We start from the raw sequence: 115,343 nt of genomic DNA, 5'->3' as shown, positions 1-115,343 counted from the left end.
CCAGCAATGCCGAGCCCCTATCGCGCGCTTCCTTCACCGGCTCGCCGAGCACCTGCACTGGGCCCTCGATGAGGTTTTCCAGCGCGGTCTTGTGCGGGAACAGGTTGAAACGCTGGAAAACCATGCCGATCCGCCGCCGCTGGCGCGAGATCTCCGCATCGCTGATCTCGTGGAGATTGTTGCCGTCGCGGCGGTAGCCGATCAGTTCGTCCTTGACCCAGATCGCTCCGCCGTCCATCCGCTCCAGAAGGTTGATGCAGCGCAGAAGCGTGCTCTTGCCCGAGCCCGAGGGACCGATGATGCAGCTCACCTCTCCGCGGGCGACCTCCAGGCTGACCCTGTTGAGAGCGCGGAACGTGCCGTAGTTCTTCGTGACGTCGATAGCCTTGACGAGAATATCCTGGTTCATGACCGACCTCACATGGACGAGCGGATGGATTTCGAACCGCGGCCGAAATAGCGCTCGATATAGTGCTGCCCTATCGAGAGCACGGAGACGACGAGCAGGTACCAGAAGCTCGCGACCAGCAGCAGTTCGAGTACGCGCGTGTTGGCGAAGTAGATGATCTGCGCGTTGTGGAGAATCTCGGAATACTGGATGACGCTGGCGAGCGACGTCAGCTTCACCATGCCGATCACCTCGTTGCCGACCGGCGGCACCATGACGCGCATGGCCTGCGGAAGGACGATTCGGCGCAGCATCATCATCTGCGTCATGCCGATCGTGCGCGCAGCCTCGTACTGGCCGCTGTCGACGGACAGAAGCCCGCTTCGCACGACCTCCGAAGTATAGGCGCCCTGGGATATGCCAAGCCCGAGTACGGCCGCGACGAAGGGCGTCATGACGTCGACCGTCCTGAACTCGAACAGTCCCGGAATGCCGAGCGTCGGGAAGATGAGCGCCAGGTTGAACCACAGCATCAACTGCAGCAGCGCCGGGGCCCCGCGAAAGACCCAGATATAGCCGATGGCGATCGACGACAGCACCGGATTGCCTGATATCCGCATGATGGCGATGACGACGCCGAGCACGATGCCGAGCCCCATGGCAGCAACTGTCATCAGCAGGGTGTTGTAGAGGCCGACGAGTATGGCGGGTGCGAAGAGAAAGTCGCGGACATAGCTCCACTCGATCTGGCCGACGCTGAAGGCCCGCACCAGGCCTGCAAACAGAAGGAGCACGCCCCCCGCCACGATCATCCGTCCGATATGGCGTTTCGGCACCAGTTTCAGATGGGCGATCTCGTATTTGGAATCCACGGGCGGGGTTGCGAGGTTTGCCACATTCATCGGCGTCGCGCCTCCGCTGCGCCGTTCTTCGCTCCCGCAAAGGCCGCGCCGCCGGTCGGGCCGCCGGCAAAGGCGCGGCATTCGGCGAGCGCCGTTTCGAAGCGGGCGATCTGCTCGCGAACCCGCTCCGGCGCCGTTGCACCGTAGCCGTTTCTGCTGGCAAGCGCCTTCTCGAGGGCGAGTGCCGCGAGCATCTCCGGCTGAAGCCGCGGATCGATCCCCGGGAGGTCCTCCGCCGTCAGACCGGCAAGGTCGTGTCCCCGCTCCTCACAATAGCGCACCACTGCGCCGGTGATCTCGTGCGCTTCGGCGAAAGGCACGTTCCGGCCCACCAGCCAGTCGGCCACTTCGGTCGCAAGCGTGAAGCCCTTCGGCGCTTCCTCGCGCAGCTTATCCACGTCGAATTCCAGCGTCCCCACCATGCCGGCGAAGGCGGGCAGGACGAGTTCGAGAACGTCGATCGTCTCAAACAGGCTGCGCTTGTCCTCGGCTAGATCGCGATTATAGGCGAGCGGCATCGCCTTCATGGTCGCGAGGAAGCCGGCGATGTTGCCGATCAGCGTGCCCGACATGCCGCGCGTCAGCTCGGCGGCGTCGGGGTTCTTCTTCTGCGGCATAATCGAGGAGCCGGTGGAATAGGAATCATGCAGCCGCACCCAGCTGAACTGCTTGGAGCTCCAGAGGCAGATTTCCTCGGCAAGCCGTGAGAGATCCACTGCCACCAGCGAGCAGATGAAGAGGAATTCGGCGACGTGATCGCGCGCGGCGACGGCATCGATGGAGTTTTCGCAAGCGGCCGAGTAGCCGAGATCGATGGCGGAGAGGTCGGGACGGCGCGCAATGCCGGACCCGGCCAGCGCGGCCGCACCCAGAGGCGAGCGATCGAAGCGGCGGTCCCAATCGGCAAAACGCTGCAGGTCGCGCAGCAGTGACTGCGCGTGCGCCATGAGGTGATGGCCGAGCACGACCGGTTGGGCCGGCTGGAGATGGGTAAAGCCGGGCATCACGGTCTCCGTATGCCGGGATGCCTGCTCCGTCAGGGCTTCTTCGATCGCGATCACGCCTCGGGAAAGCTCCCGCGCCATGCGCCGCAGATAGAGGCGCGTATTGTTTGCCGTCTGGTCGTTGCGCGACCGCCCGGCCCGAAGCTTGCCGCCAAGCGTGCCGAGGCGCGCCATCAACAGACGTTCGAGAAAGGTATGCAGATCTTCGTCAGCCGCAATCGGCTCCTCGCGGCCGGCACCAACATCGGCTTCGATGCCTTCGAGGGCCGCGCGTATCGCGGAGAATTCACTCTCGTCCAGGACACCGGCCCGCTTCAACTCGGAAGCATGGGCGCGCGAACCTGCAATATCTTCCCTGTAAAGTCGAAAGTAAGATCGCGGCGCGCGTGACAAGTTTGCAAGCGCTTCGGACGGTCCGGACTTGAACCGTCCACCCCAAAGCTGAGTGGGCTCAGTCATCTTCGTTCCCTTTATTTGTTCGTTCTTTCCGAGAAGCTCCCACGGGTCGCATGCCCGGGCAAGCGAAGTTATTTCACCAAGCTATGACAAAAACGACTAGCCTTGCTCTGGGCACTTATTTAGGTTCTGCGCAAGGAACAGGGCGGAGCGGAAGCGCGATCTCGCATCGGCTGAACCTGGCGGAGGGATTTTCATGGCTTCGGGACGGCGGCGCTTGCCTTCGACGACCGCACTTCAGGTGCTGATTGCGGTGGCCGAAAGAGGATCGACGAGCGCTGCCGCCGAAAGCACGTCGCTGTCGCAGAGCGCTGTCAGCAAGCAATTGCTGACGCTGGAAGACCTGATCGGCAGTCCCGTCTTCGCCCGAACGCCGCGCGGCATGATCCCGACGGAAGTCGGCTCGATCTATATCGAACAGGCGCGCACCGCATTGAAGGCGATGGAGGACGCCGCCCTTCGGGTCGCGCGCCTGAAGCCGGGCCCACGGGTGCTGAGATTGCAGGTGCCACCCATTTTCGGGGACCGGTGGCTGCTGCCGCGCTTCCTTCGCTTTACCGAGCAGCACCCGGAGATTGAGGTGCAGTTCACGACGTTCGTTTCTCCGACCCAGTCTCAGACGCCCGATGCGATATTCCGCTTCCTGAGCGAACCGCTGCCCGAAGAGGAGACCAACTATCTCTTCGGGCGCGAGGTTCTTGTCGTCAGCGCCCCTTCCTACTGGGAGAAGAACGGCACTCCGGAGACGGTCGAGGATCTCGCCGGCGGCATCATGCTGGAGCACCCGCAGACCCCGCTGCAATGGAACTATTTCGCGAGGGGTCACGGCAAGGACAACCTCGCGGTGCGACACACCACGCGCTTCGGCTATTACACGATGGTGATCCGGGCGGCACTTGCCGGACAGGGAATGGCCTTGATCCCGCGCGGTCTTATTCTCGACGACCTTGCGGCGGGAAAGCTCGTCAATCCGAACGGCTTTGGATATCGAAGCGACTACGGCTACTGGTTCGCAAAACCGCGAGACATTGCGCCGAGTGCTTCCATGCGGACCTTCGAAGCATGGCTGATGGCGGAAGCGGAAGGGATGGGCGACTGAGGCCCCGGGCCGTGGCGCGCCGGCTCAGCCCGCCAGCCGCGCGAGCGCGCCTCCGTCGAGCCGGAAGAAGAGCTTGTCCGGTTTGCGTGTACGGCCCAGCTCTTCATAGAAAGAGAGGAGCCGCGTGTTTTCCGCCTCCACCGTCCAATCGATGCGCGCGAGCCCGCGCTCCCTCGCCAGGCTGGCGAGCTTCTGCATCAAAGCCCGGCCGAGGCCACGGCCGCGCTGCGACCCGCCGACGTAGAGTTCCTTCAGAAAGATGCCCGGCTTCAAGCCCGGCCCAGGGTAAATCGCGGAGAAGGCAGCAAAACCGAGCACCGAACGATGCTCCTCGGCGACGAGGATCTCCGCGCCCGGCGGCATGGCTTCAAGCCCCGCGACGATCTCGGCGCGCGGCGGACAGGCCACGCGGTAGTGCGCTTGCATTTCCTCCATGAGGGTCGCAAGTGCGAGGAAGGCCGCATCATTGGTCTGCAGCAGACGGATCGGCGTCACTTGCATTCCCTCAGCTCGAGCGCGCCGACACCCAGTTGTGCCAGTCTTCCTCGCTGCCGTTGAAGACGTTGAGGTCGATCCGCCCGTCGACGCCGTGGGACAGGCCCGAGCCTGAATATTGCCAGAAGACCCATTTGCGTCCGGGATAGACCTTGGACGGGTGCGCCGCGACCGAGCGCAGCCAGAAGGGATGATTGGGGAACGCGCCCTGCAGATTGTCGCGGTAGAAATCCGGTGCGGTATAGATGATTGGGCGCTGCCCGTAGTGGCGCTCCAGCTTGTCCATAAAGACTTGCATCTTTTCCCGCACCCGCTCGGGCGACGGGCGCCGCTTGCAGCTCGACTCGCCGTTCCACTCGACATCGATGACGGGTGGAAGCGCGCTCGGATCCCGGGGGACGTTGCGGATGAACCAGTCCGCCTGCTCGCCGGCCGTGCGGCACCAGTAGAAGAAGTGGTAGGCGCCGCGTTTCAGCCCGGCCTCGTCGGCCCGGCGCCAGTTCTTCTTGAACATGGGATCGAGATGATCGCCGCCGTCGGTCGCCTTGATATAGGCGAAGTTGGCGCCTTGCGTGCGCAGCTTGGCCCAGTTGATGTCGCCCTGCCAGCGCGAAACGTCGACACCGTGAACGGCGAGCTTGCGCGGCGACCGGGTACCGAAATTGATCGGATGAGCATCGCGGAAGCTGTGGCTGTAGACGCGCGAGCGGCCGCGTGGCTCGCGCGCGGGATTTTCCGGAGCGAGCATCGCAATGGGGCGCTCGGCCGGAACCGGCATGCCCACCGCCCTTTCCGCCGGCATGAAGGCCTGCGGCTGCGGAACGGTTCCCGCCCAGGCAAGCGCCTCCGGCTGAGGCGCCGCTTGCGCGGCGGCCGCACTGATCGCCGCTGAAGGAACCGGGCTTGCCGGACGGACAACGGAGCTCGTCGTCTCCCGCGACGGCCGGCTCCCCCCGAAGCCGCAGCTCGATAGAACCAGGCACGTTATGATGATCGCTGAGACAGCCGAAAAAGGACGCATGAGGACCCGCACGCAATACAACAGCCGACGGCAACCGCGCCGCCAGGACCCACTGACGAGACTTGCTAACGGGAAACTACCAAGAAAGATTGAATCCAATCTTTACGCGAACAGAGTTTCGAGGCGGCTTTTGAGATTTTACCGTCAAGATTGCCCCTCACCCTAACCCTCTCCCCGTAAAACGGGGAGGGTTGTGTGCGTCAAGTTCTGCAAAATTGGGCGGTCATGCGTGCTGGTCATGCGGCTTGACGGAGTGCGAGTTTCTTGTGCTCTCGCAGGTCGTCCATGTTGATGTAGCGATTGGCCTCCATCCAGTTTTCGTGGGTTTCGACGGCGAGCGCGCGGACGAGGCGTAGGCAGCTCTCGGTGTTGGGAAAGATGCGCACGACGTAGGTTCTGCGGCGGATTTCCTCGTTGAGGCGTTCCAGCATGTTGGTGCTCTTGAGGTGCTTGTGATGCTGGCGCGGCAGACGAAAGAAGGTCAGCGTCTGCTCGATGGTTTCCTCAACCCAGGAGGTCAGGCGCGGATAGCGGACCGACCATTTTCCCAGCCACGCGGCGAGATCGGCCTTCGCCTCATCAAGGTCGCGGCGATCATAGAGCCATCGAAGCTCCTGCAGGCAATCGTCGCCATGTTTGCGCGGCAGGTGATCGAGGGCGTTCCTGAGGAAATGCACGTAACAGCGCTGCCAGGCAGCTTCCGGGATCACCTCGCCAATTGCCGCGACGAGACCGGCATGGTCGTCGGAGACCACCAGTTCGACGCCCTTCAAACCGCGCCCTTTCAGCCTGACGAGGAAGTCCTTCCAGGCGGAACGGCTTTCACGGCTGGCCATCTCGACCGACAGGATCTGCCGCCGCCCGTCCCAGTCGATGCCGACAGCGATCAACACCGCCTGGCTCATCACCACACCGGCCTCGCGCACCTTCTCATAACGGGCATCGAGGATCAGGTAGGCAAACGGCTCTTCAAGCGGGCGCTCGGCAAAGGCCTTCAGGCTCTCGTCCAGCCGCTTGTTGATCGCCGAGATCGATGACGCCGAGAAGGCATGGCCGCACAGCTCCTCGGTGATCGCCTTGACCTTCCGCGTCGACACCCCTTGCACATACATCTCCGCCAAGGTTGCCACCAGCGCCCGCTCGGAGCGCTGATAGCGTTCGAACAATTCGGTGGAGAAGTGCCCCGAGCGATCCTGCGGCACCCGCAGCTCGAGCTTGCCCACCCGCGTGATCAGCGTGCGGCCATAGTGGCCCGAACGGTAGCCGAGCCGCTCCGGCGTGCGCTCGCCTTTCGCAGCTCCCAGCGCCTCGTCCATCTCCGCTTCCAGCACCTCCTGCATCACCGTGCGGATCACCTCGCGCAGCCCATCGGGGTTCGAAAGCAAAATGTCTTTGACGGCGGCGCTGGCTGTCTTACCTTCAGTCTTGGTCATGGTGGCGTTCCTTCCAGGGAATCAGGTGACGTCAACATCACCAGCCTGCCATGACCGCCTCTCTCAGTGAATTTGCAGAACCTTCAGCACACTACCACGGGGAGAGGGGACGAGCAGGACGCACGCGCTCGATCGAAATAATGCACGGGAGGCCGCCGCGGGTCCCTTCGCCCCGCCCGCGGCGAGAAGGTGCCGGCAGGCGGATGAGGGGCGATTTCACCCTCAGCGAAAACTCGCATGAAACAGCCGGTTGAGCTCTTCAACCACGAGCCGCGGCCTCTCCCTGCCTCGCAGCCCGTCGTTCAGGCGGTCCGAGCCCGCCTGCTGGAACGTCATGTAGCCGTCGTGGCGTGGCCGGAGCCAGGCGCCCTCGAGCGTCGCCCGAGTCGCGCGGTAGAAATCGTGGGCCGCCGCATTGACCTTATCGTCCTGCCAGGCATCCCCATGGCCGGGCTGGCCGCCGGATGCCGCATAGACGCCGCGCTGCACGCCGCCGCTTGCCACCCAATAGGCGAAATCGATCGCCTCCCCCGGCGCCCGCGAAAAGGCCGAGACGGCTATGCCCGTCCCGCCGAGCGCCGAGCCGACGGGCCCGGCGGCGTCCACGGTCGGGAAATCGCCGAAGCGGACGAGCGCCGGGCGAAAGCCGGCGATGGAGTAGCTGACATAGCCGTAGATAAGCGGCGCGCAGGGGACAGGCGAGGCCTCGACAGCCATAGCCTCGAGCACCGCGATCGGATCCATACCGAAGCATGCGGGGTCGATCAGTGCCGAGATTTCCTGCAGCAGCTCGACCGCCGTGGCGCCCGTTTCGGCGTCGACGAGATCCCCCTTCGCGGCGCTGCGGCAAGGCCGACCGAGATTGCCACAGAGCGTGTAAAAGCTCATCAGCGAATGCGGAGGCCGGAGCGGCAGGAGGACGCCGCCGCGACGCGCGAGCGCGAGCATCTCCCCCCATGTCTGAGGGCGATCCGTCCGATCTGGCCGCCAGGCCTGCACCTGGGTCGCGGCGTCGATCGGAAAGGCCCATTGGCGTTCATTCCACGCGTAGCTCCGATAGGACGGGCCGACGCTTGCCGCCGAGAGCGCCTGCCGCTCCGCCTCGCGACCCGGCACGTCCAGAGGAAGCAGGCAATTCTCGCCGGTGATCTGCCCCACATGCGGATGGTCGATGATGATCAGGTCGTAGTTCCTTGCCAGGGTCTCGACCGGGAAGGCCTCGAAATCCTGCAGCGACCGCTTCTCCCACCGGATCTCGACGCCCGTCTTTTCCTGCCAGGATTGCGAGCAGGCCACCATCGGGTCATAGCCGCGCGGGTGGTTCCAGGTCATTCCCTTGAGGACGACGCTCATAGGCCGAACTCCTCCCTAATCGAGCGTCCATGCTCGCCGATCCGCGGTGCGGCGCGCTCGACACGCGGGCGGCGGCCGTTGATCCTCAGCGGCGAACGGGTGGTGGTGATCGACACGTCGTCTTCGCGCACCACCGTCTGCAGCATGTCGAGCACCTGGAAACCATCGCTCTCCAGGAGCTCGTTCCAGTCGAGCACGCGCGCGCACCAGATGTCGGCCGGCTCCAGCACCGCCAGCCATTCGTCCACGCTGCGCAGCGCGATGCGCGCGGCAATCAGCGCCTTGATGCGATCGCGCTCGGTGAACCACGAGGACGGATCGTCGCGATAGGGGGCGAGTTCGTCGATCTCAAGCAGGTCCGCAAGCTTCGGGATCGGCGTCATGGCGATCGCGAGATAGCCGTCGCTCGCCGCATAGACGCCGTAGGGTGCGGCGAGATAGGCATGGGCGCTCCGGAACGCCGACCGCTTCGGCAGGCGGCCTCCGTCGTTGAGATGCGTGGTCAATACCTCGAACTGGAAATCGACAAGCGCCTCCAGGAGGCTCGTTTCGACGAGGCTTCCCTTGCCGGATATGCCGCGCCGCACCAGAGCCGCGAGAATCCCTTGAGCGGCGGCGGCGCCGGCCAGCATGTCACCGATGGCGAGCCCGAAGGGAACCGGCCCCTGCCCTTCGTCGCCGTTCAGCCACATGACGCCCGAGCGCGACTGCGCCAGGAGATCCTGGCCGGGGCGCTTCACCCAGGGCCCCTCCTCGCCATAACCGCTGATCGAGGCATAGACGATGCGCGGATTGATGGCCCCGACCGCCTCGTAGTCCAGCCCCAGCCTTTCGATGACGCCCGGCCGGAAGTTTTGGATCATAACGTCGGCCTGCGCGAGAAGCCGCTTCAGCGCAGCGAGATCGGCCTCGTTCTTGAGGTCTATCGCAAGGCTTTCCTTGGCGCGGTTGATCGCATGGAAAATCGTCGAGTCGCCGCCGATCTCGGTGTCGCTCAGATAAAGCCGGCGGGAAAGATCGCCGCCATCCGGCCGCTCGATCTTGATGACCCGCGCGCCGAGATCCATCAGCCGCAGCGAACAATAGGGGCCGGAGAGAAACTGGCTCATATCGACGACGACCAGGCCGGAAAGCGGCAGTTCGGATTCTGTTGTCATGCGTATCTACTCTTCCCTCATGCAGCGGCAACCGGATGTGGACGGCATCCACTTGGACCAAACGAAGCGATCATCTTCTTATTTGAATACTTAATTCACATATAGGTAGATTTGACAAGTCAACAACGCGGCGCACCCGCAACATAGCCGCGGGAAATACGGGTGACTGGCGTCGGCTGGGGACGGCGGGCTGTATCGCGTGACCGGGCAGGAGAAGCCGGCTGGCTTACCCAGAGGCATGCGCAGATGGACTCGCGCCAAGGCGATGCAGAAGGAGGGCTACTAATCGCCTGGACCTACAAGGCGGCCTTTCTCGTCGGCGACCGGGCAGCGCTCCTGAAAGGCGCATACATCGCGATAATGCGCTTAAGCTGATTGCCTGCTAGCTGAGCTCGCCAGCAGCCCAGGCGAAGGCCTGCGAAGCGCTTTCCTGCACACTGCCGAGGAGTGCGGCTATCGCAATGATGTCCGAGGAAGCACGCGAAACAATGCCACAAGCGACGACGTCCGCGATCATATCGTCGTGCCCGACGCGGAATGGATCAACACAAACGCGTCACTGCTGCTTCAGCGCTGTAACGAGTGGATTCGTTGAAGACCAGAACTGCTTGCGCGGGCAAGAGTTACCTATTCGCCGCCGCCCTCCGCCATCTGCGTAGCGGCGGCGAGCGGAAAGAGACTTCAATCATGTCTCCTTCCTCGTCTACATCCTAATTCCCCTCGACTGATTAATCGCGCGCTGGCGCCGCTCGGAGACGATCTTCTCGCTGCTTTGCACGCGAACGGTCTGCTGCAAGACCTGGAGCCGATCCCGCATCGCCTCGAAGGCGCGCCGCTGGGCCGGCGAGACGCGATTGATGACGTCCGTCTCGCCGCGCAGGATGGCGTTGCAGCCGAAGCGCTGATCGAGCGCGCGGCTGACCTTGGCGAACTCTCGGGCGATGTGCGGATCGAGCGAGCCCGCGGCGACGTCGAGCTTGCCGTCCTTGTTCTTGATCTGCGCCGCCAGCCGCTTGAGCGCGTCCTCGGCCGCTGGCGACAAACCGGGAATGGCAACCGCCATCCGGCGGCGCTCTTCGGTGATACTTCTAGTTTCGGCATCGAGGGCACTGGCATAGGACGCGCCGAGGGAACGGATGCGGCTTGCCGCTTCCGGCACAGCTTGAAGTGCGCCCTTCCGCTCCCGGCCGACGGCAAGCAACTTGTCCATGATGCGGTCGGAACCGCGCAGCGCCCCATAGGCGGCGGGATCATTGCTAACGGCCGCCGCAATCCGCTCACCGGCAAAGCCCTTGACGATCAGATCCTCGATCTTGCCGATCGCGTCTGCTGGGTCTCGCCAGACGCGTGTTGCCGTTTCAACGAGGGCCGCGCGGTGATGTGCATAGTGAGGAGCGGCGAGCGCTCGCTCCCTCGCTTCCTCGTCCACCGTCGTCTTGAACTCGGTGACGGCGGCAAGCATCGGCAGCACGGCAAAAGTCTCCTTCCCCAACTCGACACTGGCGCCGGCAACGATCTTCGACCGATCCTGTCTCTCGGCAAGGTGTTGTTCCTCGGCAAAGCGCCTGATGACGGCGAACAGGCGCGTCAGCTTTTCGCGACGCTCGGGGGCAAGATCCTCCGGCATGCGCTCGGCGATGTTGCGCTCGGCAATCACATCCGTCTTCGCGGTGAAGGCGCTCCAGCCGAAGCGTGCGGTCAGCGCCTCGTTGACGGCCTTGACCTCCTGGACCAGCAAGCGGTCCTCGACGGCATAGGTGAAGGCGGTCCGGTAGGCGTCGTCTCCCCCTTGCTTGCGGACCGCCTCGATTTCGACCAGGCGCGCCATCGCCGTTTTCGAGAGCGCCGGAACCGACAATGCCATATGCGCGCGCCGCTGCTGTTCGCTGATACCGAAGCGCTCGGCGTTTCTGCGGAACTCGGTCGCATGAGCGCGTGCCAGAGGCAGCAATTCCGACAGCGCGACTGTCGCCGCGGTGCGCTCGTCGCGCGCGGCGCGGCCGTCGACCACGAGCTCGGACCCGCGCAGTCGGCCAAGCCGGTCGGGTGCAAGGCCAAGGTCCTCGGCAAGCTTGCGCGGCTCGATGGCGGCGTCCGACGCCAGCGCATTCAGCGCCGACAGCGCGCCATCAGGATCGCGATAGATTTTCGCGAGCACCAGATGCAGGATCGCCTCCCGCTCCTTCCACCGTTGCGAGGAGAGCTGCGCAAGACGTGCATCCTCCGCGACGCTGCGGGAGAATGTCGTGGTCGGCGGGACCAGATATTTTCCATCCGACGGAATTCCGGTCGAGAGGGTTTCGGTCCGTTCCTCGTTGTAGGCGACACGCCGTTCCCGCTCGATCGCAAAGCCGAGCGCAACGCTCGCCCGCTCCCAGAGCTTCGCCACCTGCTCCCGCTTCTCGGCAATCCCGGCCCAACGCCGCAAAACCTCCGCTTCCATTCCGGCCGCGACCAGCGAGAGATGATAAAGCCCGCGCCGTCTGGCGAAGTCGCGGGCCTGCGCCTGATAACCGGCCTCATCCTCAAAATCGAGCGTCGTTGTCTTGGCGCCGGAGCGCGACAGGCGCTCGACGAGCTGCTTGAACAGTTGCGGCCGATGGCTTTCCCGCTCGATCCGCTCCCGGCGGGCCGCGGCGGTTTCCAGCTGGCTTGCGCTCCAGACATTGCGATCGACCTGCCGTTCCTCGAAGCGCTTCTCACCGGTTTGCCCATCGACAATCGGAACCTGGACCTTGACCCGCTCCACGCCGTCTTTGCGCAACGTGATCGTGTCGCCTTCCGCGACGCCAGCATCCTTAAGCGCCTTCGGCAGGCTGACGCCCCAGAGCCGCTGGACGGTGCCGTCGTCGGTCCTGATGTCGGCATAGGGGCTCTCGTCCGCATCCTCGTCATTGGGCCGGAACTTCGCCATCCCTTCTTTCACCAGTTCGCCGGTGACGCCGGCGGCATGGTCGACACGCGGCTTACGACCCCATTCGGGCTTCGCCTCGAAGTCCTCTTTCGCCGCGTAAAGATCGGCGCGGTCGCGATGGCGGGTCATCGCCACATAGGTCAGATGCTGGTCCATCATGCCGGTGGCAAGCACGAAGGTGCGGTCGACGGTCGACCCTTGCGATTTATGGATGGTCGCGGCATAGCCGTGATCGACATTGCGATAGCTGTCCTGGCTGATGACGACGTCGCGGCCACTGTCGAGGCGCACCGACAGCAGCGTATCGCCGCGTCTGTCGCCGGTGGAAACGACCGTACCGAGCATGCCGTTCTTCACGTATTGCGGTCCAAGCCGCCGTGCCCGCGGCTCAACGAAGCGGGCGTTTTCCAGGAAGATGATCCGGTCGCCAGCGGCGAACTCGCGAAGCCCACGCGCCGTCTGGAATTCCCGCGCCCCTGTCAGCGCGCCCTCGCCGATCATGACGTTGCGCAGGGCCTCGTTCAGCTTCCGGACGTCGTCGTTGGTGTGGGCGAGAACCAGCAGCTCGTCGCCGCGAAGGCGGCCCGGATGTTCGCCGTCGGCGGATTTCTGAAGCAGGTCACGGCGGGCATTGGCCCAATCGGCAACGATGCGGTCGACGATCTCGGCGCGGGTTTCGGTCTCGACAATGCGGCCCTGCTGCGCATAGGCATCGAGACCCTCTTCGACCTTGCCGCGGGCAAAGAGACGCGAGGCATCGCGCGCCCACGCATCACGCTGGCGGCGCACGCCGGCAAGTTCGGCAAAGCCGATCCGTTCGGTGATCGCCCGGAACGCCGCACCCGCCTCGATCGGCTGCAGCTGCATCGCGTCGCCGACCAGCACGGCTTTCGCGCCGGCATCTTCCACCGCCTTCAGGACGCGCGCCATCTGCTGCGACGACACCATGCCGGCCTCGTCGATCACCAGCACATCGCCACGCTGGAGCTGTTCGCGGCCGCTTTCCCAGGCCAGTTCCCAGGAAGCGAGCGTACGCGACCGGATGCCGGAACTGTCCTCCAGCCCCTCGGCCGCCTTGCCGGCCAAGGCTGCGCCGATCACCCGCCGGCCTTCACCTTCCCAGGCGGCGCGGGCCGCCGCCAGCAGCGTCGACTTGCCGGCCCCGGCAAGACCGACGACGGCTGCGATGGCATTGTCACGCGTAACATGACGGACCGCATCGACCTGCTCGGGATCGAGCCGGAAGGGCTTTTCGGTATCAGCCGTTTCGATGCTTCGGACGGCTGCGGCGGCTCGCGCGTTGGAGACGCCGAAGCCCTTGCGCCTTGACAGCACCTCAGCCGACCGCGCCATGGCATATTCGAGGCGCAGCATCTCCCGGGTGGTGAACACCGCCGGCTGCTTCGCCTTGCCGGTCTCGGCATCGACCTGCTGCGGCTTCAGCAGCACCAGCTCGTCGGAGGCCATCAGCCGCGCCCGGATGTTGGCAAAATCGACGGGATCGTCGACATAGCGGTGCAGCGCCCTGGCGATATCGCGCTCGTCGAAGGTGGAGCGTTCGTTGCCAAGCTGCTTCAACAGAAGCCCAGGCTCGGCCAGCAGCCGGTCGGCCATTTCCTGCCGGCGGGCGAGATCGGCCGGCGCAAAATACATCGCGATGCCCTTGCGCGCGAGCGCCGCCTTTTCCGGCCCAAGATGTTTCTGTGCGATGCCGTCGAGGCCCTGCTCGGCATAGGAGCGGCCGTCGAGGCGGATCTCGTGGCCGGCAAGCGCCAGATGCCGGTTGGCGGTTTCTGCCCAGGCGATCTTCCAGGCCTTGATCGTTTCCTTGTCGCCGGCCCAGAGCTTGTAGACGATCTTGCCGTTCGGCCTGTCCGGCGTGACGACACGCAGCGGCTCGCCGTCTTCGCCCAGGACCGGAACCTTCTTCGGCCCGAACCCCTGCTCCGTCAGCGGACGCAGCGCGGTCATCAGATGGATGTGCGGATTGCCGTCCTTGTCGTGATAGACCCAGTCGGCGACCATGCCTTTCGACGTCAAATTGTCCCGGACGAACTCGCGCACCAGCGCAATGTTCTCCGCCCGCGTCAGCTCTTCCGGCAAAGCGATGATCAGCTCGCGCGCCAGCTGCGCGTCCGCCCGCGTCTCGTGAGCCTCAACCGCATTCCAGAGCGCCTCGCTCGCCTTGGCGACCGATCGCCCGTCAATCGCCGCCTTCAGCCAGGCGGGGATATCGTCCGGCAGCGCCAGCTCCTCATGCACCAGCTCCGAGGCGCCGCCGCGATAGCTGAACGAGGTTCCGGCCTGCTCGTCGATCATCCGGGTGCGATGGCGATAGGCGGCGGCCGAGACGCTGCTGCGTCCCGCTCCCCTGCCGATCACCTGCGCTCTGACGAACATGATCGCCACTGATGTCTCCAGACTTGTCCAGGCACGTCGCGCCAGCGACGTATATTGCGCCCTCAAACCGATCGGCCTGCCAGGGCCGATGCCGCTTCTCGGTTGCAGGTTAGTCTATTTAACTATATTGTTCTAGATAGTATAATCCGCGTCGTAGACATAGCCGGAATGACGGACATTGTATTTGCCCGTGACGGTAGCGTGGCAAAGATCATTGGCGCTCGCTCCACGTGCCTTTCGGGACTCCTTCCGATCAGCCGGACCATGCCACGCGTGCTGTTGCCTGCTCGCTCGAGCTTGACGCATTCGCATGCTCCTTCCGTGAGCACTGTCAAAGAAAAACGAATCTCACGTGGCCACACGCGCATTGGAGCCCACGTCGGAACCGCCGGCGTTGGCAATCTCGGAGGAGAAAGTTTTTCGACTACAGCGCCTACAGCGATACCATCAACGTCGCCGCACGCCTGGTCGCGAAACGCTACGCCCAATTACGTACTGCGTTCGCTTGCGACCGTCACAATCGATGCGCAGATTAGAAGTCATGTCCACCCTCGTGCCGTTGACCACGGATGTACTGAGCTGCATGAGGTGCCGGCTGTTGTCCGCCTCCTATCCATCATCAGGTTGAATTGCATTGGTGCTTCTCTGCATCTGGCCCACCAGAAACGGCGTGGCATCGCCGAACTTCTCGTGCTTGGATTCGGACTGGCACGGCCCGGTGTCGGATTAGGAAGCCCGGCCGTCGCCCCACGATTACCCACGGCACAACTTCTGTGACCAGCGCACCGGTTACGAAGAACCATTTTGGCCCGCAGTGATAAGCAACCGCATTAACAAGCCATATGAGCGAAAGTTCACATAATACTCCTTGTGATGTGGAGACCATCTTCCCGGGGAGCCGACAAAATCTTGTCCGTCGCTAGCAAGAGCTCAACAGAGCCTCCACTCGTTGAACGCGTGCAGCGTACCTAGTCGGTACCGCTTCGTCGTTTCATCACACAGTTTCCCTATTGAGCGCCGCTAAAGGCTCTGCGGCATTAATGCTTTGAGGAAACGAAGGCGATCGATAGACAGCTTCTTCCGTCTTATCGAGATACTGCATGAGGGCAGTCACGAGGTGATAGAATATGGAAGCTGGCACTTCAGTCGCAACGGCGCTGCCCTTCTCGTCGACGCGATCGATCCACATGCCGAGCGGCGCCGGGTCGATATGCCAACGGAACAGGCGGCCGACACGCGCCTCGATCTCCGGCTTGAGATCCGGCCCACCCGTGCCTTCAAGCGCGAGCGCGGCTTTGACCGCCTCGGCCTGCGGCCAGCTGCGCGAGATGAGGTCAAGCGGGAGAGCGGCGCGGGACACCGCGCCGTAAGCCAGTCCTGTGGACCGATTGAGCCCAGTTGCTATCGCGGAAGCGTAGAGCTTGCGGGCAAAAGCGATCAGATCCGTCTGCCTACTTTTTGCGGCAAACTCGACGAGAAGCGAGGCCCATTCGAAATGATGGCCAGGCTCGGTCCACTGGCCCTTTGGACCGACGGCCGGATTCCAGGCCGCGTCGAAATATTCGCCGAGCGTCCAGCTTTCAGTATCGAAGAAATGGCTTCGGAACAGATCGATGATGCGGGCAGCCCGGCGCAGGTAACCCCGCTCGCCCGTTGCTGCGTACCACGCGAGGAAGGCCTCGAGAAGATGCATATGAGGGTTGCTCCGGCGCAGCTCGGTACCGTCTGATGTCTCCAGGAAACCGGTTAGCCTGTCATCCTCCAGGTGCTCGTCGAGAAAGGCGAAGGTCTCCTGGCCGAGCCGCAGAGCGTCTGGATTGCCGGCTTGGTATGCGTGAGCGAGCATCAACAGGACACAGGCATGATCGTAGGCATCCTCACACGCATCGGCGATCGTGCCGTCTTCCTGAAGTACCCGCGCCCAACCGCCGCGTTGAGTTCGGCCCTTCTCCATGAATGCAATGCCATGAGCAATCAGCCCGTCGGCATCGCCGTCCCAGCCGCGTAGCTTTGCCACGGAAAAGGCGTAGACCTGACGGGCCATGGTGCGCATACGCTTGGGCTTCATCAGCGGCGCAGCCTCGAAGCTCAGGGCTTCGTGGAAGCCGCCATGGCGCTCGTCGACACCCGCCGTAGACCACAGCGGCAGCGTTTCCTCGAACAACCAGTGAGCGACCCGCTCACGCCAGGCACCCGGCTGCAGCACGCGAGCGTGAGCCGGGGTGAACTTCGTCTCCAAACGCCCGCTCTTCTCTAGTTGTTCGACGATGCGCTTGACCTCCTGGCTCTTAGCGACTGGCGCCACGAAGGTGGCGTCAGCCGTGGACACGATCGCGACGTCTCGGAGACCGATGACCGAGAGCAGCCGACCCTGGCTGCGCAGGTAGGAGCGCTCGCAATCGATTGCGACGACGTCGCCGATCACCACATTGCCGTTCCCGTCGGTAGGGCTGATATCGAGCAGCGACTGCCAGGAGCCGAGGTCGCTCCAACAGAAGCTCGCCGGCACCATCGCGATGCCGCTCGCATGCTCCATGATCGCATAGTCGATCGAGGCAGAGGGGATTGTCGAATATTGCTCGATTGGAAGGTAGGTGCCCGACACCTCGGTCGCCGCCGCCGCGAAGGCGCACTCTGTCTTTTGCCAGATCGCGGCCTGATGCTCGCGGAAAGCCGCGCGCATAGCGCCGGCGCGGAACAGAAAAATTCCGGCGTTCCAGAAAAAGTTTCCGGAGGCGACATAGGCTTTCGCCATCTCCAGCCCAGGCTTCTCAACAAAGCGGGCGACATCACGAACATTGCCCTTCCCAACCGACTCTATGTAGCCGTACCCAGTTTCCGGCGAGTCCGGCGGGATGCCGAAGACAACAAGTCTGCCGGCTTCGGCCGCCGGTACGCCCTTTTCCACTGTATTCCAGAACTGCTCCTCGGTCGAAATCTCGTGGTCGGAGGGCACAACTAGGACCAGTCCGTCGCCGTGGGTGGCAATCGTCTCCAGTGCAGCCACCGCGACCGCGGCAGCCGTATTGCGGCCAACCGGCTCGAAGATCGCGTGACCACCCGCCAAATCGATGCCGGCCAGGTCGGCACGCACCCGCTCAGAATGGCGCTCCGACGCGATCACGTGGACTGGCGTGTCCCCAGCCGGTCGGGCCTTCAGCCGCCGCACGGTGTTGACCAGCATTGAGCCGTGGCCAGCAAGGTCATGGAATTGCTTCGGATTGTCCTCGCGTGAGAGTGGCCACAGCCGCGAGCCGACACCGCCGCTCATCACGAAGCAGGAAATCCGTTCCGGCATAACTTCGCCCTCTTCCCTTGCTCGCTTCCGGCTAGATGGTCTGGTTGTAGGCGCCGACCTCCGGATTTTCCCTGAGTACGCAGTCGACCGCCTCGAACATGGCGCGCTGGCGTGCTTCCGAGACCGGGCTTTCGACCACGACCACAAGCTCCGGCTTGTTGGAGGATGCCCGCACCAGTCCCCAGGTGCCGTCCTCGGTCACCACGCGCACGCCGTTGACGGTGACGAGATCGGCAATCATCTGTCCTGCGACAGGAACTCCGTCCCGCTGCATCGCCCGGAACCGCTCCACCACCCGTTCAGCCACGGCATACTTCACTTCATCGGCGCAATGTGGCGACATGGTTGGTGAACTCCAGGTCATCGGCAGCGCCCGGTAGATCTCGGCCATGCTTCTGTTCGGACTGCGGTCGAGCATCTCACAGATCGAGATCGCGGTGATCAACCCATCGTCATACCCGCGCCCGAGAGGCGCATTGAAGAAGAAGTGCCCCGACTTCTCGAAGCCCGCAATGGCACCCAATTCAGCGACCCTTCGTTTGATATAGGAATGGCCGGTCTTCCAGTAGTCGGTGCGCGCACCGTTCGCCTTCAGCACCGGATCGCTCGCGAAAAGCCCTGTCGATTTGACGTCGACCACGAAAACCGAACCAGGATTCGAAGCGGAAATATCCCGTGCCAACATCACACCGATCTTGTCGGCGAAGATCTCGCTGCCCTCGTTGTCGACCACCCCGCAGCGATCGCCATCGCCGTCGAAGCCCAGCCCGACATCGGCGCCGCTCTCCAAGACCTTGTCCCGGATGGCATGGAGCATCTTCAGGTCCTCGGGATTGGGATTATAGCGGGGGAAGGAATGGTCCAGATCGCAGTCGAGCGGGATCACCTCGCAGCCGATCCGCTGCAGCACATCAGGCGCAAAAGCGCCGGCTGTGCCGTTGCCGCAGGCGGCAACGACCTTCAGCTTCCGGCCAATGCGCCTGCCGCGGGTCAGATCGTCGATATAGCGCCGACGGAAGTCGGGAACGAACTCATAGGCTCCGCCGCCGGTCAGGTCGAAGTCAGCTTCCAGTACGATCCTTCTCAACTCCGCCATCTCTTGCGGCCCGAAGGTCAGCGGCCGGGCCATGCCCATCTTGACGCCGGTCCACCCGTTCTCGTTGTGCGAGGCCGTCACCATCGCGACCGACGGGACATCGAGTGCGAACTGCGCGAAATAGGCCATCGGTGACAAAGCCAAGCCGATGTCCCTGACCCGGGCGCCTGCAGCCATCAGCCCGCAAACCAATGCCAGCTTGATGCCAAGCGAGTAGGAACGGAAGTCGTGCCCGGTCACGATCTCCGGACCGGCGCCCGAGCGCTGGATGAATGTGCCGAGCCCCATGCCCAGTGCCTGAGCGCCCATCAGGTTAAGTTCCGGCGCCTTCCCGCAATCGGAGCGCCCGAACCACCACCGCGCATCGTATTCCCGAAACCCCGTCGCCCGTATCAGCGGGCTCGTCTCATAGGTAAATTTGTCGGGTCCGGATTCTTGGGCCGGCCCATTTGCCGACGCCGATTCAAAACGAGCAAAATTCATCTGCACCGCCTCGCGCACCGCCAATTGTTGGAACCATTAACAGGATCGTGGTTGCGGCAGTCCCGGCTTGTCCCCTGCTCCGCCCTCGACGACGAACATATCGCTGAGTTTGTAAGCAACCTCAGTCCGGTTCGTAGCCTTCAGCTTTTTCATGATGTTCCGGATGTGGACCTTTACGGTGCTCTCACGCAGATTGAGCTCGTAGGCAATGATCTTGTTCGCCTTGCCGCGCCTGAGCGCATGGATGACTTCTTCCTGGCGCTGCGTGAACATCCCCGCCATAGGCCGTGGCACTTCCCCGCCAGCGACCATGTCTATTCGAGTGGTCAGGACGCTGCTGGCGGGGACGAATATCCCGCCGGCTCGCGCCAGATTGACGGCTTGCACACAGACGTCAAAGCCGATGGAGGATGGTATATAGCCCCTGACTCCGCACTCAAGTGCCCTGAGGATTTGAGGCAGTTCATCCCAGTCGGATAGGAGCACGACGGGGGTCGGATCAAATTCCCTTACCAGATCCGAGATTTCGGCCGCGTTGCTGGTATCAACAGCCTTTCGACCACCGATATTCAACAGGATTGCCGCGATGGGCGGATGAAGTTCTTTGTCCTTCCGCCATTCATCAATTGAACCATAGGCTAAGACTTGCATGCCCATACCATGCAGCACGAGACACTGGGACAGGCATTCCCTATCGAGCGTGCGGCTGTCCAGCAGGAGCAGAGCCGAGCCCGCTGCCGTGTTGTTATGCGTTTCACCAGTTACCTTGCCAGGACGGGATGAGCTCAGCCTATGGACTTCGAGCGCGGCATTTTCGTGAATTCGAGTCAATGAATGCATGGTACACCCCCACCACAACATTAGTCGGGCGCAATAAATGAGGAGGTGGCGCTGAACGGTTCACGTCACCCGCTACATAAAAATGTCATTTTTTGAAACGGCGCCGGTAGAGCGCCAATCCCCAATAGAAAACGAGAATAAGCCTTAAACCGTCATCATTCATTAACATAAGTTAATATGCACCATTATTTGGTTCATAGAGGAGAAATATAATCTAGATTGTGCAATTATAGGTTACTTTACAGATTAATACGTTTTGCAAGTCGCTCCCACTATACCCATTCTGGGTTAGCCCAAACATCTTGATCTCGCATTCGCATTTCATGTCTCACCGGGCAAACGGAGGTAACCTGGGTCGAAGTCTGCGAAGTGCTCTAGGCCTTTTTTGTTCAGCAAATGAACGGAACCCTGTCGGAAATCCAGGTAGCCCCTCTGTCTCAATTCGCGCAGCATCCGGTTGACATGGATCGCGGTTACCCCGAGTGCGGCCGCAAGATCATATTGGGTTAGGGGGCATTCAAACTCATAGGTTTTTGCAGCATCCGCCTTCTCTAGGCGCGTACCCAACTCAAGAAGAAAATGAGCGGTACGGACCAAGGCACTTCTTCGGCCAAGATTGGTCAAGTGCTGAGAAAGAATCGCTTTTTCGCGGGCGACCGCCCCGAGCAGGCCAGCGGCAAGGCTCGTGGAATGGGCCAGCCCTGACGAAATCGCCTTGGCAGGCGCCTCGAATAGCATGAGCTCGGTCTGTGCCGTGAATGATTCCAAACCTTCGCCCTCGAAGGCTCGAGAGGCTACAACCTCTCCTTTCAGCGGGAAATCGAGGATCTGCCGCTCGCCATTCACCAAGTTGGTGCAGATGCAGCCCCACCCGGAATGGACGACGAAGATGCGATCCTCCTCTTCTCCCTGTCGGGTAATCACGGCATGCGCGGGGTAACGCCTAAGAATGAAGCCGAGAGATCCGAAGTGGGACTTATCGCTGTCGTCGAGCGCAAGCCGGAGTATCGAGGTTTCCAGTACCCGGGCAAACGCTTCAGACGCGACTGTCATTTGGGGGGCACCCCCTTTCTTTAAACTTGCATAATATACGGAGTGAGCCACAACGTAAGATTGCTAATCCGAGCTAATGCGAAATCGGTACCGCGCCCCCCTTGTGAGTCCTGACTTGGCATAATTAGTTGTAAACTTACGGTCTATCCAATCTCACGCTGTTGCGGGGCACACAGTAGGGTGCCCGCTTGCTCGTTAAAGTTCCTGCGATGCTACGGCAAGCTGAAGCCGCCGTGCTTGGGCCTGAGGCCTGAGGGCGATCGCGCTGGTCGTGACTACCTGTTGCCGACTGGACAGGTGCGGATGAGGTCCAATGATGCGGGCGAGACCGAGGAAAGAAATCCAACAAAAGGGGAATTGGGCGTCATCGGATCTGGTGAAGACAGCGAGTCACTCAGAGCTTGCGGCGGGTTCACGCGCAGGATGTGATTAGCATAAGTCGATGTCCGCGATCAGGAGCAGATACGCCTCAGCGATCCGGCGCCATGAAAAAGTCGCTGCCCGCGCTCTGCCCTTTTCAGCCAAGTGGCGACGTAGACTGTCCTCGTTGCAAAGTCGGCGGACGGCCGAAATCCATGATCCGGCATCTGCCGGGCCAGCGTAGAGGGCGGCATCCCCACACACCTCCGGAAGACAGGGGGCAGTCGAAGCAATAAGGGGGCAACCAAGTGCCATGGCTTCGACGGCTGGCAAACCGAACCCTTCTATGCGGGAGGGAAAAAGGAAGCACAATGCATGCGAGAGCGCTTTGGCCAGGTCGTTATCACTGATGCGGCCCAGCAGTCGGAGGTTCGATGGCTGTTGCAAGACCAGTCGTTTCAGCAAAGCGGCATCAAAATCTCCAGCCATACAAAGATCCAGCCCCAGCCGATCCAAGGCTGGGGCAAGCTTCAAAAGAAGTTCCACATTCTTGTACTTTTGGCTCTGGCCAAGGCAGAAGACAAAAGGCCGCTGCCCCAGATCGATCGACGACAGCGTCGCATCCCAGCGCGCTACATGATCGCTTCCATTATAGGTAACCGTGATCTTCTCGAAAGGCGCCACGCCAAAGCCGGCGATGTGATCGCGTGAGAAACTCGATACTGTAGTGATCGCCGACGCTCTGCGGCCCAGTGCTGGAAGTATCAATCTGTGCGCCAAGCGAAATCCTCGCCCGTAGCTTTGCGGCATCAATCTGGTGTGTAGATCGTGAATGCACACGATTTGGCGCCGTATAGCCACTGGCGCGAGATTGCAGAAGCTCAGCAATCCGCCCCTTACATAGAATGGCAATTGCGCCTGCACCCAGAACTGCGGCAGCCGAGGTCGACTGTATTCCGGCACCACACGCACCGGGATCGACTTCAAGGGGAGGTCTCCAGGCGGTTCGCAAGGGGCCACAATCGAAAACTGGAGCCCACGCGTCATCGGATGACGTTCCGTCATTAACGCGTCGAGCGCCAAAGTCACTTCTCGCGCATAGCGGGCCACACCAGTCGGCCGCAAACCGAGAAAGTCACCGTTGATGGTCCAGTCATGGCGCCAATTCGAAATAGGAGCCGCGAGCGCCGGTCCCCCTCCGTCGCATCCATGCCGTAGCGCCGATTTCGCACGAGTACTCTGCTGGTCGACCGGGCGAGCGCCCCCGACATCGGTCATGCTTGCTACTCCACCGCGGACGACATTGGCCGAACACGCAATGGAACATCCAATGACAATTTGGGCTCCGGTCGTTCAACTTCCCGTCGGTCGCTCGGGCCCATTTATCGTCCACCTGGAGGCGTTATGCCGTCGGCTTGTGTCCTTTCGAAAGTACCTCCACATGCGCGCTTTCGAAACGAACCCATTGGAGGTAAAGGTGGCCTACCCGATGGCCATCATCCTGCGACCTTCACCGGGTCTAACGCCAATGAGTAAGAGCGCTATCCAAAAGGTGGTGACGTGGTGAGCCTTTCGCCGGAACGCGGCTCGCCTGGCCGCGCCGAGGACAAAGCAGCGGGCGTCGGTACTCACTCCAAGGGCTGATTGCGGCTAGGAAGAAAAGTCCGATGGTTTGCGCTAGGCTTGGACGCGGTATAACGCGCGCGGTGGCGGACTATGGAACGCTCGTGGACGATTAATGGACGCTTTCTGGCGCAGCCTCTTACGGGCGTTCAGCGATACGCTTTTGAGATCGTGCGTGCCTTGGACGAACTAATCGTCAACCAGCCCCTCCTCGCCAGCAGGCTCAAGATCGAATTGCTCGTTCCTCGCGATGCAAAGGTCCCTTCCCTCAGAGCGATCTCAACGCGCGCCATTGCCATTGCCCCTATGCACGGCCACTTGTGGGAGCAGGCAGCACTTGCAGCTCACGTTCGAGGTGGACTTCTCAGCTTCTGCAATACCGGCCCCTTGAGCGTCCGAAAGCAGATCCTGTGCATCCATGATGTCAACACGCGAACCTACCCACAGAGCTATTCGCTCCCGTTCCGGCTGCTCTACCGCACCTTACTACCTGCTTTGGGGAGGAGAGTCGCGGCGGTCGCGACCGTCTCGCGCTACTCTGCCGGCGAGCTCGTCCGTCATCGAATATGCGGACCGGACAAGATCACGGTGATCCCAAACGGGCACGAGCACGCAGCCTCGTGGAAGCCGCGGCATTCCCAAAGGACTCGGGCCGTCGCGGGGCGGGACACGATCGTCGTCATTGGAAGCGCAATTGCTCACAAGAACACCGGCCTGATCATCGGTATGGCCGAAAGGCTTGCCGCGGTGGGGCTACGAATAGCGGTGGTCGGCATGTCCGACGCGCGCGTTTACAAAACTTCCGGCCGGAAAGAATCGGCCAGCAATGTCACTTGGCTGGGAAGGCTCTCGGATGAGGAACTGGCGGCGCTGCTCCAGGACTGCCTGTGCCTCGCGTTCCCCTCTTTCATAGAGGGCTTCGGTCTGCCTCCGCTCGAAGCCATGTCCATCGGGTGCCCCATCGTTGTGTCCAACCGGGCCAGCTTACCCGAAATCTGCGGTGAAGCGGCTCTCTACGCATCTCCTAACGACGCCGAAGCTTGGTTCGACCGCTTCATGCGGGTGCGCAACATGCCCGACGTGCGCGATGAAATGATCGGCATTGGCAGGATGCAAGCGTCAAATTTCCAGTGGAAGGCGTCGGCTAGCCGATATCTCGACATAATGGCAGTTTTGGACGGAATGTCCAAGCCATCCGGCGGCCCGGTTGCCGTATCTATCGCCTGAAGTGGGCCGCCTGCGCCACTGCAAGCGCCTTCAGGATCGCCAGGTCGAAGCGGCCTTCGGAAAATCTGTCCGCATTCGATCGGCACGCCTGCGATTTGATCGCCGGCTGGTTCTGCTCGAAGACGTGGATGGCCTCCTTGAGCGACTCCACCGATTGGATGCCAAAGAGAATACCAGTTGGATGCTCGGCTTCGCCGAACGGCTGCACGATATCGCGCGCGCCGCCACGGCCGAAAACGATCAGTGGCGTACCGCATGCTTGTGCTTCCGCCAGAGCTATTCCGAAATCCTCGCAACCAGCGAACACCATCGCCTGCGCCCTGGCGACGGTCCTCACATATTCCTGTCGTGGCAAGTAACCTGTGAAGCTGACGTTGGAGCTAGCCATGCCCCGCAGGCTCTGCGACTGTTGCCCCTCTCCTACCACGACCAGCCGCCTCGATGGCATCTCGTTGAATGCCCGTATGACAAGGTCCGTGCGTTTGTAGGGCGCGAGAAAAGAGGCCGTAACGTAGTAGTCGTCTTTGCAGGCGATGAATTCAAGTTCGTCGAGGGCAACCGGCGGAAAGACGACCTGAGCTTCCCGGCCGTAAATTCGCTGGATACGAGAGCGCACATAGCTCGAATTGGCCAGCATGAGATCGGGCCCGTGGGCGGTTCGGGTGTCCCAGGTCCTTAGATTATGCAGCATGTAGCGGAAGAGCAGGCCCTTTGGGCCAAATCCAAGACGGCCCTGCGCAAGATAGGAAAACTGTTCGTCCCACGCGTAGCGAATGGGGCTGTGTACGTAGCATAAATGTGGCTGGTCAGGCCGGGTTAGAACTCCGCGCGCGAAGGCGGCGGAGGACGAGATCACGGCATCGTAGCCGGTGACATCGAACTGCTCGATGAGAAAAGGGCAAAGAAAAAACAGGGAGCGATAATATTTTTGCACCAATGGCAATCGGTTGGCGACCGAGGAATGAAACGCGACATCGTGAAAATACTGCTCCTTTATGTCCTTTGGCAGAAAGTCGAACAGGGTGAAGACCTCTGCATTTGGGAACAGCTTGCATATGCGGGCAAGCACACGCTCACCACCGCGAAAGTTTGGGCACCAATCGTGTACGATGGCGAGTCTTGCGCTGCGGTCCGCCAAGGCGGGCGGCGTTTGACCAGAAGTGCGTCTATGCGGCCTAAGGCGCGTGATCGTGGCCAGTTCGTCCCTGCGCATATAATGCATGTGGGAACACCCCCTCAGCCGATGTGCCTCCAAATTCTCCACATGAATGCGGTTCTGGGGCGCACGCCAAACAGTCTCTGTTCGGCCGTTGACGCGGGCAAGGTGGCAATCGGGCTTAGACGGTTCTCTCCTGCGAGGCGGACATAATCAAAATGCGTATGGTGGCTACGTCTGATGGGCCAGCCCCCCGGCACCTCGGCAGCCTTATTCACAGGCTGTCTGGTCGCCCGGGCTCGCCTAGGATGAAAGTTCGCCAGGCGAAGGCCCCCGATTATGTCAGTTGCCGGATAGCGAGCTATTGATGAAACTGGCCGTGATCATTGCCACTTTCGGCCGCAAAGAGCAGCTTGCTCAGCTTCTCGTGCACCTCGAACGGCAGGAAAGGCTGCCGGACGAGGTGGTCGTATCAGCTCCTGACGAGACGCACGTTCCGGTCTACGAGCCGCGCGTATTTCCGATTTCCATTGTCTTAGGAAGGCGCGGATTGTGCGCACAACGCAACCGAGCGCTCGAGCAGGTCTTGGAGCGCTTTGATGTGATCACTTTCTTCGACGACGACTTCATCCCTAAGGACGATTATTTGCGCCTTGTCGAACTGGCGTTTCAGGAGCATGAGGACTGGGCGGTGGTGATGGGGCACGTCGTCAAGGACGGCGCCCGAACTGCAGGTCTGAGCTGGGCGGAGGGGCTTCAGGTCCTTGCGGCCGAACCATCGAAAATGCCTGTCAAGCCAAAAATCGTTGATCATGTCGGCGCCTATGGCTGCAACATGTCGATTCGAATGAAGTTTGTCGGCGAGTTGCGCTTCGATGAGCGGCTGGTCCTTTACGGTTGGCAGGAGGACATCGATTTCACAAGTCAGTTGAGACGTTTCGGTCGGGTAATTGGTCTGAACACACTGCGCGGCGTCCATCTCGGGCTCAAGATCGGCCGCGTCAGTGGCGAACGCTTTGGCTACTCGCAGATCATCAACCCAACTTACCTGATGAGAAAAGGAACCGTACCAGCTAGTTTCGCGCTGCCATTGATAGCACGCAACATAGCCGCCAATCTGGTTCGCAGCCTTTGGCCGGAGCCATACGTCGATCGGCGGGGACGCCTTCGCGGCAATCTTATAGCCCTCGCACATCTGCTGAAGGGCCGGATCGAGCCCGAATACATCCAGAAGATAGCCGCATAGGAGGCCAGATGATGCCCTCACACAAACACCCGCGATCCAAATTGCCGTTTTCACTGGAAGTGCGGGGTCTTGTGCCAGCCGGCGTTTTGTCCAAGCGTATCAGGCGTTGCATTGGCCTTTTCGCCTTGTCGGCTGCGCTTTCTGTTTTCGCCGTATGTGGGCCAATTGCGGCCATCGCCAACGATGAATATCTCCTCGGACCTCAGGACAAGGTACGCGTCAAAATTTATGAATGGCGCGCCTCGCGTGACGTTATTTTTGAATGGAAGGCTTTGAATGATACCTTCACGGTGAGCGCGGGCGGGACATTGTCACTGCCCTTTGTCGGGGCAATCCCTGCCGCCGGTCTCACGCCGAACAGCCTCGCCTACGCGATTGGCGATAACTTGAAGCGCAATATGGGCCTCGGCAGGCGTCCCGATGCAGCAGTTGAAGTCATTCAGTACAGACCCTTTTATATCGTCGGGCATGTGATGCAACCGGGGGAATTTCCATACAGGCCGGAGCTTACGGTTCTCCAGGCGCTAAGCATCGCCGGAGGCCTGAGAACGAGGGAAGAAAGCATCGCCAGGTTCGAGCGCGAAATGATCCAGGGAAGAGGAGATGTCAGCCTTCTCGGGCTTGAGAATATCAATCTTCTGGCCCGCAAGGCGCGACTGGAGGCCGAGCTTAAGCATGCAAACAAAATTGAGTTTCCGGGCTCGCTGATTTCTCGTCAAGACGATCGCGCGGTCACGCTTCTCATGGAGCAGGAACGGTCAATCTTCCAGGCCCGCCGCGAAGGGCTAGAGACCCAGATCCGTGCACTTGAAAATCTTCGCGCCTTTCTGGAAAAGGAGCTCATATCATTGGACAAGCAACTTGTTTTCCACGACAGGCAGATCGCCCTCATCCAGAAGGAGCTGGGGGATGTATCATCGCTAGTTTCCAAGGGCCTCGCGGCCGCTCCACGAGAGATGTCATTGGAACGCGCGCTCGCGCAGTATCAAAGTGAACGATTAGCGGGTGAGACAAGCCTTCTCCGCACGCGACAGGAGATTAGCAAGACAGAGATCTCCATTCTGGAATTGCGCAATCGGTACGTGAACGAAGTCACTGCAACTCTGCGCCTGACACAAGCGGAACTCGATGCACTGGGTCGCAAGGCAGAGACGGCGATTGAACTACTCCATGAGTCGGAAATCTCAGCGCCTCGGCTTCTGGCGCGCCAAGCTCGGGCCGCTAAGGCCGAACCGATCTACACCATCGTGCGCACGACAAATGGCCACAGCGAGGAACTGCGGGCAGGCGAGTCGAACGTGGTCAAGCCGGGTGATACCTTGAAGGTCGAAATTCCCATGCCCGACCTAGAGGACTTCGAAGCCACCGATCCAGGCCCCCCGGGCACCACTGCGCTCTCGATCGCGCCGACGACATCCAGAGTGCCGAATGTTCGCTAAGCTCTTCAATACTGTGATAGCAAGCGAATTCCGGCCGTAGTCGATATGCACCGACTGGATGGTCGCAGCTGTAAGCCCATATGTTGATCTGTGGAAGGGCAAGCGGTCGAGCATCGCGGCGTTTTCATGGCTTCGACGGCGACCTCTCACATCGGTGGCGGACAGCAAAATACGTTCCGACAATGATGAAATGAATGCCTCGCGATGCGAGCAGCCATGAGCCGCCAGCAAAGATCAAGGTCAAAGATCCAAGCTCATGCGGACCGATCGCTGCCAGGCAAGTTAAGATGGCTGCACAGAGTGTGTTGACAGGGCACTGGCGATGGAAAAGCCATGAAAAATTTAGAACCCACGTTCACAAGTCCAAGCGACTCTGCTTTTCTGGGGGTTGATTGGTTTCCCTTCGGACGCCTCCGAGGAGGTTGGTATGGCTTGGAGCTTCCTTGCGGTCGGAGCGGCCGGCGTGCTGATCGGCGTTCGCCTCAGGGTGCCTGCGCTCATCGTCGCGTCCTTTATAACGATTATGGTGAGCGTCACCGCGATGCAGTGCTTGGGGTTTTCAGACCAACGCACGTTTTTGACGACCTTGTATCTCGTTCTCACCTTACAAGCTACCTATCTCATTGGTGTTCTCTTTGCGACTTTGTTGCACAGGTCGCCCTTCGATCGACATTGGCGATAGGCAGTCGATTGCAGCCAGCGGACGTGCCACGTCTATCGGGCCCTCTAAGATGCCTCATCGAACCTCATGACCGCGTAGGCTGTTTTAGCCAGGATGATGAGATCAGTCCAAATGGACCAATTCCGTACGTATTGCGCGTCGAGGGCAACTCGGCTCGCGTAGTCAATGTCATTCCTGCCACTTATCTGCCAAAGGCCCGTCAAACCGGGGCGGGTTTTCAGATACTCGTACGCCACGGCACCATATCGCGACATCTCCCCTGCCACGATGGGCCGGGGTCCGACGCAGCTCATCTCCCCTCGGATGATATTGATCAGTTGAGGAAGTTCATCAAGGCTGGACTTCCTCAACATTTGGCCGAGCAGGGTGGTGCGCGGATCATTTTTGAGCTTTTGGGTTTCCCGCCACTCCTCGGCTGCCCGTGGATTGCAAGCAAGATACTCCTCGAGTACCTGGTCCGCGTTCTCCGCCATCGTTCGAAACTTATAGCAATCGAATGGCGTGCCGTTGAATCCGATGCGGCGATGGACGAACAGGACCGGGCCCCCCGTGATGACCTTGATGAGGAGTGCGACGACGGCCATTAATGGCAGGGCCAGAACAAGAGCCGTCGACGCGACTGCGAGGTCCAAGCCTCTCTTGGGCCTACCGCCAAGGGGCTGGAGATCTGGTCCATGTGGTCTTGCAATCGCCAAGGGCTGACCCTCAGCATCGCTGCCTTCAATAGGAAGGGGCGGCCATTTGAAACTCGGTCGTTCTTTTGAGGAGGCTCCCGAATGTGAGGAACGGCGCACGCCCGTCAAGGAGCTGTTGCTACCGAGCAACCTGGCGACTATTCCGCGACGGTCTGGACGAAGACCAGGAGTGTTGACTGTCATGATCTCAGCGGTCCCCAGGGTATCTCACCTAGATATTCTTCAGCCGCCGCCGCTGCGAGGCAAGAACGGCAAAGGGCGTAACGTTTTTGCCACAGCCGCCGCTGCCTACTACTAAGTTGCTACCGGCTACGCGCTTCGAATGCGGCTCGGCGGTCGCATCACGACAATTCGCCGAACCGTACGGTCTGGCGCCCAGGAAGAAGGGCGGACGTCCTGCAAGGCCCCTGCAATCAATGCCCCGTCTGAGTGGCGCGCTTGCGATATTGTCGCGTCGACAAGCTACGGACCTTCGTCATGACCACGCCGATCACTGCGGTCTTTGTAATCCGCAAAATGCGTGAAAGCTCGCCGACGAGGTCCAGGGGGGTTTTCCCCCATTCCGCAACGATGAGCACACCGTCGAGCACAGAAGCAGCCACCAAACCGTGCACCCCAGAGGTGAACGGCGGAAGGTCGACAATGATGATCTCATAGCTATCGAGTTCATTGACCAATAATGCTTCCAGATTCTTGGGTGTAATTAGACGGAGCGTATCGGACGCCGGACTTGGCAAGAGATCAAATTGCAACCCTGGGACGGATGTGATCTGCCCTTCTATTTCCGCTCCGTCGCGGTTCTCGCCGGCCGGTGCCCGCGAATGCGGAAGGCGCTTGGTCAACGTGGAGTGGAAACCATCGGCGTCGATTACGAGAGTCCGCATGCCGGAGACGGCATACAGCGCTGCAAGGTTGCTCGCAACCGTGCTCTTGCCGTCATCCGGAGTGGCCGAGGTGACGCCGATGCATCGCAAGGGATGCGCGACATCAGCCAGGCTAATGGCCCCCTTTGTATGCCTGAGATTCCGGCTGAACAGAGACTCTGGCCGCCTTAGTACGTCATCCAGTTGTCCAAAGCCTCGCAGAAAGCCCACTGGTGGCAGCTCCCCGACGCAGTCAAAGCCCAACTCGTCCCTGACCTGCCTCGACGTCCGTATTGTCCGGTCCAGTGTATGCCGTGCGAATGCCAGCCCGAAGCCGGCCATCAACCCCGAAAGCCCCCCCAATGCGAGCACAAGCTTCTTCCGCGGGTGACTGGCTGCGAGCGGTCGCGTGGCCGGCGTGATGACGCGTGCGTCGGCGATCAGATAAGGTTGTTGGTTCACAGAACTGGTGAATGCGGCCAACAGGCTTTCATACATCTTTCGATATGTGTCCGCGGTAACCTCGAGTTCCTCGAGGGTAGGGCCGTTTCGCGTTACTCCCTCCCCTTGTCCGGACGCCACGACCTCCCCGTCCACGATTGTAGCCCCAAGTTGACGGCCAACGCTGTAGTCGTGCTTGGCGCGAAACTCTTGGGTCACCTGCGTGGCCAGATTCATCTGGGTGCGCACTTCCTCGATTCGCTTTTCGAGCCATGCCACGCCTTCGCGTGCGGCTGCAGCTCGGGTCTCCAACTGTTCGCGAACGAACGCTGCCGCTGTGGCATTGGCGACCTTTGCAGCAAGTGCGGGATCGTGGGACTGGAAAGTTATATCGATAGCATAGGAGACACCAACGCGCTGGACGCCCAAGCTCTCTCTAAATGTTTCGACTACGATGCGCCTGCGCTCAAACTCCGATAGTTGTGCAATGACGGCCTTTGTTTCCGACCGGTCTGCGATTGGCGAAGCTGGTTTCGGAATCGCCTGATGTTGCGGATCGCCGTCGAGAGCGAGCATGTCGACGGCCATTTCCTTTATTCGTCCGACGCGCTCCACCATGCTCGGGCTGCTCACGGACTTGAACCGCGGGTTGTCGACGAGGTCCAACTCTTCGATCACCATCAAAGCAATCTTCTCGGACCTGAGGACCGCGAGCTGGGTTTCAACCTGGGACGTGTCCAGGGACAAATTAATCTCGCCGGATTGCCGTTGCAGCAATTCGGGGATCTTCGGTTCGATGAGAATCTGGGTACGAGCCGTGAAGATCGAATCCGTTGTAGCTAACGAAAAGCCGGCGCCGAGCAGCCCGAGCAACGGAAATGCCATGATCAGAAATATACGCTGCCGGACAAACGAGGTGATATCGGCAAAGCCGATAAACTCGGAGTCCCCACCTGGTCCATACAAATTCTGCTGGCCCGCCGCTGCGGACCATTGGCGCTCTAGCATGGTGTCCGCCCGCAGCTCGCGTGGATCGGGTGGAAGTGCCGGGCAAGCGTAAGATACATTCTAGCGCCCCTCGGCCAGGGAATCCCTAGTGAATTTCTCGACCGGTGGGGCCAACCCTCTTGCGCTACGGAATAGATGTGCACGTCCATTTGCAGACCTGCTGCGATCCGAATTATCCTAAAATTGCAGGTTAGACTGAAGGGCGGGATGCGGAAATGCCCCCAAATGGAGTAGGTTGGTCTACACCCTTCATAAATCAGCGATTGGCAATTGGATTTACGATGGACAGAGAGCGCCACTGACCAATTAGCAAGTGTAGGCCAAGTCGGGGCGAGCGGAAAGCTAACCTTCTTTCCTCATGGACATTGACATCGCAGATGTCACTGACCCGCACCAAGGTGCGCAGCATATTTCCTCTGAAACTCACTCGATAGCATCATGCCCAAGGCAACGTTTTCCCTGGTCATAGTTCCGCCACTCAGATGCCCCGCGTAGCTGTCGAGGCCGTGGGGATCGGCTGACCGGTCCATGAGCAGGAGATAGAGAAAACTGATGAAGGGCCGGTCCGTCAAGCCAAAGGTGGCGTAACGCCGATTGAATTCATCGGATTGCATCAGGGTGAGCATCATTTCCGTGACATTAGTCTGACCGTTCTCCAAGGCCTCCGCCCAACGGGCTATGGCACCGGCATCTTTTCTGTGTCCCAGGACGAGACAGTAGGCAAAGCGCCCCTGTCGTACAGAGAGGGGTTCGGAGGCCCTGACTTCCGATATTTCACAGTCCCTTTTCGGGCGCACTACAGGGCGCTTCCCGAGAATGACTTCCCTTGCCGCGGCATAGGCTGATTTGGGTTCCCCTGTTGCCCAGCCGCCGTCACTTTTTTCGATGAGCTTCACGAGTCCCATATACGCCTCGAAATTGGGTGCCCAATATGTCTCGTCCAAGAGTTCGTAAACGTGCGCCGCCTCTACGCTGTATTTCAAGTGTAACTCGCGTAAACGCATCATCGCCTGCCTAAGTCCGTCTGCCTGCTGCTCGTCGCTGCGTTGGCTACCGAGGGGGTTGTTGAACTCCGTGACCCAGATGGGATGGCCATAACGTGCGAGTTCCTTGAACGCCCATTCAGGGTCTTCGCCATACATATGCCAGACGGAGATATCCCAGTCGATTCCGTCCTGCTTCATCCTTTCAAAGGCACCGACGTGCCCCCAACCCGCAGTGCCAACTGCCTTGCGGATTTGCGGGTCAACGGCGGTCATTCCATCCGACAATCCTCTCAAGACAGCGCTCACCTTTGCCCATCTGGGTCCATAATAGTCCAGTGGACCGACACCACCGGCAGGACCCCATTCACACGGATATTGACTACCGTCGTCCCGCTTTTCGCACGCCTTGATGATGGCATAGTTTTCCATCTCGTTACCCAGTTCCCAGACCCGGATGTCGGCCTTGAACTGGGAGCCAAGCGTTACGGCGAGCCTATGGGCTTTCTCGTAAAGCTTTCCCACACTGTCCTTGTCTAGGTCTATGTTGCCGGGTGTGATCACGGGAAGGATTTCTATGCCGCGGGCCTTTCCTTCTTTCACAAGTGCCGCGAGGTCCCGTACTCTGACCGCGTCGGAAATGTTGACGCGGTAAGATTTCATGCCGAGATCCTCCAGGTAATTGAGTTGTTGTTCGATTCCAATGCCAGGATATGCCGTGATCGGATGGCCGTTGACCCCCCAAAGTATGTCTGCGAAGCCGGAGGCGGCGGTGGTCAGGAGACATAGTGTTCCGATTGCCAACCGAGTAAACATGACCAGATCCTTCTCATTTCGGTCCCCGAACCATGCCGCCGCCCGGCCCGCGCGGCAATTTGTCGAAATTGACGAGGCGGCGACGTTCGCTACGCCTTTGGACGACCGTTCGCCTACTATTTGCCAGCATGACCTCTCGCTTGAATTTGTGGAATTTGGTGCTGGGAGCGCCGACCGGATCGCCATAGCCTGGGACGTGAAACCGCATGCGAAGACGAAAATGCTGCCTTCGGTACAAGACGCAAGGGAGCCTCGTTCCCCGGGGCGCTCGTCGATGCTCCCGGCAGATATTGCTCCAGCGGAGGCACTAGGACGTGGACAAAGGCGCGGTTTTTCCATCCAACTGGCAGAGTTCCTCCGGGAGCGCCGCGATTGTCCTGGTCACTGATCAGAATTACGCACTTCCGACATTTTCTGCCGCGCTGTCTGCTGATCAACACACGAAAGGCGCAGACACCGCAATTCGCATGTTCGTGGTCGGTGCTGAAGATACATGGGCCCGCCAATTTGACGAAGCGGTCGCCGGGACCAAGATTAAAGTCATTGCAGCAAGACTGCCGCAGTTGGCCGAGCTTTCCCCATACCACCGCGATCACTATCTGCCCCCTATAGCTCTCGCGAGATTTTGGATCGACAGTTTGCTTGATGACGGGGTCGACCGGTTTCTATATATTGACGGAGACACAATGGTCGATGGCGAACTTGATAGCCTCTTGGCCAGTACGCCGCCAGCGGAAGGTTTGATGGCCGCACCAGATTTTCTGAACATTTTCATGGACGAGGTCAGTCGTGGTAAGAAGCGCGATCTAGCCCATCTGGAAGGCATAGGCTGCCGGCCCGAAACTTACTTCAACTCCGGCGTGATCTACGCCTCACGCGAGGCGTGGAACGACATTGTTCCTGTCGCCATGAAATTCATGGTTGAGCACCCGGAACATTGCCCCGCCTCGGATCAGAGTGCGCTTAATCATGCGGTGCGTGGCCGCGTCACGATGCTCTCCCTCCGCTACAACTACCAGAGTGAACACATGATGGTGCTCGATCCGCGGAGACGAGGTATCGGTCCCGCAATATGGCACTTTACCGGGGGCCCCAAACCCTGGAACACACCCGGTTGGCCGTGGGATGAATCCTTCAATCGCTATTATTGCGCAGCCGAAATGCGCTTGCACGGAAGCACAATAGTTACACCGGTACCCCCGGAGGCCCAGACTAGGGCAGGCATAGCGCATCGGCGGCGTAGCAGAAGCAGAATGACTTGGGTTTATCCATGGCGAAAGATCACACGTAGAAGAAAAATCCTGCATCTTCTTGCCGACGACCGCTAACGGAAACTAGGCCGTAGCGGTCCGGGATGCCAGTATCGATGTACAGGCGATCCCGGTGACCTTTTCCAGTTGTGATCGCCAACCACACGTGAAACTTCCGCAGTTCGCGACCTACCCATTTAGATGCCGGAAATAGCGAACCTATACTCCGAATGGCGAGCTTGCCGGAGCGCAGAAGGGTATCCACACTTTAGACAACTGTGACCGTGCCACTGATGCCACCCAAGGGCAACCTTCTGACGCACCTAACGGTGCACCCAACTCGAACCGGTGAAGTTATGGATTCGATCCAACTCAATGTGGCGCCTATGAGGCCGCCCAGAGTCGCCGCACCGGGAGGTTGTCCCTGCTGTGCGTCGACCGGTACAAGGCCAATCTATCGGGCTTCTTCCATTCCCGTGCACAGTTGCATTCTGCTGGGGTCCGCGGAGGAAGCCCGCGCGTTCCCTGTACGCGATCTTGAGCTTGCCTACTGCCAAGGATGCGGCTTCATCTTTAACCGCATCTTCGACGAGTCGGTAATGGGCTATTCGACGAACTTCGAGGAATCCCAACATTTTTCGGACACGTTCGGCACATTCGCGAAGAAACTTGCCGGAGAGATCGTGGAGGTATGCGCAGTTGCGGGAAAACTCGTGCTCGAGATCGGCTGCGGCAAAGGAGAATTCCTGCGGGAACTCTGCGCCGTGGGTGGTGCGACCGGGCTCGGAATTGACCCGGGTTATCGGGCGGACAAGGGACGCGGCTGCGACGGCGGTCGCAGGCTGAACTTCATCGTCGACCATTTTGGGCCCAAATACGAGCATCTCAGTGCGGATGTAGTTCTTTGCCGTCATACGCTCGAACATATCGCGCCTGTACGGGAGTTCCTCCGCTCAATTCGACGACTCGCCGGCACGCGTAATGACACCTGGATTGTCTTTGAAACGCCGGATGCAAAGCGTGTTCTCAAGGAAGCCGCATTCTGGGATATCTACTACGAGCACTGTTCCTATTTCAGCCCTGGCACCCATGCCCGTGTCTTTCGGCAAGAGGGCTTCGACGTCACCGATCTCGAATTGGTCTATGGAGGCCAGTATATCGTCCAATACGCCAGACCGGCCGAAGGGCGAATGCGGCCGACGTTGCCGCTGGAGGATGACCTTGGCGAATTAGAGCGGCTCGTTGAGACCTTTTCAAACCGGGTAAGCTCATTTCAGGAGCAGTGGCACGAACGTGTTACCGCGGCGCACGCTTCTGGCCGCCGGATCGTCCTGTGGGGCGGCGGGTCGAAAGCAGTCTCTTTCCTGACGACGCTCGGCTTGGGCGAAGAAGTGGATGCGGCGGTTGACATCAATCCTTACAAACAAGGCAAGTACACCCCGGGCACCGGCCACCCCGTCGTCTCGCCGCAGGCATTGTTACAGCAGCCACCGGATTTGGTAATCGTGATGAACGCGATCTATGGCAATGAGGTTACCCAGGCGCTCAACTCTCTGGGCCTCAAGCCGGAGATTGTTGCAGTGGGAAAATGATAACCGGAGCGAAACATGTCGGTGCGGGTTTCCCTTGGATTGCCGGTGTACAACGGAGAGAACTTCATAGCCGAGGCGATTCAATCGCTTCTCGACCAGGATTTCGAGGACTTCGAGCTTATCATTACGGACAATGCGTCAACGGACAGAACGGCGGAAATCTGCCAGTCGTTCGCCGAACGCGACGCCCGGATATGCTATTTCAGGAATACACGGAACCTTGGAGCGGGAGGGAACTTCAACCGGGCTTTCAACTTGAGCTGCGGCACTTATTTCAAATGGTGCGCGCATGATGACCTGATCAGCGCCAACTTTCTCACGGACACTGTAAACGCTCTCGATGAGGATGCGGATGCCGTGATCGCATACCCTACTTTGCTCGGCATCGACCGGTATGGTGCAATGACTGCCTACCAGGAACGAGACTTGCCGAACATGAGGAATTTGCCGCCTGCGTCGCGCTTTCGGATATTGATTGCCGCGCACGGATGCGATGCGGCAATGTTCGGGCTGTGGCGACGGAGTTCCCTTGTTCAGACGTGTCTCCATGAGCCCTACTATGGCTCCGATTGCGCGCTCCTTGCCGAAATGGCACTGCTTGGCAAATTCGTCCGGGTACCAAGCGCAATTCTGTACAGTCGCGATCATCCGACACGATCGGTGAATTTGCACAGCAGTGAGCGCTTGCTTTGGCACAACCAGGACGCATCAGGCTCGAATCCCTTCGAATTGTCCAGCCGATTGAGGCATCTTGTGGTAATCGCCTATCGGCATAGACGCCAAGCACCAGTTCACCATTCGCTCTGTCATCTTGCGCTTTGGATGTTGGATCCTCCTCTGATAGGCCGACTTGTTCTGGAGGGCGTCGGCGCCTTTTCACCTCGACTTCGCGCCAAACTGCGCGCCATCGGGTTGCGCGCCTTAACGTCGATACAGGGTTCCTCGAACCAGCCGTCAACACGAATATGAACAAGCCGCACCTCACTTTCCAACCGATGGAGATTACCCGACCAGCATCGCCTTGTGATTCAACCGCACGACTGCGGCGAAAAAACCTGGTCATCGTGCGCGCGGGCCGCAACTCTTTGCATGCGGGCTGGACGGCGGGAACGGGGGAGGCTGAGTTCGATCTCCTCGTGGCCGCTTACGAGGAGCTTACGTCCGGCGCAAGTGATCAGTGGTCCGTCCTGTTACCTGGGCGAAAGATCGCCGGATACAACGAACTCTTCCAACGATATCCTGAACTGCTGGACCGCTACGAATACATCGCACTTATTGACGATGACATCAAAGCGACAAAGCAGGATATCAACCGGCTGTTTCAAATCGGTGCGGCTTACTGTCTCGACCTATTTCAACCAGCCTTGTCCTGGGACAGTCACTTCTCATACGCGGCGACGCTCGCCATTCACAGATTTCGACTGCGATTCACCAACACGGTGGAGATGATGTGTCCCGTATTCCGCGCGAAATACCTGCGTGTGGTACTCCCGTTATTTAGCCTCGGCTATGAAACGGGAATAGACCTTGTGTGGACGCGTCTTAACGACGATCCATGGTTCCGCTACGCGATTGTTGACGAGGTGGTCGTGACGCACACAAGGGTTATCGGCACGACGATGAAACAGCAGGGTTTCGCCCCGAACGAGTCTTACGACAGGCAAGTCGAAAGCGTGTTGAAGAGATTTGCAGCAGAGTTTCGCGGATTCGTCACTTACGCGGGAATAGACAAGCACGACCGCCTAATCTCATCTCGATATCTCATCGGGCTGCATTCACTAGCGACATGGACGGCCTGGCGCAGAACACCGGTGCCCCTAAAGTATTTTGTCCGGCTTGTTACTGATTATACACGCCACTGCTTCGTGCGCCCAACCAACCTTCACCGAATTCCCATTGCAGAAAACGCGCCGCGCTCAAGCGCAATTCGGACCGATTGCTGACAAATTTGCACGCCGTCAACGGCGGGCGATAAACGACTGAAGGCTCGATCCGGTATCATTTCCCCATTCCCAATTCACCGCCAGGCCCACGCGCAAAATTTGCAGCGGCGGATCGTCGGGATACAAATCAGTCAGAGCCCGTTGCATCACAGGTTCGTCATCGACAAAGACCACAAAGCGCTCTCCATCGAAGGGAATGCGGAGGCGGAAGGGCTTGCCCCAGTCGATCTTGGTCCACAGCATTGTCCACACCGCGTCATAAAGCTCTTCAAAACCGTGACGCTTGGTAAACAGCGCAATCGAGGAACCATGGTAATCATCGTCCAGATAAACCGTGAATGTGAGGTAATTGTCCCGATCCTGCCAGAATACGAGCCCTGTACGGCAACAATGCGCTTGACCGCGCTCTTCCCCGGGCGGCGTAATAGTGACTTCCAAATCGGCGAAGCCAACCTGATCCCACGGCAGCGTGTACAATGTTCTGTTCGGATGGGGCTTTTCAACGGTTCCTCGCACGCGCGCCGCACCGTTACCGGTGACATCAATCAAGCCGACACCGAAGGTTTTCCCCCAGGTTCCTCCGCCGATCCTCGGCGCGCGTCCCGCAAGATCCCCGAACGGGCCCGCGAAGTCGTCGACGATTTCGGCGTGATGGCCAAGCCGCAACCAAGGTGCCTCGAAGAGCACAAACGGCGGTATGGGCACTTCGCGTGGATGCGTTTCGAAATCTCGCATCTCCACGCCACCAGCGCCGTTAAACCATATGCCGGTGGCAGTAGCTTCTTCGAGCGGTTGATCGTCGATGCCGAAAAGGCGATCGCCATCCAGGTAACAACCGATTTGCCCATATCCGTCGAGAATCTGCAACGAATGAAGGGTGTCTGGCGCTAGGCTTCGGCGCGCGTCGCTGACAAGGATGACTTCTGCCCCCTGCTCTACTCGGATGAGCGCACTCCCTTCGCCAGACACCTTGAAGAGCCAGAAATTGTCACCATCCCGAACGCGCCACGCAAGACCGCAAGCACCCGGAGTATCGCCGGTCGCGGCGATCGCATGAATGAGCCCCGAAGGAACGCCAGGGTCGGATGTTGCCAGGGCGACACCATCACCTCCGACGGCCCCCGTGTCCGTGCGATCAACATTGCCGCGCAAAACACGCCAAGAACCACTCCGTCCAGCAATATCGCTGGCCACCGCGTCTCTCGTCATCGGGTCACCGACATGGGCTGTCCCGAACCGAGACGTTAAATCCGGTACTTTGTGCACTCTTATGCCATGAATGCGCGTATCGACGCGAAAACCAATCTGGCCGAGTACGCATTGATGCACGCCGGCGTAGAGGGTCTCGTCGTCATTGAAGGGATCGATGGCGATCGGTCGCATCATCGGGAAGGCAGCGAGCCCATGCGCTCCCTCCATGGCGGCGGCATAGTAGATTGCACCCCGCTCACGCAAAGCGACGAAATAGTAGATCTGCAAGTTCTTCAGGCCGCGAAATGCACTGAGACAGCGCGTCCCGACCCGCGTCCACAATTCTCCGTTTTCCCCTTTTGCTGCATGCACGATGAAGCCGCATCCGTCAGAAAGAGGGTCGCGGGGTGCATCGCTCGTAAACCAGCCCAGCGCGAGATTTTCGTTGAAATCAGGAAGCTTGTAGGTAGTCCTTGTGCTGCGTGCCCACCAGAGGAAGCGCCTGAACGTCCCTTTTTTGCGCGGACCGCAAGCCCAGGAAACGAGCCGGTTCGGCCAAGGGTCAGCATTAGCGCCTAACGCCCAGCGATGAATGCGCCTCAGGATGTGCTCTCCGATGGTTGTGCCCTGTGACGTGTTGTGCCCGTTCGTTACGGAGACAGCCATGACGAGCCCGCTCGCACGGCGGAAAGGGCCATAGGCGATCCCCTGGCGTGCCCAACCAGGTTTGACGAGCGGTTGAAACCGGAGTGTTCCATGGTCGATAGCGATCTGCCGTTCACTATCACAGCCGCCCCTAATCACACCGTTAGTGGTATGAGTTCCTATGACCGTGCCGGCGGCGCGATCGTCGGAAAAGGCATCCGCGACCAGCAGCCCGCCAGAATCATCTCGCGGCCCCACATCGATTGCGACCGATACAGTCATCGACATCCCTTCCCGTTCTCCGACGTGTCGTAACAAAAGCTCGTGTTGCAACGCCGCATCAAGCGACGACGATTTCCGGCGCAAGACCGATCGCGTTCGCAATTCGTGCAATCTCATGGCGGTAGATCGGATTCACGATAATGATCGCCTCGACTAAACACCCTCGCAAGGACTCGGGCGAGAGAACCGGCGTTCCAGTCCCCGGTGCAAATCGCCCTTGCTTGTACGTGTTGACGTCGACAAGCGCACCGATCCCCGCTGCCAACGGGACCGCATTCACGAAGGTGACGCCCTTTGAACCGGCTCCCCAGACCACCACCCTTTCGAGGTTGTGTTTAGAAAGGAAGTTCTGCCAATGCGTGACCTTGTCGCGATGCAGTCCCTCGAATTTGCGGACCAACAACGCACACTCCTCAGACTCTGCCGCTTCCGCAAGCGGGTGCACTCTACCGGCGCGCGCTTCAATGAACAAATACTGGTCGCCAAATGAGCTTCCAGCGCTCAGCACGTCGAATCCCGCCGCCTCGACGGCGATCCGCAGTGAGTGCGCGGTGAAATAGGACACGTGTTCGTAGATGAGATCCCAGATGCCCAACTCGCGCAGGGTGTAAAGGGCATTTGGGACCTCAAAATAGAATATGGTTTCGGGCCCAATGCCGGGGTGAGCGCGCAGTGCTCGCAAGAAGGCGATCGGGTCGGCGATGTGTTCTATGACGTGACGACAGGACACGAGGTCCGGCCGCAAATCGGCATAGCGGTCGTCGAACCAATCCCTGACAAAACGAACCTGGGGAACGAGCGCGCCACGGTCTTCCTCAAAGCTCTTGTCGAAACCGATGCCCGTGGCGCCGCTGAGCGCACAAAGGCGCTTCAAAAAATCTCCTTTACCGCAGCCGACATCGATGACCGTCTTGCCAGCGAGTGCATAGCTATTGCTCAGTCGGCCTGCCAGAGCCTCGACGAAGGCTACGAATCGCGGAGAAAAATGCAGAGAGTTCTCATAGCTTTGGGTGTAGCCGATCCGCTGTTCCTCGAAGGCGGCATTGAAGAAATGCGTGCAACGGCGACAGAAGGCGCCGCAGAATCGGCCCGTTTCTGCTGTACGTGCCGAAGCCGCGCTCGAATGGAGAGCGTTGCAAAGCACGGGTATTGCCTCGAACGTGACCCAAGGCAGTAGCTCTCGCCCACAGCAAACTGGGCATTCGCTGCGAAGATCTGACGCGATCGTCTCAATTTCAACTGCTTGCGCGCACCTCATGCCAGCTCCTCACACGTACTCTCACAAGATGCGGGGAACCGGGACAGGAATGATAAACTTTCCACCACGCGTGTGATAGTCGGCTTGCTGGGCGAGAATCTCGTCAGCGAAATTCCAGGCAAGCAGAAGCACGTAGTCCGGTTGGGCTTGGACAAGGGCCTCCGTCGAGCGTATCGGCAGACGCTGGCCAGGCATATACTTGCCTTGCTTGTGGACGTTGCGGTCGACGACGAAGTCTATGAGGTCACGTCCGATCCCGATCGTGTTGATCAGCGTCGCTCCCTTGGCCGCCGCCCCATAGGCGGCAATCGAGGAGCCCTCTGATTTCAGCCTGTGCAGCAGTGCCAAGAGCTCACGCTTCAATACGTCGACCTTCGCAGAGAAATTGCGGAAATAGTCGATCGTATCGATCCCCAACGCGGTTTCCTGCGCAAGCCGTTCCTTCACGGCGGCTCCCACGCGCTGCCTGAGCTCCACATAAAGACGAAGGGACCCCCCGTGGATCGAGAGAGGCTTGATCTCGTTGAGATAGAGGCCGTGGCGACGAAAGAGCCTGTCTAGCGCCGTGACGGAGAAGTAGCAGAGATGTTCGTGATAAATTGTGTCGAACTCGCAATGCTCGATTAGTGGCACGACATAGGGCACCTCGATCACCGCCACACCATCTTCCTTGAGGAGACGTGCTATACCGGCGACAAAGCCATTTGTGTCGGCGACGTGGGCGAGTACGTTGTTGGCGTGAATGACGTCGGCAACGGCGCCCTCTGCACGAAGCGTTTCGGCGAGATCTCGAGTGAAAAAGGTGCAGCGCGTTTGCACGCCTATCCTTTCGGCGGCTGCGGCAGGCCCATCGGCGGGATCGATTCCGAGCACCTTGACTCCCGCCTCGACATAGTTCTTGAGCAGGTATCCGTCGTTGCTCGCCAATTCGATGACGAGGCTCTCCGGGCCCAAGTTGCGGCAGGCGATGAGACTGAGCGCGTTTTCGCGCGAATGTTCTAACAGGGCGGGTGAGAAAGAGGAATAGTAGGGGTAATCGTCCGCAAAGAGGATGTTTGGACTTACCGTTTCGGTGATCTGGGCGAGGCTACAGTCTCTGCAGAACGCGACGCGCAACGGGAAGATCAGTTCGGGCTTGTCGATGTCCCCGTCGACGAGAAGGCGATCGACAAGCGGTGTTGCGCCCAGGTCGAGAAAGGTTTCGAGACGCGTTCCGCCGCAGGACCGGCATGCGTGCTCCGTAACAGAGTTTAGCGTTTCATGCAGCATGTTGGTACCACCCTCGCGCGCTTTAGACCGCGAGCGCCATCGTAGGAACGGAAACCCGGCGTAGGTCTTCGTCCAACTCGCCATTGCGGATCAGCTTCTTCACATGGGCGATGCGCTTGAAGCGCTCGCCTTCAAAATCCTCGAGGGAGAGGCCAACCGAGCAGAACGCCTCGTAAAGCTGCTCGACGCCGCGCCGAGCCGTCCATTGGGGCTTGAAGGCGTGCAAGCGCCGACCAATGTAGTTGCAATCCACTCGGTAGCATCGCGTATCCGGACCCGCATCGGCCGCGAACTCGATCCGACTGTTTGGGACGATGGCTTGGACGATGTCGGCGATTTCGCGAACCTGGTAGTTCTCGGTGGTCAGTCCCACATTGAAGGCCTGGTTGTGGACAAGCTCACGATCGGCCTCGAGCGCGGCAATATAGGCGCGAGCAATATCTTCCACATGCACGATCGGACGCCAAGGAGAGCCATCGCTCTTGAGGTAGATTTGCCCGGTGGTGAATGCCCATGCGGTCAGATTGTTGAGGACAAGATCAAAACGGATGCGCGGCGACAGACCGTAGGCCGTGGAAGCGCGCAGGAAAGTAGGGCTGAAGCATTCGTCCGCCATAGGGGCAACCGCGTGCTCTACTTCAACCTTGGAAATGCCATACGGCGTGACCGGGTTGAAAGCGGCGCTTTCGGTCAAAAAACCCGAGCCTGCGGCTCCGTAATTGCTGCAGGACGAGGCAAAAAGGAAACGCGGCACGCCTGCCCTTTTTGCAAGCCGCGCCAGGGTCACGGAAGCTTCGCAGTTGATCTGTTGGGTGAGGTTCGGGCGATAATCCCCAAGAGGGTCGTTGGAGAGCCCTGCGAGGTGTATGACGGCGTCGAAACCGGCCAGATCGTCGATGACAATGTCACGGACATCCTCTTCCATCGTCGGCGTATCGTCGAGGGTGCCTTCGAACGTGCAGGAGCGGAAAATATCACTGTCGAGCCCGGTCACGTCGTGATCGCGCTGATGCAGCATCGGCGTCAGAACGGCCCCTATGTAGCCGCGGTGGCCAGTAACCAGCACCTTCATCTATTCACTCCCACGTTTTCCAGGGCGCGTTTCCGCTGTCCCAAAGTGTCTGCAGGATGTGCTTCTCCCGCAATGTATCCATGCATTGCCAGAAGGTTTCATGGCGGTACGCCATCAGTTGGCCATCAGACGCGAGGCGCTGCATCGGTGCGTGCTCGAACATGTCTTCGTCGCCGCCGATGTAATCGCGCACGCCCGGCTCAAGCACGAAGAACGCTCCGTTGATCCAACCTTCCGAAGCCTGCGGCTTCTCGGTGAATTCGACGACGCGGTTGCCGTCGAACTGAATGTGTCCGTAGCGCGCGGGCGGACGCACGGCCGTCATTGTCGCGAGTTTGCCGTGACTACGGTGAAAGGCGACGAGTTCGTCCAGATCGATGTTCGAAACGCCGTCGCCCCAGGTGAGCATGAAGGTACCGTTGTTCATCCAGTCGATCAGGCGCTTGATGCGGCCGCCCGTCAGCGTTTTGAGACCGGTCTCGACGAGATCGACGGACCAGTCCGGGGCGGCATTCGTGTGACGCCTCACGTTCCCGGTCGCCGCGTTAACCGTTAGGGTGCCATTGAGTGCGATGTAGTCGCTGAACCAGCGTTTGATGTACTCACCCTTGTAGCCCAGCGCGATCGCAAACTCCCGATGGCCGAAGTGAGAGTAGTGCATCATGATGTGCCAGAGGATCGGCATGCCGCCGATCTCGACCATCGGCTTGGGTCGAACCTCCGTTTCTTCGGCCAGCCTCGTGCCGAAGCCACCAGCCAAGATACCCACTTTCATGAAGAACCTCCTCACGAAGACTGTCTGCCTGACGCAGGCGATTTCAGCTACGATGCATGTTCAGTGCCGAGCAAACAACACGGGCGAACGGATGATGGACACGCACACCTGGGACGTCAGGCAGGCCCTTTGCAGGATCCTCGATAGCCGTATGCGGCGTCGATTTAAGCCCTTTGATGTAGCCGATTGGTCTGCGTCGTCCGTCATCTTCGCGCCGCATCCAGACGATGAGACGCTGGGTTGCGGCGGCGTTTCAGCGAAGAAGCTTGCTTCAGGCGTTGAGGTCCGCTTTGTCTTCGTTACCGACGGCGCAGCGTCTCATCGGAGGCTCATCGGTCCTGAAGAATTGCGGTCCAGGAGGGAGTCCGAAGCGCTGGAGGCGGTCCACCGTCTCGGTGCCTCCTCCGAAAGTGTGACCTTCTTACGCTTTCCTGATGCGGAGGCATCGCACCACATTCATGCGATAACTAAAGCGATCGTGCCGTTACTCGAAAGATGGCGGCCGCAAAGCGTGTTTGTCACCCATGCAAAAGACCCGCCTTCCGACCATATCGCCGTCAACGCCGCCGTGCGGGCGGCACTTCGCTGGCATGGTCGCCCGCTCACCGTCTTCGAGTACCCGGTATGGTATTGGTATCACTGGCCCTGGGTTCGTCCCGCGGGCGATCTTCCCGGCATGTGGCGAACCACTCTGCGGCAGACGGTCAAGACCGTCGCCGGGCTGCGTGCGCTGTCTGCCCTCAACACGCTGGTCCCGATCGGCGAATTCCTCGACGTAAAGCGCCACGCACTGGCAGCACATGTTTCGCAGACTCAACGCCCGGAAGACAAGGATGATTGGCAGACACTTTCAGATCTCTCAAGCGGTGAGTTCGTTGCGCGGCTGCTTGCAGACCATGAAGTGTTCACGCGCTACCGGGTCAATTTTTAGCGACCTACGTCGTGCGGTCTTCATCCTTGCGGTAAGCATCGCGACAACAAACTGCGATGTCAGCCATGGAAACGAAAACCCCGAAGGCATAGCTCTTAATGGCCTTACCTTCGAACGGAAGGAAATTGCCGATCATTCGGGAGATGTGAAGCTCGTCGGCGATGTTGATGGTGATGGTCAACTCGATTTCGTTCTCGGCGGACTTCCAGAGGATCCGCTGTCATGGTGGCACGGTCCCGATCTGCGCAAGACGACCATCGCCACCCCCCGCACCGAGTTCACCACCGATGGCGTGCTTGCCGATGTCGACAGCGATGGTGATCTCGACATTGTCACCGCCGACGGATCTGACGGCGTCAATGTAATCTGGTTCGAAAATCCGCGCCCGAACGGAGACCCGGCCGATGGTCAAAAATGGAAACGCCACGAGCTCGGAGCAGCGGGCGGTTGGGGCAAGGACATTAAGGCTGCAGATTTCGACGGCGACGGCCGTTTAGACATCGTCGTGCGAGCGCCTGGCGAAGTAATGATCTTTTTCCAGAATGAGCCGATCGCCTGGGTCGGTGTCGCCTTTCCCTCCTTTAATCTAGGCGAAGAGGGCATGGCGATCGGAGACATCGACAGCGACGGCAATACCGACCTGGTCCTATGCGGTGTATGGGCGCACAATCCCGGCGGAGCAGCGGCACGCGATGCACCTCGATGGCAGAGCCATCCGGTTGGCCCGTTCAACCCGGCATTCAAGGCGCTCGTTATCGATATCGACCAAGACGGACGTGTCGACATTCTGTCGTCGAGCTCAGAGCACACGGCTGATGTCGCGTGGTTCCGCGCCGAAAACGGACCGTCGGGCCGGTGGGCCCGCCATGTCATTCAACCAGCCGTGGCAGGTGCTCACACCCTACAGGCAGCCGACATGGACAGAGATGGCGACATTGACGTTGTGGTCGGGCAAATGCATCAGACGGAGGAGCGGGCCCTCGCCGTCCATTATAACCGCGACGGACGCGGAACGCGCTGGACTCGGCAGATCATAGACGACACCGGTTTGCACAACGGGGTTGTCGCGGACCTCGATAGCGACGACGATTTCGATATCTATGGGGCCAACTGGGCGGGTCATCCGCCCCTCAGGGTCTGGATCAACCGTCTCAACCCTCCCGCCCCGATCCATCGGCTCGATAGGTGGGTCTATCACCGGATCACCAACGCGCATGTGCGTTCTTTCGGGCTGGCCTTTGCCGACATGGATGGCGACGGGCGAACGGATATCGTGTCCGGCCCGTTCTGGTACCGTCAGCCACCCCTGCCATGGCAGAAAGGATGGGAGCAGATCCGGCTCGGCGAAGGATTGGACGCGGTCCAAGCCCTCGATCTCGACGGGGACGGGCGCGCGGAGGCCACCGCCCAACGCAACAGGGGCAAAACGCTGCAATTCCATTGGCTGAAGATTGTCGATGCCGCAGCGCACAAGTTCGAGGAGCACGTGATTGGCGAGGTGGCTGCCGCGACGCATGACCTTGGCTCGCAAGGCCACGTATTCGCCCAGATCGTCGAAGGCGGTCTTCCGGAGCTGGCGGTCTCGAGCGGCGGCGGGGTCTTCTATTTCACGATCCCCGACGATCCGACAGCCCCCTGGCCAAGGACGCGCATCTGCGCAGAGGCCTCCGATGAGGGAATAGCCTTCACCGATCTCGATGGCGATGGCCTAATTGACCTTGTCGCCTCGACGGGGGAAGCCAAGGAGGTCGCGTGGTGGCGCAACCCGGGCGATGGTTCGAAAGATTGGCAGCGACGAGACATCGGGAAGGTGCCAGAAATGGTTTACCCGGATCGGGTGGCAGCGGCTGACCTCGACGGCGAGGGTTACCCGGATATCGTCGTGACGGAGGAAAACGGTGCCGCTGACGGTGCGAGGGCCTCTTGGTGGCGCGGCCCAGCCACTGGCTCATTCAATTGGGAGCGGCACGAAATCACTTCGCGAGGCTCAATCAACAGCCTTTCGGTCGCTGATATGGACGGCGATGGCAGGTTGGACCTAGTCATGGCCGAGCACCGCGGCGCGCTTCGAATGTCGGTTTGGCGCAATGTCGGCGGCGGAAATTTTATCGAGCAGTTGATCGGGGAAGGTTTCGAAAGCCATCTCGGCGCGCGCGCGGTCGATCTCGACGGCGACGGCGATCTCGACATCGTGTCGATCGGGTGGGACGCCCCGGGCGCGATCCATGCTTGGCGTAATGATGCGGTCGAGCAAATGCCGTCGGCCCCTGAAGCCGGCCAGTTACGACGATAGGATGTATTGCTCACTGCGGGGGATGCACCGGTCAATCAATCGGCGTATTGCCACCAACCCGATGTAGGTCTCGATGGAGCTTTGCGGATTTGCCATTCTCAAGGTAGTCGGCTCCGTTTCCGAGCCGAGGCAGGAATGATTTGCCGACGCACGGAGAATGGGCCCATGAGACTGGTTAAAAGGCTGCTCGACGCTTTTTCCGAAAGACGTGTGGTTGCCACGGGAGAGGCCGCCGGATTGACGCTGGTCTCGAGAGATGCCGATCCGGAATTCGGGCGCGGTACCTATGAGCGGCCAATCCAACAGGCGATTGCATCGAATCTGGCGCCTGGTGACGCCTTCTTCGATATTGGCGCCAATATCGGTTTCTTCTCCCTCATCGCTGCGCGCCGGGTCGGAACGGAAGGCCAAGTCTACGCCTTTGAGCCGGTGCCGAGGAATGCCGCCGCGATCCGTCGAAGCGCGCAGCTCAACGGCTTCCACGCCATTCGGGTGTTCCCCGAGGCGGTTGGGGCGACGATCGGCCGCGCAGAGCTTCTTTTGGCGCGCCACATCGGGGGGGCCGCACTCGCCTCGGCCGAAGCACCACCCGATATGAACGGCTATCTCGAAGTCGATGTGACAACACTTGACGATGCGATCGCCCGGCACGGCCTGCGGCCCCCGTCGCTGGTCAAGATCGACGTCGAAGGTGCTGAGATCGAAGTCCTTCGTGGCATGACGGAAACGTTGCGAGCCCATCGACCGAGCATCATCTACGAAATCGATGACGCGACGCGCGAGGGTCTTGACCGTAAGGCTCGCCAAATCGCCGCGCTTCTGACATCGGCCGGCTATGTTCTCGCGGCACTGCCGCCGTCCTATACCGAGCAGTCTTGGCACGTCCAACATTTGCTCGCGGAAGCAATGTAAACCGCGCCAGGTGCCGGGATATGACGGGAGGCGAAGAAAAGCATGTACAGACAAGCGCGAAATGCGGTGCGCGACGTTCTTCGGACGCGCGCGCCCTACCTGGTTCGCTACATCAGTACGTTTCATCTCACCGATGACCGCAGACTCCTCGAGACGGTTATTCTCCCCTATCTGCGCGACGATCCTGCTGTAAAACGTGTCCTGTTTGTCGGCTGCGAGTGGTACACGAAGCCTTGTGAATCGAAGTTTCGCGGCAAGGAATATTGGACGATCGACATAGATCCCAATAAACGCCGCTTCGGTGCGCGACGCCATATGATTGATGCTCTGAGGAACCTTGAACGGCATAGGCCCGCCGATTACTTCGATGCGGTTATCTGCAATGGCGTCTTCATGAAAACGGCAATCGAAATGCGCGACGACGCTGAAGCCTCGTTCCGGGCATGCTGGCGTTGTCTGCGCCCCGGCGGCTGGTTCGTTCTCGGCTGGAATGACATCGACGAGTTGCGGCCCTATCCTCCCTCGGAGAGCCCGACGCTTGCGGCTTTTACGCGCACTTCATTTCCCCCGCTGGGTGTGAGCGAGCATCGGACGGACACAAGTTACGGACACACTTATACGTTTTTCCGGAAGCCTGAAGCCATTCAGGAAGGCCTTTAAGGAAAACACGTCTAATTTCAAAGTCTTGGATGGGATGACCGGATTGAGGAAACGAAACCTGGACCTAGCTCCTAGCTACTAGCTGTGCTCACCTGCTCACCCGCTCATAAACGGACCTTAGCCGCTCCGCGCGCGCCTCCCACGAATAAAGCGCGACGGCGCGCTCGCGTCCTTCGGTCCCCATTCCTCTTGCGCGGGCGGGATCATCCAGAACGGTGATTAGTGCCTGCGAGAGTTCGCCGGGAGCATCGGCCTCCACCAACATCCCGGTATGTCCGTCCAGGATGGATTCACACATACCCCCGACCCGCGTTCCCACCACCGGAATTCCACAGGCCATTCCTTCCACGACAGAAATCCCGAAGCTCTCGCTGAGCGACGGATTCACCACGATATCGGCGTCGTGGTAGGCCGCAACGAGTTCCTTGTGGGACACATTGCCAAGGAACCGGATCCGATGCCGTAGCCTGTGGCGATCCATGAGTTCGTCCAGGTGTTGCTGATATCTGCATCTGTTCCATTGGTCGTAGAAACGGTTGAGATCCAAGACCCGCGGGTCTGACGAGAGGCTGGTCAGGAAGTCAACAGGGAGAGGAGAATAGGGGCCAGCGATCCGCAGTTCCACGTCCGGGAAGCGCAGCGCGACTTCACTGAAGGCCTCTACGAGCGTGTGAAGCCCCTTTTCTGGTGATATTCGCCCGACGAACAGGATTACACGCCCGGTTCTTGCGTCACCTGATGCTCCCGCTTCGCTCGGTCGAAAATGGAAGACATCGACGCCGTTGCCGACGGAGGCAACAGCTCCGGGATAGTCCGGGAATGCAGAACGAAATGTTTCGGCTATGTGATCGCTGACGGCGACCACGGCATCCACTACCTCAAGTTGGGAGGCCACCTGATCGCGGTCACGCTGCGACAACCACTCGCATTGCATCTCGAGCACGAGCCTATGAGATGAGCCGGGCGGCTTTAGAGCCCGGCTCCACTTCCAATAGTTCATCAGATGGACGACATCCGGCCGGTCCAACGCCAGATAACGACGGATTTCGTTCCTATATTGGGAATGGTCGTCGGCCTTCCGGTCCAGTTGCGTCCAACGCGCCGGGCGAGGAAATTCGCGGATAACCTTTTGCAGCAGCCTGTCGCGCCGTACCGGAGCTCGCCGCAAAGCGAATGGCAGGTCCGCGGGAACTCTGTCGTCCCGGTAGTGTCTTCCATAGACCGTGATGTGCAAGCTGTTACTGAGATGAAGCGCGGTATTGTAGACAATCAGCCCGATCGAATTCTGAACCGGCGGGAAAAGTCTATCGTAGGGCTGCCCGACATAGACCAGCTTCATTCATGCCCCCAACGTGTGCTCACGCGACTTTTCTGAGTTCATGAGAGCTTTGCGACTTGGAGAGGTGTTCGGCAAGGCGCCTTATGCCCTCTTCGAGTGGAACCAAGGGACGGTTCAAGAGTGCCTTCATCTTGCTCGTGTCAGGGCACCGGCGCGTCATGTCGCCCTCTGTAAGCGGTGGAAGGAACTCCAATTTCGACGATGAGCCCAGCACGCCGATTACAATTTCGGCAAGTTGTCGAATGCTCACTTCCAGATCGCTGCCGACGTTGATGACATCGTTCTCGTGCGAGCGAGTTCGGTGCACCGCAATGCACGTGTCAACCGTGTCGTCAACATAACAGAAGGTGCGCGTTTGCGAACCATCCCCGTAAATGGTCAGGGGCACCCCGAGAAGTGCAGCCCGCACAAATCGCGGCAGCACGAAATCTTCGCTCTGGCGTGGTCCATAGGTGTTGAAGAATCGGAAAATGGTGAAGGGGAGCCCGAATTCACGCTCATAGGTGCGTAGATAGACTTCTCCAAGATTCTTCACGACAGCATATGGCAAGCGCGAGTTCAGCGGCGTGGTGTTCTCATTCTGGGGAATCTCAAATGGCTCGCCATAAACTTCTGATGAGGAAGCGAAGTACACACGCTCGGCGCCCGTGTTCTTGCACAGTCTCAGCACGTTCTCGATCCCGGCAATATCGCGCAACACGAGTAATGGGTTTGCCAAGGTGCGCTGCACGCCGACGACCGCTGCGAAATGGAAGACATGTGTGAAATGGAAGCGATAGAACAAGGAGGAGATGTCGTCGAAATCGTTCGCATCCGACCTTATGACGGTGAGGTTTCCGGCGTCGATTTGCACTTTATCGCGACTGCCGGTCGACAGGTTGTCAGCCACGACCACTTGGGTCTGAGGGAGTTTGACCAAGGCGCGAGTGAGTGCGCTGCCGATGTTGCCCGCACCTCCAGTGATCAAAATTGACTGTGCCATCATCCCACCTGTACCAAGCACCCGATCGCGGCCGCAGATGCGTCGGCCCAGCCACAACAGGACCTTGCCGCTCATAAGCGGAGAAGTCCCCAGGCTCTTTGCTGCGCTCGAGATTGAGTGTCGCAGCGAACGATTTATTTGACAACTTCGGTTGAATAAGCATTTCGACTGTTCTCCTTTTGGCGCAACTCAACTTTTTAGAGATGAAGAGGTCCTCGCAGAATACATCCAATTTGCTGATTGCCGGGAACTACTTCACTGCAATAATTGAGACGATGCTCCATTCTCAACATTGGGACGAAAGCATATGCAACACATGAACACTGGTCCTGATGCCGAAAAACTGCTGAACCGCATCCGGACGCGGGACTTCACGATCGGTATTATGGGGCTTGGATACGTCGGATTGCCGCTCGCTATGAGCTCGCTTGAGGCGGGGTTCAGGGTAATCGGTTTCGACATCGACCAGTCGCGGGTCGCGCTGCTCAACCGCGGCGAAAGCGGAATAAAGCATCTGCCTGGCCCAGCCATTCAGCAGGCTGTTGAGAGCAAGCGGTTTCGCGCCACCAGCGATTTCTCTGAGTTGAGCATGCCTGATGCGATCCTGATAGCGGTTCCGACGCCGCTTACCAGAAATCGGGAGCCAAACCTGTCGTTTGTCGAAAACAGCGCAAGGTCGATCGCTGAGCGGCTCCGTCCTGGGCAACTTGTCGTCTTAGAGTCGACCACTTGGCCAGGCACGACACGAGAAATCGTGCGGCCGCTGCTGGAAGCGACGAACCTTGTCGTTGGAAAGGATTTTTTTCTTGCATATTCGCCCGAGCGCGAAGACCCCGGAAACGAAGTGCACACTACCACCAGTGTTCCGAAGGTGATCGGCGCCGACGATCCGTCTTCACTGGAAGTTGCGCAAGCACTGTACAGCCAGATTATCGTGCGGACTGTTCCCGTGACTTCGACCGCAACCGCGGAGGCGGTCAAGCTAACGGAGAACATATTTCGCTCCGTGAACATTGCCTTGGTCAACGAGCTGAAGGTCATTTTCGACAGGATGGGCATCGATGTTTGGGAAGTGATCGAAGCCGCCAAGACAAAGCCGTTCGGATATATGGCGTTCTACCCCGGACCGGGCCTCGGCGGCCACTGCATCCCCATCGACCCGTTCTACCTGACATGGAAGGCTCGCGAGTACGAAGTAGCAACGCGCTTCATAGAATTAGCTGGAGAGGTCAACACGAACATGCCGCACTACGTTGTTGACCGCCTTGTGGAGGCTTTGGACCGCAGAGCCCGCCGCGGCTTGAACGAATCTCGAATCCTATTGATCGGGATGGCTTACAAGAAGAATGTGGGGGATACACGAGAGAGCCCGTCGCTACGGCTAATCGACCTGATGGAGCGACGGGGCGCAGTCGTTGACTACCACGACCCTTACGTACCTGAGATTCCCGCCACAAGAGAGTATGCCGAGTTAGCAGGTCGGCGCTCGGTGGATATTTCAGCCGACCGCCTGGCCTCGTTTGATGCCGTTGTCATTACGACAGATCATGATGCCATTGATTGGAAAACCGTCGTTGAAGGTGCAAAGCTGGTGGTCGACACCAGAAATGTCTGTGCACGCTTCCATGTGAGCGCCCCTAATGTGGTAAAGGCATAAACTGCCCGACTGCAAGGCTGCGTTGGATAGCGTCAGCGAATTGTATTCTGACAAGCCGCCGATTTGAGGTAGTTACCGGGAAACGCCGCGGCGACCTTGTCAGTGCGCTTGTGAGAGCGCTGCCAATTTCCGCGATGATCTGGTTTGCTCCTATTCGCGAAGGCTTAGAAGCATGTCGCGAGCTTTGAGCAGGTCCGCACGCACCAGCAGGACGGCTGCGGCAATATAGATGGGAGCGCCAATCGCAATCCCTGCTGCCACTGTGACAGCCTGCGGAAGATCATCCGGAGCGGCCAGCAACCATGCACTAACGATTGCGAACATGAGTGCGGCCGCGCCTGCCAATCTCGGGAAGATTGCCAACGGCTTCGACACGTCGATATGAGCCGTATGCTGTACGTAGAAGAGAAAGACCGGCAGCAGGAGCAAGTTGCAGGCGACGAGCGCAGCAATTACTGCCTCCAGACTAATCTGTGCTGCGGCGGTGAGCAGGACGAGACTGAAAAGCGTATAAGTCATGTTCAGTTTCAGGACCAATTTCGAATGGCCGAGCGCAAGAATCGTATACGCACACAAGCTGTCGATCGTACGCTGCAATCCCAGTATCATGAGGATCTGGACGGCGACCACGGCGCTTGCCCATTGTGGCCCGAAGACCAAGGGAACGGCGACAGGCGCGATTGCGGCAAAGCCCACGAAGGCGGGGAAGCCAGCAATTGCGGCCATCCGCACGCTGGTGTTGAAGAAGTGGTCGATCTTGTCCGGTTCGCGCTGGACTCTGGCCACGGCCGGCATCGTTATCGCCGCCAAAGGACCGAGTAGGAACTCCCCCAAAAGGTCAAGGGGGCGACGGGCGATGGCGTAAACGCCAACAGCAACAGGCCCGAGAAACAGACCAAGGATGACTTTTGGAATCTCTTCGTTCACGAAAGTCCATAGAGTTTGGACGATGACAGGACCGGCAAACCCAAACAATTCGCGGCAGCGCGTGTAAGAATACGCCATACGGGGCCGCCACGAACTCCCGAGAAGAATAACCGTTGTTTCTACAATCGCCTTTGCGACCTGCATCAAGACCAGGCTCCACATGCCATAGCCGGCGATCGCCATGGTCAAACCAACGGTCCCGCCGACCATCGTTCCGGTCAGTGTGCGCAGTGTGAAGAGGCGGAAATTTAGCTCACGCTTGAGGACCGCCGTTGGAACTGCCGCCAAGGACTGAACCACGACAATTATGCCCGTCCAGCGCACGAGGTCCTCGAGAAGCGGTTCGCCGAAGGCCTCGGCGACCACTCCGGCGAACGCCCAGATGAGAGCGCTCAGCGTTGCGCCGGTCGCAACAAGCAGCCAGAACGCTGAATCCAGATGAATGGGCTCTATCTCCGCGCGCTGGACAAGTGCATCAGGTATCCCTCTGGTCACCACCGTTGCTAGAATGGTTGGAGCAATCATGGCGAGTGTGGCGAGACCGAATTCCTCCGGACCTAGATGGCGAGCCAGAATGATGAAGACAGCGAACATGGCGACTTGACGGCCCCAGGTCTCGACGGCTGCCCATGCCGCGCTGCTGACAACCTTTTTGCCTAGCGAAGTCATCTCGGATCCTCGGACATTCGCGGGAATCTGGATCTCGGAGAGTTAAATTGCATGGGCGCGGATCATCTCCTACGGCGTGTGCTATTCGCCCGATCCGGTTTGGTACATGCAAGTCCGCTGCCACTTACCAAATTCCGTAGTTGTGGTGTGCGATCAGGCTAGCGGTCTTGGGGATGAAGGCAAATCTCTCCATTTTAGGGAGGGCGTAAACCCTCCCACTCCTTTCGCAGGGCCATCGCATGTGGCGCGAACCAGGAGAGCGGAGGCAGATGGGGGAAGCAACCTCGCAACCAACGGCATATTTGCATAGGTTTGCTGAGGTGCAGTGGCGTTTGGCGGCGGGCTCGTCGTCGGCAGACCTCGGCGGCCGAAGGCGACCTGCGACGACAAGCCCTACCAAATCATTGCAGGTCCTTACTCCGTTTGGCGCCCTTGCATTCCGCGCAACAATTGCCAAGGATTACATGAGGCAAGTTGCGCCTAATCGCATGCCTTCGGTCTGCGTTGCATAGTTGGAACCGGCAGCCCATGCAGATCTCGTTCGTCGGCCTTTTAATCTGTGCGGGGATATTGGTAATAGGCTATTATTGCCGCGCTCCCTTGATCATTGGCCTCATCGTCTCGCTGGCTTTCGGTGCCACTGCAGTTATGACTCTCAGCGCGATTGGAGGCTCGTCGCCGCTCATCTACACCTTCTTCGCCGCGCTCTTGATAACGGCAGTTGTCAGCAGACGGCGCATGTGGCGGGACCTTGGTCACGTGTTCGGGAAAATTCGACCGGTTTGGGTGCTCGCGGGCCTGATGCTCTATGCCATTGTCGGCGCATGGTTGTTTCCGCGCTTCTTTGCGGGACAGACGAGCGTATTCGTTCAGGCAGCCATGAGGCGCGGGGTCATTGAGGCTCCGCTTGCGCCGGTCTCGGGCAACATCACCCAAACCGGATACTTTGTTCTGGGTGGCCTCACCGCGATCGCCTTATGCGTCCTACTCCTGCACGAAAATAGGTTGGAGAGTATCCGACGCGGATTTCTTCTGTGGTGTAGTGTTCACGTCGTCTTCGGACTCCTTGATTTGCTGGGCAAGGTCGCTGGAGCCGGCGATATCCTGTCGCCCATCCGCACGGCCAGCTACGCCATGCTTACCGAGGTCATCGAAAATGGCTTTTGGCGCATCACTGGGGCCGCATCCGAGGCATCGTCCTTCGGCGGCGGCTCATTGGTCTGCCTCTCATTTTGTTACGTTTATTGGCGCAAGACAAAGTCACGCGTGGCTCAGGCACTGGCCTTCCTCTTACTCGTCCTCTTGCTTCTTTCCACGTCTTCCGTTGCCTATGTCGGCCTAGCCGTACTGAGCATTCCCGTGGCACTTTCCATTTCGTGGTCGTTTCTGTCCGGCCGAATGGACAAGGACGAGATCCTGATCATCGCGTTGCTTGCGCTCGCAGCCGTCACTGTCCTGGCAATCGTGCAGTACGATGAAGAATTCTTCGCGCCTTTTGTCCATCTGATCGATTCCATGGTTCTCAACAAAGCCAGTTCCGCGTCCGGTCAGGAGCGTGCCTACTGGAATATTAAAAGCCTCCAGGCGTTCGTTGAGACGGGGGGTCTCGGCGTCGGCTTGGGCAGTTCGCGTGCCTCGAGCTGGCCGATTGCGGTGGCTTCGCAGCTTGGCCTAGTTGGCGGGGTTATGATGGTGACGCTGTTGCTGGTTATACTCAGGGGCATGGGAAGCCTAAAGGGGCACATCGACCCCGAAACAAATGCGGTGGTATCGAGCGTGCAAGCTTGCGCGCTGGGTTCCGTCGCCGCTGGATCTTTGGGTGCTGGGAGTGCCGATCCGGGCATGATTTTCTTCATTGCTCTTGCCGTGATCTCAACGAGCAGAGTGAATGCCCGCAAAAGCAGAGATGCCACAATTCGCACCATACAGCTTGGTCAGCCTGAGCCTCTCGCTTACCGACCCGCCACGCATTAATATGCCGAAAAGGCGGAGCGCCGCGGGCTGTCACATTCGGCAAAGAACTTCTTCGCCGTCGCGGCCTCGGTCCCCTCCATTTTCCGACGGGCCTGCCGATTCCCTCAACACTTCCGTTCGCCCGCCTTGGCGCAACGACCGGTTCGGATCGAGTTGCATCTCCGTTTCCATTCAGTTCTCAAGATGCCTGACACGAGCACTCCGAGCAATCAGTGGATCAGTGGCTTAGGGTCAGTCGTTTGTCGTTGGGTCGTGACGTCGTGACGGGTACTGGGGAACAGTTGCTCGACAGCTTGACGGCTTGGCCTAAGATGGGAGGCCTGGTCAGCCGCGATGAGGGAGGGCGATCGGGCGATTGGCCTTTGTTGGGCATCAAAATCGTTGCATTTAGATATTTGTAACGTTCTGTGCGCGAATGTCTATTCGACGCCAAGGATGCTCGATGAACGCTAAGGAGTACACACTGGTCGCTCTGTTAGGCTCATTCCGCAGTCCTGCCTAACTGTTTGAAATCAGCACCCCTGTGGAAGCGCGCACAATGGCATGAACACGCTAAGTAGCTCAAGAGGTGAATGTATCGCCTGAAAAGAGGCTGTTCAGCTTGCAAGCCACCTCGGTTCGGTTGGTAGCCTTCAGTTTTTTCATGATGTGGCGGATATGGACCTTGACCGTGCTTTCGCGGAGCTTGAGTTCGTAGGCTATGATCTTGTTCGCCTTGCCTTTTCGCAGCGCCTCGACCACTTCCGCTTGACGTACGGTGAACATCCCCGCTAGCGGCGAGACTTCTCGCTTCTCAGTCGCGATCAGGCGGCGTGCCGCGAGAACGCTGCTCGCCGGCACAAAGACGCCGCCCGCTATCGCCAAACCGATCGCTTCAATGCACACGTCCACGCCGACAGATGTCGGGATATAACCTTGCGCGCCGCTTTCAAGAACCCGCAAGATTTGAGCAATGTCGTCGCTGTCGGACAGGACAACGACGGGTGCGGGGCGAAATAGGGATGCGAGCCTCGGGATATCTGTCGCGATTTCGCCGTCTTGGCGCGCACCGATATTGAGGAGGACGGCTGCGACCGGAGGGCAGTTACCCTTCATCTGCCGCCAATCGTCAATCGATCCGTAGGCGGCGACATCCATGGCGAGACCGTGATTGATCAGGGTCCTCGCCAAGCATTCGCGACCTAACGCCCTACCATCAAGGATGAGCAAACACCGCTTGTATACTTTTTCGAGTGACTGCTCTTTCCTTTCGTTTGCCACTGGCGAGACACTTTTTGCCCCGTGCGACTCATGCGTGAATGCCGACACTTTCCCTAAATCTGGTATCGAAGAAGCCATTGCCGATTCCCTTTGGTACCGTTAAGAAAATATTTTCCGAAAGAGCTGCACGGACCATCGAAGCAATATTCGACCGAAATCTTACTATAAATTTCTTTACGAGCGCTTCTTTCTTATTCCCTTGGGCCGTTACTACCCAAAATTTATTGTCGATCAAAGCACTAATACAATTTGCCAGCAGATGGCCCTGAAGAGGACATCCAAAAAGGTCGCGGGCATATTTCTCGGCGAGTTGCCTGCACGATTTACATTTGAACCTGGAGTCCTCTGCTGTCCCAACGGATCAGCTCTATTCGGCCATGCTCGATCCAATAGTGGCGCATGCTGCCGGCCGACGCCCCGGGGCAAATCGTCTCCTATCCACGACGGGGCCGATTGGTTGGAAAAGTGGCAAACCGCGTCGTTCGAGATGCCCACGTCGAAGAAGATCGGGTTCGCGAGAAAGGGGGAACGTCACATGCTACTGCACATATGCTGTTCCGCATCGGCGACGGTGGATGTCGTTCATCTCCTCAAAATAGTATGCAGCCGCAAGGTCTAATCACCTCAACCTTCGAATTAAGTGATGTGGCGCGCCATTTGGCAATTACCGAATGAGAGGCATAGCTACCATCTTCGAGGTAAGCCCGGTATCGCCTATTCACCTTTTGTAGAAGCATGTTAAGCGCGCCCCTCTTCAGGAGGAAGGCATTGCGCTCCCGTTTCCGACTTTGAAGGCTGCAAAGTCCGGCCCCAGCCTCGCTTCTGTTGCGGGCACCATTTCGGGGATGATGTTGTCCGGAAGCTTGCGGGCACACGGCATGTTGCAATACTGGATTACTGGGCATCAGCTTTCGCGATGGCGCCCATTGACGCCTGTCTCAGCCGCCTCGTCGTTGATGACGTCTGCTTTCCCTTTAGACCGCCCTGCGCGAACTCTGACGAAGGTAAGCCGGCATCCTTCATCTCTTGAAGGCGAAAGCTTGCAGTCTTCAGCGGGACATGCTTTGAATCGTTCAGCCATTCGAGCCTCCTGTCGGCTCGTCTCGGTCAGGGCCTCGCGGTAGTGCAAACACCCGCTTGAGGCCCGATTTTACTGATGGGAACAGTGCCCTGCGACGGAGTGTGTCTTGGAACAGGGCAAAGCGACATTTATGTTTGACGGCATCGTCACGACACCTGAGCAGCGACGGCTGGGAGAGAAATGTGCTCTCGCTCCAAGGGACACCGGATGGAAAACCCCAAGGTTGCACCCCGTGTAAGGGCAATCATCATCGAGCAGTTGGGTGTCGACCCTGCCCGCGCTACGGACGACGCGTCCATAGTCGACGACCTCGGCGCCGATTCTCTCGAAGTGGCGCAAATTGTCATGATGATCGAGGACGAGTTCAATATCGAAATTTCAGACGAGTCGGCTGACGCCGTTGTCACGGTTGGAGATGCCATCTACGTCGTGGTCGCGTCAAAAACTAAGAGCTAACCAGCGTCAGCGAAAAAAAGGCCCTGAAGGCGCCGGCTACCCACGCATACGCCAAGAAGCAGAGTCAGGAATCAGGACTGGGTGTTCGGCCTGCAGCTATCGGGTTCAGCCGCTGAGAATTCGCGCTGAGCGTCTGCGCCAGGCACTCTAGACGGCGCCGCCCGAGCTTTTTAGAGTCATTCCCGCTCAGGCTGTGCAAACGAGCAAAAAACCGTCTCGCCGCTCCGGCTTATTACTCCGGAGAACACCGCTACTCCTCAAACTCGTGATCGAGGAAATATGGCATTCGCCGTGTTGCCAAACTCGCTCGACAGACCGCTAACCTTGCGCGCATATCGACGGCAGGCAGGCCAGATGCACCGTCGTGCCAGCGACAATCTAAATCACGACATCTCGCCAGCGCCGCAGGAACACTGCGCAGACCTCCCCACGATACGGGATGAGCATTGGAGATCTTGCGAACAAGGCATTTTCAACCCGCAGTAAGAAGAAGACTAGGGCGAGCGCCTGGAATTGCTTCGGGCAGCTTTACGCGCCGGACTGTCGAGTCCGCTGGAACGTCCACCAGATAGGTGTACCGCCCGGTAATGGCGGGCTTCAGGCTCAAGGTTCATCCACCCGCTTAAGTTCGAAAAAGTAGATGCGCTCGTCGCCCCTGATCGTCATCGCTCCCATGATCCTGTGTTGATCGATTCGGCGAAAATAATCGACAATCGGTTGATCGTCGTAGAGCATCGCCGCGCTCGCAACGCCGCTAAACGGCATCGTTCTGAGGGAGGCAACAGGCCCTTTCGCGCGAAGTCCGCGCTGAAGATGCGAGAACAAGTTTCTCGCAATGCGCATTCTGCCGATCTTATGGAAGCGAAGCGCCAGGCGAAGCGGTACGATCCCGGGATCGAGGGCGATCAACCGCCGCTTGCCCGACCAAAACAGCAGCGCATCCGCGCGCATGTCTGCGTTAAACCGCTTGCCGAACCAGCCGAGGTTTTCCAAAACGCCGTCGAGCGGATGCCCTGTCGGGATGCCGCGCCCTCTCCATAGTCCAACGATTTCGCGTGGCTCAAGCGGCGACAGGAATTGAAATTCCTTAAGGGTCGTCTGCTGTGCGCTCACCGGATTAAACCTTTCCATCCCGGCGCTGCCTGGCGCGCCGCTTGGATTTGGCGTCGCGTCGCGCATTTCGCAGCTCCTCCAGCGTCGGTATCCACCAGCCCCGGTTGAGTTCGTCTTGTCCCGGCGGCGTTCGCGCCGGCCAGGTTGTTACCAATTCCTCAAGCGCTCCCGGTCGCCATGCCGCCCAGACATATTCTCCTCCCTCGTTCATGGGAAAATAGAACGCGCTCATCGTTGCCGGATCCACTAGTTCGCCGTCCGTGCCAATGAAGAAGACGACCCCGACATGCGTGCCGATCGCACGCGTGAGCGGGGGGCGATCGTCGGCGGGAACCGGATATCGCTTGCAGCGGCGTTCTCTCGTCCTTGCCTTAAGCGCCTCGTCTTCCTCGGTTCCCCTTATTGCCTCACGCCGCGCCTTCCTCGTCTCCGGCTCACTGCGCTCAGCGGCCGCCTCGATGGCTGGCCACCGACGGCGGAGCTCGTCGAACGAGCGGTAAGGCACGGTCCACAGCCGGCGATCGGCCTCCCAGCGTGCGTACGGGATTTCCCGGATCTCGTTGACGACGGTGCGTGAATAGGGGTGTACGGATTTCGAACGACGCAGGTGCTGCCTTGAGATAGCGGCTCTCGATCGGATCGAATTCGAAGGCGTCCCTGCCCTTCTCGTCGGCAAACGCATCGGCTTCCGCTTCCATTTCGGCCAGCCAGCGACTGATGCGTTTTTGAGCTGTGCGGCCGGGTACGAACCAGGCATTCAGACTGTCGCTCCAGCGAGCGCGAGGAAACGCTTCCCGAAACCGGGCCACCGTCACCCTATCGTGTGGCAACTCAGTCGTTGCTCCAACACGTGGCGCGGGAGCGTTGTCATTGGGGTCTTCGTCCATAATTCCAAAACGCGGAAAGGCCGCCTCCCGTTCGCTTCACGCGTCCATTCAAGCGTCCCGGGTCCTGAAGGTGCCTTCCCTATTGTTTCGAGACGCTTGAGGCGCCCTCCAGTGGCCCTGACCATCGCAATAGTCTTGCCACGCAAAGCTTTCGCAAGGGGCCGGGGCAGGTTGAACGTGTAATCCGCGTTTGGCGTCACGCAGTCCAAGTCGGCGGCATCTAAATTGTGGCTCGGGCCAGGCCCGTGGAGAAAGCGGCGCAAAAGCCGTCGTTGCGTAGGTAAGCCTTTCAAGGAAGTTGGCGAACAAGGCCGCCAACAATTCAGCCGACGATATCTTCGCAGCAGGTTCCGGCCTGACCGACGACCTCCTTCTCCTCTGTCGACCCTCCAGAGCGAAGCCGGAATTTCCTACCGGCTCCGGGTTACTTAGCGGCTTGAGATACGGATCGCGCCGGCATCGCCCAGGCTGCGTTGAACAGCGGCAATCTGATTAGACGCAATATCCGCCGAGACCTCGATCTCACCTTCGAGCGGTGCATCGCTACGAGCGCCTTGTTCATGAGAGGCGTCGCCGCCCGACGGCTCCGAACCGGCCGTGTTGCGGTCTGTCGCCGACTGAATGAAGATGTCTGGTCTCGATATGCCGTACTGTTGAACCAAATGTTCGACGGCGAGATCGGCTGCTTCTCGAGTCTTGAAAGTGGCTCGTATGGTAGTGCTGCTGTCGTCGGCCATTCGAATTTCTCCTGATCGTTATGCACAGGACGAGAACGCCTCTGCCGCCAGGTAGTTTCGCAATTGTGTCGATTGGCTTCGCGTATTTGCGAAGCGGATTCTGCCTTGTACGCAGATGTGTCAGACAATGAGATCCGGTCAAAAGCGTGAGCGTATTCTCCCGCAGTGCCTTTGACCGGCCATCCTGCAAGAGGTGCAAGCAAACACCTGTCCGTACGGAGGATCCCCGTGCACAAGCGCCGTTGGATCCTTGAGGGCCATCTTTCGGGTGCGCAGAGGCTCTACGCACGCCCACTTGAACACTTGAACTGCTAAGGGACGCTCGCGACCGCATCGGTTAACGGCAAAAAGCGCGCGCGAGGAAATGGCGAGCATAAACTCGGCCTTCTCGGGCGCTATCATTTCGAGCCCGTGTGAGAGACGGGGGACCGACCCAGAATGACGAACAGGGGCGCGAAGCCTCACCACCAAGCCGGCCGTGTCTCCACTATTGCGAGCACCCGGGCTGCACGAAACGCCAAGGCTTCGGCTTCGCCGTCGGACGGGCGCAGCCGAATTGGCTCTGCTCTGAGTATCAACCGACCGGGCTTACACGGGAGCGAACCTTCAATATCTCCACCTAGGAGCGCGCTTGGCGTTGTGCAGGAGCTCGCTAGCTGTGGCGAACCGGCCGAAGAGGCGGGTCAAGCGCCATTCTTCTTTCTGACATAAGTTCTGCCGGCGGCAAAACTCTTGAACATTCCAGACCTTAGTAGAGGTACGTTTGGAAAGCTTGTCAGCTTCAACGCGCTCCATACTTGCTCCTCCCAAAGCAGTGGACAACCAAGGTATAATACCAAAGTCTAATGAAGCGCGAAATAAACTAAGACATGCTGACTGCAAATCCGATCGCGACAATCGGGAGCAGTTCCAAGTCAAGATATCGTTGCAATGCGTGTTTCTAGTAGCAACACTCGAGCGGAACCGTTCAACGGCGTTTCCTGACCAAGGCGACCTCTTCGCGAGGGAGGGGTGGTGGCGCCTTCCGCCTCTCGTGGCGCCGCCATTATCGATACAAGATACTCCCTACCTTTTTGCGCTCCGGCCCCGCCTCGCGGGTCGAGGCCAGCCAGCGCGACGGAGCTCAACTGAGGCGCTAGCGACGCTTCGCTCTTTCTAAAAACCGAACCCGCCAGGGGCACCTTGAGCAACGCTCGGCAACCAAAGGCTTTCGGCACCACGCCAGCCGACAATCGGAATGTCGCACTTACGGTCAAATTTCCCAACAGGCGCCGTGCGCTCACAGTTCATTTCATGCCAGTGCGGCCGCGGCAGAGATAGCCGTCTCCATCCTTCCACGGCGTGTTGCCGAGATGGGTCTTGGTGTCACAGCGCTGCGCGCGGGCGTCGGTCCCAGATCTATCCTCATGATTTAAGTCGCCGCTTTCATGCATGAACCGGGCGAAGCATTTGGCACGCCGATGCGGCAGTCAGTGCCGAAACGCTCTCCAAACTTGCCCAGCGCCACAAACACGGACGCGAGGTTGCTCTCGTTGCTTTGCGTTTTGCGACATCTGAGGAGCGGCTGAGCGGTTATGGCGCTCGTCGGCTTCTCCTGATTGTTTTTGGTTGGACGCTCAGAAGGGCCGACGCGATTAAGCCTTTAAGGCGAATGGTCAGAGGTCGTCCTCCGTGATTTGCTGTTCGCAGCCGTCTTTTCGTAGGTAGATGGTTAGAGGTCCGCCGCTTCCGACGAGGCGACGGACTTTGGCCCTTTTGGCCCAATTTTCACTGCGGCAGAGGGCGTCTGGATTGACTGCGACCCCACTGATGAGAGATGGACATGAGCGACCGCGAAAACGCCGATGAACCTGCCTCGGACCTCTTGGAAAGTGCGGCACAGTGCGCCGCACCAGATCTCCTGGATTTGGCGGCGCAACTTGCTGGTCTCGCCGAAGACCTCAAGGCACTTGCCGCAAAGCCAATCGTGCCGCCGTCAACATTAGTACCCGAACCCGACGATCAGCCTCGAGCAAGTTCGAGTGCAGTTTCCGAGGCGCCGCTACTCACGTCTCGTAACGCGGCTCGATCGGATCCTTGATCCCGGCCGGATCACGAATCGGCCCGAGGCAGCAATGTTGTGCATTCATACGTTAAGCGCCGGGACGCCGCCGCGATGGCGGCTCAACAAAGCAGCCTCTTGACCGGCTAGACTTCTCAAGTCCCCTGCCGACTGCAGGCATGCAAGACCATCCTCGCGCGTGAGATGCAGCTGCCGCCCGCCCAGGGCTGTCAAGTGAAATGAGCGTACTAGGAATGGGCATGAGCAACGACACGCGCACGGGAGCATCGTGACGTAGCATCACCGCTTTGAGTTGTTCAGGGGAAACTTCTAGTGTTGGGTGGCTATTGACTCAAGCTCATGGCGTTTTAATTCGTCGATCGCTTTGAGTGCTTCTTCGGCTGACCAACCTGCAGACACCGCCGCCTGCAGCAGCTTGGCCTCCGCCTCCTGTTCGAGTTTCATGTATAAAGGCTCCAATGCCTCCTGGACCGTTAAAATGTGCTCATCCGGAGCTACGACATGGACAGATGAAGTTGAGGGCGACATAGCACAAACCTTCCTCCTTCACACGGACGTGTTCCGACAAAACTCGAAACGTGGGCGTCTGTTCCACCGGTTTCAAACTTTGGGAACTAGATGAACTCGCATCGGTCAATTGGCGTCACGCTGGCTCTTCTACTTTTCGCTCATTTCGCGTTTGCTGCCGACCCGATTACTGGACGCGCGACCGTTATTGACGGCGACACGATCGAGATCCGAGGCGAGCGCATCCGCCTGCATGGTGTCGATGCGCCGGAGAGCTGGCAGAAATGCGAGAATGCCGACGGGAGCAGCTATCAGTGCGGAAGAGAGGCGGCCCAAGAACTCGATAGGTTTCTTGCCGAGTCCCGCCCCGTCCGCTGCCAGTTCGTTCAGCGCGATCGATATAAGCGGTTCGTGGGAGTCTGCTTCCGCGCCGACGGCCGAGACGTTAATCACTGGCTGGTTGAGAGCGGCAATGCTGTGGATTGGACACGGTATAGCAATGGCGTCTACGCCAATGCTCAAGAGCTCGCACGGTCTCATAGGGCCGGAATCTGGCGCGGCAATTTCGAGCTGCCTTGCAATGCTCGCGCCTCGCGTGCAAAGCGTGAGGCATCCTGCTAACGCGAGGTTTTCATGCCGACCGACGAAGCCACCAACGACATGCGGCCGATCGACCGAGAAATGGGAGCGCGGCTCCGGTCCACGCGCCAAGTGTTAGGCATAGGTCAGCAAATCTTGGCGAAAAAAGTGGGGTCAGCTTCCAGCAAATACAGAAATTCGCAAAGGGTATAAACCGCCTGTCGGCAGGCATGCTCGTGAGGATCTGCCAATCGCTAGAGGTAAGCCCCATGGAGATCCTCGGCGCCTACTTCCAGGACCAGCGACCGAGTTGCAACCGCATGGTCTGGCTCCAAGAAAAGTTGCTTACGGCCGAGCGAAAGCTGTCCGGGGTAAGACGGGCTTTAAGAGACAAATGATGCGGTCCCTGCCGCTTACCCGTAAGCAGCCGAGACAAAATATGAAACGAATTGCGCTCTCTATTCTTTCGCTCTTTGCAGTCTCTGCACCGGCTGATCCACTGCCGTCCAAACGTAAATGCTCTCGAGATTGGATGCCGATGGCACAGGTCGAGGATGCCGTCCGCCGACGGCGGCGACATCGAGTGCGCATAGCTGCCGAGGCTCGTCATAGCGAAAACCTGTCCCTCGAATATTGACCTTTACAGCTTGCATTTCCGACTTACCGGCCTCTTGACCGGCATAGAGCTGCATGCCGGTGCGAACACGCGCGCTACAAGGTAGCCGTCGGAAGTCCGTCGCGTGCTCCTGGCCGGTGCGGTGTCGGAACATAGATGGAGTTTCCTCGAAGCTGCGTGACGAAGTTGTGAACGTTCTCAACGCCCCACGAACAACGGACCATAGTCCGATACCCAAGCTTTCAGTGCTGCTGTAGGTTCTCCGTTCCGCGTTCTGAATTCACGTGATGGTTGTGGAGTTTGCTGTGATTAAGATCTTCGTTGTGGCGATGACGCTGGTAATGGTTGGTTTCTGGGGTTCAGTCGGCATTCTGATCTATCGGCTTCTTACGTGATTTTGAAGAGGAATGCGAAAACTTGAAGGCTGCACTTTACAGGGTGGCGGAATCTTCAGCCATCCCCTATAGTTTCCTTGCGGCAATGGAGGTTGCCCGAGGAGGATCATATGAGCGACACCGCTTTTGGGTTTCTGCTAGCGGCTGAACTGTCAGCCTTGCTCTGGACCGCACTGCTCATGGCCGCCTTCTCGGTTTTCTGACCATCCGTTCAGCTTTATCACTCCACTTTTGCGGTGGCCGAGACCGCAAATACCTCCTTGGCCGTCTCCTGACTGTCTCCCCTCTTCACGATTGCCTCGTCCAGCCAGGCATAGCATCGGATACCGCACCTCGCGGGATGATCTCCTGACGGGGTGTCGTGCTGACCAGTTGACAAGGTGCATCGGCCTTCGTTTTGAGGACGTCTGCTCTTCCTTTTCCGAAATGGCCTAGACTGGCGCCCTCATAGTAGATGTCCGGGCCACTCAACCCCAAGCACCTGCGGATCTCCGCGACGTCTTACGCGTGTGATGGCCTGCCATGACCTGCGATGCGGCAGGCGGCCCGCCAGGGGTTTAGCAATTTAAATGAGCGTACCAGGCGCAGGCGCGTCAGCGCCGAAGCCAGTTCGCGCGCAACTTGACCGGTTAAAAGCGCAGCGGCAGGAGGCTTAGCATAGCGGCCCCCGAAGGGCAGAAACCGGGACCGACTGTGCCCGGCAAGTTGCTCCGATTCTCCGATTTCAGTTGAGTGGTGAGGACGCCAGCATGTTGCCCTGGTTCTCTGCCTTCTCTGCTGAAGGGCGCGCAGCCGACGGCGCGATGGCTGATGGCGATGGTCGCCGTGCCCTCGGGAAGGTCTGGCGGCTCTCCTCGAACAGGAGGTGGAATCGATACAAAACCTTTCGCCCTGCCCGCTTTTTGGATCGTATGCGCTACTGCCTGAGGGTTGATGACAAAGTCGAATTCCGCCTAGCTGATAGCGCAACGATCACCGGGCTATCAAAACAAGCAAGAGCCTGCACAAAGTACTTTTACCTCGTCGGAATATTTCGGATTGGCCATGATTCTATGAAGGCTCCATCCAGGCGAGCACGTTCCCGCCACATCGCCGTGTTAAGAGTGACCACGTCCGGTGGAGGCGATGGTGGACGATCGCGAGATAGAACGGCGAGCAAAGATACTCTGGTCCCAAGAGAACCCCAGTCGACCATGGCTTGCGGTCGCACAGCGGTTGCAGGTGGGTGAGGACCTCTCAACAGGAGCGACAGAAGAGGATCGAGAGCGATATCGGCAACGTGTGCGCGCCGGTGAATGATCTGCAAGCCAGTTTGAGCTGACAGGTGCCGCAAGCATTGGCGATATGCGCCTTAGCATTGGAAGGATGCCGGAACGCCGCTAAGGACGTACCTAAACCGATCGGATGACACTTCTACCCGTCGAAAGCCAGTCGGAGCCGTTTTGTTTTGACCCAAAGCTCCGAAGCGACACTTGGCCGGCGGCGTACTGGCCACCCAGTCAGGGCGCGGCCTGTCGTGCTTACCTGTCATGGTGATCTCTTGTGTTTGCGACGACCTGGGAGAAGTTCTGATTTCCCGCATTTCTTGGACTGACGTGTGAAACAAATGAACAACAAAGTTTTTGAGAGTTTGACCGGCATGTACTTTACGGTCGACGACCCCGATGGAAGTTACGCCACTGGTCAAGTGATCCGTCTTGCTGCCGAAGGGCTCTATTTCGTTCGCTTCGACGGAAACGAGGTTACGCTGCCCCTAGAACTCGTATCCATCGGCGAGATGTTGGAGACCACCGAAGAGGAGTACAAGCTCTGGCGGTTCTTCGACACGATCGAGGAAAGGGACAAGTGGATCGAATGGCTGGATGCGCCATCTAAGCCGCGGGTCATCTCGCTCGTGAGGCCGACCAAGTAACAGCTTCCAAACCTGTGACCTCCGCCTATACGCGGCGAGCTACCGGGCTTCTCTACGCCCACATTGAACGCCAGATTTTCCTTGCCCTCGTGGGCTTCCGCTTTTGCGTCGGATCGGCGCGGATGAAGTTGGCGATGCACTAGGCCATTACACGCTCTCCCCCTTGCGCGGAACCTTACCGATTGCGGATGGTTGAGACCGCGACACGAAAGGAATACGACGATGAGTGATCCCAAAGACGGCAAGCTCACCGAACAGCAGACGCCGTCCCGGCGTACGACAGTACCACCGGAGATGGATTTCGAACCCGTTCCATTGCCAGACCAAGCGGCCGAACCCGGTACCAAAGACGCCGATGCTCCTCCGGCACAGAGCGGCCCGTCCAAAAAAGGGAAGAGGCCGACGGAAGGTGCCGTCAAGAACGAACCCATGCATCACACTGGCGCGGTCCCGCCGAAGGTTTAAGACTGCGGCCGTCGTCAGTTCCATCTTTCACCATGCGGATGGCTCGCAGACAAGCGATTTGGCCTTTGGAACCGATCAATGTCATACTTCAGGTCACAGCACCGATCGGCGGCTTCCGAAAACACGACCATCGGGTCGATGGTGGTGATGATCCTCGCAATAAGGTGCAAGTCGACAGTGCGGAGCCCAACTGAGAAGACCGCTGCCTACCCAAGGCGCGCCCAGGAACGAAATACTGTTCCGAGGGGTTGGATGGGTGGACCTAGAATGGAGGGCTATTTTGAGGCAGCGTGCCAAAGCCCCGCACCCCCGTGAAGGCGTTCCAAATGGTGCTCAGGGACGAAAGGCCGCGGTTGGCAGTCGACGGACTGCGTCCCCTGTTGACCGTCTGGCAAATCTTGGCGCAACCCAATCCGCCTTCCCAGCATTCATTGAGCCCTGCCACCCGACGCTGAAGAAGAGGCCGCCGGATGGCGCAGACTGGGTTCATGAAATCAAGCTTGATGGCTATCGAGCGCAGCTGCACATTAATGGCGGCAAGATCACATTATACACGCGAACGGGGCTGGATTGGACGACGGAATTTGAGGCAATCGCGACGGCTGCGGAGGACCTCGCCGGCCATGACGTGGTGATGGATGGGGAGGTCACTGTCTTCGGGAAGACCGGGCTTCCCGATTTTCAGGCACTTAGGCGAGAGCTCGCGAAACGCTCGTCGCCGAATCTGACGTTTCAAGCGTTCGACCTGCTCCATCTGGACGGCTACGACCTCCGGCGCGTACCGCTGATCGAGCGCAAACGAGTGCTGCGCGAGCTAATCGGAGACGCGGCCGGCACCATCGCCTATGTCGACTATCTCGAACTCGAAGAGGGAGAGCCGGTCTACCGGCACGCATGCAAGATGGGCCTGGAGGGAATTGTCTCGAAACGCAAAGACGCGCCCTACCGGTCGGGTCGGCAGGAAATCTGGACAAAGACGAAGTGCACGAAGCGCGACGCCTTTCCGATCGTCGCCTTCGTCGAAAAACTCGGCGCGCAGCCGCGCAGGATTGCCTCGCTTTATCTCGGACGCTGGGAGGGCGATCGCCTGGTTTATGCCGGCAAAGCCCAAACCGGCTACACCTTAACGGCGGCCCGCGAGGTGCGGGAGCGGCTCAATCCCTTGATCATCGGCAAGAGCCCCCTCTCCCATCCCATCAACAAGCCCAAGGCGACCTGGGTCGAGCCGCAGGTCTACGCTGAGATCGACTATGGCGGGGTGACGGATGACGGCTTGCTGCGGGAGCCGGTGTTCAAATGGTTGCAGGATGTGTCGCGGGCTGCAGGAAAGCCGAAACCGACTACTGCACCTGCCTCGATCCGAGTCCCGCCAGCGAACATATTGCAGTTGCTGCCCGAAGCCGTTGTGCCTTCGAAGGAGGAGCTTGCAAACTACTGGACGCGTGTCGCCGATCGGGCCCTGCATTTCCTCGGCGGCCGCCCCTTGAAACTCGTAAGGCACATCCACGGCACCACCTTCTACCACAAGGGACCGCTGCCGCCGATCCCGCCCGAGGTCCATCAGTTTCGCATTGAGAAACGAGAGGGCGGTGCAGGGGTTCGGCTTTGGGTCGACGACCTTGCCGGATTGCTGGGGCTTGTCGAGATCGGCGCGGTCGAACTGCATCCCTGGGCGGCGAGCGTAGATGATATCGAACACGCCGACGCGCTGATCTTCGATCTCGATCCCGGCGAAGGCGTGTCATGGGCGTTCGTCGTCGAAACCGCCTTGCGGCTGCGGGAATTTCTTGAGGCGGAGGGCTTCAAGACATGGCCAAAGCTTACCGGCGGCAAGGGCGTTCACCTCATGAGCCCTCTGCCTGCGAAGATGACCCATAACGCGGCGCACGCCTATGCCAAACGCTTGGCGCAGCAGTTCGCCAGCACCGATCCCGACCGCTACGTCACGTCGGCACAGCTTTCGCGCCGACCGGGCAAGCTTTTTCTCGACTACCTGAGGAACGGCCGCGGGACGACGGCCGTCGGCACCTACTCTCCGAGGGCCCGCTCAGGATTTCCCGTCGCGGCTCCGGTTACCTGGCGCGACATCGAGCGCGGGATAAAACCGGATGCGTTTACCATCGGGCGTCCGCCGAAGCGTCGCGCAGTCCTGGCGAGTGCGAGCTAATCATCTGCCTGGGGCATGCCGTCGCCGCCGCGGTTACCAGTGGCCGGGCGGATTACGGCGTCAACTACATTCGCAACCTCGATCCCCCCTTGGCGCGGCTGGACTCGGGTCAAAAGCCGCTGCCTCGTGCCACTGCCTTCTGCGAATATGAGACCCGAAGCCTAAGAAAACCGCCCGTTGGTTCGCAATCGGCGACAGGCGCGCCTTGCCGTCTTCGCCGGGGTCGGGAGGCCATGGCAGGGCGCGCGCGGGCCGATGAAGGACTCGCGCCGGCGAGCACGAACTGTTCGCCTTTCTCACCTGCGAGGGCAACTCAGTCGTCAAGCCGATCCGACCCATCCGAAAGCGATGCCGGTCATCCGGACCGAGCCTTAGGAAGTCGCACCATGGCTGACGGCCGATTGAAGGATGCCAGAACGCCGCAAAGGCCGTACCTAGGCGAGCTCCTCGGGCATCGAGGCCACGATCTTGGCGCTGAATTCCTCCATGCGTTTCCGCACCGCTGGATCCGGCCATTGCGTTCTTCGGGGCTTCGTTAAGGCGGGCGATCACAGGCTGCGGCGTTGGCCGGAGCGAAGAGCGCATTCCAGGTATATGGATCTCGTAACCGGGAATGCCCGACTCTGTGATGGTCGGAATGTCGGGGAAGGACGATGCGCGTTCTGCCGTCGTGACGGCGAGCGCGCGAGGGGTGCCAGCTTTGATTTGACGGATGACGAGGGGAGACTGTCGAACATGATCGGCACCTGATTGCCGAGACGTCGTTCAGTGCCGGGCCGGAGCCCTGGTATCGAATAGGCTGCATCTCGACGTCGGCCATCTTGTTGAAGCGCTCGCCGGAAAGATGAAGCGGCGTCCTGTTGCCCGAGGAGGCGTAGCTGTACTTATAGGGATCAGCCGTCAAAGCCCAGCAATTGCCGGACCGTCTGGGCCGGCAGTTCCGCGTTGACCACCATTCTGCCGAATAGCGAGGTTGCACCACACGCGTCGGCGAATAAAACCCGTGGAACCGCGAGTTCAATAGAAGCGTGCGGGTTGCGCTACCTCGATGTGGCCTGTCGGGGTTTCGGGGCTTTGCTACTGAAGGGAGTGGTGGCTGAAGGGATCGCGAACCCCGATGTTGCTAAGCTAGGCGGATCGTGGACGTTGGCACTTGGAGTGCAGCGGCGATACGCCTGAGCTCGGCGGAGACGACATCGGCACCCGATTCAATCCTTGTACAGTCGCCGGCAGTGAGAGCACAGGTCCAGGAGGTCGTCGACGCTGTATCCCAATTGCCTGGCGAGCGGCACTCATATCGACGCGGTGCATCAATCTGGCCTCCACTTTCCTACCTGCAGTTGTCCCGCGACGTTCTCACTCGGTCGCCGCCAACTGACAAACCTTCAACGCAACTTCCAACGATCTTTCGAAGGCTGGCACCGGCAGAAACTCGTAGCGTGAATGGAAGTTGTAGGCGCCGGTGAAGAAGTTCGGTGTCGGTATTCCTTTGGCGGAGAGAACCGCGCCATCGGTGCCGCCGCGCATCGCGATCACTTTCTTCGCAATTCCGAGTTCCTCCATGGCCTTGAACAGAAGAGCGGCGGCACGCTCGTCACGAGCGAGGCTCGTGGAGATGTTCCGATAGGTGTCGGTGATCTGGTACCGGACATTTCCGGTGGGATAGCGAGATCGCATTTGTTCCGCGACCTCGGCAATCCGGTGTTTGCGCCGCTTGAAGCCATCCGTGTCGAAATCCCGGATCAGGGCGGTCAATATTGCCTCGCTGTCGTTGGCGATGAGATCCTTGAACCAGTAGAAACCATCGCGACCCTCTGTGCATTCAGGCGTCTCCTTGCGGTCGAAGTGGGAGATGAAGTCCATCGCCATCAGGAGGGGATTGACCAGCATTCCCTTCGCGGACATCGGGTGCGCACTGACGCCGGTAAAGCCGATCTCGCAGGACGCGGCGTTGAATGTCTCAAGGACCACCTCGCCAAGTTCGCAGCAGTCGATCGTGTAGGCAAAGTCACAAGGGAAGCGGGAGAGGTCCATCGCCTTGGCGCCGCGCATTCCGATTTCCTCGTCCGGCACGAAGGCGACAAAGACGTCGCCGTGGCCGACCTCGTGATCGAGCCGGCCAAGCAATGTCATAATCACGGCGATGGCGGCCTTGTTGTCCGCACCAAGCACGCTGGTGCCGTCGCCGACGATGATGTCTTCTCCCAACCAGTCAAGAATTTCCGGATGTTCGGCGATCCGTAGCCAGATGTCCTCTTGACGGTTGATGCAAAGGTCCTCGCCTTCGAAGCGGAGGACTTGCGGGCGGACGAAGGGCGAGAGGCCGACATCGACCGTGTCGAGATGCGCGATGAAGCCGATCGGTGGGGCTGCAGGCCTGTTGCCACGTTTTATTCCCGTCACGATGGCATGCGCGTCGATGAAGACGTCCTCCAGGCCGATGGCGCGCATCTCGTCGGCGAGCAGGGCGGCAAGTGCCGCCTGTCCCGGCGAGGACGGCAGGGACTGCGAGCGGCCGTTGCTTTGGCTCTCGATCGCGGCATAGCGAAAAAACCGGCTGACAAGTTCTTCCCGAACTCTCATGCTCTTCATCCTCATGCAGAAGATGCGACGCTTGTCGCTCGTGTTTTAGCTGGAATGGGCGGCTCAAGTGCCGCTCCTTCTAGTCGCTTTGGACTGCGAAGAAAGTTCGTGAGCTCCGCATTGGGCTCGCTAGAGCCTGATAAGACCAACACCGCCGCAAAGCTCGATGTCGACGCCGAGCCTGGCCGATTGTTCTGAACACCGCCGCAAGATGCGCGCGGCACTTTCCCCGGTCGCAAGATGTGGCGCCAGGCGTCGTTCCAGCACCCTGTCCGCCAATGCCTCGTCGCCTCCGATGACGACGGGATAAAGCGTGATCTCGATAAGTCTATTGTCCTCGCCGAACGAGCAGACCCCGACGACGCTTTCCCAGACTTCGGGTGCCGTCCACGTCGACTTCTCCGAACGCACATGGAAAATGAAATTCCCCAGGCTGTGGAAGATCGGCCGGCCCCGGTAGATCTCGATCGGCTGGAGAACGGGCGCCCCGTGGCTGACGAACATGGCAGCACCAGCATCGATGCACTCTCTGGCGACGCCGCTCACCCAGTCAGGGACCTGGTACCAGTCGGACGCCCAATGGTGATGGTGCAGATACGCGACCACCAGAGATCCGTCCTTCGCCGCGGTCGCGACCGCTGAGAGGTTCCTGGACAGATCCGCCTCATCGATCTTGACGCTGCGTCCGAATTGCCCCGATCGCCTGAAGACCGCACGCGCGATGCCGACCTCGAATTCGGCGGCGAGGCGCGGCGGATCGTCCGGCTGACTGTCATTGGTGAGATCGATCGCCGTATACCCGATCTTGTCGCGAATGGCCCTAATCTGTTCGAAGGCGGCTCCGTCGACCGCGAGTACCTGGGTGAGCCGCAGCCGGTTGACGCCCGGGCGTGCGGGTCGGTTGTCGTCGCCATCGGCAGCATACATGAAATCCGGACCGGGGCCCCCGTCCATCGCGACGATCGCGACCCGCCGCCCGCCGATCGTTGCGGTGCTCGCCCGCGAGACTTGCGCTTGATCGCGGCCGAGGCCGGCATGCAGGAAGCCTCGCTTCTCCACTTCCTCGAGCGTCGAAAGCACGCCGGACGGGCCGAGGTCGAAAGCATGGTTGTTCGAGAGCGAAAGTGCCCGAAACCCTATCGCCCGGAGGGTGTCGAGAACGACGGGATCGCTGCAGCCGAAGAACGAGCCCTTCAGTGGCCAGCCACCGTGGCGCCCGAGGATCGTGCCTTCAAAGTTGGTGAAGGAAAGATCGGCTTCTCGAAGCAGCGTTTGAACCTTGTGGAATGCCGGGGCGTCAATGTCGCGGATATCATGTTTGATCAGGGATTGGCCGGTGACGGCCAAGGTGAATCGTTCTTTCATTGGAAGACCTTCTGAGGCGACATGCGCCCGTTTCAGATATTTGACGGTTCCGGGTAGGATCCGCTCTCTGAGAGCTGCTGCACCACTCAGCATGTGAAACGCTGAGGCCGGGCATTGATGAGCGAGCGGGTGTAGGGATGGTTCGACCGCGAGAAGATGAACTCGGATGAGCCGTAATCCTCGACCCGACCATTCCTGAAGATGTAGACGGAGCTGCACATCTCTTGGACGATGGCGAGGTCATGGGAGATGAAGACCATCGTCATGCCCTCGTGCGTGATGGTCTCCTTCAACAGACTGACGATCTCAGCCTGAACCGAGACGTCGAGGGCCGAGGTCGGCTCATCCGCGACGACGATCTCTGGCCGTGCCAAAAGCGCCCGGGCGATACACACACGCTGCTTCTGGCCGCCGGAGAGTTGATGCGGACGGCGGCCAAGCAGGCTACGAGCGAGCCCCAGGCGGTCGACCATCTTCGACACGTCTGCCTGCATGTCGCTGGAACCGGCGCTTGCGCCAAAGCGGATGCTCTCCTCAAGCGTCTCGCCGATGGTCATGCGGGGGTTCAAGGAGACGGACGGATCCTGGAAGATCATCTGCACGCGGCCGAGAAGACCGTTGCGTCGACCGCTCTTCGAAACGTCGAAGGCGTTTTTCCCGATGGTGACGCGTCCTCCCGTGGCCGTGCTGAGGCCGGCGAGGATACGCCCGAAGGTCGTCTTGCCGCTGCCGCTCTCGCCGACGATACCGGTGACAGTGCCACGCGGCAGGCGCATGCTGACGTCGCTGAGACCGAACGAGGCTTTGGCGGCGCCAAGCCCCCAAGGGAAGTCCGGCCGGGAGAACTGCTTCGAAACATCCTCGGCGACGAGAAGCAGGTCGTCGTCGCCAATGTCTGCGGGGCGACCGCTCCCGCCATCGACATTGCCATCTTCCGAACTCATGGTCGTGGGCGGAACGCGAAGCCTTGGAACGGCGGCGAGCAGCTTCTTCGTGTAGTCGTGGCGGGGCTGATCGAGGATGGCGGTCGTGCGGTCCGCCTCCACCACCTGGCCCTTTCGCATGACGAGTACCCGGTTGGTGATTTCGGAGATCACGCCCATGTCGTGGGTGACGAGGATGATCGAGACACCGGTTTCGTCGACAAGAATTTTTAGAAGTTCCAGAACCTGCTTCTGGACCGTCGCATCGAGCGCCGAGGTCGGCTCGTCGGCGATGATGATGTCAGGCGAGCCGGCAAGCGCAATGGCGATGACGATGCGCTGCCTCTGCCCGCCGGAGAACTGGTGCGGGTAGTTGCGGTATCGCCGCTCCGGTTCGGGAATGCCGACGCGGGCAAGCAGATCAATCGCGCGGGCACGCGCCTCGCGCCTGGAAAGCGAGCTGTCGAGCGCAAGGCAGGTTTCTTCGACTTGGGCGCCGACGCTCATCAGCGGATCGAGCGAGGCGGTGTGGTCCTGGAAGATCGCCGATATCCGCCGCCCTCGAAGCGCCTGGCGCTCGCCGGCCGTCATGGCGTCGACCGCCTTGCCATCGAACGTAATCGTTCCGGACCTTTGCTGGAACTCGGGCGAAAGCAGGCCGAGGATGGCATTGCCGACCGTCGATTTGCCGGCGCCGGACTCGCCGATGATGCCGAGGATCTCGCCGCGCCCGAGTTCGAAACTCACGTCGGACAGGATTGGCGTTGTGGCCGAGCCCGAGACATGGCGAAGGCCAAGGTTGTCAACCCGCAGCAGGGGTGTCGTCACGTGTTCCACTGTCATCGCGAATGGTTCCTTGGATCGAGGCTGCGGCGAACGTCTTCGCCGACGAGATTGATGCTGGCGATCAGGCCGAAGAGGGCGAGGCCCGGGAACAGGCTGATCCAGTATTGGCCGGTCAGGAGGTACTGGAACCCGTTTGCGACCGCTGAGCCGAGCGAGGGCTTGTCGATCGGGACGCCCAGTCCAAGAAAGGAGAGGGTCGCCTCGAGTGCGACGGCATGGCCGACCTCGATCGGTATCAAGGTGACGGCGGGCGCGATGCTGTTCGGAAGCAGGTGGCGGAAGATGATCCGGGACGTTGGCAGCCGCATCAAGCGGGCCGCATCCATGTAAGGCTTGTTCGCTTCGCTGAGTGCGACGCCGCGGGCGATCCGGGCATAGGTCGCCCATTGCGCGATGATCAACGCCAGGATGATCCGGTCTATGCCCGGCCCGAGCGTGACGATGGCGATGAGCGCAATCAGGATCGTCGGCAGGCTGAGCTGCAGGTCGACCAGCCGCATGATCGCGATGTCGACCCATTTCCCGAAATACGCGGCACTGACGCCGGCGGTCAGCCCGATCAGCGCGGCGAGCGCGCTACTGACGATCGACACCACCAGGCTGATGCGCAGGCCGTAGAGAATGGTGCTGACGATGTCTCGGCCGAGACCGTCGGTTCCAAGCAGGTAGAGATAGCCGCCGCTGCCATGTGTACCGGGTGGCGAGGACGCCTCCCAGCCGTAGATCTGCAGCGGGTCATAGGGGTTTTGCGGCGCGATCAAGGGTGCAGCGATGGCAACCAGGATGTAGCTTGCCAGCAGCAGCTTGGACGCGGTCAGCACCGGTCCGTGTCGGCGCCTCTTAAGCGCGCTTACGATGTGGGCTTTCATGACGGGTCACCTTTCATGAAGACAGGCGCACGCGCGGGTCGAGCACGGCATAGAACAAGTCGACGAGGGCATTCAGCGCGACGAAGGCGACGGCGATGACGGTCAGCGTCGCCATCACCACTGGCCGGTCGAGGAGCTGGATGGAGTCGATCAGAAGCTTGCCGACGCCCGGCCACGAGAAGATCGTTTCCACCACCACGGCAAAGGCGAGCATGCCGCCGAACTGCAGTCCGATGATCGTCACGATCGGCACGCTGATGTTCGGAAGGATGTGGCGGAACAGGATCCTTCGCGCGGAAAGCCCCTTGGCGCGGCAAAACCTTGTGTAATCCAGGTTCTCGACTTCGATTGTTCCCGATCGCGATAGACGGGCAATCAGAGCGATGTTCGGTATCGCCAACGCCAAGGCCGGAAGCACGAGGTGCCATAATCCATTTGCAGTCAGAAAACTCCATTCCTGACCCAGGAAGCTCGCAGTCAAGCCGCGGCCGCCGGACGGGAACCAGCCGGTCAGGATAGCGCCGACGAGGATCAGCATCATCGCCAGCCAGAAGGACGGGATGCTCAGCGCCGACACGCTCGCCTTGACCAGGGTTCTGTCGAACAGCGTGCCGCTGCGTCGGCCGGCAAGAAGGCCGAGCGCGGTTCCGAGCGGTGCGGCGATCAGCATCGCGATGGAGGCGAGCTCAAGCGTTGCCGGCAGTTTGCTCATCACCAACTCGAAGGCGGGCAGATGATAGATGTAGGAGGTGCCGAAGTTGCCGCTGACGACATTGCCGATGAATGCGAGGTATTGACGCCAGATCGGCTGATCAAGTCCGAGCGCGATCGTTGCGGCGTGAATGTCCTCGGGCGTAGCTGTTTCGATGTTGACGACGTTGAAGACCGGATTGCCGACGCTGTGGATGCCGATAAAGCCGATCAACGACATGGCGATGAGGAGCAGGAAGGCTTGGCCCAGCCTTCCCAATGCAACCGAGATCATGCCCATGACCGCTTACTCCATCGCCGGACGCGTCTGCATCGCGGTCGTCCAGCCGCGGGGGTGCAGGAGATAGGAGCCGATCCGCGAGCCGTAACCGACGATGTGATGGAAATGGTAGAGCGGTATGATCGGCTGGTCGGCCACCACGAGTTCCGTCGCCTGCGCGAGTGCGGCATTGCGCTCCGGCCCTACCGCAATGCTTTCCGCCCTTGCGAGCATCGCGTCGAAGGCCTCGTTGCGATACTTCCCGAAGTTCAGCGCACCGGTCCCGCGCTCTGGGTCCGGGGATGCCAGCAGAGAATGGAGAATGATGTCGACCGCCTCGCCGGAGGTGCCGCCGTACCAGACGCCGTAATCCCCTGCCGCGCGCTTGGTGTTGAAGACCGAGAAAGGCGCGGCCGCTGGTTGAGCATTGACGCCGATGCGGGCCCAGCTTTGGGCGACTGCCTGAAGGCTTTCGGCGTCACCGGGGTAACGGCCCGCCGGCCCGGCAAGAACAAGGTTGAAGCCGTCCGGGAAACCGGCCTTCGCGAGAAGCATCTTTGCTTCGTCATAGTTTGGAGCCTCAGGCAGCAGTTTCGCCGAGGTGCCCGGCAGACCATTCGGAAAGACCTGGGCGGCGGCCGTGCCATAACCTGCGAGAATCTTGTCGACGAGAATGCCCCGGTCAGTCGCCAGCGTAAGCGCTCGGCGCACGAGCGGGTTCTTGAACGGATTGGCGATCGGTTCGCCCGACTTGTCCGTCACTCCTGGAAGCGTGTCCCGCGCGACGTCGAACTGTACGAAGTTGACACGTGCAGCACCGACGCTCGCGACCCTGGCGCCGCGCTGCTTCAAGGAGGCAACGTCGCGGGCCGGGATCGCGTCGGCCACATCGACCTCTCCCGTGCTGAGCGCCGCCACGCGCGCTGCCGGGTTCTCGATCACCCGGAAGGTAACCTTGGACCAGGCAGGTTTGCCGCCCCAGTAGTCGTCGTTCCGGGCAAGTCTCAGGCTCTCGCCGGAACTCCAGCTCTCGAACCGGTAGGGTCCAGTGCCGTTGGGCGGGTGACCCGCGTTGAGGTCCTCGGTCGTCTCGAACCCCTCAGCGGGCCGGTTCATCACGAAGATGGAGGAGAAGAAGAGTGGCAGATTGGGGACCGCGCCGTCGGTTTCGATCAGCACTGTGAGAGGATCGGGTGCCGAGACCGACTTGATGCCGCTGACATAGGAGCGAAAGCCGCCGCTCGGCGGTTTGAGGAAGTCCCGGATGCGCTCGATCGTGTAGACGACATCATCGGCGTCAAAGGCCGAGCCGTTATGGAAGCGGACCTTGTCGCGGAGCTTGAACGCCCATTGCGTGTCGGACAGTGGCCGCCAGGAGGTGGCGAGGCCAGGCTTCAATTCGAGATTCTCGTCCTGGTAGACGAGCCGCTCGTAAATATGGGAGAGCAGTGAGGTATTCTCGTTGAGATTGGCATATTGCGGATCGAGCGTCATCAGCTTGTAGGACGTAGCGATCCGAAGCTCTCCGCGTTCTTGCGCCGGCGTCGCCGGAGCACTCCCGAGGAAGATGGAGATCAGAAGCGCGGAAAGCAGGCGTGGCCGAAATGGGCTTCCCAGTTTCATTTGAAGTTCCTTGTTTTAGTTTTTGGTAGAGTCGGAACGCCGCATTGGAAGCAGTTCCCAACGCGTGTTTCCACGGCGAAATGCATACAAAGGCGCGGTGCGCATAGCTTGTCAGGTCGGCGGCGGGCCGGGGATCACGTGTCCTGGTGAACCATTCCCATTCAATCGCCTTGAAGCTCGGATTGGCGTTCAGGCATAGACAGGCGGCTCGCAGCAGAGCCGGTGTCGATCTTCAGGAGGTCGGCGATGACGGAGCGGATTTGTGGCCAGGGTTCTTCTTCGCTTGTGGAAGATGGTTGCCACTTCGTGACGAGGGCGTGGAGCTTGGCCGTTACGCCTGCAACCGATCGCGCTGGTGTCCTCCATAGGGCTTCCGCGGCCTGCACCTCCGCGATGGATGCACGATCTTCAGCTTCGAGCGCCTTTTCGTAAGCTCGCAAACCCGCGGATTGCTCAAGCGGTGGGGGCAAAACAGCCGAAAAGAGCGATCTCTCGAGCCGCTGCTGTAGCAAACTTGATTCGCTTAGACGCTGCCGGGCGGCGCACCATTGGTGCCAAACTGCGAGCGCCGGGTCGGCATCGCATGCATCCCGGGACAGCTGTTTCGCCCGAGTAAGCTCTTGATATGTGGGTAAAGACGCCGCCACGAAGGAATGAAAGTCTGCCCGGGTGACGGTAGACAAAGTTCTGCTATTGTCGGAATCAGCCATGATCCGAGCTCCTGACAGCTTGGTTGTGGTCAGGCTGTGCCGGGTGCTCGTAACACCAGGTACAGCCGCTAACGTGCACTCATATACAGGGCAACCCTAACATGCGCAACCAAAATCACCATGGCATGGTGATATGAACGGAATTCAGTGTAAGTTAGCCCGCGTTGCGCTGGGTTGGGGGGTCCTTGAACTTGCGAAAGCAGCCAACGTCTCAACGCAGACGATCACCCGACTTGAGCGTGGAGATCAGCTCCGGTCGTCCACCTTGGAACGCGTCCAGCGCGTGCTGGAAGATGCCGGGATAGAGTTCATTCCTGAAAATGGCGGCGGCGTGGGTGTTCGGTTCAAGAAGTAGTAGCTGGCGGGGCCGTTTATGGCGGGCAGTGTTGAGAAACCCGCTTCTACACGTCTGATTTTTTCGAGTGTCGTGGAGGCCGACACAGGAAAACGACTTGGGGGACCTGCCAATTTTGCGATCAAGCAGGCGTGTGAGTCGTGTTGCGGAGTTGAGACGACATCCAGCGGCAACATTCGCTCATATCGAAAATTGGCCGAGTTTCGGTAAGCTCCAATTGTGGACTTTTTCAACAGTATCGGCCCGAACAGGTCACCGTCGGCGTCCCATCCGCCGAATACGTTTCTCCACCAACATAAGCGTCATGAATCGGGAGAAGTTCGGTGAGGCTGGCCGTTTGGGATAGAAGATTTCCTTCGCCTGGGTGGCCTACTCATAATCCTCGGGTTGAAGATAGAGGGCATAAGGCGTGGCGGTTAAACGCACATGCATTGGAGCAGGAGCGGCCAGACCTCCCGAAGCGGCGTCAGGACTGGTTCGATGGATAGCTTGATCTCGATCCAGCCCGCCTCGTCTTCATAGACGAGACAGGTCTTTCCACGAAGATGTCCCGACTTCGCGGTAGCTCTCCGCGCGGAGAGCGTTGCCGATCGGGCGTTCCGCACGGTCATTGGAAAACTACGACGTTCACCGGGGCGCTCAGGCTCTCCGGCATGACCGCGCCAATGGTCCTTGACGGGGCGATGAACGGAGTGGCTTTCAAGGCCTATGTCGAGCAGGTTCTCGTGCGACCCTCACGACCGGCGACATGGACAACCTGCCGGCCCACAAGGCAGATGGCATCAGACAGGCCATAGAAACCGCCAGCCGCACGCTGCTCTATCTCCCGCCCTACAGCCCCGACTTCAACCCGATTGAAAACGCCTCCTGCTCAAAGTTCAAGGCGCTTCTGCGGGCAAGGGCCGAACGCTCCGTCGGCGCCCTGTGGAACACCGTTGGCGACATCGTCGAGCTCTTCGAACCGCAAGAGTGTGCGACCTACTTCGCAGCAGCAGAATATGACCCGGATTAAAGTGGACGTGCTCTAGCCGAGCGGATGACACTTCTACCCGTGGAAAAACCGTCGGAGCCATTGTTGTTTTGAGCCCAAGAGACCCTGGAACAAAAGCGGCGAGAGATGAGTTGTTACGGCGCCGCGCATTTCTGCGGCACCAGGTCCCCCAACCTGTTCAGAGTGCCCGCCTCGTCCCCTCGTGCGGGCACTCACATTTTTTAATGTTCATTTGCTCTGAAGATAGTCCATCAGCTTTTTTCGGTTCGACCTCGCCCCACGGATAGCTTCAATGGCCCTCTTCCGCGACACTTCCCCCGCGCGCCTGAGGTATGCAACCTCGTGCTACTTTTCTGAAACGAGCCCGTGGTCGGATCGTCGCGATGCATTCCTCCATGATCAAACATGAAGGATAGGGACCGTCCTGGATGACGAAAAGGCCAGGAAGCACACGCGGGGTCAACTGTTGACCGACCGACGAGACAGATCACGGCCGACGGGCTCAATGTGCAAAAGCTGTTCTGAGACTGCCGGAAGGACAGCGCCGCTTACCTGCCGTCGGGGGGCGGAAATTTCGGAGCACCGGTGCTGCAGCGGCTATTATCCCGCCTCGATGGTTAACAGGCAAAAGAAGCGCTTCTTCATAATTGGATGGGGGTGGTGGCCAGACGACGATGATGAGAAGACGGCGGCATCCCTTTCCACAAGATGGCGAATGTCGTGAGACACAAACAGAGCTGCGGCCCCCGAAGTGCCATCACAATCAATTCGGTGAGCAGGGCTGCGCGAAGCCCGAGCGCAGAAAACGAGCGATCCGGCCGCGCGGTTCCATTCGGAATAGCCGCTCAGACCTATGCGCGCGCCGAACGGGCGAAGGTCCGAGTAGGCCTTCAGACTTTGCGCCGGCATCCCTTCGGTCCGAAGTCCCAGCCCGGAACACGTCATGCTGGTTTGGGTTGGTAGGCAGGTTGCAGCCACAACGACATTAACGTGAGGAAAGGAACTCCAATGCGGTATTTTATCAGGACGGCCCTCGCGGCAGGCCTTCTGGCGGGCACCACGCTCGGCGCGTTCGCGCAATCGAGCACAACGATTGGCACCGGCGGCACCAGCGCCGGCGGGGGGACCTCAAGCAGCACTGTCGGAACTGGCGGAAGCTCGGCTGGTGGCGGTTGCGATCCGAACACCAGCGATTGCCAGTCCGGCTCGGCATCGACACTGGGAACGGGCGGATCTTCGGCCGGCGGCGGTACGTCAAGCAGCTCCGTGGGAACGGGTGGATCAGCCGCCGGGTCGGGTAGCTCCGGCTCCGCTTCGACCCTTGGCACCGGCGGCTCTTCCGCAGGCGGTGGAAGCACCAGCAGCTCCGTTGGAACCGGGGGCTCAGCCTCTGGATCGGGTGGCGGAACATCGGATGAGACCACCGGCAGTGTCCAAGGCGATGAAAATAGCGCCCGCGACGCCGCCCAGGACGATGAGAGCAACAAGAATTGTCCTCCTGGCCTCGCCAAGAAGGACGGCTCGAAGGGCAACAGACCGTCCTGCTGACATCAAATCGGCTGGCTTCGGAGCACCTTTCCGAAGCCAGCGTTCGAAGAAGGAGGAGGCCCGATGACCTCCAGTTCATTTCTAGTCCCGGTTATCACGGCACTGTTCGCTGCTGCTATGGCTGCCCCTGACCATGCCGCGGCGAAAGAGATCAAGCTCGATGACGGCTCGACGTGCGTGGTCATCGAACAAGAACAGTCGGAAGGGAGCGGCGTTTCGTCGTCAGTCACTGTTGGGTCTGGCAGCGTATCCTCGTCCACGACGGTCGGCGGCGGCACCACGGCCAGCGGTGGGTCTGCCACGAGCAGTGCCGGATCCTCGGTGACGAGCGGGTCCTCCGGTGGAGAGAGCTTTGCGACCGCTAGCGTGACCCGCCCCGATGGCACGACCATCACGCGCCGTTCGGACGGGACCTGCGCAATCATCAAGCCGAAGAAATGAAAGGAGCTGTTATGCTTCGAAGAACGATACTTGCATTTTTCGTCGTCGCGTCCGCAACGGCTGCGTTCGTGCCAGCGGAGGCTCAAGAGTGCGATGCGGCGGGAACGGTCGGATCTGGCGGAAGCGCCGCGGCCGATGGCACCTCGGCCAGCACGATCGGAACGGCGGGCACATGCAGGACCGATGGCGGAACGACGTCGTCGATTGGCGTGGGCGGAAGCGCAGCAAGCTCGGAAGGAAAGGCAAAGAGCCAGACGAAAATACACGACAATCCCTCCAAATTGCAGGGACAATCAAAGGCTCAGGCCATGGACAAAGGAACATTCAGCAAGTCGCAGACCAAGACCAAGGTTACGGACGACGGACTGCAGAGCCGCACGAAGACCATGTCCCATGTTCCGGGCGAAAAGCCGACCAAGAGCAAGACGCAAACATTGATCCCCCTGCCGCAGCCCGAGTGATTGCAGCATTCTCCTGAATGCCTGCTGATTGAGACCTTAGTCTGGCTCAACGATGGCAAGGGTCCTAGGCAGGCCGCCGCGCGAACCTTTTGCCATATAGAGTTATCACCCCGAGCGGCCGCCGTCGTTAGCCCCTTGGGTGAGTGATGGGCTTAGGTTGTAAAAATCGTCCCCTTCTCCACGGCTCTGAGGCTCCACCGTCTTAGCCGCATCGGAGTACCGGCCTTGGGAAGATGGGCACCGGAGAGGATTTTGGTTAATGCGCGACAGAGACGATTTCGGGCTGCCGGAGCAAAAAGCATCCGACGGCCTACCCACAAGCGCGACGGGACGCCATGGAATGTGATCCCGGCCCGGATCACGGGTCTTTTGCTCTTAGACGCAAAAAGGCCCTTCTCTCTCGACGAAAGAAGAGGCCCAGCTTCTGAGCGTTCGAATTCACATACGCGCGAATTGAGAATTTCAAACGCCGCTGCAGAGACTGCACGGCCTCTGATTGTGGCTTTGGTTTAGCCCGAATAGGCGAGTAGAGACCGCTGCAGCACTGTGTTAACGCCGCGCGCAGCCGTCCCGATGGCGGACGGGGCGGTCAGAGGCCTGGCGCCTGCCTCCAGCGACGGGCCTCGCCCAGAGATCCTCTCACCCTGCCGGCTTGCCCATATTTTGCGATGAGGCGCTGCGCCGTCGCCTGCAGACGGGCATAGATTGGGTTCGCCATCCTCCTCCCTTCCCTTTCGAGAGCTCAGCCATATTTACGCCTTCATGCCGCAAGGCGCTTAATTGAAGGACCTGGGGGACATGTCCGCCGCAATCAGCATCCTCGTCACAATCCTATTCGTCATCGTTTTGCTCTACCTCGTGCAGAAGCTTCCGATCGACTCTACGATGAAGCAGATGGCTCAGATCGTCGTTCTGATCGTCGGCGCAGTTTCGTTGCTCAGCTCTCTGGGCGTGTTCTGATCGGCATAGCTACACCACCGGACGGCGGATTGCAGTCGAAGAATGCCTTGAGGGCTAGATACGTTCTGCCTGTCGCGGCGGCGATCGCTGGAGCGAGTTCGCACTTCTACGCCAAGCGAGACATCGCCGTGTCGACGGATGCCCAGGGGATTTGGCCGCTCGTTGAAAGAGAGAGGGGCGTATTCCTGCCCCGGGGTCTTCTCTACGCGCTCTTTATCATCGAGGCCGGCAATCCAGATCTGCGATCCCGTTCGGCAGCTCGACATAGAAATCGGTCTTGTCAAACCTCACCCGAACCGACGGGGAGCAGAGGGCCAGAACTTTGGGCAGCGTACCGGACCAGACAGACGTCTTTGCGTGGTTGAACCGAAATCTGACTATGACATGCCGCGAACCCGCAGCATTTGTCGCTCGCTGGAGCACGGCCCGACAAAGAACGAACGTCTTTCCGGGACCGAGACCCGCCGCGGAGCATGATGTTGCGCGCTGGACTGGCGAGAATGCGATTAGCCTCTCGCTGTTTCTCCGTTAATCGAGCTACCTGCATGCGCCACGTTCGACGTCCTCTGGCAAGACATTGAGGCTCATGCTCCCAGAGTGCTCGACAAATGAACAACCGAGGTTCTTGGCGAGGTTCTCCAAGGCGCTATTCTTGTCCCAGACCTTAAACTTGTGGACGTGCACGACCTCACCGCCGCCGATGTTGCAGGTCACCGCTTCGACCGAAGCGACCGGCGGCGGCTGTGTCGTCATCCCACTTTTCAGGTCGAAGCATCGTGCCGTTCGCATCGAGCACGCGGCGAAGATCGGAGAAGCCGACACGGGAGAGCTCTTTCAAAACACGATCGACAGTCGCTTCCGCCTTGCCCTTACCTTGGATTTCGGCCACGCGATCTTTGATGCTGTCATTTGCTGTCAGGCGGGAAGCGTTGCCCCTGTCCGGCTTATACCCTTACCCCTCCGACGCATACGCCTCATCACCCTTCTGCTATACTTCCGCGAGCCGACGAATTGTCGAGAGGACACAAACCATGTGGCTCGAACTACACGACAACAACGGACCAATTTTCGTCAACATGAACTCTGTGACGCACTTCCAGCGGGTTGAAGGTCAACGACGCACCACTCTCGTCACCTTCGCTCCCAAAAACGCAGATTGCGTGACGCTTCAGGTTAAGGAATCCCCTGACGAGATAATGGAAATGCTCTGGGAAGAAGACTGACGCAGATAGCCATCGTCTCGAATTTGGTTGCAGGCACGGGAATCGAACCCGTTCTTCGAGGTTATAGGCCTCTGCTTACCAGTTGTCCCTGATTGCGTCAGAGTTGATTGCTTCGGATCAGTCCATTTTGACGAATATTATTTAAATTAACCGACCTTCTTCTCCTCTGATTTGCCCGGTACCGCCGGGCGCGGGTCTGGTCGCGGCGATAGGATGCGAGCCTCTTAGTCTTTGCCTCGAATTCATCACATTCGGAATTGCTAATGATGGATGGACAGAGCCGGCGTTGCCTTCCTCGTACTCATCTGCGTTCTCATCGCTCTCGTGGTGAGCATCCTGGGGTTCGTCCCAGAAAATGAGGTGCCAACCGATGTACCGGAAGTAGTTCCTCAGACACCCCTAAGATGAAACGGGGCGGTCGCTCTGTATGTTGGCAGCAGGCCTGGGAATCGAACCCGGACTTTCTTGGTTATGAGCGGTAGCTTACCATTTGTCCGTGAACACGATGTGCGGTTATCTACCACAAGATTTCTGGAGCGAGTACTGCCCTGATGTCACGTTTCTAAAACAACTTTTCGCATTCGGTTTAGCTGCTGTCATCCTCCAACTACCACAACATGCCGCATTGGCGGCTGATCCCTGCAAAGGCGTTGATACGAAGCTCAGCGCCACACGCAAAGCCGACTACTCGAGGCTTGTTGCCAAAGGCCTTGATCAGAAGGCCAACCGTCCAAGATCAGCATCATCAGTTTTATGCAGGCCGGCACATGGACGATTGTATATGCCGATGTCCCGGTTGCTGACCCAGGCTATTTTTTCTTCGACTCTTCGTCAGGAAAGCCCGTGCTGAAGGAAGTGTGGGGCGGCATCGCTGAGAAGAGTGACGAACCCGAGATCGGAAAATGGGCAAGGGACTTAGGAGCAAACAAGATGATCGCATCATGCTTCGCTGACACGGTTTCAGGTTGAATACCCCTTTTCAGGCTAACCGCCCGATTGGCACCGCCTGCCGGATAGCGCCTTGATGGCCGTCATTGACGACGTCGTTACCGACGTGTTTTAGGCAAGGTATGGGATGCGAGACGAAATTCTTGGTCAGGAACGGCGGCGGCGTTGGGGTGACGCGAACGCCGCAGCATCGCGGCAATCCCACCGCCAAGATTATGACCGGCTCTGTCTCCCAGTCAAACTCTGCTAGAGCAGTCCGAAGCTCGTCCAGCGGTTTATCGAATTTAATCAGTACAGAAGGGTCGCTCAACCGCTGAACGAAGTAGTGTCAGCTGTCCGAGGAGCTCTGCCGTGTTCCAAACCTGCTAGGCTTGGCCCGCGCCGAGAAAATCGGCCATCTCGACATTATAGAAGGTCTTGGTCCGTGGGCCGGCGAGGATCGGGTCGATCCGGCGCACGCATTCCTGGTAGTGTTCGGTCTTGCGGTGCGCGTCAAGCGCCTCAGGCGACTTGAAGACTTCATAGATGACGAAGCTGTGGTCGTCGTCCGGATTGCGCAGGACATCGAAGCGCAGATTACCGGGCTCCTGGCGCGTGCCTTCGTAGTTTATGCGGAACGCCTCCAGAAAATCTGCGGCGTGGCCTTGCTTGACGTTGATGCTAACCATCTGGATGAGCATGTCTTAATTCCTGCTATGTTGATTGACGGATCTATAAAACTCAGAGACCTGGCGCCTTCCACATGGCCGTGGTGACGCCCTCGTCCACGAGCTGTCGCTGCAGCGCGTAGGCGCGTGCCCAGCGCTCGCCCGCCGCGTCGTAGATAACCTTGTGGTCGAAATTCGGCTCGAAACGCTTGTCCCAGCGCACCCAGCTCGCCGCCGCCTCGACGAAGTTGTAGCGTAGGCCAATCCCGATTGCCGCCGCTGCGGCGCAGCCGAGCGCCGTCGCCTCCTTGACCACGGGCGTGACGACGGGAAGGCCGGTGGCATCCGCAAGGATCTGCGACCAGTGGGCTGATTTCGACGCGCCGGCAGCAAAGACGATCTTGTCCGGCGTTTTGCCGGAAAGCTTGAAGATAGCCGAAAGGTTGCGGGCCGCGATAATCGCCGCGTTCTCCTGAAGGGCGCGAAAGATCGCGGCCCTGCCCGATTTTTCCGGGTCGATAGAAAGGTTCAGAAGCGAAGGCGCGGCGTGATACCAGTTGCCGTAGTGCATGACGTCGGAGAAGACCGGAATGATGCCGTAAGCGCCCACCGGCACCCCGGCTGCTTTCTCCTCGAGGAGCCTGTAGGCATCGCCGCCGGGCCCGGCCGCCGCGACCTCTTCCGCGCCGAAACTGTCGCGGAACCAACGCATTACCATGCCGACGAAGAAGCTGATCGCCTCGGCCTGGTTGAGGCCGTTGACGACATGCGGATTGATGCGCAGGTCCATAGACGGATCGGACACGCACGGGCCGACATTCACCACCTGCTGCCAGAAGGTCCCCCCGAGCACGGCGCAGTCACCTTCATTCACGACACCGACTGCCGCTGCCCCGCTCTGGCAGTCGCCGCCACCCATGACCACGGGCGTGCCCACGGCAATGCCGGTCTCGCTAGCCGCCTTCTCGGTGACGCGGCCGATCACCGTGCCCGGCTCGACGCTTTCCGGGAAGATATCGTCGCGCATGCCGGCCTTGCTCAGCGCCTCAGGCATCCAATCACGTTTCGTCAGGCTGTAGAGACCGGTCGTCCCGGCGTTGGAAGGATCGCTCGCGATAACGCCGGAGAGACGCGCCAGAACCCAGTCGGACAGCATGCTGATCTTGTGGATCCGGGCATAGACGTCCGGTAGGTTGCGCTTCAGCCAGAGCAGGCGCGGCAGGGCACCGAGCGCAAAGGTCTGCCCGCTCTCAGTATAAAGCGTCCGCTCCAGATCGGCAAAATCGCGCTTCAAGTCGCGCACCTCGCTCACGGCGCGACTGTCGACGTTGGCGCAGGCCCAGATTTCCCGACCGCTGCGGTCATAGGCGACGATCGCCTCACGCATGCTGGTGGCACTGACTGCACGGATCTCGGCGGGTGCAATGCGGGCTTCGGCGATCGCCTGGCGAATGGCGCGGGACAGCAGCGACCAGTTGCCCTCCACATCGAAGTCCATCGAGCCCGGAAAGCGCGGATCGGCCCGGTGCCACCATTCGTGCTGGGCGCTGGCGATCTGGTTGCCGTTTTCGTCGAAGATCACCGCGCGGCCGCTGCCCGTGCCGGCATCGACGGCCAGCATATAGGAAGTCTTCATGGTCTCAGTCCTCGAGCTCGATGAGGCGGCTCGCGGTCGTCTCGTCGGTTATGAGGATGCCGACGACCTTTCCGCAAAGCGCTGCATGGATGGCCTGTACCTTATGGATGCCACCCGCCGCCGCCACGACTTTTTCCGCGCGCGACAGCGCCGCGAGCTTCACGCCGATCACTCGATCGTGCAGCGGCAACTCGAGTGGCTCTCCGCATTCGTTGTAGAACTGGCAGAGGATGTCGCCGACGGCGCCCTTGCGGCGCAACGGCTCCACCTCATCTGGGCTGACATAGCCGGAACGCACGACAGTGGAGGTGGCCGAAAGTTCACCGATGCCAACGAGCTGGTAACTCGCGTTGAGCGCCATTTCGAGCAAGTTGGCGACGGCGGGTTCGGAAGAGAGGTTGCGTGCGACATCCGGGTCGCGCACGACGAGCGGCGCCGGTACGAGATGAACGCTGCTGCCCCAATTGGCGGTTCGCATGCCGTCGACATAGGTGCCGACGCCGCCGGTCAGGCTGACTAGGCCAATATTGCGCTCGTTGGCGACATGGCCAAGCCGCTGGATCGTGTTGCTCACAGTCGCGCCCCAACCGACCGCGAGAAGGTCGTCCGGCTGAAGCCGTTGCATGAGAAATTGCGCGGCCGCCTGACCCAGCCGATCACTCGGATCCTGATCGGGAAGCTGCGGCACCACGTAGGCTTCCAACAGCCCGTAGCGCTCCTTGATCTGCCGCTCGAGCGCCAGGCAGCCCTGATATCTCGAGTTGATACGCACCTGAATAATGCCGGAGCGTCGGCCGCTCTCCAAAAGACGCGACACCTTGATGCGCGACATGTTGAGTTTCTCGCCGATCTCGTTCTGCGTCAGACCGTCGTTGTAGTAATACCAAGCGATACGGGTGAGGATCTCCTCGTCCGTGTCGGCATAACTCCATTCCCCGTTGTCCGACCCCATGCAAGCGGCTCCCTCGGTCGATTTCTGATCATTTGAATACCAATAAAACTTTTGATCCGTCAACGCGTCAGGCCTGCGAAATATTCTTCCCAGCTCCAATCTGTTGATTTTGCGCAGCTAATCCGAGTTACGAGCGACGCACTGGCTTCCTGTAGTCGTTCATCACGTGGCGGGCATATTGACGACAATTGAGCTATGTGATCACATGACTTCCATGAATTACATATGAACAGGTGCGGAATGGCTGGGAGCCCGGTGGCCGGGAGGGTCGCGAAGCTGACGGACGTCTGGAAGTCCTACGGTGCCGTTCCGGTGCTGAAAGGTGTTTCCCTAGTTTTACACGCGGGAGAGGTGCATGCGCTTCTCGGCGGCAACGGCGCTGGCAAGTCGAGCCTCATGAAAATCATGTCGGGCGTCATTGCGTCTAATGCCGGCGCCATCGAGATCAACGGCCGCGCCCTCACCCATGCATCGCCGGCGCTCGCGCAGAAACTCGGGCTTTACCTGGTGCCGCAAGAGGTGCATATCCTGCCCAACCAGAGCGTCCTGGAAAACATCTGCCTCGGCCTTGCAGCCTCTCCCCGCGCGCTAAGGCCGCGTGTCGAGCAACTCGTCGCCGAGCTCTCCGTCTCGCTCGACCTCGACGTGCAGGCCGCCGCCCTTGAAGTCGCCGAGCGGCAGATTGTCGAAATCCTGCGCGGCCTCGTGCGTGACGCGCGCGTGCTGATACTCGACGAACCGACTTCGGCGCTAACCCCCTTCGAGACCAGCGCCCTCTTTCAGCGCGTGCGCAAACTCCAGAGCCAGGGTGTCGGCATCTTCTTCATCTCGCACAAGCTGCGCGAGATTCGCGAGATCTGCGGCACAATCAGCGTACTGCGCGACGGTGTGATCGTGCTTAGCGGGCCGCTCGACAGCTACAGCGACGCCGAGATTATCGACGCGATGAGCCGGGTGCAGATCGCGGATGATGCCGACAAGAATCGTGTGGGCCGCAAGGTTTCGCAGATCGGCAAGCCGCGTCTCAGCGTGCACGACCTCAGCGGCGAAGGGTTCCGCGATATCAGCCTCGACGTGCGGGCCGGCGAAATCCTCGGCCTTGCCGGGGTCGTGGGCGCCGGACGCACGGAGTTCGCCGAAACGCTCTTCGGCCTTCGGCCGCAGATGGCGGGCAGCGTCGTCTTTGATGGCGCGGAACTGAAAAAGCGCTCACCGCGCATATGCATCGACCTCGGCCTCGTCTACCTGCCTGAAGACCGCCAGCAGCACGGCCTTTTCCTTGAGGCACCGCTCTCCTGGAACGTTTCGTCCTACCTGGTGCACCGCCTGCCCTTCTTTCTGCGGCCCGGCGCCGAGCGTAAGGTCTTCGATGGGTTCCGCGCGAGCATGGGCATCAAGTGCACCGGCGCCGACCAGGAGGCGCGCGGTCTTTCGGGTGGCAACCAGCAGAAGGTGCTGCTCGCCAAATGCCTTTCAGCTCGGCCCAAGGTGCTCATCCTCGACGAGCCCACGCGCGGCGTGGACGTGGCGGCCCGCAACGACATCTACGACCTCATCCGCCGGCTTGCCGCGGACGGCGTCGCCATCATCCTCATTTCATCCGACTTCGACGAGATCGAACAGCTTGCCGACCGGGTCGAGATCATGGCCTTCGGCCAGTCTGGCGGCAAACTCACGGACCAGATCTCAGTTGACGCCATCGCCCGCCTCGCCTTCGGCGCCTCGGAGGGCCGCCATGCTTGATCTCTTTTCCCGCAATCGCGTCGCAACGCTCATCCTAGTGCTTGCCGTCGCCTACGCCGCGATCGGCACGGCCGCGCCCGGCTATCTGTCCGGCGCCACCGCCTCGGTGGTAGTCTCCAACAGCCTCGTCCTGATGCTGATCTCGCTCGGGACGATGATGGTCATCCTGACGCGCAATATCGATGTGTCGAGCGGTTCGGTGCTTGGCCTCAGCGCCGCGGTGCTCGGCCTTTCGCTCACAGCCGGCGTAAGCCTGCCGCTCGCCATCGCCTTCTGCCTTGCAACCGGTGCTGTCGCCGGGGCCTTCAACGGCCTGATGGTTGCCTATCTCGGCATTCCATCCATCGTCGCCACCCTTGGAACGCTTGGTCTATATCGCGGCATCATGCTCGTCCTCACGGGTGGGCGCTGGATCGAGGACCTGCCGCAGGGACTGAAGGCGCTCGCCGCCAATCTCGGCTTCGGTTTCTCCATCCTCACGATTGTCGTGCTGGCACTTGTTGCGCTCGCCTGGATCGTACTGCGCAGGACGCGTTTCGGCCGCAATTTCTACGCCGTCGGCGATAACCGCGCGGCCGCCCACCATCTCGGTGTACCGGTTAAGCTGGTGCAGTTTTCCGCGTTCGTCGCAACGGGCGTCTGCGCCGCCCTCGCCGGCCTCGTCTTCGCCGCACAGATCGGCTTCATCCCAAATCAGGCCGGCAACGGCATCGAACTGAAGGCCATCGCCGTCAATGTGCTAGGAGGCGTGAGCCTTCTCGGAGGCACCGGTTCCGTCGCAGGCGTCTTCACCGCCGTCATCTTTATCACCTCGATCGACAGCGCCCTCGTCTTCTTGAAGATCCCGGCCTATTGGAACGACTTCATTGCAGGCGCGATCCTGCTCTCGGTGCTGCTGCTCGACGGCCGCATCCGCCAGATTATCGACCGGCGCATCCGTGCCCGCCGCTACGGGGTCCACGAGCGCGGCCGAACACAATCCCGTGACACGACGACGGCGCGCAATGTGGAGGCAAGCCGATGAAAAAGCTGATCTTCCGCTGGGAGACCGCCCTCTTTGCCATGCTCGTCGCAGAACTTCTCATCTTCGGTCTCGTCAATCAGCGCTTCCTCAATCTTACGAACCTGATCTACGGCACCTCAGACTTCGTTCAGATCGGAATCGTCGCCCTACCGCTGACGCTTGTCATAATTGCCGGCGGCATTGACGTGTCTTTCGCCTCAGTAATCGGACTTGCTGCAATCATGTTTGGCGTCGCGACATTCTACGGCGTGCCGCTTCCGCTTTCCATCTTGGTCGCTCTGGTCACCGGCGCGCTCTGCGGGCTCCTTAACGCCACGGTCATCCACCTGGCGAAGATACAGCCGCTCGTCGTCACGCTCGGCAGCCTCTATCTCTTCCAGGGTACGGCGACCGTCGCCTCCGGTCTCGTCGGCGCGGGCGGCTACGAGGGCATCGGTAACTTTCCGGAGGCCTTCAACGCCTTCGGCTATGCCGAATTCCTTGGGCTACCGGCACCTCTGGCGCTCTTCCTCGCACTCTCGCTCGTGCTCATCGTCCTTCTGCATTTCACTCGCTTCGGTCGCACCGTGTTCCTTTCCGGCCAGTCTGAAAGGGCTGCCCGTTTCGCCGGTATCCCGGTGGGCCGCGTCCAGACGTTCACCTATGTCATTACCGGCGTTTCGGCGGCCATCGCAGGCCTCGTGATGTCGGCCTATTTCGGCTCCGCGCGCGTCGACCTCGGTTCGGCGACGCTGCTGCCAGCCGTCACCGCGGCCGTACTCGGCGGCGCCTCCATCTATGGCGGTCAGGGCTCCATCCTCGGCACCCTGCTTGCCACCTTCGTCATCGGTTACCTGCAGCAGGGTTTGCAGGCGGCCGGCGTCCCCAGCCAGATTTCCAGCGCACTTTCGGGAGGGTTGCTGGTCGTCGCGGTCGCATTGCGCCACGCGAGCGCGATGCTGGCCGATTTCATCGCAGTCGCCCGGCAACAGAAACAGAACCGGGCGGCCGTCATTTCAGGAGGAGAATGAGAATGATCAAGACCATCATGAAATCGAGCGCCCTCGCCGCGGCGCTTTTGGCCGGCACCATGCTCGCCTCGGGCGCTGCGCATGCGGAAAACCAGATCGCCTTCATCCCCAAGCTGGTGGGTGTCGGCTTCTTCACCTCCGGCGGCGCCGGCGCGGTGAAGGCGGGCGAGGAAGTCGGCGCGAAGGTCACCTATGACGGCCCGACGGAGCCGAGCGTTTCCGGGCAGGTCCAGTTCATCAACAATTTCGTCAACCAGGGCTACAACGCACTTATCGTCTCCTCCGTCTCTCCGGACGGCCTGTGCCCGGCGCTAAAGCGCGCGATGGAACGCGGCGTGCTCGTCATGACCTGGGACAGCGACGTCAACCCGGATTGCCGCAGCTACTATATCAACCAGGGCACGCCTGAGCAGCTTGGCAGCCTTCTGGTCGACATGGCGGCGGAGGGTGTGAAGAAGGAAAAGGCCAAGGTTGCCTTCTTCTACTCGAGCCCGACCGTGACCGACCAGAACGCCTGGGCGGAAGCTGCCAAGGCGAAGATCGCTAAGGAGCATCCGGGCTGGGAAATCGTTACCACCCAGTACGGCTACAACGACGCTCAGAAGTCGCTGCAGACGGCCGAAAGCATACTGCAGACCTATCCTGACCTCGACGCGATCATCGCGCCCGACGCCAACGCCCTGCCGGCAGCAGCGCAGGCGGCGGAAAACCTGAAGCGCGCCGAGGGCGTCACTATCGTCGGCTTCTCCACGCCAAACGTCATGCGGCCCTATATCGAGCGCGGCACCATACAGCGCTTCGGCCTTTGGGACGTCACGCAGCAAGGCAAGATCTCGGTCTTCGTTGCCGATCACGTCCTGAAGAACGGCCCAATGAAGGTCGGTGAGAAGCTGGAGATCCCCGGCGTCGGTACCGTCGAAGTCTCAGCCAACAAAGTACAGGGCTACGACTACGAAGCCGATGGCAACGGCATCATCTTGCTGCCGGAGCGCACCGTTTTCACCAAGGAAAACATTGGCAACTTCGACTTCTGAGCACGCATAAGCGGCGGGCGGCTTCGGCTGCCCGCCGATCATCATTCAACGACAGGACAATTCGCATGGAAAGCCGCTGGAACGACGAGGACGCAGCACGTTTTGTAGAGGCGGCACGCGCCGCGGGACAGAGCGAGGCCCTCGGCCTTCGCATCTACACCTCCCGTATCATCGGCAGCGACCCGGACCTTGTGCTGCACGGCGGCGGCAACACCTCGGTCAAGGTAAGGTCTGCCGAGGGAGAGGACCTCATGCACATCAAGGGAAGCGGCTGGGACCTCGACACGATCGAGGCACCGGGCCTGCCCGCCGTGCGCCTCGCGCCTTTGCTCGAAGCCCGTAACACCCCGAAACTCTCAGACCCGGACATGGTTTCACTGTTGCGTGCCAGCCTCATCGAGAAGGACGCGCCGAACCCGTCCGTCGAAGCGCTGCTGCACGCCTTCATACCCTTTGCCTACGTCGACCACACGCATGCGACAGCGGTCCTGGCGCTCGCCGACCAACCGAACATGCGCGACACCGTTCGTCGCATCTATGGCGATCGCCTCGCCTATGTGCCTTATGTGATGCCCGGCTTCGATCTTTCCATCGCCGCCGACCGCATCAATCGCAATCATGCGGGTTGCGAGGGTCTATGGCTGGAAAATCACGGCCTCTTCACCTTCGCAAACGATGCCCGTGCCTCCTATGAGCTGATGATCGAATTCGTCACACTGGCAGAGCAGGAACTCGCCCGCGCCGGCGTGGCGTTGACGGGCCCGCAGCCCAATGACGGCGAGAGAGACGCGGGGCTTGCTAAGCGGCTGGAAAAAGCACTGATGCGGGAAGGGTCGCCCTTCGCAAAGGGTGTCTTCCTCGATTACCGTTCGACTGCAGCGATCCGCGAACTCACATCGAAGCCGAATGTGGAGGCGATCAGTCTGCGCGGCACGGTCACGCCAGACCACGTAATCCGCATCAAGCCCTGGCCGATGATCATCGGGGCGGATGCGGATGAATGCGCAATCGAGAGCGCGTTAGCCGCTTATGCGGACCGCTACAGGGCCTACTTTGACAAAAACGCGACCCGCGCCAACGAGCAGAAACGGATACTAGACGTCTATCCACGCGTCGTTCTGGTGCTTGGGAAAGGCATGTTCGCAATCGGCGCGAATGCCAAGGCGGCCAAAATTGGCGGAGATCTCTGCGAACAGGCTGCGCGGGCAATCAACGCTGCGGAAGCCTATTGCTGTTTCACTCCGATCAGCGAGGCAGATCTCTTCGACATGGAGTACTGGTCGCTGGAACAGGCGAAGTTGAAAATAGCGGTATAGCCATCTGGCCGCACCGATCTTCCGGCCAAAAGTGGCACGATCGATGTTCTCGCCTCCCCGAAGAGGAATCGACTGCTCCGTCCTCCCTGGAGCACCGATCGCATACTTTGACCCATAAGAGGTAATCGCCTCCGAACCAATTGATGGTTGCATCTCCGTGATCGAAGTGGGGGTCCCAATCGTGGCACCGATCTGATCGACGTGGCGGAGCCAAGAAATCGAGAACCCGCGTGGAGTCGCTTAGCTGGCTTATCGAGCGAACCAGCCGCACGCCTCCCCTCTCCCTGCCCTCTCCCTGCCGCTCGACCGCGCTCTATTTCGATTGCCGACATTCCCTCAGACTCGAAGAGCTGCTGAAGACCTACGAGGGTCCGGCACTGATGGCTCGTGCGCGCGCCGGCATCGCGCTTCTCACCGAAAGCGGCATCAGCAGCATAATGGCGCGCGTCAGCGCACGGCGAGGAGGTCCCGGCGAGAAGACGCGCAAGCGGGTGCTGGTCGCCGGCCAGGTGGAGGACCATGCTTCAATCCGGTACGCCTGTCTCAGCCGCATGACCAACAATGACCTTGGTGCGGCTCGCGGCTTGCGAGCAAGCGGATGCCCAGATCCTCTACAAGCCGCATCCCGACGTGCTCGCCCGCCGATGCGCACCGTCGACCACGTCAACACGATCACCTCGCTTGCGGGCTTCGAGGCGCTCCTGCGCGGCATCAGGGGTTACCACCGCCGGCCTGTCCCTTCTACTCCGGATAGGGGCTTGACGAACGACCGCCAGCCGAACCCCGCCGCGGGCGCTCGCCCGCAAGGTCCGACACCTCCGAAGTGGCGCATCCTTGCGAGCTCATGACAGAGAGCCTGCCGCTCTCGAAGGCGCTGCGGAGTCTCCGCAAGAAATCGCTCGCGCAGCTGCGCCGGGTCGGCTAACGTCTCGTGGGCCATTAACCCCAAGCAGGGCCTCCAGCTATGGCAGATATCACTTTCGATCCGCGTAAAGTGTTTCACTATGGGTTCGTCGTGCCGAACATGGATCGTGCGCTGAAAACGTGGACGCAGCAGGGAGCCAGGCTGGTTGTGCCGCCTGCAATTGATCCGGCCCAGAATGTGTCCTGCGCGCTCCTTATTTATCTCGACAGTGTTCCGATAGAACTGGTGGCTCCGTTGCGTGACGGGCCGAATCCCGTCGCGAGTCGGCTGGCCAAGGGCGGAGGACTCGATCACGTCTGCCTGTTCTCAGACAGTCTGGAGGACGACGTGGCGAAACTCGAGGCAGATGGCGCAATGGTGGTGGTTGCGCCCTGCTATGGCGCGGTTTTCAAGAGGCGTCTTGCTTTCGTAGTCACTCGGGCAGGCTTGGTTGTCGAACTCATGACAAGAGCGACCGTGGAGGGCGCCGAAGGCGATCCGCTCGCGCCGCTCAACGGCTGGGGGTGAAAGGACCACCGGCTTCAGGAGAGCGGTGCCGACGCATTTTCGTCAAGGCGCCGTAGGTTTGAACTTTGATTTTAAATCGCCGTCACATAGGCCGAAGGCATTACTATCCTATTTACATCTCGTTAAATGCGTGCTTTTTTACCCCTGATTTTTAGCTGCGATAGAAGGCTCTGCCGAAACCCTCGTGGTTCGGTGCGTAACCTATAGTTGTCTCTTAATTGTTCGGCGGCCTCAAATATGGCCGCCAGAAAATTTATTGCTATTCAGGCTCCGTAGCGAGCTGCGTTGGTAGCGCAAGACACAGACGAATTACATCACATGTAGGATTCGCAGCCTCAGATAAGTGGCTGCGGACCAATTTTGACATTGGTTGGGTTTGATATGATCTTTATCGATCCACTCTTCCTATTTCTCTTCCTGCCGGTGACACTTATTGCGTTTTACCTTGCGCTTTTGACGCGAGGCAGGAATGAGGCACTACTGGTCATTTTCACGGCGTCAATTATCTTTTATGCTCCCTACGGCATATCGTCGGTATTTCTGCTGCTGGTCGCCCTGCTTGTCAATTTCGGGGTATCCAACGCGCTTCTTGCTATGGACGACAGTAATCCATACCGCAGAGTGCTGTATGGATGCGGCCAAGGATACAACATAGCCTCGCTGTGCTACTTCAAATACAAGATCGTTACAGTTCTTCTTGGCGACAATAATGACTTCCTGACCGATATTGCCGGCGTGGCGATACCGGCTGGTATTTCATTCTACACGTTCCATCAGGCGGCCTTTCTGGCGGATGCCTATGTTCGCGAAAAGAGCGTGGTCGAATTTTTCGAAGGGACTCGTTCGTTGAGGTCCGGTTTTTGGGCGTTTTGCCGTTATGGCGCTTTCGTCAGCTTCTTTCCGCAGTTGATCATCGGCCCAATTACCTATCTGCACGAATTCCATCCCCAGGTAAAATCCAGGAAGTTCATCAGTTTCGACCCGCTCAATATCGCCGTCGGACTCGCCTTCATCTCGATCGGCATGTTCAAGAAGGTCGTCATCGCCGACAATATTGCACCAACCGTCGATCTTGTCTTTGGTGCTGCCGGAGCCGGAGCGGTGATGGATCCCGCACATGCCTGGATCGGCGCTCTCTCCTACATGGCGCAGCTCTATTTTGACTTTTCAGGCTATTCCGACATGGCGCTCGGCCTCGCGCGCATGTTTGGTCTGCGATACCCGCTCAACTTCTATTCGCCGTTCAAAGCCAATGGTATCCTCGATTACTACCGGCGCTGGAACATGACTCTGACGCGCGTGATCGCGCGTTTCCTATTTACGCCGCTTTCAATCGCGGGGACGCGCTACTGCGCGGTGCATCGGCTTTCACCGCTGCCGACACAGATCCTCGGCCTCTGGCTGCCGATGCTAATCAACTTTCAGGTTCTCAGCCTATGGCATGGCGCCGCCTGGACCTTCGTGGCCTTCGGCCTGATGCAAGGCGTTTGGTCTGCGGCCGAGGCGCAGATAAGGGGCAGCAAGAAATACAAGCGCATGTGCAAGGTTACATCGCCGTTCATCCGATTGCTGGTGGAACGGGTCATATTCTTTATGCTGATCTGCTTCAGCCTGGCGATGTTCCGCTCCGAAAGCGTCGGTGCCGCGTTTCATCTTTATGCGCAGATGTTCGGCGCATCACTCGATGCCCCATCGGCCTTCGAAATGCGTGAGCCCGTGCTCATGCTGTTCTGTGCATTTTCAATCATCTATCTCATGCCAAACGCCGTGGAACTGATGCGCCGCTATCGGCCGGCCATGATGACCTATGAAAACGAGAGCTACGGCTTCGCGTTCCTGCGCAACATCTGGCGACCTTCCTGGGGTTGGGCTGCTTTTGCCGCCATCCTCACCATCTCGTCGCTGCACTATGTCTCGCGGCAGCCGCCTTTCCTCTATCAGGGATTTTAAGCCATGATCGGAAAGATGCTTGTCGCGTCGACAAATCCACATTTACCGTCGGCCGCAGGTCGGTGGATGGGAGCGGAGCATGTGCATGGCCGGAGGGGTACGCTCCGTAAGAAGCCAAGCTTCTCGCCACGCTGGCGCGCCGCCCTTCCAATGATCGTGACCTTTTGCCTTGTCTGGCTGGGGTATCTTTCGATCGTGACGATCGTCATTGCGACGGATCCATACGACATCTACCGCTGGGGAGCGAGGCTCAAACTGACGCGCAATGACGTCCCGCGCGATGTCGTCGTGCGGTGGGTAGACGTCGTCTCGAAGCAATCGGGAATCAACACGTTTCTTGTCGGCGGCTCGACCACGGCCATGTATTCCCCCGATGACATATCCGCAGCGCTGGGCGGAAGTGTCGTAGCCTACAATCTCAGCTATGGCGGGCCTCGACCGATGGACCGCGACATCGTTCTCGATCAACTCGCCATCAACGCGCAGGCCAAGCGGATCATCATCACGTTTGACTGGATGTACATTCTCGATTCAGAAAAGATGCGCCAAGGCTTTCCAGAGTACCTCTATGACGAGCAAATCAGCGACGACATCCGAATGGTCGACCTGAAATCGTTGCGGCGTACATGGAAGGTCCTGTTGGGGGAAACGAGCTACGAAGCGCAAGACGACGAAAGGTACGCCAAGTTCACGGAGAGGCAATACCGCTCCTTTCAGATGCCCGCCCAAATGGCTGAACTGCAGGGCCTGATCGAAGAGTATCGATCGGTTGTCGACGCCCCGAGCGGCAGGACGTGTGCGAGCTTCAATGCCGTGAATGAGCAGCTCGTGCCGAGAATTCGGAAATTCGTCGAGAAGGGCGCGCAGGTCGACGTCATCATGCCCATCCTCTCCTACGCCAATTACTATTTTCGCATGAGCGACATAAGCGCGACGTTGCTGGATGAGGTGCTGCTGTCGCGGCGGTGCTTTGTCAAATCGATAGACACCCTGCCAAATGTGCGCGTCTTTGCATGGGATGATGACCCCAGGATTGCCGGTGACCTCGGCAACTTTCGTGATCCTGGGCACGTCTATAACCCGGGGCTACTCAGGCGAACGCTTACGTCACTTTCGACGGGCGAAAACAGGCTTACGGCGGCAGACGTCGAGGCCTATGAGCGCCGAATCCGGACCGAGGTGAAGAATTATCGGCTTCGAAACAGTTATCTCGAACGAACTGCAAGGAAATGAATCGCGCACCGCATAGCGCTGTCGGCGGCCAAAAACTGCTGTCAAATCAAGGTTGAACAAATGTCTGACCATCAACTTTATCTATCCCAAGTCGCAGACGTGATCCGTGAGCTGTTCGATGAATACGACGGGCCGATTACGCTGGAGACGACGGCCCGCGACGTTCCGCAATGGGACAGCCTGTCCAATGTCAGACTGATGGTTCTGATCGAGCAGGAGCTCGCAGTCCGCTTCAGCACGGCGGAGGTGCAAGGTTTCAAGAACCTCGGCAGCCTTATCGATGCCGCGGTCAAGCGCAAGCAGAACCAATAGATCATCAGCACCCCCGCGCGGGGAGGCACATCCCTATGCACACCATGTTTCCGTGGAGACCGCCGCTTGAGGAGAACTGGGCCGCACGCGTGGCTGAGCTCGAGGCGATTGCGGCCGGTGGCGAGATGCCTGACTACGCCGCCACCAGATCGGTTGCAAACCAGCAGTTGGGACCACGCCAACAGCTCAGGATCGAGCGCCTTGCCAAGCGCCTGGGAAAAACTAAGGGAAACGGCTTCACCCGCATCGAGCTCGGCCTCCTCGGAAACCGGACGCTGAGCTATCTGTCCGACCCCTTGGGTGCTGCAGGTTTGGCGCGCGGTCTCCTCATCTCGGCGCACGAAGCGCCGTACGACGGGGTGGCGGGCTTCGCTTTCTCCGCCAGAAATTGCTTCGAGCGAGGACTCGATGCCGTGCTTGCCGTTCTGGATGAGAGCGCCCTTCACGGGGAAAGTCCACTGCTGGACAGGGTCGCGGAGGATGAGGCTGTGCTTGAGGCCGAAAGGATCGCTTCCGCGATCGCCGAGGCGGCGCGATCGAAGACCGGATGCCCGGCAATCTTTGCGACGCTGCCCCCGTGCATACAACTGACCTCCGCAGACATCGCAACGCCGGGTTCGATCGCCCGGTTCCGGTTGCGGGTCAACATGATGCTTGGTGATGGCGCTGCTGAGGGGCGGTGGCTGATGTGGGACCAAGCCGCCCTTGCTTCACGGATCGGCATTGAGCGCTGGTTCGACCCGGTGGCCTATCATTCGGCGAAGGTGCCCTTCAATGTTGAGCTCTGCCCACTGGCGGCGGACAACATTGCTTCTCTCCTCGCGGCCAAGTCCGGCAAGAGCGCCCGCGCCCTCGTGCTAGATCTCGACAATACGCTTTGGGGCGGCGTCATTGGGGACGACGGTCTTGCTGGTATCCGGATCGGCCAGAATTCGGCAGAGGGAGAGGCCTTCATCGCGTTCCAAAACTTCGTCCTGGGGCTCCGGGAACGCGGAGTAGTCCTCGCCGTCTGTTCGAAAAACACCGATGCCGTTGCGCGTGAGCCGTTCCGGCGGCACCCTGATATGCTGTTAAAAGAAGAGCACATCGCCGTGTTTCAGGCCAATTGGGACGACAAGGCCACTAATATTCGTGCGATCGCCGAAAAACTCGGCCTGGGTCTTGAGTCACTTGCCTATGTTGACGACAATCCTGCCGAACGCGAACGCGTCCGACGGGAGCTTCCGCTCGTTTCCACAATTGAGGTAGGCGAGGATCCGTCCTTCTTCATCGATCGCGTCGCGGGGTCAGGCCTTTTCGACCATCTGCCACTGAACTCCGACGATCTGGCGCGGGCAAACAGCTACGGGGGACGTGCGGCAGTTGCGGAGATCCGCGCGCGGGTAGGCAATTATGAGGAGTATCTGAAGTCGCTAGAGATGCGGATGACCATCTCACCCTTCGACGAGGTAGGCCGCCCACGCATCGTTCAACTCATCAACAAGTCCAACCAGTTCAACCTGACCACCCGCCGCTACAACGATGAAGACGTTCGGCGCATGCAGGGAGACCCAAATTTTATCGGTTGGCAGATAAGGCTCGACGATAAGTTTGCGCAGCACGGCACGATCGGAGTCGTCATTGTCCTCAAGAAGGGTTCCGAATGGGAGATCGACACCTGGCTGCAATCTTGCCGCGTCCTTGAGCGGGGCGTCGAACAGTGCTTGATGAACAGCCTGATCGAGCAGGCGGTATCAGCCGGTGTGGTCAGCATTCGCGGGCGCTACGTACCAACAGAGCGCAACGCAATGGTGTCGGATTTCTATCCGCGGCTTGGCTTCGACCTCGCGGGAACGAATGGCAACGGGTCAGTGGATTTCGTCTGCGCCATATCGAAGTACGAACCCCATCCCGTGTCCATGAACATAAACCTGTGTGTGTAGCTGTCTCCTCCTTCATTGCCGGCATGCTCAAGCAATGACGCCGCGGCACCTTGCCCGGTTCTCTGCCTTGCGTTGGAGAGCGCGCAGCCGGACCGCCCCGATGGCTGATGGCGATGGTCGCCGTATCCTCGAGGAAGGTCTTGCGGGTCTTCGAGCAGCACCTTCCGCTTCGCTGCCGGGTTGCTGCCGGCCTTCTTCGTCGGATGGTAGCCTTCTACAGACTGGTGCGTGATCGTCCGCTGTATCCTTCGTGACCGCATCGACGACGATCGAAGCCGGGTCGAAGCAGGCGAGGCATTACACGATGACGGTCGTCACCTCTTCGCTGAATTTTGCTTTCGCTATTTCTCTGTCAGGCTCCGGTCAGGTCGACTGTAACCGCCCGGTTGTTACCGCGGAGATTTCGCTTTGATGCGCGCGATGAGCTCTTCGCCATCGACGAAGGCTTCGAGGAAGTCGTTCCATTCGTCAGCGGTGCGGCGAGCATGGGCGAGCATTTGTCTCAGCTCGTCAACCCCATCGTCAGTGAGAGCGGTGAGTGCCTCGTCTGTGCCATCGTAGACGCTGATGATACTGCAGTAGGAGAGATTGTCGTCGTTGCTGACGATCGCCTGAAGGAGTTCAGGGTCCTCTCCAAGCTTTTTCGCGACAATGCATTCACCGACGAAAATACGTGATCGGACACTCCAAAAGGAAACGGTTGCTAGGCCACGGAGGTCGGTGGGTATTTCCGGCGAAGCCGATCACAGTGGCCTTAAGGCCCCTGGACTAGCTCGGCAGAAGGTGGTCATCGCACCGTTGACTGAAAGCGTAAGTGGGATAGCTCGAGGCAGGCTGACGCTAAATCTCGCGGACACATCAGCGGCAATCGACTAACCCTTACCCAAATAGGCTATGTGACAGCAGAACTGTCGTCTGGTATTTATGGCAACCTATAATTGCCCGTAAGTGCATCCTTTTTTTATTCATTCTAATATTCATTTTTAGCCGGAAGCTCCCGGCCCCTGGAGGAAAGCATGGCGACGATTACGTATCATTTCCCAGCAGGACTCTATCCTAACCAGTACAACCCACCCCTCACCGGCATAAGCGTCAACCCCTCCTTCGCTGAACTTGTGGACATGAGCAAGGCAAGCCGCTCCACGACCACCAGCACGGACGTGCTTTATCGCCTGGACAACGGCCTCAAACTGAAATTGGTCGGCACGGGGTTCAGTTTCGACGCGAACGGAGACGCCGTCGGCGGGACAGTGACATCGATCGAGGTCCTTCTGAACAACGGAACGGCCTTGGTGCAGACTATAACCGGCCTGGACCTATCACTTGAACTATTCCAAGACGCTGCCGATGGATTCGACAAGTCTGGACTTGAAAGCTGGCTCCTGAGTGGCGATGATACATTCAACGGGTCTGCCGGCGACGATGAAATTGTAGGCCACCTTGGAAACGATGTCCTGAATGGCAATGCCGGCAACGATCTTGTTACCGGTGGCGGCGGTGATGACACTTACGACGGTGGAGCCGGAGTTGATGTTCTGAACTTCCAGGATGCGTATGGAAACCCAACAGCAATAAGAGGTATAGATCTAAACGCTACCGCCGGGACGGTAATTGACCAATTCGGTTTCTCGGAAACATTCCAGAATTTCGAGGAGTTCAGAGGTACGCAGTTTTCAGATACGATGATCGGGTCCTCGGTCGACGAGACGTTTATGGGCTTTGGCGGACGCGACACAATTGACGGTGGCGCGGGCATAGATACGATCCGATACGATCGTGACGTGCAAAGGGGCGCTACAAAGGGAGTCAGCGTCAATCTCGCGACCGGCGTTACGACCGACAGCTTTGGATCTCAGGATACTCTCTCTAACATCGAGCATGTGCGAGGCACTGACTTTAAAGACACGATCGTCGGGAATTCGGCTTCTAACTCAATTCGCGCGTTTGCCGGAAACGACATTCTCGACGGTGGGAGCGGCGCCGACAATATGCGTGGCGGAAAGGGAAACGACACGTATTTCGTGAGCAGCAACAGCGACATTATCGATGAGAACGCTGATAGTGGCTCCGGCATTGATACGGTCCAATCTGTCAATTCCTTCAACCTCGCGAACATCGCGGTGGTCTTGGGAGACGTCGAGAATTTGACCCTGCTTGGGTCGGCAACCCACGCGACCGGCAATGCTCTGGCCAACGTCTTAATAGGGAATGCCAGCAGCAACACTCTGAATGGGGCGGCCGGTAACGATACGCTGACGGGTGGCGTTGGGAACGATAGTTTCTTCTTCAACTCTGCATTGAACGCGGCAACGAACGTGGACACCATCACGGACTACGATGCTCCGACCGACACTATCCGGCTGGAGAATAGCGTTTTCACTGCCATCGTAGGCACCGGAAGTTTGAGCGGTTGGCAATTCGCCAAAAACACGACGGGTCTGGCGGCCGATGCGACCGACCGCATCATTTACGAGACCGACACCGGCAACCTCTACTATGACAGCAATGGCAACGCCGCCGGCGGCTCAGTCCACTTCGCTACGGTCGGCACCAACCTCGCGATCACTGCGGGCGATTTCTTGATCGTATAAGAATACGAGACGTGACCGCTAAAGGAGCGTCCCTTGCTGGGACGTTCCATTCTGCGAGTTGCTCCGTGATCTAAATATATCTGTCCCTTCGTTGAGAGGAAGTGTCTGACCTTGAGGCGATAAAAAACCCGCCGAAGCTGCTTTGCGATCAGAGGATAAAAAAATCTTTGGTCAGCGTCACGGCCTCATCGAGATGGATCGCTAAATCCGCTTTTTTGTCGCCATTCACGTCCGCGTAAATGTACGTGTCCGAAGCTTCCTTGACATAACGGAATTCTCCGGCTCTGCCCTTAAAGGCGGCGGTGCCAATGAATGTGAATCCTTGATTTCCGGAAGTGTTTACACTGGCATCAATCGCCGACACATCGATGCGGTCACCACTGCTCGGAACGAAATCGAAGATGGTATCTACCAGCGTGCCGCTAGATTCGGCGACTGACTTGAAAAGGAAGCGGTCTGCGCCACCCTGACCCCAGAGACGATCTGCACCAGCCCCGCCATATATGGCGTCGTTCCCATCCCCAGCAGCCACGGAATCATTGCCGTTGCCGCCAGTTAGGCCATTGCCAGCACTGTTCCCGTAGAGCTGGTCGCCATAGTTCGTACCAATCAGGTTTTCGATGGAATAGTACGTGTCGCCGGCGGCATCAGTGGTGTTGGCCGATACATTTGCGAGACTGGCAATGACGCCCCGTTGAGAGGTCACATACGAGGCGCTGTCACTCCCGTTTCCGCCGTCAATGCGGTCACCACCGGCGCCGCCAATGATCCAGTCTTTCCCATCATAGCCGTAAAGGGTGTCATTGCCGCCGTTACCATTCACGGTGTCGTCGCCGTCGAAGCCCATCAAAACATCGGCCAGGCCACCGCCCGTCAGTGTGTCGTTGCCGCTTAGGGCGTTGATGATGACGCCGGCATCGTCAGACGTGCTCCAGGTACTAGCAGCATTTACGATTTCCGCAACGGCCACGCTAGTGCCCTCAACAATGAACAGCCGCTGCCCATTGTAGAAGCCTGAATAGCTGTTTACTGTGCCGCCGTAGGGCTCCCCGTACACGTCATATTTGAACCCCGACCCGCGGAATTCCTCGCTCGTGCCGTCAGAATAATTGACCCGAAACACCGTCGATGTCCGGGTGTATGACGCCCCATAATAGAGGTTGCTGAAGTCGAAATCGCTTTGATTGAAGCTAAAATTCGACGCTACCGTAAGCTTTGCCATTTGCCTGCTCCCTAGCCCAACTTTCGCAGGCATAGAACAGTTTTAGGTTGCAGGCAATTAGAGCGGGATGCATTTAGGCGGAATCGGAAAGGGGATTCCTTTTTCTGCGCAAATCAGATTCACCATTCAGGCCGGTGAAGGAGGCCGGCCTTTATGGCGAGACCTTTTTCGAATGATCTTCGGGAACGCGTTGTCGATGCGGTGACGGGCGAGGGCCTATCGTGCCGGGCAGCGGCCAAGCGCTTCGGCATCGGCATCAGCACCGCGATCGATTGGGTGCGGCGGTTTCGCGAGACGGGCAGCGCCGCACCCGGCCAGATGGGTGGGCACAAGCCCCGCAAGCTTTCCGGTCCGCACCGGGCTTGGCTGCTTTGCCGCTGCCGCGAGCGCGACTTCACGCTGCACGGACTTGTCGCCGAGTTGAGCGAGCGCGGCCTGAAGGTGGATTATCGCGCCGTCTGGACCTTCGTGCACGAAGAGGGGTTGAGTTATAAAAAAAGACGCTGGTCGCCAGCGAACGGGAGCGGCCCGACGTCGCCCGCCACCGGGCACGATGGCTGAAGCACTGCCCCGGAATTGATCCCGCCCGCCTCGTTTTCATCGATGAGAGTGTGCTGCAGAGGCACGGAAGGAGTTCAACATGAACTAAGACCGTGGCGTAAAGCTGCGTGAATGATGGGGGACGGCCCTCCGGGATCGGCTTTCAGGAGCGGGTCTCAAACCAGTCCGAGCTGCTGCGGTAAAGAGCCGTGGTGGTGAGCGTCGGATGAAACGTTCGGACGAGATCCGAGCAGGTGCATGTCCAAAAGACGAACGAAAGTGAACCCTCCGAGGACGCGTCGTTATGAACGTAAGTGTCGTCGAAACCAGGACCGTTTCGTCATCCTGGGACAAGTCCGCCAGATGCCTGATGACCGGGCGGGCGGCGACCGGCGTAGAGGGGGCGTGAGTTGGACATAGGCTTTCACGCGGAACTGCAGGAACCAGGCTCCTGATGCCAAGGGAGAAGCTCAAGCGGCGCAAACCGCAAGGCGAGAGTACCGATGCAGGAGACTGGGGCGGATCGCCCCGTATGAGCGTCGAGGACCCTGTAATGGGGTCGGAGCAAAGGGGGCGGATCAGGCCGTCGTATTGTTTGAAACAACTGGAAACAGGATGACTTCGGAAAGTACGACAGACAAGCCGTTTCGAATTGAGAAACGTCGAGTGTACGAAGCTTACAAAGCGGTCAAAGCCAACCGTGGCGCGGCCGGGGTGGACGGGCAGACGCTGGAGATATTTGAGAAAGACCTTGCAGCAAACCTCTACAAGATCTGGAATCGGATGTCCTCGGGAACCTACTTCCCGCCGCCGGTGCGCGCCGTCTCCATTCCGAAGAAGGCTGGAGGCGAAAGGGTTTTGGGTGTGCCCACGGTCAGCGATCGGATCGCGCAGATGGTGGTCAAGCAGATGATCGAGCCGGATTTGGACTCCCTCTTTCTTCCGGACTCCTACGGTTACAGGCCGGGAAAATCGGCCCTGGATGCCGTCGGAGTGACGCGTCAGCGGTGCTGGAAGTATGATTGGGTTTTGGAATTCGACATCAAAGGGCTATTTGACAATCTTCCGCATGATCTCTTGCTGAAGGCGGTCAGAAAAGACGTCAAATGCAACTGGGCTCTGCTCTACATCGAAAGATGGCTGACTGCGCCTATGGAAAAGAACGGAGAAGTCATCGAGCGGTCACGCGGTACCCCACAGGGAGGCGTGGTTAGCCCGATCTTGGCGAATCTCTTTCTGCACTATGCATTTGATCTCTGGATGACGCGGACGCATCCCGACCTTCCATGGTGTCGATATGCCGACGATGGTCTTGTTCACTGCCAGAGCGAGCAACAAGCCGAAGCCCTCAAGGTGGAGCTGAGTTCTCGGCTGGCAGCGTGCGGACTTCAGATGCATCCGACAAAGACCAAGATTGTCTACTGCAAGGATCAACGGCGCAGGGAGGCGTATCCGAATGTCACGTTCGACTTTCTCGGGTATCAGTTCCGGCCGCGACGGGTGGCGAACACACAGCGGGACGAGTTCTTCTGTGGCTACACGCCTGCGGTCAGTCCGACGGCGCTCAAGTCGATGCGGGCAACGATCAAAAGTTTGAACATCCCGCGGCAGACGCCGGGGACGCTGGCCGAAATAGCCAAACAGCTCAATCCACTCCTTCGGGGATGGATTGCCTACTATGGACGGTACAGTCGTTCGGCCCTGTCCACTCTGGCTGATTACGTTAATCAGAAACTCAGGGCTTGGATCAGGCGAAAGTTCAAACGCTTTCACTCCCATAAGACACGCGCCAGCCTCTTCTTGCGAAAGCTGGCGCGGGAAAATCCGGGGCTGTTCGTGCATTGGAAGGCGTTCGGAACGAACACGTTTACCTGATGGGAGCGGTGTGAATCGAGAGGTTCACGCACCGTTCTGCGAGAGGCCGGCTGGTGAAACTCCTCCGGCCTACTCACCCCTGGACGAAGACGAACATGGCGCCGCTGCGGGGCTGGGCGCCTCGCGGCGAACGACTGGTGGGCTACGCCCCCTTCGGCCATTGGAACACCATGACCTTTGTCGCCGCACTCAGGGCCGACCGCGTCAGCGCTCCCTTTATCCTCGATGGCCCGATCAATGGCGAACGCTTCCGCATCTATGTCCAGCAAGTTCTGGTGCCGGAACTCAAAGCCGGCGACATCGTCATCCTGGACAATCTCGGCTCCCATAAGGGTCAGGAGATCCGCGCCGCCATCCGTAAGGCCGGCGCCCGCCTGTTCTTTCTGCCGAAATATTCCCCCGATCTCAATCCGATCGAAAAGCTCTTCGCCAAAATCAAGCACTGGTTGCGTGAGGCACAGGCCAGATCACGCGATGCAATCCATGACGAACTGCGCCACATTCTCCAAGCCGTCACCCCACAGGAATGCGCAGCCTACTTCAAAGAGGCGGGATATGAACGGGCTTAAATACATACCGCTCTAGCCCACGGCGCGTTATTGTGCCTTTAGGTTTCGCCGTGGATCGAGTAGGGTCAGCGCTCAAAAACCGCAGCAATAAAATGAAACTGAACCCGCCAATTTCCGCGACCGTGGTCGCTGAAAACGAGATGCTGGTTGTTCACGGTACTGACGACGCCGGAGCGCCGGAGCCCTGACTGCGGTCGAGATTGAGTATGGCGACAGCCACGAGTTTGTGGCTTGGCTCCTGTACGTTTTTAACAACACTCCCTTGAGATGGGAGAGCAGCGGGCGATTGTCGCGGAAAACATCCACGTTGGGACGCACCAAGGCGACGAGAAGGCCCCCACATGCTGTTCTTCAACTTCGTTGCGGGCGATCTAAACCTGACACTCGTCGCCCAACTTCGCACGAATTCACCGGCAAGGATCGCGGCCATCCAGGGCCACCCGGAACAGCTGTTCGCGGAAATGGCGGACCTGAATGACGTGAGAAGGCGAAAGCCTACGAAGCCACGGCCAAGAGTTCTTCGCTGCCGACGTCACCTACGACTGCAAAGTGCCGCGCTGCTCTGTGGTCGATTTCCAGCTTCTCCAGCGGAAAGAACTTCTGCCTTGCGGCGCGGTAAGCTTGGCGCTGGATATCGTGCTGCAAGCCGGCATAAAGCTGACGTGTGGACCATCCTAGCGCGGTGTACGTTTCGCCGCCAAGAATCTCGTTGATATTCCACATGGCGGTTGAGTAATACCCGACAGCGTATTGCGGCGGCTCATCGAGGAGGAAGAAGGCTTCCGCCGGTACCGAAGAGTCACGATGAACGACTAGGTCACCGTCAACGCTCTCTTTGATTATATCCGCGAGGCGCGCCGGAGATTTCGGGTGCGGAATAAACATGACGCGGTCGCAAACCTCGAACAAGCGGCGGCAAGTCTCGGCGTACATTTCTATCTCATCCCTGAAATAGAACCCCTTACAGAAGTCGGAGAAGTTTTGACCGAGCACGATTGCCTGCGGTCGCCACTCGCCTTGCAGATCTCGGGCACGCTTCTTCCAATGATCGATGAACGCAGCATGCATCTTTGCGCGCCGCTCGTCGTTTAGACCGATGTAGCACTTCTCGGCAGCCTTCATTTCGACGAGTTGCCGTTGGCCAAGATCAAACTGAACATAGCGTTTTCTCAGATGCGATCGCGGCGCTTCGATTTCTGTCAGAGGAAGGTTCGCTAACCTGACACGTTTCAGGTGAGCCAGCACATCGCCCTTGTGGGCGTAGTTATGAAACAGCTTGGCGCAGGCCTTGATTGGCATCTCAAGGTAGCTCGCAAGTCCATCCTCAAGCATGTAAATAGGCGCTGCAGGGAAGGCATCCAAATGAAGTTTGACAAAGCGTTGCGAAAGCAGGGCGCAGAAAATGCCGGCAATCCGTTTCGGATGCCTTCTTCGAATATCGGCAATGACGCGCTCGATACCGACTGTCTTCGAAAAATCGCCCTTATAAATGCTGTCGCCTCGATCATAATGGACGATGGAGGCCTCCAGGAAGCCATGTTCATCCAGAGCCGATCGTAGGTGCCCGGCTGCGGTGGCATTATTTCCGAGTGTATCGACCAGCACGACGATCAGATCCCGACCGGCTCGTCCCAATTGGATGGCGCCCTTACCCCCGGCGAACATTTCTGCCATGCATGCAATTTGAACGATCTGCGATGCCTTGTCGCATAGAGCGAGGTACTTCTGCCTTCCGAACATTTACCGCTTCTCCGAAATGTTGTTGGCCAAGGACGTACTGAAGTGCCCATAGTCGATATACATATGCGGTCGCAAGGCCGGATATTTGTCGCAAGCAGTCATGTTCGACTCGATCCGCCACTCTGTTAGGGCGCCGAACAGGTCGTTCACCTTATCCACGCGACGGGATTTGACCTCAAGCGGTCTTGTCGAATCCGGCATTTGCAACAGCTGCAGCCGGATGTCCAAATAAGGGTCGACGGGCAGCTTCTTGTTTTGGTCGAATGCCCGCGCGCGGTACCAGTCTTTTTTGGCGACGAAATTCACGAGATTTATCTGCTCCAGGTGGTAGAGCGATATGCTGTCGCTAAGGCTCAGGAATCTCCTCGTGTAGGTGAACGGCGCAACGTTCACATGCGCATACTGCCATTCAGGGAATTGTGAGAAGCCATCGTCGGCAAACCCCACGTCTTTGAATTTCTTAAGTCCTCGTGAAGGCAAAAGGCCGACGATCCGGTCTTCTGAGTAGTATGCTCCCATGTCGGCGGTCAGGTTCAGCCACGGGAGTGCGAGAATATCTCCGGGGCTCATCGCTGACATGATCGCCCTTAGGACGCCCGGCGTTATTTGATCCGACAATACCTCATCGGCATCGACCTGGATGAAGTGCGTTCCACCCAATTCGCGACCGCGATCGACAAGAATTTGATGGATAAGGGACTCATTGAACAACCAAGCATCGGCCCGGATCAAGTCGATGGGGAGCCCGTCGGATCTGCACTCTTCAATCCGAGCGACCGTGTCGTCATTGGAGTGATCGTCGAAGATCACCACCTGGTCGACATGCGAGGCGATCGCCTCGATTGCGAACTTGATCGTCGCCGCCTCGTTCCGGACGCGCATCATCGCGACAATTACCGGCTTGGCGCGACCGCCTGGATCGATTTCGTTCTTGAAGCAATCCCTGAAGACCACCGAGCCGTCACGGACATCCAGCAGTACAGTGTCCTGCAAGCCTCCAACCTCTCCAGCGGTTGCGCCGTCGCTTATGAGGTGCGCAGCAATGTTCGCGTTTAGAGATGCGTGGACATAGAGGTCAGGATTGCCAAGGCCACGCGGCATGGCTCTGCCGGCACCGCTGCAGAGGAGGTTCAGTACGAAGCCGAACTCCGGCCACGCCTTCGCCTCGCCTAAGACTTTGAGAAGCAGGAGAAGTAATTCCTGATCCTGGACCTCTCCGAGTTGGACAGACTTGAAGCGTCCCTTTGTATTGGTGAACTCGTATGCAGCTTGCGTGCCACCGATAGCGTCTATGAGGTAGAGCGCCCTTTTAAAGGCCCCAATGTTATCGTCCTGATAAAAGCGGGAAACAATCGCTTCGTAGTCGGCGTAGTTCCATTTTAGCCCAAAGGCGTAAGGAACATAGTTGACTTCTTTGATGTAGAGCTTCTCGCACTCTTTCGGATCGTTCAAAGGCCGAACCGAGTTTATGTTGAACGGGTTTTCGAGGCTGTGCATCGGATGTCCTGTGGAAACGCCTTGGGAAGGCAATTGCGGCGCAAACTACTAATCTACTTTCGGTTGTCAACCGATTCCGATTGCAGTCCCTGCAGCAATACTCCGACAGGAATGTGACAAACGATTAATTTTCCAAGGAACACCGCGTCATGACCCCTTCTTTCTTAGGCGCGGAGAATGCCTCCGGTTCGATCTGCATGGCCTAGACGCGCCATTGATGTCGCCACGCTCCAGCCGCCACGCGCGCGATCACCACGGACGAGCGGATTTTCTCGATCGCCTCGCGAATGGCAGCGGAAAGCCTGGAATCATTATTTGCGTGCCGTTCATCGAAGGTCATTGCCATTCCATGGGCAATCCCAGGTAGGCGTCAGCCGCTTCACTGCGCCGACCTGGCCCAGCCGCGAGATAAACCGCTGCGCCGTAGCCTTAATCTCTCATGAAATCGAGGAGGCAATGGTATGCATTGCACCGCGGGTCGGCGGCCCAGCAC

90 protein-coding genes and 9 pseudogenes (1 of these 99 cut by a window edge) are annotated in these 115,343 nt (G+C 59.4%); 47 read left to right on the top strand and 52 right to left on the bottom strand.

Annotated elements, in window-relative coordinates; all coding sequences use genetic code 11:
* The 3 genes in view from M1D43_RS20540 to argH are tightly spaced (at most 8 nt apart) and all read right to left on the bottom strand, a layout consistent with a single transcriptional unit that may run on beyond the window.
* Positions 1-409, bottom strand: the 5' portion of a protein-coding gene (locus M1D43_RS20540; RefSeq protein ID WP_013850819.1) for an amino acid ABC transporter ATP-binding protein. It extends 362 nt beyond the left edge of the window; 409 of the gene's 771 nt are visible here — the first part of the coding sequence; it begins with the start codon at positions 407-409; its stop codon lies off the left edge, out of view.
* A gap of 8 nt (positions 410-417) precedes the next feature.
* Positions 418-1,290, bottom strand: coding sequence for an amino acid ABC transporter permease (locus M1D43_RS20535; RefSeq protein ID WP_003534658.1), 873 nt, complete (start codon positions 1,288-1,290; stop codon positions 418-420).
* Positions 1,287-2,753, bottom strand: coding sequence for an argininosuccinate lyase (argH, locus tag M1D43_RS20530; RefSeq protein ID WP_013850821.1), 1,467 nt, complete (start codon positions 2,751-2,753; stop codon positions 1,287-1,289). Before argH ends, M1D43_RS20535 begins: the two co-directional genes overlap by 4 nt.
* A 193-nt stretch (positions 2,754-2,946) precedes the next feature.
* On the opposite strand from argH, the gene M1D43_RS20525 reads away from it, so the two are divergent.
* Entirely contained in the window at positions 2,947-3,849 is a 903-nt protein-coding gene (locus M1D43_RS20525; RefSeq protein ID WP_003534664.1) for a LysR substrate-binding domain-containing protein, read from the top strand.
* Between the two features lie 24 nt (positions 3,850-3,873).
* Here the strand turns inward: M1D43_RS20525 and M1D43_RS20520 are convergent, their stop codons facing one another.
* The 5 genes from M1D43_RS20520 to M1D43_RS20500 all read right to left on the bottom strand — a co-directional run bounded on the left by M1D43_RS20520 (position 3,874) and on the right by M1D43_RS20500 (position 9,308).
* Positions 3,874-4,350, bottom strand: coding sequence for a GNAT family N-acetyltransferase (locus M1D43_RS20520; RefSeq protein WP_498814483.1), 477 nt, complete (start codon positions 4,348-4,350; stop codon positions 3,874-3,876).
* A 4-nt stretch (positions 4,351-4,354) separates the two neighbouring features.
* Positions 4,355-5,365, bottom strand: coding sequence for a glycoside hydrolase family 25 protein (locus tag M1D43_RS20515; RefSeq protein WP_003534666.1), 1,011 nt, complete (start codon positions 5,363-5,365; stop codon positions 4,355-4,357).
* A 236-nt stretch (positions 5,366-5,601) separates the two neighbouring features.
* Positions 5,602-6,798, bottom strand: coding sequence for an IS256-like element ISRm5 family transposase (locus tag M1D43_RS20510; protein ID WP_088195579.1), 1,197 nt, complete (start codon positions 6,796-6,798; stop codon positions 5,602-5,604).
* A 222-nt stretch (positions 6,799-7,020) separates the two neighbouring features.
* On the bottom strand, positions 7,021-8,151 hold the full coding sequence (locus M1D43_RS20505; RefSeq protein WP_003537764.1) for an extracellular solute-binding protein: 1,131 nt from the start codon (positions 8,149-8,151) through the stop codon (positions 7,021-7,023).
* Positions 8,148-9,308, bottom strand: a complete 1,161-nt coding sequence (locus M1D43_RS20500; protein WP_014527298.1) for a CaiB/BaiF CoA transferase family protein — start codon at positions 9,306-9,308, stop codon at positions 8,148-8,150. The genes M1D43_RS20505 and M1D43_RS20500 overlap by 4 nt, the downstream gene beginning before the upstream one ends.
* Before the next feature lie 247 nt (positions 9,309-9,555).
* On the opposite strand from M1D43_RS20500, the pseudogene M1D43_RS20495 reads away from it, so the two are divergent.
* Positions 9,556-9,903: pseudogene (locus tag M1D43_RS20495) on the top strand (ABC transporter substrate-binding protein); the annotation flags it as partial.
* 108 nt (positions 9,904-10,011) lie between these two features.
* On the opposite strand, the gene traA reads toward M1D43_RS20495, so the two are convergent.
* From traA to M1D43_RS20465, 6 genes are all read right to left on the bottom strand, one after another.
* Positions 10,012-14,631 (bottom strand): Ti-type conjugative transfer relaxase TraA, encoded by a 4,620-nt coding sequence (gene traA / locus M1D43_RS20490; RefSeq protein WP_498814480.1) that lies wholly within the window; start codon positions 14,629-14,631, stop codon positions 10,012-10,014.
* A 985-nt stretch (positions 14,632-15,616) separates the two neighbouring features.
* A complete protein-coding gene (locus tag M1D43_RS20485) occupies positions 15,617-17,920 on the bottom strand; it encodes an AGE family epimerase/isomerase (protein WP_498814479.1) in 2,304 nt (767 codons plus the stop codon).
* Between the two features lie 31 nt (positions 17,921-17,951).
* Positions 17,952-19,499 (bottom strand): phosphomannomutase/phosphoglucomutase, encoded by a 1,548-nt coding sequence (locus M1D43_RS20480; RefSeq protein ID WP_014527300.1) that lies wholly within the window; start codon positions 19,497-19,499, stop codon positions 17,952-17,954.
* A 36-nt stretch (positions 19,500-19,535) separates the two neighbouring features.
* Positions 19,536-20,360, bottom strand: a complete 825-nt coding sequence (locus tag M1D43_RS20475; protein WP_017264259.1) for a response regulator transcription factor — start codon at positions 20,358-20,360, stop codon at positions 19,536-19,538.
* A 300-nt stretch (positions 20,361-20,660) separates the two neighbouring features.
* Complete coding sequence (locus tag M1D43_RS20470; protein ID WP_003530904.1) at positions 20,661-21,392, bottom strand: Crp/Fnr family transcriptional regulator; 732 nt, start codon at positions 21,390-21,392, stop codon at positions 20,661-20,663.
* Positions 21,393-21,821: 429 nt separating this feature from the next.
* Positions 21,822-22,739 carry a glycosyltransferase family 4 protein gene (locus M1D43_RS20465; RefSeq protein ID WP_234835690.1) on the bottom strand — a complete coding sequence of 306 codons (918 nt, stop codon included), beginning with the start codon at positions 22,737-22,739 and terminating at the stop codon, positions 21,822-21,824.
* 729 nt (positions 22,740-23,468) lie between these two features.
* Between M1D43_RS20465 and M1D43_RS20460 the strand changes: the two genes are divergently transcribed.
* Positions 23,469-24,602: a glycosyltransferase family 4 protein gene (locus M1D43_RS20460; RefSeq protein ID WP_004435640.1), complete on the top strand. Its 1,134-nt coding sequence runs from the start codon at positions 23,469-23,471 to the stop codon at positions 24,600-24,602.
* Here M1D43_RS20460 and M1D43_RS20455 read toward each other — a convergent pair.
* On the bottom strand, positions 24,592-25,824 hold the full coding sequence (locus tag M1D43_RS20455) for a glycosyltransferase family 4 protein (RefSeq protein ID WP_014527302.1): 1,233 nt from the start codon (positions 25,822-25,824) through the stop codon (positions 24,592-24,594). The two genes, M1D43_RS20460 and M1D43_RS20455, sit on opposite strands and share 11 nt — an antisense overlap.
* Before the next feature lie 301 nt (positions 25,825-26,125).
* Between M1D43_RS20455 and M1D43_RS20450 the strand changes: the two genes are divergently transcribed.
* From M1D43_RS20450 to M1D43_RS20440, 3 genes are all read left to right on the top strand, one after another.
* The gene (locus tag M1D43_RS20450) at positions 26,126-27,004 is read left to right on the top strand and encodes a glycosyltransferase family 2 protein (protein ID WP_004435647.1); all 879 of its coding nucleotides are present in this window, start codon (positions 26,126-26,128) and stop codon (positions 27,002-27,004) included.
* An 8-nt stretch (positions 27,005-27,012) separates the two neighbouring features.
* Complete coding sequence (locus M1D43_RS20445; RefSeq protein ID WP_004435651.1) at positions 27,013-28,443, top strand: polysaccharide biosynthesis/export family protein; 1,431 nt, start codon at positions 27,013-27,015, stop codon at positions 28,441-28,443.
* Positions 28,444-28,870: 427 nt separating this feature from the next.
* Positions 28,871-29,125: a hypothetical protein gene (locus tag M1D43_RS20440; protein WP_004435663.1), complete on the top strand. Its 255-nt coding sequence runs from the start codon at positions 28,871-28,873 to the stop codon at positions 29,123-29,125.
* 44 nt (positions 29,126-29,169) lie between these two features.
* Here M1D43_RS20440 and M1D43_RS20435 read toward each other — a convergent pair whose 3' ends face one another.
* From M1D43_RS20435 to M1D43_RS20425, 3 genes are all read right to left on the bottom strand, one after another.
* The gene (locus M1D43_RS20435) at positions 29,170-30,003 is read right to left on the bottom strand and encodes a sugar transferase (RefSeq protein WP_033048819.1); all 834 of its coding nucleotides are present in this window, start codon (positions 30,001-30,003) and stop codon (positions 29,170-29,172) included.
* Positions 30,004-30,233: 230 nt separating this feature from the next.
* The gene (locus M1D43_RS20430) at positions 30,234-32,132 is read right to left on the bottom strand and encodes a polysaccharide biosynthesis tyrosine autokinase (protein ID WP_004435667.1); all 1,899 of its coding nucleotides are present in this window, start codon (positions 32,130-32,132) and stop codon (positions 30,234-30,236) included.
* A 380-nt stretch (positions 32,133-32,512) separates the two neighbouring features.
* Positions 32,513-33,931 carry a DUF4214 domain-containing protein gene (locus M1D43_RS20425; protein WP_004435670.1) on the bottom strand — a complete coding sequence of 473 codons (1,419 nt, stop codon included), beginning with the start codon at positions 33,929-33,931 and terminating at the stop codon, positions 32,513-32,515.
* A gap of 314 nt (positions 33,932-34,245) precedes the next feature.
* On the opposite strand from M1D43_RS20425, the gene M1D43_RS20420 reads away from it, so the two are divergent.
* The 4 genes from M1D43_RS20420 (at position 34,246) to M1D43_RS20405 (ending at position 38,716) form a co-directional block, all read left to right on the top strand.
* Positions 34,246-35,259: a glycosyltransferase family 8 protein gene (locus tag M1D43_RS20420; RefSeq protein WP_004435672.1), complete on the top strand. Its 1,014-nt coding sequence runs from the start codon at positions 34,246-34,248 to the stop codon at positions 35,257-35,259.
* Positions 35,260-35,780: 521 nt separating this feature from the next.
* The gene (locus tag M1D43_RS20415; RefSeq protein WP_498814474.1) at positions 35,781-36,773 is read left to right on the top strand and encodes a class I SAM-dependent methyltransferase; all 993 of its coding nucleotides are present in this window, start codon (positions 35,781-35,783) and stop codon (positions 36,771-36,773) included.
* A 15-nt stretch (positions 36,774-36,788) separates the two neighbouring features.
* Positions 36,789-37,742 (top strand): glycosyltransferase family 2 protein, encoded by a 954-nt coding sequence (locus M1D43_RS20410; protein WP_004435678.1) that lies wholly within the window; start codon positions 36,789-36,791, stop codon positions 37,740-37,742.
* Entirely contained in the window at positions 37,739-38,716 is a 978-nt protein-coding gene (locus M1D43_RS20405) for a DUF707 domain-containing protein (protein WP_080573428.1), read from the top strand. The genes M1D43_RS20410 and M1D43_RS20405 overlap by 4 nt, the downstream gene beginning before the upstream one ends.
* Before the next feature lie 15 nt (positions 38,717-38,731).
* Here M1D43_RS20405 and M1D43_RS20400 read toward each other — a convergent pair whose 3' ends face one another.
* The 5 genes from M1D43_RS20400 to rfbF form a co-directional block, all read right to left on the bottom strand.
* Positions 38,732-40,834, bottom strand: coding sequence for a DNA-binding protein (locus M1D43_RS20400; protein ID WP_498814472.1), 2,103 nt, complete (start codon positions 40,832-40,834; stop codon positions 38,732-38,734).
* Positions 40,835-40,892: 58 nt separating this feature from the next.
* Positions 40,893-41,978 (bottom strand): class I SAM-dependent methyltransferase, encoded by a 1,086-nt coding sequence (locus M1D43_RS20395; RefSeq protein WP_004435686.1) that lies wholly within the window; start codon positions 41,976-41,978, stop codon positions 40,893-40,895.
* Between the two features lie 135 nt (positions 41,979-42,113).
* The gene (locus M1D43_RS20390; RefSeq protein ID WP_004435688.1) at positions 42,114-43,361 is read right to left on the bottom strand and encodes a class I SAM-dependent methyltransferase; all 1,248 of its coding nucleotides are present in this window, start codon (positions 43,359-43,361) and stop codon (positions 42,114-42,116) included.
* A 22-nt stretch (positions 43,362-43,383) separates the two neighbouring features.
* Positions 43,384-44,433, bottom strand: a complete 1,050-nt coding sequence (locus M1D43_RS20385) for an NAD-dependent epimerase/dehydratase family protein (protein WP_004435695.1) — start codon at positions 44,431-44,433, stop codon at positions 43,384-43,386.
* 4 nt (positions 44,434-44,437) lie between these two features.
* Positions 44,438-45,208 (bottom strand): glucose-1-phosphate cytidylyltransferase, encoded by a 771-nt coding sequence (gene rfbF, locus M1D43_RS20380; protein WP_004435696.1) that lies wholly within the window; start codon positions 45,206-45,208, stop codon positions 44,438-44,440.
* Between rfbF and M1D43_RS20375 the strand changes: the two genes are divergently transcribed.
* The 4 genes from M1D43_RS20375 (at position 45,207) to M1D43_RS20360 (ending at position 50,004) form a co-directional block, all read left to right on the top strand.
* Positions 45,207-46,139 (top strand): PIG-L deacetylase family protein, encoded by a 933-nt coding sequence (locus tag M1D43_RS20375; protein WP_004435699.1) that lies wholly within the window; start codon positions 45,207-45,209, stop codon positions 46,137-46,139. The genes rfbF and M1D43_RS20375 overlap by 2 nt on opposite strands.
* 145 nt (positions 46,140-46,284) lie before the next feature.
* Positions 46,285-48,432 carry an FG-GAP repeat domain-containing protein gene (locus tag M1D43_RS20370; protein WP_004435705.1) on the top strand — a complete coding sequence of 716 codons (2,148 nt, stop codon included), beginning with the start codon at positions 46,285-46,287 and terminating at the stop codon, positions 48,430-48,432.
* A gap of 165 nt (positions 48,433-48,597) precedes the next feature.
* The gene (locus tag M1D43_RS20365) at positions 48,598-49,344 is read left to right on the top strand and encodes an FkbM family methyltransferase (protein WP_004435707.1); all 747 of its coding nucleotides are present in this window, start codon (positions 48,598-48,600) and stop codon (positions 49,342-49,344) included.
* A 42-nt stretch (positions 49,345-49,386) separates the two neighbouring features.
* Complete coding sequence (locus M1D43_RS20360) at positions 49,387-50,004, top strand: class I SAM-dependent methyltransferase (protein ID WP_004435709.1); 618 nt, start codon at positions 49,387-49,389, stop codon at positions 50,002-50,004.
* A gap of 88 nt (positions 50,005-50,092) precedes the next feature.
* On the opposite strand, the gene M1D43_RS20355 is transcribed toward M1D43_RS20360, so the two are convergent.
* Positions 50,093-51,343 (bottom strand): glycosyltransferase family 4 protein, encoded by a 1,251-nt coding sequence (locus tag M1D43_RS20355; RefSeq protein ID WP_004435712.1) that lies wholly within the window; start codon positions 51,341-51,343, stop codon positions 50,093-50,095.
* Between the two features lie 19 nt (positions 51,344-51,362).
* Positions 51,363-52,400, bottom strand: coding sequence for an NAD-dependent epimerase/dehydratase family protein (locus tag M1D43_RS20350; protein WP_004435715.1), 1,038 nt, complete (start codon positions 52,398-52,400; stop codon positions 51,363-51,365).
* 232 nt (positions 52,401-52,632) lie between these two features.
* Here M1D43_RS20350 and M1D43_RS20345 point away from each other — a divergent pair, with 232 nt between their 5' ends.
* The gene (locus M1D43_RS20345; protein WP_004435718.1) at positions 52,633-53,982 is read left to right on the top strand and encodes a nucleotide sugar dehydrogenase; all 1,350 of its coding nucleotides are present in this window, start codon (positions 52,633-52,635) and stop codon (positions 53,980-53,982) included.
* Between the two features lie 150 nt (positions 53,983-54,132).
* Here M1D43_RS20345 and M1D43_RS20340 read toward each other — a convergent pair whose 3' ends face one another.
* The gene (locus M1D43_RS20340) at positions 54,133-55,578 is read right to left on the bottom strand and encodes a lipopolysaccharide biosynthesis protein (RefSeq protein ID WP_498814469.1); all 1,446 of its coding nucleotides are present in this window, start codon (positions 55,576-55,578) and stop codon (positions 54,133-54,135) included.
* Positions 55,579-56,106: 528 nt separating this feature from the next.
* Between M1D43_RS20340 and M1D43_RS20335 the strand changes: the two genes are divergently transcribed.
* Entirely contained in the window at positions 56,107-57,552 is a 1,446-nt protein-coding gene (locus tag M1D43_RS20335) for a hypothetical protein (RefSeq protein ID WP_017264244.1), read from the top strand.
* A gap of 561 nt (positions 57,553-58,113) precedes the next feature.
* Here the strand turns inward: M1D43_RS20335 and M1D43_RS20330 are convergent.
* Positions 58,114-58,890, bottom strand: coding sequence for a LuxR C-terminal-related transcriptional regulator (locus M1D43_RS20330; protein ID WP_498814467.1), 777 nt, complete (start codon positions 58,888-58,890; stop codon positions 58,114-58,116).
* Positions 58,891-60,100: 1,210 nt separating this feature from the next.
* Between M1D43_RS20330 and acpP the strand changes: the two genes are divergently transcribed.
* Complete coding sequence (gene acpP / locus M1D43_RS20325) at positions 60,101-60,349, top strand: acyl carrier protein (RefSeq protein WP_004435732.1); 249 nt, start codon at positions 60,101-60,103, stop codon at positions 60,347-60,349.
* 603 nt (positions 60,350-60,952) lie between these two features.
* On the opposite strand, the gene M1D43_RS20320 is transcribed toward acpP, so the two are convergent.
* The 4 genes and pseudogenes from M1D43_RS20320 to M1D43_RS20305 all read right to left on the bottom strand — a co-directional run bounded on the left by M1D43_RS20320 (position 60,953) and on the right by M1D43_RS20305 (position 63,881).
* Positions 60,953-61,480, bottom strand: a complete 528-nt coding sequence (locus M1D43_RS20320; RefSeq protein ID WP_033048823.1) for a DUF4334 domain-containing protein — start codon at positions 61,478-61,480, stop codon at positions 60,953-60,955.
* A pseudogene (locus M1D43_RS20315) lies at positions 61,467-62,349 on the bottom strand (hypothetical protein). The gene M1D43_RS20320 and the pseudogene M1D43_RS20315 overlap by 14 nt, the downstream one beginning before the upstream one ends.
* Positions 62,350-62,777: 428 nt before the next feature.
* Positions 62,778-63,086 carry a hypothetical protein gene (locus tag M1D43_RS20310; protein WP_014527322.1) on the bottom strand — a complete coding sequence of 103 codons (309 nt, stop codon included), beginning with the start codon at positions 63,084-63,086 and terminating at the stop codon, positions 62,778-62,780.
* 606 nt (positions 63,087-63,692) lie between these two features.
* Positions 63,693-63,881: a hypothetical protein gene (locus tag M1D43_RS20305; protein WP_004435747.1), complete on the bottom strand. Its 189-nt coding sequence runs from the start codon at positions 63,879-63,881 to the stop codon at positions 63,693-63,695.
* Positions 63,882-64,908: 1,027 nt separating this feature from the next.
* On the opposite strand from M1D43_RS20305, the gene M1D43_RS20300 reads away from it, so the two are divergent.
* Positions 64,909-65,166, top strand: a complete 258-nt coding sequence (locus tag M1D43_RS20300) for a hypothetical protein (RefSeq protein WP_234844513.1) — start codon at positions 64,909-64,911, stop codon at positions 65,164-65,166.
* A 291-nt stretch (positions 65,167-65,457) separates the two neighbouring features.
* Here M1D43_RS20300 and M1D43_RS20295 read toward each other — a convergent pair whose 3' ends face one another.
* Positions 65,458-65,676 carry a hypothetical protein gene (locus M1D43_RS20295; protein ID WP_017267541.1) on the bottom strand — a complete coding sequence of 73 codons (219 nt, stop codon included), beginning with the start codon at positions 65,674-65,676 and terminating at the stop codon, positions 65,458-65,460.
* A gap of 90 nt (positions 65,677-65,766) precedes the next feature.
* Here M1D43_RS20295 and M1D43_RS20290 point away from each other — a divergent pair, with 90 nt between their 5' ends.
* The 5 genes from M1D43_RS20290 to ligD all read left to right on the top strand — a co-directional run bounded on the left by M1D43_RS20290 (position 65,767) and on the right by ligD (position 71,789).
* Positions 65,767-66,276 (top strand): thermonuclease family protein, encoded by a 510-nt coding sequence (locus M1D43_RS20290; RefSeq protein ID WP_010975498.1) that lies wholly within the window; start codon positions 65,767-65,769, stop codon positions 66,274-66,276.
* Positions 66,267-66,632: a helix-turn-helix domain-containing protein gene (locus M1D43_RS20285; protein WP_325052477.1), complete on the top strand. Its 366-nt coding sequence runs from the start codon at positions 66,267-66,269 to the stop codon at positions 66,630-66,632. Before M1D43_RS20290 ends, M1D43_RS20285 begins: the two co-directional genes overlap by 10 nt.
* Positions 66,633-68,851: 2,219 nt before the next feature.
* On the top strand, positions 68,852-69,157 hold the full coding sequence (locus M1D43_RS20280) for a hypothetical protein (RefSeq protein WP_015456640.1): 306 nt from the start codon (positions 68,852-68,854) through the stop codon (positions 69,155-69,157).
* Between the two features lie 222 nt (positions 69,158-69,379).
* Positions 69,380-69,622 carry a hypothetical protein gene (locus M1D43_RS20275; RefSeq protein ID WP_041170091.1) on the top strand — a complete coding sequence of 81 codons (243 nt, stop codon included), beginning with the start codon at positions 69,380-69,382 and terminating at the stop codon, positions 69,620-69,622.
* A 280-nt stretch (positions 69,623-69,902) separates the two neighbouring features.
* A complete protein-coding gene (gene ligD, locus M1D43_RS20270; protein WP_498814464.1) occupies positions 69,903-71,789 on the top strand; it encodes a DNA ligase D in 1,887 nt (628 codons plus the stop codon).
* 60 nt (positions 71,790-71,849) lie between these two features.
* Here the strand turns inward: ligD and M1D43_RS20265 are convergent, their stop codons facing one another.
* The 9 genes and pseudogenes from M1D43_RS20265 to M1D43_RS20225 all read right to left on the bottom strand — a co-directional run bounded on the left by M1D43_RS20265 (position 71,850) and on the right by M1D43_RS20225 (position 81,678).
* Entirely contained in the window at positions 71,850-72,494 is a 645-nt protein-coding gene (locus M1D43_RS20265; RefSeq protein ID WP_498814510.1) for a tripartite tricarboxylate transporter substrate-binding protein, read from the bottom strand.
* Between the two features lie 91 nt (positions 72,495-72,585).
* Positions 72,586-72,768: pseudogene (locus M1D43_RS20260) on the bottom strand (tripartite tricarboxylate transporter substrate-binding protein); the annotation flags it as partial.
* A gap of 377 nt (positions 72,769-73,145) precedes the next feature.
* A complete protein-coding gene (gene pepT, locus M1D43_RS20255) occupies positions 73,146-74,372 on the bottom strand; it encodes a peptidase T (protein ID WP_498814462.1) in 1,227 nt (408 codons plus the stop codon).
* Between the two features lie 129 nt (positions 74,373-74,501).
* A complete protein-coding gene (locus M1D43_RS20250; protein WP_498814460.1) occupies positions 74,502-75,737 on the bottom strand; it encodes a CapA family protein in 1,236 nt (411 codons plus the stop codon).
* Positions 75,738-75,823: 86 nt separating this feature from the next.
* On the bottom strand, positions 75,824-77,503 hold the full coding sequence (locus M1D43_RS20245; RefSeq protein WP_498814458.1) for a dipeptide ABC transporter ATP-binding protein: 1,680 nt from the start codon (positions 77,501-77,503) through the stop codon (positions 75,824-75,826).
* Positions 77,500-78,375: an ABC transporter permease gene (locus tag M1D43_RS20240; RefSeq protein ID WP_088195161.1), complete on the bottom strand. Its 876-nt coding sequence runs from the start codon at positions 78,373-78,375 to the stop codon at positions 77,500-77,502. Before M1D43_RS20240 ends, M1D43_RS20245 begins: the two co-directional genes overlap by 4 nt.
* 13 nt (positions 78,376-78,388) lie before the next feature.
* Positions 78,389-79,366, bottom strand: coding sequence for an ABC transporter permease (locus tag M1D43_RS20235; protein WP_498814456.1), 978 nt, complete (start codon positions 79,364-79,366; stop codon positions 78,389-78,391).
* Between the two features lie 6 nt (positions 79,367-79,372).
* The gene (locus tag M1D43_RS20230) at positions 79,373-80,968 is read right to left on the bottom strand and encodes an ABC transporter substrate-binding protein (protein ID WP_498814454.1); all 1,596 of its coding nucleotides are present in this window, start codon (positions 80,966-80,968) and stop codon (positions 79,373-79,375) included.
* Positions 80,969-81,129: 161 nt separating this feature from the next.
* Positions 81,130-81,678 carry a hypothetical protein gene (locus tag M1D43_RS20225; protein ID WP_498814452.1) on the bottom strand — a complete coding sequence of 183 codons (549 nt, stop codon included), beginning with the start codon at positions 81,676-81,678 and terminating at the stop codon, positions 81,130-81,132.
* Between the two features lie 133 nt (positions 81,679-81,811).
* On the opposite strand from M1D43_RS20225, the gene M1D43_RS20220 reads away from it, so the two are divergent.
* The 6 genes and pseudogenes from M1D43_RS20220 to M1D43_RS20195 all read left to right on the top strand — a co-directional run bounded on the left by M1D43_RS20220 (position 81,812) and on the right by M1D43_RS20195 (position 86,434).
* Positions 81,812-82,033, top strand: coding sequence for a helix-turn-helix domain-containing protein (locus M1D43_RS20220; RefSeq protein ID WP_017263575.1), 222 nt, complete (start codon positions 81,812-81,814; stop codon positions 82,031-82,033).
* A gap of 419 nt (positions 82,034-82,452) precedes the next feature.
* A pseudogene (locus M1D43_RS20215) lies at positions 82,453-83,045 on the top strand (IS630 family transposase); the annotation flags it as partial.
* 987 nt (positions 83,046-84,032) lie between these two features.
* Entirely contained in the window at positions 84,033-84,572 is a 540-nt protein-coding gene (locus M1D43_RS20210; RefSeq protein WP_164822173.1) for a hypothetical protein, read from the top strand.
* A gap of 63 nt (positions 84,573-84,635) precedes the next feature.
* Positions 84,636-85,013 carry a hypothetical protein gene (locus tag M1D43_RS20205; RefSeq protein WP_017272201.1) on the top strand — a complete coding sequence of 126 codons (378 nt, stop codon included), beginning with the start codon at positions 84,636-84,638 and terminating at the stop codon, positions 85,011-85,013.
* A gap of 11 nt (positions 85,014-85,024) precedes the next feature.
* Positions 85,025-85,474: a hypothetical protein gene (locus M1D43_RS20200; protein ID WP_015008393.1), complete on the top strand. Its 450-nt coding sequence runs from the start codon at positions 85,025-85,027 to the stop codon at positions 85,472-85,474.
* A 798-nt stretch (positions 85,475-86,272) separates the two neighbouring features.
* On the top strand, positions 86,273-86,434 hold the full coding sequence (locus tag M1D43_RS20195; protein ID WP_010975481.1) for a Thivi_2564 family membrane protein: 162 nt from the start codon (positions 86,273-86,275) through the stop codon (positions 86,432-86,434).
* A 19-nt stretch (positions 86,435-86,453) separates the two neighbouring features.
* On the opposite strand, the pseudogene M1D43_RS20190 reads toward M1D43_RS20195, so the two are convergent.
* The 3 genes and pseudogenes from M1D43_RS20190 to M1D43_RS20180 form a co-directional block, all read right to left on the bottom strand.
* Positions 86,454-86,981 (bottom strand): annotated as a pseudogene (locus M1D43_RS20190) (terminase large subunit domain-containing protein); the annotation flags it as partial.
* Positions 86,972-87,187, bottom strand: a complete 216-nt coding sequence (locus M1D43_RS20185) for a hypothetical protein (protein WP_234851073.1) — start codon at positions 87,185-87,187, stop codon at positions 86,972-86,974. The pseudogene M1D43_RS20190 and the gene M1D43_RS20185, both read right to left, overlap by 10 nt.
* Complete coding sequence (locus M1D43_RS20180; RefSeq protein ID WP_411756420.1) at positions 87,123-87,323, bottom strand: hypothetical protein; 201 nt, start codon at positions 87,321-87,323, stop codon at positions 87,123-87,125. Before M1D43_RS20180 ends, M1D43_RS20185 begins: the two co-directional genes overlap by 65 nt.
* Positions 87,324-87,465: 142 nt before the next feature.
* Between M1D43_RS20180 and M1D43_RS20175 the strand changes: the two genes are divergently transcribed.
* The 3 genes and pseudogenes from M1D43_RS20175 to M1D43_RS20165 all read left to right on the top strand — a co-directional run bounded on the left by M1D43_RS20175 (position 87,466) and on the right by M1D43_RS20165 (position 88,626).
* A complete protein-coding gene (locus tag M1D43_RS20175; RefSeq protein WP_013850850.1) occupies positions 87,466-87,657 on the top strand; it encodes a hypothetical protein in 192 nt (63 codons plus the stop codon).
* 270 nt (positions 87,658-87,927) lie between these two features.
* The gene (locus M1D43_RS20170) at positions 87,928-88,065 is read left to right on the top strand and encodes an exopeptide (RefSeq protein ID WP_080590319.1); all 138 of its coding nucleotides are present in this window, start codon (positions 87,928-87,930) and stop codon (positions 88,063-88,065) included.
* 97 nt (positions 88,066-88,162) lie between these two features.
* Positions 88,163-88,626: pseudogene (locus M1D43_RS20165) on the top strand (hypothetical protein).
* A 344-nt stretch (positions 88,627-88,970) separates the two neighbouring features.
* Here the strand turns inward: M1D43_RS20165 and M1D43_RS20160 are convergent.
* From M1D43_RS20160 to M1D43_RS20150, 3 genes are read right to left on the bottom strand one after another with little or no spacing between them, the layout of a single operon-like run.
* On the bottom strand, positions 88,971-89,285 hold the full coding sequence (locus M1D43_RS20160) for an antibiotic biosynthesis monooxygenase (protein ID WP_003533119.1): 315 nt from the start codon (positions 89,283-89,285) through the stop codon (positions 88,971-88,973).
* A gap of 40 nt (positions 89,286-89,325) precedes the next feature.
* A complete protein-coding gene (lsrK, locus tag M1D43_RS20155) occupies positions 89,326-90,888 on the bottom strand; it encodes an autoinducer-2 kinase (protein ID WP_164843625.1) in 1,563 nt (520 codons plus the stop codon).
* A 4-nt stretch (positions 90,889-90,892) separates the two neighbouring features.
* Positions 90,893-91,840, bottom strand: coding sequence for a sugar-binding transcriptional regulator (locus M1D43_RS20150; protein ID WP_498814448.1), 948 nt, complete (start codon positions 91,838-91,840; stop codon positions 90,893-90,895).
* A 240-nt stretch (positions 91,841-92,080) separates the two neighbouring features.
* Here M1D43_RS20150 and lsrA point away from each other — a divergent pair, with 240 nt between their 5' ends.
* The 11 genes and pseudogenes from lsrA to M1D43_RS20095 all read left to right on the top strand — a co-directional run bounded on the left by lsrA (position 92,081) and on the right by M1D43_RS20095 (position 104,816).
* Complete coding sequence (gene lsrA, locus M1D43_RS20145; RefSeq protein WP_017272198.1) at positions 92,081-93,583, top strand: autoinducer 2 ABC transporter ATP-binding protein LsrA; 1,503 nt, start codon at positions 92,081-92,083, stop codon at positions 93,581-93,583.
* A complete protein-coding gene (locus tag M1D43_RS20140; RefSeq protein ID WP_088195428.1) occupies positions 93,576-94,607 on the top strand; it encodes an ABC transporter permease subunit in 1,032 nt (343 codons plus the stop codon). The genes lsrA and M1D43_RS20140 overlap by 8 nt, the downstream gene beginning before the upstream one ends.
* Positions 94,604-95,617 carry an ABC transporter permease subunit gene (locus tag M1D43_RS20135; protein WP_015008398.1) on the top strand — a complete coding sequence of 338 codons (1,014 nt, stop codon included), beginning with the start codon at positions 94,604-94,606 and terminating at the stop codon, positions 95,615-95,617. The genes M1D43_RS20140 and M1D43_RS20135 overlap by 4 nt, the downstream gene beginning before the upstream one ends.
* Positions 95,618-95,619: 2 nt before the next feature.
* Positions 95,620-96,651 (top strand): autoinducer 2 ABC transporter substrate-binding protein LsrB, encoded by a 1,032-nt coding sequence (gene lsrB / locus M1D43_RS20130; protein WP_127635141.1) that lies wholly within the window; start codon positions 95,620-95,622, stop codon positions 96,649-96,651.
* Positions 96,652-96,716: 65 nt separating this feature from the next.
* Positions 96,717-97,967 carry a class II aldolase gene (locus M1D43_RS20125; RefSeq protein ID WP_127635142.1) on the top strand — a complete coding sequence of 417 codons (1,251 nt, stop codon included), beginning with the start codon at positions 96,717-96,719 and terminating at the stop codon, positions 97,965-97,967.
* A 263-nt stretch (positions 97,968-98,230) separates the two neighbouring features.
* A pseudogene (locus tag M1D43_RS20120) lies at positions 98,231-98,761 on the top strand (capsular polysaccharide export protein, LipB/KpsS family); the annotation flags it as partial.
* Positions 98,762-98,931: 170 nt separating this feature from the next.
* Complete coding sequence (locus M1D43_RS20115; RefSeq protein ID WP_127635143.1) at positions 98,932-99,399, top strand: VOC family protein; 468 nt, start codon at positions 98,932-98,934, stop codon at positions 99,397-99,399.
* A 381-nt stretch (positions 99,400-99,780) separates the two neighbouring features.
* A complete protein-coding gene (locus tag M1D43_RS20110; protein ID WP_457812850.1) occupies positions 99,781-101,349 on the top strand; it encodes an MBOAT family O-acyltransferase in 1,569 nt (522 codons plus the stop codon).
* A 3-nt stretch (positions 101,350-101,352) separates the two neighbouring features.
* Positions 101,353-102,582 carry a TonB-dependent receptor gene (locus M1D43_RS20105; protein WP_127522731.1) on the top strand — a complete coding sequence of 410 codons (1,230 nt, stop codon included), beginning with the start codon at positions 101,353-101,355 and terminating at the stop codon, positions 102,580-102,582.
* Positions 102,583-102,642: 60 nt separating this feature from the next.
* Positions 102,643-102,894 (top strand): acyl carrier protein, encoded by a 252-nt coding sequence (locus M1D43_RS20100; protein WP_498814446.1) that lies wholly within the window; start codon positions 102,643-102,645, stop codon positions 102,892-102,894.
* A 35-nt stretch (positions 102,895-102,929) separates the two neighbouring features.
* Positions 102,930-104,816: an HAD-IIIC family phosphatase gene (locus M1D43_RS20095; RefSeq protein ID WP_498814445.1), complete on the top strand. Its 1,887-nt coding sequence runs from the start codon at positions 102,930-102,932 to the stop codon at positions 104,814-104,816.
* 389 nt (positions 104,817-105,205) lie between these two features.
* On the opposite strand, the gene M1D43_RS20090 is transcribed toward M1D43_RS20095, so the two are convergent.
* Positions 105,206-105,487, bottom strand: a complete 282-nt coding sequence (locus M1D43_RS20090; RefSeq protein WP_127621928.1) for a hypothetical protein — start codon at positions 105,485-105,487, stop codon at positions 105,206-105,208.
* Positions 105,488-105,832: 345 nt separating this feature from the next.
* Here M1D43_RS20090 and M1D43_RS20085 point away from each other — a divergent pair, with 345 nt between their 5' ends.
* The gene (locus M1D43_RS20085) at positions 105,833-107,407 is read left to right on the top strand and encodes a calcium-binding protein (protein WP_024311912.1); all 1,575 of its coding nucleotides are present in this window, start codon (positions 105,833-105,835) and stop codon (positions 107,405-107,407) included.
* 148 nt (positions 107,408-107,555) lie between these two features.
* Here the strand turns inward: M1D43_RS20085 and M1D43_RS20080 are convergent, their stop codons facing one another.
* Complete coding sequence (locus M1D43_RS20080; protein WP_127621920.1) at positions 107,556-108,629, bottom strand: calcium-binding protein; 1,074 nt, start codon at positions 108,627-108,629, stop codon at positions 107,556-107,558.
* A 153-nt stretch (positions 108,630-108,782) separates the two neighbouring features.
* Between M1D43_RS20080 and M1D43_RS20075 the strand changes: the two are divergent.
* The 3 genes and pseudogenes from M1D43_RS20075 to M1D43_RS20065 all read left to right on the top strand — a co-directional run.
* Positions 108,783-109,240: pseudogene (locus M1D43_RS20075) on the top strand (IS630-like element ISRm2011-2 family transposase); the annotation flags it as partial.
* A 544-nt stretch (positions 109,241-109,784) separates the two neighbouring features.
* Entirely contained in the window at positions 109,785-111,044 is a 1,260-nt protein-coding gene (gene ltrA / locus M1D43_RS20070; protein ID WP_498814443.1) for a group II intron reverse transcriptase/maturase, read from the top strand.
* An 80-nt stretch (positions 111,045-111,124) separates the two neighbouring features.
* A pseudogene (locus M1D43_RS20065) lies at positions 111,125-111,613 on the top strand (IS630-like element ISRm2011-2 family transposase); the annotation flags it as partial.
* 495 nt (positions 111,614-112,108) lie between these two features.
* Here the strand turns inward: M1D43_RS20065 and M1D43_RS20060 are convergent.
* The 3 genes from M1D43_RS20060 to M1D43_RS20050 all read right to left on the bottom strand — a co-directional run bounded on the left by M1D43_RS20060 (position 112,109) and on the right by M1D43_RS20050 (position 115,190).
* Positions 112,109-113,353: a polysialyltransferase family glycosyltransferase gene (locus tag M1D43_RS20060; RefSeq protein WP_024311914.1), complete on the bottom strand. Its 1,245-nt coding sequence runs from the start codon at positions 113,351-113,353 to the stop codon at positions 112,109-112,111.
* Positions 113,354-114,850, bottom strand: coding sequence for a glycosyltransferase family 2 protein (locus tag M1D43_RS20055; RefSeq protein WP_024311915.1), 1,497 nt, complete (start codon positions 114,848-114,850; stop codon positions 113,354-113,356).
* A gap of 202 nt (positions 114,851-115,052) precedes the next feature.
* Positions 115,053-115,190 carry a hypothetical protein gene (locus M1D43_RS20050; RefSeq protein ID WP_153416478.1) on the bottom strand — a complete coding sequence of 46 codons (138 nt, stop codon included), beginning with the start codon at positions 115,188-115,190 and terminating at the stop codon, positions 115,053-115,055.
* Between the last annotated feature and the right edge of the window lie 153 nt (positions 115,191-115,343).

Source organism: Ensifer sp. R1-3 (genome assembly GCF_056739175.1).
The sequence above is the reverse complement of the archived record's forward strand: the minus strand, read 5'-3'. Positions and strand labels throughout refer to the sequence as shown.

Coding starts and splice junctions, on each gene's coding strand:
- M1D43_RS20280 (WP_015456640.1), top strand. CDS start 68,852: ATGAACAACAAAGTTTTTGAGAGTTTGACCGGCATGTACTTTACGGTC.
- M1D43_RS20105 (WP_127522731.1), top strand. CDS start 101,353: ATGATCGGAAAGATGCTTGTCGCGTCGACAAATCCACATTTACCGTCG.
- rfbF (WP_004435696.1), bottom strand. CDS start 45,208: ATGAAAGTGGGTATCTTGGCTGGTGGCTTCGGCACGAGGCTGGCCGAA.
- M1D43_RS20375 (WP_004435699.1), top strand. CDS start 45,207: ATGAAGAACCTCCTCACGAAGACTGTCTGCCTGACGCAGGCGATTTCA.
- M1D43_RS20140 (WP_088195428.1), top strand. CDS start 93,576: ATGCTTGATCTCTTTTCCCGCAATCGCGTCGCAACGCTCATCCTAGTG.
- M1D43_RS20345 (WP_004435718.1), top strand. CDS start 52,633: ATGCAACACATGAACACTGGTCCTGATGCCGAAAAACTGCTGAACCGC.
- M1D43_RS20295 (WP_017267541.1), bottom strand. CDS start 65,676: ATGTCGCCCTCAACTTCATCTGTCCATGTCGTAGCTCCGGATGAGCAC.
- M1D43_RS20150 (WP_498814448.1), bottom strand. CDS start 91,840: ATGGGGTCGGACAACGGGGAATGGAGTTATGCCGACACGGACGAGGAG.
- acpP (WP_004435732.1), top strand. CDS start 60,101: ATGGAAAACCCCAAGGTTGCACCCCGTGTAAGGGCAATCATCATCGAG.
- M1D43_RS20055 (WP_024311915.1), bottom strand. CDS start 114,850: ATGCACAGCCTCGAAAACCCGTTCAACATAAACTCGGTTCGGCCTTTG.
- M1D43_RS20445 (WP_004435651.1), top strand. CDS start 27,013: ATGATGCCCTCACACAAACACCCGCGATCCAAATTGCCGTTTTCACTG.
- M1D43_RS20195 (WP_010975481.1), top strand. CDS start 86,273: ATGTCCGCCGCAATCAGCATCCTCGTCACAATCCTATTCGTCATCGTT.
- M1D43_RS20290 (WP_010975498.1), top strand. CDS start 65,767: ATGAACTCGCATCGGTCAATTGGCGTCACGCTGGCTCTTCTACTTTTC.
- M1D43_RS20115 (WP_127635143.1), top strand. CDS start 98,932: ATGGCAGATATCACTTTCGATCCGCGTAAAGTGTTTCACTATGGGTTC.
- M1D43_RS20485 (WP_498814479.1), bottom strand. CDS start 17,920: ATGCCGGAACGGATTTCCTGCTTCGTGATGAGCGGCGGTGTCGGCTCG.
- M1D43_RS20365 (WP_004435707.1), top strand. CDS start 48,598: ATGAGACTGGTTAAAAGGCTGCTCGACGCTTTTTCCGAAAGACGTGTG.
- M1D43_RS20435 (WP_033048819.1), bottom strand. CDS start 30,003: ATGACAGTCAACACTCCTGGTCTTCGTCCAGACCGTCGCGGAATAGTC.
- M1D43_RS20305 (WP_004435747.1), bottom strand. CDS start 63,881: ATGGAGCGCGTTGAAGCTGACAAGCTTTCCAAACGTACCTCTACTAAG.
- M1D43_RS20405 (WP_080573428.1), top strand. CDS start 37,739: ATGAACAAGCCGCACCTCACTTTCCAACCGATGGAGATTACCCGACCA.
- M1D43_RS20170 (WP_080590319.1), top strand. CDS start 87,928: ATGGACAGAGCCGGCGTTGCCTTCCTCGTACTCATCTGCGTTCTCATC.
- pepT (WP_498814462.1), bottom strand. CDS start 74,372: ATGAGAGTTCGGGAAGAACTTGTCAGCCGGTTTTTTCGCTATGCCGCG.
- M1D43_RS20415 (WP_498814474.1), top strand. CDS start 35,781: ATGGGCTATTCGACGAACTTCGAGGAATCCCAACATTTTTCGGACACG.
- M1D43_RS20460 (WP_004435640.1), top strand. CDS start 23,469: ATGGAACGCTCGTGGACGATTAATGGACGCTTTCTGGCGCAGCCTCTT.
- M1D43_RS20225 (WP_498814452.1), bottom strand. CDS start 81,678: ATGGCTGATTCCGACAATAGCAGAACTTTGTCTACCGTCACCCGGGCA.
- M1D43_RS20135 (WP_015008398.1), top strand. CDS start 94,604: ATGAAAAAGCTGATCTTCCGCTGGGAGACCGCCCTCTTTGCCATGCTC.
- M1D43_RS20505 (WP_003537764.1), bottom strand. CDS start 8,151: ATGAGCGTCGTCCTCAAGGGAATGACCTGGAACCACCCGCGCGGCTAT.
- M1D43_RS20400 (WP_498814472.1), bottom strand. CDS start 40,834: ATGACTGTATCGGTCGCAATCGATGTGGGGCCGCGAGATGATTCTGGC.
- M1D43_RS20330 (WP_498814467.1), bottom strand. CDS start 58,890: ATGGCTTCTTCGATACCAGATTTAGGGAAAGTGTCGGCATTCACGCAT.
- lsrA (WP_017272198.1), top strand. CDS start 92,081: ATGGCTGGGAGCCCGGTGGCCGGGAGGGTCGCGAAGCTGACGGACGTC.
- M1D43_RS20210 (WP_164822173.1), top strand. CDS start 84,033: ATGCGGTATTTTATCAGGACGGCCCTCGCGGCAGGCCTTCTGGCGGGC.
- M1D43_RS20320 (WP_033048823.1), bottom strand. CDS start 61,480: ATGGAAAGGTTTAATCCGGTGAGCGCACAGCAGACGACCCTTAAGGAA.
- M1D43_RS20350 (WP_004435715.1), bottom strand. CDS start 52,400: ATGAGCGGCAAGGTCCTGTTGTGGCTGGGCCGACGCATCTGCGGCCGC.
- M1D43_RS20335 (WP_017264244.1), top strand. CDS start 56,107: ATGCAGATCTCGTTCGTCGGCCTTTTAATCTGTGCGGGGATATTGGTA.
- M1D43_RS20085 (WP_024311912.1), top strand. CDS start 105,833: ATGGCGACGATTACGTATCATTTCCCAGCAGGACTCTATCCTAACCAG.
- M1D43_RS20235 (WP_498814456.1), bottom strand. CDS start 79,366: ATGGGCATGATCTCGGTTGCATTGGGAAGGCTGGGCCAAGCCTTCCTG.
- M1D43_RS20250 (WP_498814460.1), bottom strand. CDS start 75,737: ATGAAAGAACGATTCACCTTGGCCGTCACCGGCCAATCCCTGATCAAA.
- M1D43_RS20230 (WP_498814454.1), bottom strand. CDS start 80,968: ATGAAACTGGGAAGCCCATTTCGGCCACGCCTGCTTTCCGCGCTTCTG.
- M1D43_RS20430 (WP_004435667.1), bottom strand. CDS start 32,132: ATGCTAGAGCGCCAATGGTCCGCAGCGGCGGGCCAGCAGAATTTGTAT.
- ltrA (WP_498814443.1), top strand. CDS start 109,785: ATGACTTCGGAAAGTACGACAGACAAGCCGTTTCGAATTGAGAAACGT.
- M1D43_RS20515 (WP_003534666.1), bottom strand. CDS start 5,365: ATGCGTCCTTTTTCGGCTGTCTCAGCGATCATCATAACGTGCCTGGTT.
- M1D43_RS20520 (WP_498814483.1), bottom strand. CDS start 4,350: ATGCAAGTGACGCCGATCCGTCTGCTGCAGACCAATGATGCGGCCTTC.
- M1D43_RS20100 (WP_498814446.1), top strand. CDS start 102,643: ATGTCTGACCATCAACTTTATCTATCCCAAGTCGCAGACGTGATCCGT.
- M1D43_RS20275 (WP_041170091.1), top strand. CDS start 69,380: ATGAGTGATCCCAAAGACGGCAAGCTCACCGAACAGCAGACGCCGTCC.
- M1D43_RS20470 (WP_003530904.1), bottom strand. CDS start 21,392: ATGACAGTCGCGTCTGAAGCGTTTGCCCGGGTACTGGAAACCTCGATA.
- M1D43_RS20310 (WP_014527322.1), bottom strand. CDS start 63,086: ATGGCCGACGACAGCAGCACTACCATACGAGCCACTTTCAAGACTCGA.
- M1D43_RS20185 (WP_234851073.1), bottom strand. CDS start 87,187: ATGACGACACAGCCGCCGCCGGTCGCTTCGGTCGAAGCGGTGACCTGC.
- M1D43_RS20205 (WP_017272201.1), top strand. CDS start 84,636: ATGACCTCCAGTTCATTTCTAGTCCCGGTTATCACGGCACTGTTCGCT.
- M1D43_RS20125 (WP_127635142.1), top strand. CDS start 96,717: ATGGAAAGCCGCTGGAACGACGAGGACGCAGCACGTTTTGTAGAGGCG.
- lsrB (WP_127635141.1), top strand. CDS start 95,620: ATGATCAAGACCATCATGAAATCGAGCGCCCTCGCCGCGGCGCTTTTG.
- M1D43_RS20080 (WP_127621920.1), bottom strand. CDS start 108,629: ATGGCAAAGCTTACGGTAGCGTCGAATTTTAGCTTCAATCAAAGCGAT.
- M1D43_RS20455 (WP_014527302.1), bottom strand. CDS start 25,824: ATGCATTATATGCGCAGGGACGAACTGGCCACGATCACGCGCCTTAGG.
- M1D43_RS20440 (WP_004435663.1), top strand. CDS start 28,871: ATGGCTTGGAGCTTCCTTGCGGTCGGAGCGGCCGGCGTGCTGATCGGC.
- lsrK (WP_164843625.1), bottom strand. CDS start 90,888: ATGAAGACTTCCTATATGCTGGCCGTCGATGCCGGCACGGGCAGCGGC.
- M1D43_RS20095 (WP_498814445.1), top strand. CDS start 102,930: ATGCACACCATGTTTCCGTGGAGACCGCCGCTTGAGGAGAACTGGGCC.
- M1D43_RS20160 (WP_003533119.1), bottom strand. CDS start 89,285: ATGCTCATCCAGATGGTTAGCATCAACGTCAAGCAAGGCCACGCCGCA.
- M1D43_RS20220 (WP_017263575.1), top strand. CDS start 81,812: ATGAACGGAATTCAGTGTAAGTTAGCCCGCGTTGCGCTGGGTTGGGGG.
- M1D43_RS20355 (WP_004435712.1), bottom strand. CDS start 51,343: ATGAAGCTGGTCTATGTCGGGCAGCCCTACGATAGACTTTTCCCGCCG.
- M1D43_RS20500 (WP_014527298.1), bottom strand. CDS start 9,308: ATGACAACAGAATCCGAACTGCCGCTTTCCGGCCTGGTCGTCGTCGAT.
- M1D43_RS20245 (WP_498814458.1), bottom strand. CDS start 77,503: ATGACAGTGGAACACGTGACGACACCCCTGCTGCGGGTTGACAACCTT.
- M1D43_RS20300 (WP_234844513.1), top strand. CDS start 64,909: ATGAGCGACCGCGAAAACGCCGATGAACCTGCCTCGGACCTCTTGGAA.
- M1D43_RS20450 (WP_004435647.1), top strand. CDS start 26,126: ATGAAACTGGCCGTGATCATTGCCACTTTCGGCCGCAAAGAGCAGCTT.
- M1D43_RS20390 (WP_004435688.1), bottom strand. CDS start 43,361: ATGCTGCATGAAACGCTAAACTCTGTTACGGAGCACGCATGCCGGTCC.
- M1D43_RS20425 (WP_004435670.1), bottom strand. CDS start 33,931: ATGTTTACTCGGTTGGCAATCGGAACACTATGTCTCCTGACCACCGCC.
- M1D43_RS20525 (WP_003534664.1), top strand. CDS start 2,947: ATGGCTTCGGGACGGCGGCGCTTGCCTTCGACGACCGCACTTCAGGTG.
- M1D43_RS20050 (WP_153416478.1), bottom strand. CDS start 115,190: ATGACCTTCGATGAACGGCACGCAAATAATGATTCCAGGCTTTCCGCT.
- M1D43_RS20110 (WP_457812850.1), top strand. CDS start 99,781: ATGATCTTTATCGATCCACTCTTCCTATTTCTCTTCCTGCCGGTGACA.
- M1D43_RS20475 (WP_017264259.1), bottom strand. CDS start 20,360: ATGTTGTGGTGGGGGTGTACCATGCATTCATTGACTCGAATTCACGAA.
- M1D43_RS20385 (WP_004435695.1), bottom strand. CDS start 44,433: ATGAAGGTGCTGGTTACTGGCCACCGCGGCTACATAGGGGCCGTTCTG.
- M1D43_RS20360 (WP_004435709.1), top strand. CDS start 49,387: ATGTACAGACAAGCGCGAAATGCGGTGCGCGACGTTCTTCGGACGCGC.
- M1D43_RS20410 (WP_004435678.1), top strand. CDS start 36,789: ATGTCGGTGCGGGTTTCCCTTGGATTGCCGGTGTACAACGGAGAGAAC.
- M1D43_RS20175 (WP_013850850.1), top strand. CDS start 87,466: ATGTGGCTCGAACTACACGACAACAACGGACCAATTTTCGTCAACATG.
- M1D43_RS20535 (WP_003534658.1), bottom strand. CDS start 1,290: ATGAATGTGGCAAACCTCGCAACCCCGCCCGTGGATTCCAAATACGAG.
- argH (WP_013850821.1), bottom strand. CDS start 2,753: ATGACTGAGCCCACTCAGCTTTGGGGTGGACGGTTCAAGTCCGGACCG.
- M1D43_RS20480 (WP_014527300.1), bottom strand. CDS start 19,499: ATGAATTTTGCTCGTTTTGAATCGGCGTCGGCAAATGGGCCGGCCCAA.
- M1D43_RS20200 (WP_015008393.1), top strand. CDS start 85,025: ATGCTTCGAAGAACGATACTTGCATTTTTCGTCGTCGCGTCCGCAACG.
- M1D43_RS20240 (WP_088195161.1), bottom strand. CDS start 78,375: ATGAAAGCCCACATCGTAAGCGCGCTTAAGAGGCGCCGACACGGACCG.
- M1D43_RS20510 (WP_088195579.1), bottom strand. CDS start 6,798: ATGACCAAGACTGAAGGTAAGACAGCCAGCGCCGCCGTCAAAGACATT.
- M1D43_RS20060 (WP_024311914.1), bottom strand. CDS start 113,353: ATGTTCGGAAGGCAGAAGTACCTCGCTCTATGCGACAAGGCATCGCAG.
- M1D43_RS20340 (WP_498814469.1), bottom strand. CDS start 55,578: ATGACTTCGCTAGGCAAAAAGGTTGTCAGCAGCGCGGCATGGGCAGCC.